Source organism: Mesorhizobium sp. B2-1-3 (assembly GCF_006442495.1).
Taxonomy (GTDB): Bacteria; Pseudomonadota; Alphaproteobacteria; order Rhizobiales; family Rhizobiaceae; genus Mesorhizobium.
In genome coordinates this window covers 164,732-275,592 of the sequence record NZ_VFWL01000006.1, presented here as the reverse complement: position 1 = coordinate 275,592, position 110,861 = coordinate 164,732, and the positions used below count along the sequence as shown (strand labels likewise).

The following is a 110,861-nucleotide window of genomic DNA, read 5'->3' as shown; positions in this document are numbered from 1 at the left end:
CGATGGCTGACGTGGCCGCCCGCAGGACGAGCAAAGGCGTGACACCTGTGCTGCGCGGGCGTCACGATTTTCCAGAGATCAGCGGCCGTATCAGCGCGGTGGTCCTGCAAGGGAAGTTGCCGCGGTTCTTCTGGTCGGCGTTCTTCGTCTGCTTCGCCTTCGTATTGCTGTTCCTCTATTCCATCACCTACCTGGTCTCGGTCGGCGTTGGCGCCTATGGGGTCAACATTCCCGTGGTCTGGGGCACGATGATCTCGAGTTTCGTGTGGTGGATCGGCATTGGCCATGCCGGTACGCTGATCTCGGCGGTGCTGCTGCTGCTGCGCCAGCCCTGGCGCGCCTCGATCAACCGCTTCGCCGAGGCGATGACGCTGTTTGCCGTGGCGATGGCCGGCCTCTACCCTATCCTGCATCTTGGCCGGCCGTGGTTCTTCTATTGGCTCCTGCCCCTGCCCAACACCCACATGCATTGGCCACAATGGCGCAGCCCGCTGGTCTGGGACTTCGCCGCGATTTCCACCTACGCCACCGTCTCGCTGCTGTTCTGGTACACGGGATTGCTGCCTGATCTCGGCGTGCTGCGCGACCGGGCGAAGTCGCGTGGCGGGCAACTTTTCTACGGCGTCCTCGCGCTTGGCTGGCGCGGCTCGGCCTATCATTGGGCGCGATACCGAACGGTCTATTTCCTGATGGCGGCACTCGCAACACCGCTGGTCGTTTCGGTTCATTCGATCGTCGCTCTCGATTTCACCTTCGCCATCACGCCGGGCTTCCATTCGACGATCTTTCCGCCCTATTTCGTCGCCGGCGCGCTCCTTTCCGGCTTCGCCATGGTGCTGACCATAGCCATTCCCTTGCGCTGGGCATTCGCTGTGGAAGACCTGATCACGCCGCGCCACATGGACAACGCCGCCAAACTGATGATCGCGGCCGGCATGGTCGTCATTTACGGCTATGCATCGGAAGCGTTCTTCTCCTGGTATTCGGGTGAGCCTTACGAGCGCGCGATGATGGTCCAGCGCGCCGTCGGCCCTTATGCGCCGCTGTTCTGGACCATGCTCTTCTGCAATTGCGCGGTGCTGCAACTGCTTTGGTTTCGGCGTGTGCGATCCAATATGCCGCTGCTGTTTTCGATCGCTCTGGTCATCAACATCGGCATGTGGCTCGAACGCTACATCATCGTGGTGACCGGCCCGAGCCGCGACTACCTGCCGTCGTCCTGGGGCGAGCAGTCGCTGACCTGGCTCGATTTCGGCATCCTGTTCGGATCGATCGGCACCTTCTTCGCGCTGGTCTTCCTGTTTATCCGCATCCTGCCGGCGATAACCATCTTCGAGGTCGAGGAACTGGCCGAGCAGAAAGGCGGCGCGGCATGAGCGTCCATGGCGTCATCGCGGCTTTCGCCGATCCGGATGCGCTGACCAGGGCGGCGCAAGCGATGCGCGACAAGGGGTACCGGCATATGGATGCGTTCTCGCCGTTCGAGGTGCATGGCCTGATAGACATATTGGGCATGCGAAAAACACGGTTGCCCTGGGTCATGCTGGCGGGTGGCGTCGCCGGCGGCGTGCTGGTCTATGCATTGATCCTTTATTCCGTCGAGGTCGACTATCCGGTCAATGTCGGCGGCCGGCCGCTGCATTCCTGGCCGCCGTTCACGGTCATCGCCTTCGAAGCCGCGATCCTGGCCAGCGTGTTTGCCGGCTTCTTCGGCATGCTGGCCGAGAACCGGCTGCCGCAATATTATCACCCCGTCTTCAACGCCGAGAGCTTCACCTACGCGAGCGGCGGCAAGTTCTACCTGCTGATCGAGGCCACCGACCCGAAATACCGCAAGGGCGTCACCAAGGGGCAACTGACACGGCTTGGCGCCGAGACGGTCGAAGAGGTGGCGATATGAACCCGCGGCTGCTTTTGCCGGTTTGCCTGCTCCTCGGCGCCTGCAAGCAGGACATGGCCGACCAGCCTCGCTACGATCCGCTCGAAAACAGCAGAGAGTTCGCCGACGGCATGTCGGCAAGGACACCGGTCGAAGGCACGGTGACGCGTGACGCCGACCTGGCGGCGACGCCGGACAAATTCCCGTACCCGATCACCATGGCACTGCTTCAGCGTGGGCAGCAGCGCTTCGACATATTCTGCTCTCCCTGCCACGGCCGCACCGGCGACGGGCACGGGATGGTGGTCAGGCGTGGTTTCCCGCCGCCTCCGACCTACCATCAAGATGCGCTGCGCAAGGCGCCGGACCGGCATTTCTACGACGTCATCACCGACGGTTACGGTGCAATGTATCCCTATGCCGCGCGTGTCGAGCCGCGGGACCGCTGGGCGATCGTGGCCTATATCCGGGCGCTGCAATATTCGCGTCATGCTGCGGCCGGCACGCTGCCCGAATCTCTTCGCGCGAAACTCGATGCCGAGGCGGCACGATGAAGCGCGCCGCCCGGCTCGACGGCCATCTCGTCCTGCTGCTCGCAGCGGCCGCCGCGGGGCTCTGTCTGTGCGCGGCCGGGCTGCTCGTCGCCGCGCGCGCGACACTGGCCGGCTGGCTGACGATGGCGGTGTTCCTGCTCGGATTGCCGCTCGGCGCAATGACCCTGGTCATGGTGCACGGGCTGACCGGCGGGCGCTGGGGCGACGCGTTGCGGCCGCCGCTGCGCGCGGCCGTCGCGACCTTGCCTGTCGCGCTGCTGTTGATGCTGCCGGTGCTTGCGCGGCTCGATCTGGTCTTTCCCTGGGCAGGGGCCGACCCGGCGCTGACGGAAGCGGTGCGCCAGAAAATGACCTATCTCAACGTACCATTCTTCGTCGTTCGTTTCATCGCCTGTGCTCTCGTCTGGCTGGCGCTGGCCTGGCTTGTACTTGGCTGGACGGCGCCCGGTTCTGCCGCAAGCAGGACCGGCGGCGGCTACGCCATCGGGCTCGTCGCGCACGGCTTTGCCGTGACGGTGTTTGCCATCGATTGGATGATGTCGATAGAGCCGGATTTTTCCTCCACCATCTATGCGATGCTCGAAGCGGCGGCCGAGGTCGTCGGCGTGTGCGGGCTGGCGCTGGCGGTGCTCTCGGCCGGCCGTGCGATCGAGTCGGCGCCGGGTGGCGAGGAGGACGTGGCGCTCGGCGAAGACCTCGCCAACATGATGTTCGGCTTCATGCTCATTTGGGCCTATCTGGCATTCATGCAGTGGCTGGTCGTCTGGGGCGGCGACCTGCCCGACGAAATCCATTGGTATGTCATCCGTGGTCGAAATGGCTGGCAGTATCTGCTTTGGCTGCTGATCGCGCTGCAATTTGCCTTGCCCTTCGCCGGTTTCCTGAACCGCTCCGTCAAGCGCAGCCGCGTTGGCCTGATAGGGCTCGGCGCGTTCCTGCTGGCCGGACATTTCGCCGATGTCGCCTGGCGCGTCCGGCCGGCTTTGTCCGCCCTCGGTGCAGGAGTGTCGTGGCCGGACCTCGCGGCAATGGTCGGCGCGGGCGGCATCTGGTTCGGGTGCTTCGTCTATATCTGGACCAGGCCTGATCGCATCGTCGTCTGGCGCGGGAGGCTGGCCCGTGGCTAAGGTCGTGCGTCATCCCGAAACACGCGATGTCTGGCCGAGGGCGCTCGTGCTCATTGGCCTCGGCCTGCTTGTCTTCCTGGCGCTCGCCGCGCTTGGGCTGAGACTGATTTTCGATACGGCCCCGTTCTGGCCACTTGCGGGCACGCAGATGAACGGCAGCGCCGCAGGTCCCGCCTTGCAGGATTTCCCCGGGGCCGATCTTGCCGCGTTCCGTCAGCAGGAAGATCGTGAACTCGGCATGCTTGCATGGGTCGACCGCAATGGTGGCATCGCGCGCATTCCGATCGACGACGCCATGAAGCTGATCGCCGCGCAGGGACTGCCGGAGGCGGTAACGCCCGCTGCGGCCGGTGAGGACTGCGCCTTGCTCGAAGGCCAGGTTCCGCGCGCGCCGCAGGCCGGCATTTGCCGCGCCCGAGCGGACGCGGCGCAGCCAAACGCCGGGGCGCCGCAGCAGGGCCAGGCCGCACCGGCCATGGGGGCGAGGCCATGAGGCGTTTGGTCCTGCCGCTCGTGCTCCTGGCTGCAATGACCGCCAGCGTGCGCGCGCGGCCGGTTTTCGAACCGCAGATCGGCGCGCAGGTCAGCCTCGACACAGTCTTCCGCGAGGCTTCGGGCGGACGGCAGACGCTTTCCGGCATTCTCGGCGGGCGGCCGGCGCTGCTCATCTTCGGTTACGACAAATGCCCCAACCTCTGCGGCGTGACCCAGCAGGCGGTTGCCTCGGATCTGAACAAGACCGGCCTCGATCCCGCGACCTACCACGCTCTCTTCGTCTCGATAGATGCTTCCGAGACCGTCGCGGATGCGGCGTCCATCCAAGCCGAAGTCGGGCGGTCCGCCGGTCAGGCAGGGTTGTCCGCGTGGCGCTTCTTGACCAGCGAGGATGGCGCTGGCGCCGCCCTTGCCGTGGAGGCCGGCATCACATTCGACCGGCGCGACCGGATCTCGCAATATGTCCACCCGATCGCGGTCATCGCGCTGACGCCGCAAGGCCGCATCGCGCAAGTACTTCCGGCGCTGAGTTTCGAGCCGCGCGATCTCAGGCTTGCCCTGGTCGAGGCGTCGGCCGGGCGGCTTGGCTCCATCGCCGATCACGTCTTTCTGCTGTGTGCCGGCTTCGATGCATCAAAGGGCCAGTACACGCCAGCGGTCTGGGCAGTCGTGAAGGTGACTGGCATGGCGACGCTGCTTGGCCTTGGCGCCACCATCCTCGTTCTGTCGCGAAGGAGGCCGATTTGACGTTCGGCATCCCTTTTACGCCGCCGCAGGCCTCCTCGATTGCCGGCAGTGTCGACGCCCTGTTCTACGTGCTGCTTGCCTTCACCGTCGCGCTGGGCGTCTTCCTGACCAGCCTGGTCGTTTTCTACGCCATCAAATATCGCGCCGGCTCCAAGGTGGAGCGAACGGGGGAGCGTGCGCGCAGCACGCCGCTCGAGGTGACCTGGACAGTCGCCAGCCTGCTGATCGCTTTCACCATCTTCGGATGGGGAGCCGTGCTGTTCCTGCGCCGCGAACACCCGCCCCTTGACGCACTCGAGATCGCCGGCCTTGGCAAGCAATGGATGTGGGAGTTCCGTCATCCTGGCGGCCAGCGTGAAATCAACGAACTGCATGTGCCGGTCGGCAAGGCGGTGATCGTGTCGCTGGCATCGCAGGACGTGATCCACTCATTCTTCGTACCTGCCTTCCGGGTCAAGCAGGACGCGGTGCCGGGGCGCACCACGCATGTCTGGTTCATCGCCAGCGAGCCCGGGCGGTATCATTTGTTCTGCGCGCAATATTGCGGCACCCAGCATTCGGAGATGGGCGGCTGGGTGACCGTGATGCCGCCGCAAGAATATGCGGCGTGGCTGGGCAACCAGGGCCAGGGTGAAACGCTTGCGGCCGACGGCGAAAAACTCTTCCGCGCGCTCGGCTGCTCCGGCTGCCATGGCAATTCCAGCAAGGTGAGGGCGCCGGATCTGGCTGGGGTCTTCGGACGGCCGGTGGCCTTGGACAATCAACAGACCGTCATTGCCGACGACCGCTATTTGCGCGATTCCATCCTCAATCCGAAGAAGGAGATCGCCGCCGGGTATGAACCCGTGATGCCGAGCTTTGACGGCCTTGTCGACGAGCAGGAGCTACAGATGCTGCTGGCGTATCTCAAATCCCTGTCGTCGCGAGCAACCAGGGAAAGCGGGGCGACCCAATGAGCAGGCAAGCCTTGGCGCCTTCGAGCTATCTGCATGGGGAGGCCGGACCTGCCGCCTGGCTCTTGACCACCGACCACAAGCGCGTCGCCTGGCTCTACCTGATGTCGCTGACGGCGTTCTTTTTTCTTGGCGGTGCCTTTGCCGTGATGATCCGGATCGAACTCGCGTCGCCTGCGGGCGATCTGGTGTCGGACGATGTCTATAACAGGCTGTTTTCCCTGCATGGCATCATCATGGTGTGGTTCTTCCTGGTGCCGTCGATCCCCGCGACGCTCGGCAATTTCCTGCTGCCGCTGATGATCGGCGCGCGCGATCTCGCTTTTCCGCGGCTCAATCTCGCCAGCTGGTACGTGTTCATCTTCGGCAGCGCCTTTGCCCTGGCCGCGGTGCTCGCCGGCGGTGTCGACACGGGTTGGACCTTCTACACGCCGCTCTCGACGCTCTATGCCAACGGCTTCGTTTCGATGGCCGCGCTGGGTGTCTTCATCGTCGGCTTCTCGACGATCATGACCGGCATCAACTTCATCGTCACCGTCCACACGTTACGCGCGCCGGGGCTGACCTGGTTCAGACTGCCGATCTTCGTCTGGACGATGTATGCGACCGCGCTGGTCATGGTGCTGGCGACGCCGGTGCTGGCCGCCTCGCTGATCCTGATCGTGCTGGAGCGTGCCTTCGGTATCGGCATCTTCAATCCCGCTCTGGGCGGCGACCCGCTGCTGTTCCAGCATCTGTTCTGGTTCTACTCACATCCCGCGGTCTACATCATGATCCTGCCCGGCATGGGCGTGGTTTCCGAAGTGCTGCCCTGCTTCAGCAAGCGCCCGCTGTTCGGCTACAAGGCGGTGGCGATGTCTTCGATGGCGATTGCCGTGTTCGGCTTCCTGGTCTGGGGTCACCATATGTTCGTATCAGGCCAGTCGGCCTATGCCGGCATCGTGTTCTCGTTCCTGTCGTTCTGCGTCGCGATTCCCTCGGCGATAAAGGTGTTCAACTGGACGCTGACGCTGCGCAAGGGCGAAATCACTTTCGAGACGCCCATGCTTTATGCGCTGTTTTTCCTGGCGCTGTTCACTTTCGGGGGGCTGGCCGGCCTGTTCCTGGCCGCTCTCGCCGTCGACGTCCACGTTCATGACACCTATTTCGTCGTGGCGCATTTCCATTACATCATGGTCGGCGGCATGGTGACGGCCTACATGGCGGGGTTGCATTTCTGGTGGCCGAAGATCACCGGCCGCGTCTATTCCGAAACCTGGGGCCGTATCGCCGCGACCGTGACCTTCCTCGGCTTCAACCTGACTTTCTTCCCGCAATTCGTGCTCGGTTTTCTCGGCATGCCGCGGCGCTATCACACCTATCCGCCGGAGTTTCAGTTCTGGCACGTATTGTCCTCGGCCGGCGCGGTCGTTCTGGCCGTCGGCTATCTTATGCCGCTGCTCTATCTCGGCTGGTCGCTGTTTCGCGGGACGCGGGCGCCGGCCAACCCGTGGGGCGCGACCGGCCTTGAATGGCAGACGGCTTCGCCGCCGCCCCCGCATAATTTCGACACCATGCCCGTGGTCAGGCGGCCGGCCTATGACTATGCCATGAAAGGCCTGAGGCACGAGACGTTCAGCCCGCACAGGGACGAAGCCTCATGAGCGGGCCGACCGAAAGCATTGCCTTCGATACACGGGCCCGCGAGAAGGCGGCCGATGCATTCGGCATGTGGATTTTCATCGGCTCCGAGGCGATGCTGTTCGGCGCGATCGTGCTGGTGTTCCTCTACGCCCGATTGAGCTATGGCGCGGCATTCGCCGCGGCGTCGCAACATCTGTCATTGCCGCTCGGCACGCTGAATACGGCGGTTCTGATCACCAGCAGCTTCGCGATGGCGCTTGCCCATATGTTCACGGCTGCCCGGCGTTGGCGGCCCGCCTTCTGGGCCTTGATGTCCACGAGCCTGCTTGGCTGCATCTTTCTGGTGATCAAGGCCGTCGAATACAGCAAGGAATTCAGCGAGGGCCTGGCGCCGGTGCTCGGCGCGCCGTTCCGCTTCGCAGGCCCAGATCCGGCCCATGCCGAATTCTTCTTCGCGCTCTATTTCGCCATGACATCGCTGCACGCGCTGCATCTGATAGGCGGCATCGCGGTGATTGCCGGCATGCTGTTGCTCTGGCCGAGGACCGCGCAGGCGAGCCGGGCGCGCCGCGTGCAGGCGATCGGACTCTACTGGCATTTCGTCGACATCGTCTGGGTGTTCCTGTTCCCGGTCCTCTATCTGATCAACCGGGCCTGACGACGATGAGCGACCTCGCCAAGCTCACATTCGCCTATCTCGCGCTGCTCGCCTTGCTGGCGCTTACCGTCGGCTCTTCGTTTGTCGACCTCGGTGGGTTCAATTCCGCGATCAACCTTGCCGCGGCGGCTGCCAAGACAGTGGTGATCGCGCTGCTGTTCATGCATCTGGCGGGCGAGGGCATCCTCCCCAGGCTCGCGGTCGCGGCGGTGGGCCTGTGGCTGGCCATTCTCTTTGGCCTGACCCTGATCGGGCAATAGCCTGCGGGGCTAGTGTGGCGCGCGTCATCAACGGTCACGCGGATTGCCCAAGGCTGGATCGCGGCGCCTCGTGTAGCCGTCGACGCGGGGCAAGCCGTCGGCCATGTCGATGAATGGCAGGCGCATATCCCAATAGGCCTGTGCCTGTGGCGGAAACCGCTCCGGCGCGTCCATGAAGCCGATCGAGACATAGAGTTCGTCACGCAGGCCTTCGTCGGCATAGAAGATCGAGGTACCGCAATCGGCGCAGAAGGAGCGGACGACTCCCTTCGTCTTCGAAAAGGTCTTAGGCTTCCCGGCGGTCAGCTTGACCTGGTGCGGACGATAGCCGATCCAGATGGTCATCGGTCCGCCGATCGCCCGCCGGCAATCGTCGTCATGGTCGAAGCAGATCCAGAAGGGCTCTCCTTCCATCACCGCCGTGACGGCACCGCAGAAACAATGTCCGCGCTCGATGCGAGCCATGTTGCTGCCCGTTGTCAGAGACTGTCGGTCGTCAGGACGGCGCTTCCGCTGCGGTCGAGCATGAATTTTCTCCGAAGCTGTTGGGGGATCTGATCCTGCGGGGTCAACGCAGCGCCGCCAAATTGGTTTCCGGCCATAGGAGCGGCGGCGGATTCAAATCTGCGCTTCCGGCCTAGCCGCTGGAACCTGCCGGTCGAAACCAGGTTATGACTGTGCCAAAGGAGGACCGGCCATGACTGGAAGCGAAAATCGCCGCGAGACTGGTGCCACCAAATATCCGGCCAGGAGCGACGGCGATCCCGCCGATTCATTCTCCCAGGACGCCGCAGGCAACAAGCCGCCGGCGTCCGGGCAAGGCCTGACGCGCCCTTCAGGCGAGGTGAATGAGAAAACGCATCAGTCCGAGGGGCAGAATCCATCCCGGCGGGCGCCCCCCGACCAGCCGCCCAGAAAAGGCGCCGGCTCAGCCACTTCTGAGCACTCAAAAGACGGCCAAGTGCCGCCCGGAGGCCGGGAGCCTGGTGCGTTCGACAAGGAATGAACGATTCACAATTGACAAGCCGGCGGTGCTTGTGGATTAGTGAGAACGTTCTCAGAGAACGTTCTCACCGCTGCGGCGGACTTACCTTTTGGGAGGAGGTATGGGTACCGACGAGATCCGGCTGGCTGTTCGCATCGCGAATATTGCAAAATCCTACGGACCCACAGTCGCACTCGATTCCGTCTCCATTGATCTGCGGCCAGGGGAAGTCCATGCGCTGTTGGGCGAGAACGGCGCCGGCAAATCGACGCTCGTGAAAATCCTCAGCGGCGTCGTGACGCCTGACGGCGGATCCATGTCGATCTTCGGCAAGCCTTATGCGCCGCATGGCATCATCGATGCGCGGGCGCAGGGCGTGGCGACGGCCTTTCAGGAACTCAGCCTGCTGCCGAATCTCAGCATCGCCGAGAATCTCGTGCTGCCGAAAATGCCGAAGGGTAAGCTAGGTCTCGTCTCGCGCCGCACCGCCACGGCATCAGCTGGCAAGGTTCTTAACGACTACGCTCTCTCCCACTTTGATCCTGACACGCCCGTCGGCGTGCTTTCGCTTTCGGATCGTCAGCGGCTTGAGATCGTGCGCGCCTTCACCCATGCCTCGAAGCTCTTGATCCTCGATGAGCCGACGGCCGCGCTGGCGGACGTCGAATGGCTGTTTGAGCTCGTGCGCCGGCAGAAGAACCTGCAGACCGCCATCCTCTACATTTCCCACCGCCTCGGCGAGGTGCGCACCCTGTGTTCGCGCGCCACCATCCTGCGCAATGGCCGCAGCATCGGCACCGTCGAGTTGTCCGGCGCTTCGGACGAGAACATTTTCGAGATGATGGTCGGCCGAAGCGCGCGTGAGACGACCGCCTCGCAGCCTTTGGTCGCCGACACCGCGCCCGTCGCGCTCAGCGTTCGGGGCCTCTCCGGCGGCATTTTGCGCGACGTGTCGTTTGATGTCAGGCGAGGTGAGATCGTCGGCATCGCCGCGCTCGAGGGGCAGGGCCAACGCGACCTGTTCAGGACGATGATCGGCCTCTCCAAGGCGAAAAGCGGCGGCATCGAGATCGACGGCGTGCCCGCCCAGATCGCTAGCCCGGGCGCCGCGCTCCATTTCGGCAACGGCCTTGCCTACCTGCCGGAGGACCGCAAGTCGGAAGGGATTTTCGCCGGCCTCAGCACCGCCAGCAACATGGTGTTGCCTATCATTTCGCGTATCGCGCAGGGTGGCGTCGTCTGGCCGGCCAGCGAGCGTCGCATTGCGAAAAAAACCGCTGAGGCGGTCGAACTGCAGGAGCGCTATCTGCAGTTCAAGATCGATGAGCTTTCCGGTGGCAACCAGCAGAAGGCGCTTCTGGCGCGCGTCATGATGACGGGTGCGCGCACTCTACTGCTTTTCGATCCGACGCGTGGAGTCGATGTCGGAACCAAGCAGTCGATCTACGAGGCGATCCGGAAGTTCGCTGCCGATGGCGGCTCGGTGCTCTTTTACTCGTCCGAACTGCCGGAACTCGTCCATCTCGCGCATCGCTGCATGGTGCTCTATGGCGGCCGCGTCTTCGCCGAATATCAGGGCGATGCCATCGATGAGCCGACTATCGTCGGCGCGCTGATCGGCCACGCTGCGGGCGCGGTGAATGGAGTGGCCGCATGACCGCGGTCCAGGCAAATCCCGCGCCCCGCCGCTCCGCGTTATGGAGGGCTGTCATCAGCGGCACCGGCATCGTGGCGATGATCTATGTCCTGCTTTATGCGCTCTACGCGTTCTGGCAACCGGATGCGCTTTCGGTCTACACCTTCACCGACCTCGTCAACAACTCGACGCCATTGGCGCTCGCGGCAGCGGGCGAGACGCTGGTCGTCATCAGCCGCGGCTTCGACTTGTCCGTCGCGGGCGTCGTCTCGCTGACCAATGTGCTGATGGCGGTCTATCCGTTCGATGGTCCTGGCGGTGCGCTGGCCAGCCTCCTGATGTGCTGTGCGATCGGCGGTGCCGTCGGGGCAATCAACGGCATTCTCGTGGCCAGGCTTGGGCTGCAGACCATCGCGGCGACGCTCGGCACGATGATCGTCTGCCAGGGGCTTTCGCTGGTTATCCTGGACGCGCCTGGCGGTATGGTTGCCGACTTCGTCACCTACACGCTGACCGACACCCTGTTCGGTATCATCCCGATCGCCGGGCTGTTTCTGGTTGCCGCCATCGCGCTTTGGCTTGCCTTCCGGCGGACCAATACCGGGATCGGCCTCTATGCGATCGGCGCCGACGAGCAGTCGGCTCGCTTCTCCGGCGTGCCCGTCGCAGGGGTACGCATCACGGCCTTTGTCGGCGCCGGCATCCTCTACGGCGTCGCCGGCTTCATGCTGAGCGCCCAGACGGCGACAGGAAATCCGACAGCCGGCACGCCATTCCTGATGCTCACCTTTGCCGCGGTGGCGCTCGGCGGCACGCCGTTGAGCGGCGGCCGAGGCAGCCTCGTTGGCTCGATCCTCGGCGCCGGTACGCTGATGCTTTTGCAGAAGGTGCTTTTCTCGGGTGGGGTCTCGTCCTTCTACACCGGCATATTCCAAGGTTTCGTGCTGGTGCTTGCGATCGTGTTCGGCAGCGCCGTGGCGCGCCTGCTCAAGAAGGAAGAGATCCGGTGAACGCGCATAAGGACGTCGCAACGCGTTTCGAGGCCAATTCCGACCGGCGCGGCAGGCAAAGGCTCGACCGGGAGGTGGTGAATACGTTTGTGGTGTTTGGGCTGAGTGTCGTGCTTGTGGTTTGCTCGCGCTTCATCAGTCCGGCGCTGGGTTCCTGGGATCAGGTGCTGACGGTTCTCATCCTCGCGTCCTTCCTGATCGTTTTGTCGTTCGGGCAAGGGCTCGTCATCCTGATCGGCGGGCTCGACCTATCGGTCCCCGCCCTCATCACGCTCGGCGGCGTGTTGACGACGACTTGGATTGGTAGCGGCAACGCCGGCATCTGGTACATGCTGCCGGCCATCCTAGTCATTTGCGCGCTGGTCGGCACGATCAGCGGACTGGGAATTGTCTGGCTGAAGGTTCCTCCCTTCATCATGACCATGGCGACCTCGATCGTCGTGGCTTCGGTGGCGCTGGGCTATACCAGCGGGACGCCGCGCGGCGGTTCCCCGTCCGTCTTGCTATGGCTGATGAAGGAATGGTTCCTCGGCGTGCCGCTGGTCATCTACTTCACCGTCGTTTTCATCCTGTTCGGCTGGTTCTTGCAGAACTTCACTGCGCTCGGCCGCCGGCTCTACGCCCTTGGCACCAACAGGAACGCCGCCCTTATCGCCGGCGTCGCTGTCAATCGGCTCGAGCTCGTCCCCTATGCGATCAGTGCCACCTGCGCAGGGTTCGTCGGCATGATGCTGGTGGGCTATTCGAACGGGGCGACGCTGAGGATGGGTGACAGCTACATGCTGCCTTCCATCGCTGCCGTCGTGGTCGGCGGCTCCTCGATCCTCGGCGGCAGCGGAACTTTCATCGGGACGGTCGGCGGCGCAATTCTTCTGACGACGCTTGGCACCGTTATCTCCGCCATCGGCCTCAACGAAGGATGGCGCACCGTCATAGAGGGCGCAATCATTGTCGCCGCCCTGCTGGTGCTGCGCGGTGAATTCCTGGCCGATCTCGGAAATCGAATGCTGACGCGGAGGAAGTGACCATGCCTGTGCGTGAAATGCGTTTGTCCAATTGTGAGAACGTTCTCACAAGCTCTGGTCCGGCACCTGCAAGGGCCAAATTCCAACGGGAGGTTGATCGAAATGAGGCTGTTAAAAAGACTGGGACTGGCCGCGTCGCTGACGCTTGCCACCGCCATGGGCGTTGGGATGGTTGTCGACCATGCCCAAGCGCAGGACAAGAAGTTCAAGATATATCTGTCGCTGAGCTACAGCGGCAATTCGTGGCAGTCGGAGGCTGCGAACATCGTCAAGGCGTTGGCGCAGACGCCGCCCTACGACAAGACGGTGGAGCTGAAGGAAGTCATCTCGGGAACCGACCCCCAGGCTCAGATCTCGGCCTATGAAAGCATGATACAGGCTGGCGCCGACGGCATCATCAGCTTCCCGATCTCGTCGACGGCGCTGAACCGCACGGTCCATCGCGGCTGCCAGAAGGGCGTGCTCTTCTTCATGTACGACGCCACGGTGACCGAGCCTTGCGCCTACAATGTCAGCTATATCACCGCAGGCTTCGGCGAGAACACCGCCCAGGCCTTGGTCAATATCCTGGGAGGCAAGGGCAAGATCTTCCTGAGCCGTGGCGTCCCGGGCAACTCGGTGGATAAGCGCCACACCGACGGCGCGATGCACATTTTCAACCAGTATCCCGGCATCAAGGTCGTCGCGGAATACTACTCCTACTGGGATGACCGCACCACACAGCAGGAGACGGCCAAGGCTCTCGCTGCGCATCCCGATGTTGACGGCATCTGGGCTCAGGCAGGCGAATATGGCGCCGTTCAAGCGCTGCTCGACAAGGGCAACAAACTGGTTCCGATGACCGGCGAGAACTCGGACGGTTTTCGTCTCGGACTGGCAGACCCGAAGATGCAAGGCATGGGTCTCAAGGGTGTGTCCGCCGGTTCGCCGCCTGCTACGTCAGGCTATGCCTTCAAGCTGATGATGGAGATCCTGACCAAGAAGCGCGACCTGAAGCCGATGAACATCGAGTACCCGCTGCCTTGGGTGCCAGCGGATCAAGTAAAACCCTGCAAAGGCGATACCTTCGCCGACGGGTGCAATGTTTTCCCGTCCGACAAGGTCCCGAGTTCCTTCGTCACCGAGGTCTTCAATCCCGATTTGCTGCCGGAACTGTCGCTGCAGTCGGCGCTCGAGGGCAAGCCAACACCAGGAGCGACCATTCAGGCATTGCCCGCGGACGTGAAGCAGGCGCCCGATGCCCCTGGCATCAACTGCTCATCGTGCAAGGCTCCGGCCGACGAATACAAGCTCACCAAGATCGAGCCGACGGTAAAACCCTGACGATCAGCAATGCAACAGGTGGACGGCATCCTGCCGCCCACCTGACTCAACATAAGGATGAGAATATGCCGACTTTTCTGAAACGGGGCAGGGATCCCGAAGCTGTCGCCCAGAGCGATGCGGCCGTCCGGACGACCGTCGAGACGATCCTTGCCGACATAGAAAAGCGAGGCGATACCGCTGTCCGGGAGTTGTCGGAGCGTTTCGACAAATGGTCGCCGCCAAGCTTCCGGCTCAGCGACAGCGAGATCGAGCAGGCGATGTCCAAGGTGTCGGCAAGCGACATCGAGGATATTCGCTTCGCCCAGGCCCAGGTTCGCAATTTCGCTGAGAAGCAGCGCGCCTGCCTCCAGGACCTCGAAGTGGAAACGCTTCCCGGCGTTGTCCTCGGCCACAAGAACATTCCCGTGGAAACAGTCGGCTGCTACGTGCCGGGCGGGAAATACCCGATGGTCGCCTCCGCGCATATGAGCGTGGTGACGGCCAAGGTCGCCGGGGTGAAGAAGATCATCGCCTGCGCGCCGCCGTTCCAGGGCGGTCCGCATCCGGCTATCGTGGCCGCGATGCACATGGCCGGCGCGGACGAGATCTACGTTCTGGGCGGTGTGCAGGCCGTCGGCGCCATGGCGCTCGGAACCGAAACCATCGGGCGCGTCGACATGCTCGTCGGTCCTGGCAATGCCTTCGTCGCTGAAGCCAAGCGGCAATTGTACGGCCGTATCGGCATCGACCTGTTCGCCGGCCCGACCGAGACGCTGGTCATTGCCGACGACAGTGTCGACGGCGAGATCTGCGCGACCGATCTGCTCGGCCAGGCCGAGCATGGTCCGACCAGTCCCGCCGTGCTTTTGACAAATTCGGAGAGGCTCGCGCGCGACACCCTGGCCGAGATCGAGCGGCAGCTGAAGATCCTGCCGACCGCCGAGATCGCCGCCAAGGCATGGGCGGACTATGGCGAAGTGATCGTCTGCGCTTCCTACGAGGAAATGGTCGCGGAGGCCGACCGGATCGCATCCGAGCACGTCCAGGTCATGACGCGCGATCCGGACTACTTCCTCGACAACATGCGCAATTACGGCGCTCTGTTTCTGGGAGCGCGTACGAATGTTGCCTATGGCGACAAGGTCATCGGCACCAACCATACGCTGCCGACCAAGAAGGCGGCCCGTTACACAGGCGGTTTGTGGGTTGGCAAGTTCATCAAGACCTGCACCTATCAGCGCGTTCTGACCGACGAAGCGAGCGCCATGATAGGCGAGTACTGTTCGCGCCTGTGTGTCCTCGAGGGATTCTATGGGCATGCCGAGCAGGCCAACATCCGGGTCCGCCGCTATGGAGGTCGCAACCAGGCCTAAGCCAGCGCGCCAACGGAGTTTTCATGTCGATCATCGCCCGCAACAAGAACAGCAAGCCCCGCCTGACCGTGAAGGATCTGGCGCGCGATCTCGGCATGTCTGTTTCGACCGTATCCAGGGCCTTTCACGCCGATGCCGTGATCGCCAAGAATACGCGGGACCTGGTGCTGAACCGTGCGAGGGAGATCGGCTATTCGCCGAACCCTTTCGCGCGCAGCCTCATCACCAAGAAGACGCGTATCGTGGGTATTGTCGTCGCGGACATCAAGAACCCGTTCTATCCGGAAGTGCTGACGCGGCTGACCACCGCCCTTCGTGCCATCGACATGAACGTGATGCTCGTCGCCGCCGACCAGTCGGGAGACGTCGACCAGGCGCTACGCCTGCTGCTCAACTACCAGCCAGATCTTGCCATCATCCTGGCGGCCACCCTGTCTTCGGCGGCCGCGCAGGAATGCCGTAGGGCCGGCACTCCGGTGATCTTTTTCAACCGACTCTCGGCCGACGACCACGCGTTCGGCATTTCCTGCGACAATATACTCGGCGGCCGCAGCATCGCCGACTATCTCGTCGATACCGGCCACCGGCGCCTGGCCTACATCGCCGCCTTGCCCGATGCCTCCACCAATGTCGCACGCCACAGGGGCTTCAGCGAACGCGCCGTCGAGCGTGGCCTCGCCGCGCCGATAGTTATCGAGGCAGGCCAGTTCAGCTATCACGCCGGCTACGAAGCGGCGCGCAAGCTGCGTGACCTGAAAGAGGTTCCCGACGGTGTCTTCTGCGCCAACGACATTCTCGCCATTGGCTTTCTCGACGGCGTGCGGCGAGAGCTGGCGCTCGGCGTGCCGGACGACATTTCGATCGTCGGCTTCGACGATATCGAGATGGCCCACTGGCCTTCGCACGGGCTGACGACCGTCCGGCAGCCCATTGACCAGATGCTCGAGGCCACGGTCAGCCTGGCGAAGGAATTGAGCACGAATTCCGGCCGGGAGCCGATCGTTCAACTAATCCCGCCCGGCGCGGTGATCGAGCGCGCGACGACGCGAAAAAGGCACCATGGCTGATATCCCGGGAAAGCGCTTCTTCGAGCGGGCGGTAAGCGTCCACCGCTATGACTGCGAGGTCGTCGCGGCGCCCCATGTCTCCGTCACCGGAAGCGAGGAACCCGTCGCCACCGTCAACGATGCCGCGTTGGCCGACGAAGCCATCGTCCGCTACGTCGTGGCAACCCGCCCCGTCTACGAAGGCCTGCGCCGGCTGATCGGCCAACTCGCTGGCCTGCTGGTCCTGGCTCAGGCCGGCGGACGCCGCGACGTGCTCGATCTGCCTGACATTCCGGTGGCCCGCGAACGGTGGACGGAGGTGGAGCAGCGGCTGGGCGCCTTGCACGCGCCGCATGGGCTCGAAAGCCATTGCGCGCGTCTGGGGGCCGCCCATGCAATGCTGGGCGAGGTCCTGGACGATTTCGGTTCGGCCCGACTGCGGCGCGACTGGCAGCAGGAGCTCGACCGGGCCGGGGAGAGGATCAAACGCGCCTACGCCGGGCTGCAGGCGGCGTCGGAACCGCGGGCCGGTATGACGCCGGTCGATTTCAATCACGCCTGCTGCAGCTGTGCGCAGCGTTGGCGACAACAGGGAGGAAGCAATGAGCCAATATTCGATCTGGGTGCTTGAGTACAGCTACGTCAGCAACTACCACAAGAGCGGCGTGCTCTACGGCGCCCACAACCAGGGTTACGTCAAGCTTCCCTACTGCTACGCGCTGATCAAGGGCAACGGTCGCGTTGCGATGGTCGATGTCGGCTACAACAACAAGGACTACGGCAAGCATCTCGCCGACAAATTTGGCGTCGAGAACTGGCACTCGCCCGAGGCCGTTCTTGGCGAAATCGGCCTCTCGCCAAAGAGCGTCGACACGGTTTTCGTCACGCACGCGCATTTCGACCATTTCGGCAATGTCGAGGACTTCCCGAATGCGACCTTCTACATCCAGGAGAGGGAGATCGCGAAGTGGGTCTGGGCGATGTCGCTGCCGGATCGCATGCGCTGGATGAACGTAGCCGTCGACCCGGGCGACATCGTGCGCGGCGTCGACCTGGCCCGTCAGAAGCGGTTGGTGACGATCGACGGAGCGAAACAGGACGTCCTGCCCGACATCGATCTCCATGCCGCCTTTGACAGCCATACCTACGGATCGATGTGGGTCACCGTGCGCAACGGCAAGGACGACACCTGGGTGCTGGCTGGCGATCTGGTCTACGTCTTCGATAACATCGAGGGCTCGGGAGCTGCCGTCGATATCGAGACGCTCTACGTTCCGGTGGGGCTTGCGGTCGGCAGCCAGACCAATCTCGTTCTCGCCACCGAGGAGATGATGAAGCAGGTGGGCCACGAGGCACGGCGGGTCATTCCCATCCACGAAGAGCGGTTGAAGGACCGGTTCCCATCCCGCATCACTCAGGATGGCCTGCGGATCACCGAAATTTGCCTCGCGGACGGCGAGACGTCACGGGTGCAATGATGGATGCAATCCGCAAAGTCGCCATTGTCGGTGCCGGACTGGTCGGCCGTGGCTGGGCGATCGTCTTCGCCCGGGCCGGCCATGATGTGACCATCTATGACGGCAGCGCCGACATCCGCGCCGCGGTGCTCGACAAGATCCGGGCCAGCCTTGCCGATATGCAAGAGGCCGGGCTGGTAGATGCCGTCGATGCAGTCATGCGGCGGCTGAACGTTGTCGATACGCTGGAGGGTGCGGTAGCGGATGCCGACTACATCCAGGAGTCGGTGCTGGAAGTGCGCGACATCAAGGAGGCGGTCTGTCTGGAGATTGACCGGGCGATGCGGCCCGACGCGGTCGTAGGCAGCTCCAGCTCCGGCATTCCGGCCTCGGCCTTCACCGGGTCCTGTGCCAACCGCCGGCGTTTTCTCGTCGCTCATCCCGTCAATCCACCGCATTTGATCCCGTTGGTGGAACTGGTCCCGGCGCCCTGGACCGACGCGGAGACCGTTGCGTGGCTGCGGGTGCAGATGGAGGCCGTAGGGCAGGCTGCCGTGATCGTGCGCAAGGAAGTCGAAGGGTTCGTCCTCAACCGGCTTCAGGGGGCATTGCTGAACGAAGCCTGGGCCCTGCTCGAGGAGGGCGTGGCAAGTGCCGCCGATATCGACCTTACGGTGTCGCATGGGCTCGGCTACCGGTGGTCCTTCATGGGGCCTTTCGAGACGATCGATCTGAATGCGCCCGGCGGGATCGCGGACTACGCGAGACGTCTGGGACCGCTCTACCATTCGATCGCCCTCGCCAGGCGCGATCCGGCCCCCTGGTCGGAAGGGCTGGTTGCCAAGGCCGAGGAAGCGCGCCGCGAAAAGTTGTCAGCATCCCAACTCGCCGAACGCAGCGCCTGGCGCGACCGCAATCTAATGGCGCTGGCCGCCCATAAGCGAAGCACCGGGGTTTGACACTCAGGAGACGGCCATGACAGCCACACTCACAGGCAAGGTTGCCCTGGTCACTGGAGCAACCGGCGGCATCGGCGCGCGGATCGTATCCAGGCTTGCTGCGGAAGGGGCTTCGGTTGTCATCGGCTACAACCGTTCGCGGCAGACGGCCGACGATCTGGTTTCGTCATTGGCGTACGGCGATCACTTCGTCGCCGAGGCGACCGTGACGGACAGCGATTGCCTCGCGCGCCTCGCTGGTCAGATCGAGAAAAGCTTTGGCCGGCTGGATGTCCTGGTCAATTGCGCCGGGACAACCCGCTTCGTGCCACATCCGGATCTCGACAGCCTGGACGATGAATTGATCGACCGCATCTTCAGCGTCAACGTGCGCGGTGTGATTGCTGCGACGCGGGCCATGCGGCCGCTGCTCGATCGCACCGGCAGCGGGGTTGTTGTCAACATCTCGTCGATCGCAGGGGTCACCGCCATGGGAAGCAACGTCGCCTATTGTGCGTCGAAAGCCGCTGTCGATAATCTGACCAAGTCGCTGGCGCGTGCCCTGGCCCCGAGAATCAGGGTCGTGTCGGTCTCGCCCGGCGTCGTCGACACCGACTTCATCAAGGGCCGTGACGAATCCTGGCGGGACGAACAGGCAAGCCGGACGCCGCTGGGGCGGCTGGGCACGCCCGACGATGTCGCCGAGGCGGTTTTGGCGGCTGCGACCCATCTCCGTTTCGTGACCGGCGTTATCATTCCGGTCGACGGCGGTCGGCCCCTGGCCTAGAGCCCGGGACAGGATCAGGTCGAACGGACCTCGTTTCTACGCGTGGCCGCCAATCATCGATCTGCGGTCAAGAAGTGCCCGCGCCCGCTGATCGATCTAATCCTCCAGCAGATAGCCTGTCCGGTGGGCGAGGGGCTTTTGGCCCACCACCTTGGCAATGACCTGATTGGCGGCGACAAGTTTCTTCAGCCTTCGCGTCACCACGAGCCCGTCGGTGCGCGCCCGTACCGTCACGCGCGCCTCGCGGCCCAGCGAAGAAGGCACGATGATGTCCGCGATCGGCTGTCCACAAGTGACGCGTTCACCCAGTTCGGCGCGGTAGACGATGACACCGAAAGCGGGCGTGCGAACCACATCGCACGCATCGAAGCCGGTGATCTCGCAAAGCGCGGCGGGCGGCAGGCCCGCTTGCCCCGCGACGTAGCCGCGGCGGCGAAGCACGTTGAGCAAGGCGGAAGCGTCAGCCGACGCCATCTCATCACTGATGTCGATGAAGCCGCGCAGTTCCACCGTCGCGGCGAGGCAGCCGATCGGGATCACCTTATCGGGAAGGGCAGCCGCAAGCCTGATCCAGGGCTCGACGCTTGCTTCGGCGAAGGTTGAGCCGCCCGACGAACCCTGTGAGAACACCGCCCGGCAACCGAGTTCCCGCGCAAGGTCGGACAATTCGGCCGAGATCTCGGGCCGCACGAACAGATGCATCAGCCCTTCGTCGTCGCAGTGCAGATCCAGCACAAGATCGGAATCGAAAGCCTCGCGTGCCAAGGCGGTGTAAAGGGAATCGACAGGCTGCCCTGCGCCGCGTTCGTCGAGAATTTCGCGAATCGTGCTGCGGATGAGCACCGTGTTGTCGTCGGCGCTGCTTCCGAGCCGATCGGCAAGTCGTATGGTCAATTCGCCGGCGACATCAGGCCATTTGCGGTTGAAATTCCGGCCGCTGGCCAGATCGTAACGCCCCAGATGATCGCCATTGACGAACTGCGCCAGGCCGAGCGGGTTGGCGTAGGGAACGACGACGATCTGGCCCCGGATTTCGCCGCGCGCGTCGGCGGCGTCAAGCTGCTCGACCAGATGGTGTAACACCAGCAGGCCGGGCGCTTCGTCGGCATGCAGCGCGGCATGTATGTAGGCTTTCGGGCGCGCGTCGGCGGCACCATACCGGATGATGCGCACGCTGTGTTGGCTGCCCGGCGTGCCGTTGGCAAGAGGAACATCGAGGATTTCACGAGACATTGGTGGCTCCGGCGAGCGCACGTTCCGATAGCGGGAAGTGGCAATTGAAGACATGGCGGGGATCTTCCCGGTCGGCTGCCCGGGACGGGAAGGCGCTTTTGCAGATGCCCTGCGCATAGCGGCAGCGGGTGTGAAACTCGCAGCCCGTTGGGCGCGTCATCAGGCTCGGCACCTCGCCGCTGAGCTCGACCCTGTCGAGCACGGCGTCCGGGTCGGGTTCCGGATTGGCCGACAGCAGCGCCTCCGTATAGGGGTGGCGCGGCTGCGCGAATATCCGCTCGGTCGAGCCGACCTCGATGAAGCGGCCGAGATACATGATCGCCATGCGATCGGTCATGTGGCGCACGACATTGAGATTATGCGTGATGATGAGAATGGCGATGCCGAGTTCGCCCTGCAAACGTCCAAGCAGATTGAGGACTTCACCCTGAACGGACACGTCCAGTCCCGCGGTCGGCTCGTCGGCGATGATAAGATCGGGTTGCAATGCAAGGGCCCGCGCCACGCCGACGCGGCGCGCTTGGCCTCCGGAAAGCTGGTGTGGATATCGCCGCCCGAAATCGGCGGGCAGGCCGACCATGTTGAGCAGGCGTTCCGCTTCGGCGGCGGGGTCGCGGCCGGTAACGCCGTGAATGCGGAAAGGCTCCATCAGCAGTGAGCATACAGTGAGTCGCGGCGACAGCGATCCGACCGGATCCTGGAACATCATCGCCATGCGCCGAAGATGCGGCTTGCGCTCCGTCGGGGCGAGGCCGTTCAGCACCTGACCATCGAAGCGTATCGTGCCGCCCGTTGGCGGCCGCAGGCCCATGATGGCGCGGGCGATGGTGGATTTTCCCGAACCGCTTTCACCGACGAGGCCGAGCGTTTCGCCCTTGCGGATCTCGAAGGAAACGCCGCAGACGGCGTCCACGAACGGGTTCTTAACGCCGCTGGCGAGCGCCTTCAGCGCGCCCATGGTGCGGAAGCGTACGCGAAGATCCTCGACAGAAAGCAGGGGGCTCATACCGGCGCCACCAGCGTGTCGTCGAGACGATGGCAACGTGCGGTGTGCGTTGCGCCGATAGCGCACGGGACAGGACTGTCATCCACGCACCGGGTAAAGGCTTGCGGGCAGCGCCGACGGAAGATGCAACCCGCCTGGGTACCGAGGAGGCTCGGCACCTCGCCTGGGATCGTCGGCAACTGGCGGGTGCGTTGCCTGATGCGTCCGGGATCACATTCGAGCAGCGCGCGCGTATAGGGATGCCCCGGTCGGCGGAAGATGTCGCGCACGGTGCCGTATTCGACCACCTCGCCCGCATACATGACCGCCACCCGGTCGCAGAGCTCGGCGACAGCGCCGAGGTGGTGAGAGACGAACAGGATCGAGCAGCCGATCTCCTTTTGCAGCTCTTTCAACAGATGGATGATCTGCACCTCCAGCGTCGCGTCGAGCGCTGTGGTCGGTTCGTCCGCGATGAGCAGCGCCGGCTTCACCAGCAGCGCCATCGCGATGCAGATACGCTGGCGCATTCCGCCGGAAAACTCGTGCGGATAGCCGCCGATGCGGCTCTCCGGGTCCGGAATGCCGACCCGATGAAGCATACCCAGGGCGCGCTGGCGCTTGGTCCGGTGCGAGCCGCCCTCGTGATGCTGGATATCGATCATCTGGCTTTCGATGCTGCGCACCGGGTTCAACGCCGTCATCGGATCCTGGAAGATCATCGACATGCGGTTGCCGAGTAAGCCGCGCCGCTCCGCCGGAGCCATGCCGAGCAGGTCGCGCCCCTCGAACAGGATGGCGCCGTTCACCATCTCGGCATTTTCCGCCAGCAGCCCCGTCACGGCATAGGCGAGCGTCGATTTGCCCGAACCGCTTTCGCCGACGATGCCGACCACTTCGCCCGCCGGCACGTCGATATGGATATCGCGCAGTGCATGGGCGCGACCGCGCGGCGTGCCGAAATCGAGAGACAGACCACGGATCGCCAGAAGCGCGTCGCGGTTTGGAGAATGTCCTGCCTGAGCGCCGGGATTCATAGGTCTTTCCGAAGCTTGGGGTCGAAAATGTCGCGCAGCGCCTCGCCGAGGAAAGTGAAGCCCAGCGTGGTTATGACGATCGGGATGCCGCCGGCGATCACCAGCCACACCGTCTTGTGGATATAGCCATAGCCGTCACTGAGGATGGTTCCCCAGTCCGGCGTCGGCGGACGGACACCCATGCCTAGGAAGCTCATGCCGGCCTCCAGCGTGATGACCAGCGGAACATCCATGCTGACCAGGATCAGCAGCGGCCCGATCACATTGGGCAGCACGTGCACGGCAAGAATGCGCACGATGCCGGCGCCCATGGCGCGCTCCGCAGTGATGAACTCGCTCTCGCGCAGTGCGTGGGCCTGCGTGCGCACCACGCGCGCATAGATCGGCACAGACGTGATCGCGACGACGAAGATGACGCTGGCAAGGCTCGGCCCGAGCAGCGTCACCACTGCCAAGGCGAAGATGATGACCGGAAAGGAGCGGATCGTGTCGAAGACCAGCAGCAGCAGATTGTCCAGCCAGCGCGGACCGAAGGCGGCGATGAGGCCGAGCACAAGCCCTGCGCTGAGCGAGGCGCCCAACGAGACGAAGGCGACGAGCAGCGCGATCCTTCCGCCCATGACGACCCGCGAGAAGACATCGCGTCCCAACTGATCGGTGCCGAGAAGAAAATGCAAAGAGGGCGGCGCCAGCCGGGGCCCGACCATGATCTTGATCGGATCGTAAGGCACGATCCAGGTGGCGAAGACCGCAGTCACCACCATAAGCACGACCAGCACGGCGCCCATCATGCCGAGCGGAGACTTGCGCAATTGCCGCAGGAACATGGCGGCCGCGCCCGGCCCGCGGCGTTCATCGACCGCCTCGCGAATGAGTTGAACTTCGGACACGCTACAAATTCTCGCGGATTCTTGGATCGAGCGCCGCGTTGACGAGGTCGGCGAGCGTCGTGGAGATGACGAACAGAACGGTGGTGACGAGGACCGTGCCCATGACGATCGGATAGTTGCGCGAGTCCACCGCCTTGACGATCAGCGCGCCGATGCCGGGCCGGGCGAAGACCACCTCGACGAAAACCGCCGCCGAGAGCAGGTGCGCCATGCCGACGCCGATGATCGTCACTGTCGGCAGGATCGCGAGCGGCAGCGCGTAGCGCGCCACGATGCGCCGCTCTGAAAGACCGAAGGAGCGCGCCATGCGAATGTGGTTCTCGCCAAGAATCTCCAGCATGGAGGCGCGCACGATGCGTGAGATGTAGCCCACCCAGCCGATACCGACGACGAAGGCTGGAAGGATGAGATGGACGAACCCGTCGCGGAAGCCTGAGCCGGCGCCGATGGCAGGCAGCCAGCGCAGGCCGACCGAGAAGATCAACAGCGCATAGATCGCCATGACGAAGGACGGGATGGCGATGGTTCCGACCGCGAATACACCCACGACCTTGTCGATCACGGAGTTGCGGCGCAGCGCCGAATAGCAGCCGAGCGGCACGCCGACGATAACGGCCCAGGCGATCGAAACCAGGATGAGTTCGACGGTGTAAGGCAATTGCTCGAAAACGATGGCCGCGACAGGGCGCTGGGTAAAGACATCGGTGCCGAGATTACCGTGCAGCAGCCCCCCGAAGAATGAGACGATCTGCACGGGCAGCGGCTTGTCGAGGCCCATTTCCTCGTGCAATTGCGCCTTCAGTTCCGGCGTCGCACGCGGTCCGAGCAGGACCGCGGCGGGATCGCCGGGAACGGCCTGGATCATCAGGAACAGCAGCGTGACGGCAACGACGACAATTGCCGCCGCCAGCACGATACGCTTGCCAAGATATAACCACATGTTCTGACTCAGCCTGTCCCAGCGACCGCGTCAGAGCGGTTCAGCGTTTGATAGAATCGCCGACCCGCTCTAACCCTTTGTTTTTTCGCAATTCCGGACGGAAAACCGCTACGCACTTTTCCTAGAATGCCCTAGGCCGATTTCGGCTCAAAGCCGAGATAGAGCGGCCGCCCGTCTGGGCGCGTCTCGGCCTCGAGTTGCGTCGTTCGGTACATGATCGGCGAGCCTTCATGGGTGAGGAACCGGTAGGAGCCGGAATCTTCCATGATGTCCTGCATCTCATAATACATCTTGGCCCGTTCCTGCGGGTCTTCGACGGTTACCGCCTTGGCGTTGAGCTCGTCGAAGCGCTCGCTGCGGAAGCGCTCCCAGTTCCACACACCGACCTGGTCGCGCACGAAAAAGGTGGTGGCGTAATAGGGATCCGGCACCATCGAGAAACGCTGCACGATCAGCTGCATGTCCTTCCAACGTTCGCCTTCCGATTCCATGCCGATGGTCCAGAACGAACCGGAATCCTGAACATTGACCTCGACCGTGATGCCGATCTGCGACAGCTGCGCCTGGACCATTTCCGCGATCGTGGAGAAGGTGGTCACGTTGAGCGCGTCGATGGTGAGGCTGAGTTCGGTGATGCCGGCCTTCTCAAGATACTGCTTCGCCTTTTCGAGATCGCCCTCCGGCGGTATCAGCGCTTTTTCCCGGTGTCCCACCAAGCCCGGAGCGATAAGGCCGGTGGCGACCTGGGCCTGGCCTGAATAGGCCGCGTCCATGATCTGCGGCACATTGATGGCCCATTGAATCGCCTTGCGGACATTGACGTCCTTCAGCTTCGGATGGTCCGAGTTCATGCCGATATAGACATAGTAGAGCGAAGGCTTTTCTTCGATCTTGGTGTTTTCGGGCGGGCTGTCCTTCAAAGTGGCCAGCGAATCGAGGCTGAAATCGGTGAAGTCGATGTCGCCTGCCTGATAGGCGCGCTCGGCGGTCTTGATATCGCTCATGGGCAGGATATGAATTTCGTCGAAGCCCGGCCTAGGGCCTTTCCATTCGGGATTTCGGGTCAACAGGACGAGCTGGTTCGGCTTCCAGTCCGACAACACGTAGGGACCTGAATAGCAGGGCGGCTTCATGCCGAAATCGCCGCCGTCGGCAACTGCCTTCGTCACCGCTTTTTTCGAGACGATGTGGCCGCAACCATAGGGAAGAGTGATGTTCCAGAGCGGCACGAAAGGCGTCTTGAGCACGATCACGCCCGTATGGTCGTCCTCGATCTCGATGCGGTCGAGCGGACCCCAGTCGCCCTTGACCGGAGAATTGTGCTGGATGACGCGCTCGAACGAGAACTTCACGTCCTCGGCGGTCATTTCGCCAAATCCGCCAGTGAAGTTGATGCCCTTCTTCAGGCGGAAGCGGATGTGCGTCGGATCGATCTGCTCGACGGATTCGGCGGCCTCGAGTTCCCAGCCCCACTCCGAACCCGGTTTATAGCGCGTAAGCTTGGTGTAGATGCAGTTCATGACGTCGACATTGTACGCGTTCTGGTAGAAGCCAGGATCGAGCTTGTCGATATCGGAATAGGCGCGGGCCTTGAGTACCTTGCCTTCGGCCGCCCATACGGCCTGCGACAAGGGCAGACCGGAGGCGATGATCCCCGCGCCGAGGCCGGCGCCTGCCTGCAGGAAATGCCTGCGATTCAATTTCATTCCATTCACGGTTTCGTTCCCCTTTCAACTGAGCGGGTTTCCCGGCGATTGCCGGGATCCCTCTTTTTGGTACCGCGCCGCCTGATGGGGCCGCGAGTTCGGACGGCGCATTCTTCAATTCAGCCGGCAAGCCGGTCAATTTCGCTGCCGACGCAGATGTGAGCGAGATTAGCGTCAGTTCGCGAATGTCACAGCAGGCGACGCTCTATCGCCTCGGTCCATTTCTGTTCGTGGACAAGCTCGTCGCCTTCCCATGCCTCGAGATGCGCCTCGACGTGGAAGTGCGATGGCGTCGCGGTCATGGTCGTTTCGGTCACAGAACGCATGCGCCAATCAGCGCGCGAAAATTCGAACTCCCATTTCGCCTCGGCCCTGGCCGACCCGAAATCGTCGCCGCGGAAGGAATAGCGTTCGCGGCCGAGCGAGGTAATGGTTAGGTCGTTGTCGACGATGCGATAGGTGCCGGCGCCTTCGCCGATCTCAACGACGGTCGAAGCGACTGCCAGATTCTCCGTGATCGTCCAATCCTTTTGCGGCTTTGAGATCGTCTCCACCCGTAAGGGCGGCGCCCCTTCGGGTTCGGCAAAAGGCGCCGGTGCCGGATCTCCGGCGCCCCCGACGCGGACCGGAAGTTCAAGGCGGCAATCCGCCGGATGGACGGTGAGCGTGACCGGCTCGGGCGAAGGCCAAGCGATCGGGAAGTAATTTGTCGAGATGGCAAGGCGTATGCGATGCCCCGCGCTGAAGCGCTGTGCTACGTGCTTGAAGGGGACAGAGGTGCGGTAGCGCCTTGCCGGTTCGAGCGGTTCGGGCCTCTCATGGCTATCGCGATGCGTCAGGTTCAAAAGGCCGTAGCTGACGCGCGTCGTCGCGCCATCGGGGGCGACATCCGAAAGACGGACGGCCACCATGGCGACGGGCCTGTCGCTTTCGAAGACAAGATCGAGCATTGCATCGCCGGCGATCTCAACATCGTGCGCCAGCTCTTGCGTCTCATAGACCAGACTGCCGGCATCGTCGCCGCGCTGGTCAGCCGGCTGGTCGCCGGGCACGGCATAGGAGCACCATTTGCCGCCGCGCAGGCCAACCGACAAGGGCGAGCGGACCGTCTGCGTTCCGGCCGCATCGTCTGCCCGGCGTAGGGACAGGCGCCCATTGCCGGAAAGGAAGAAGGACTGCCGCTCGATATTCGGCGATGGCCATGCCGGCTCCGTGACCCAGCGTCCGGCGCGCGTCTCGTAGGAAGTTTGCGGCGGGGCGCTATCCTGCATGAACAGGCGCAGCATCGGCTCGTCCATGATGCCGGTGTCACGGCCCTTCAGCCATTGATCCCACCAGCGGACGCATTCCTGCAGAAAGCCGATGGCAGGACCAGGCTTGCCGATATGGGGATAAGTGTGCGCCCATGGCCCGACCAGCCCCTTGCGCGGGCCCTGCAGCTTTTCCATCAGGCGGAAGACCGAGCGGCAATAACCATCGGCCCAGCCGCTGACGGCGTAGACCGGGCAGGTGATCGCGCCGAAATCCTCGCAGACCGAACCGTGTTTCCAGAACTTGTCGCGGTGCTGGTGCTCCAGCCAGTTCTTCAGCCATAGCCCGCTTTCCTTCAATCGACTGTGCCACAAAGCGCGCCAATTGTGCGGCTTGTTGCGTGGGTCGGGCGGCAGCGTGTTGCGCCCGAACATGATCGCCGCCCAGGAGAGATTGTCGATGAGCAGCGTGCCACCCATGTGGTGGACATCGTCGGCGTAGCGGTCGTCGGTCGAGGCGCAACTGATCACCGCCTTCAGCGCAGGCGGCCGCATGGCCGCGATCTGCAATCCGTTGAAGCCGCCCCAGGAGATGCCGATCATGCCGACGTTGCCGTCGCACCAGGGCTGGGAGGCCAGCCATTCGATGACCGAGCAGCCATCGTCAAGCTCCTGCTGAAGGTATTCGTCGAGCATCAGCCCTTCGGAATCGCCGGTTCCGCGCAGGTCGACGCGCACCACTGCGTAGCCGTGGCCGGCCACGTAGGGGTGCATGACGACATCACGCGCGGCGGTCAGATCGTTCTTGCGATAGGGGATGTATTCCAGGATCGCCGGCACCGGCTTTTGTTCGGCACCCTCGGGAAGCCACATGCGCGCCGCAAGCCGGCAGCCGTCCGGCATCGGAATCTCGAAATGGTCGACCGAGCGGATCGGATGGGGGAAGTTGGACACTGTGCGCATGACGAGGCCTCTGTTGGAGAGCGCCACTTTGGGCAAATCGGCGGTGCCGCACAATTTCGCGACCCTTCGCGACTTGACACTGTTCTGGCGTCAGTATGCATTAGGTCATGCAGACCGAACCGCTTCCCCAGAACCTCGCCTTCCTGTGCAGCTATTATCCGTCGATTGCCGCCGTGTGCCGGCGCCTGCAGATCAACCGCCAGCAGTTCAACAAGTATCTGAGCGGCCAGACCTGGCCGTCCCGCCGCAACATGCGCAAGATCTGCGATTTCTTCGGCGTGAGCGAAGGCGAGCTTTTGATGGACCAGCAGCGCTTTGCCGAGATCGTCGGCCTGCGCCGCCGCCCGCTCGGCGTCCATGCGCCATCGGACATGCTGGTGCATATGGAGCAGCTCTATCAGCGTTCCGGCGATCTCGGGCGCTATGTCGGCTACTATTTCCGCTATTTCTACTCGTTCGGCTATGCCGGCAAGATCATCAAATGCCTGGTCGTAATCTATGAAAAGGAAGGCCGCTATTTCTGGAAATGCATGGAAAGGCTCGTCCATTTCGGCAAATATGGCGTAAAGACCTCGAAATATTCGGCCGCCCTGCTGCTGCTCGGCGATCGCATATTCGCGCTCGAATCCGAAACCCTGCTCAAGACCAGCATCACCCAGGTGATCCTCTATCCGAGCTACCAGACGAGCGTCGCCTATCTGGTCGGCATCCAGACGGGCATGCCCCTTTTACGAGGGCGGAGACCCGCAGCCTCGGTCGTGCTTCTGGAATATCTCGGCCGCTCCGTCGACCAGCGCAAGGCGCTGCAGGCCTGCGGCCTATTCGATGAAACTGACCCCGTCATCGATGTCGGCATCCGCGCCATGATCACCAACCGCATCCCCACCGGGACGTTCGTGCTCGAGACGGAAGAGGTGTAGACGTTCCTCCCAACGCGACCCGCATCAGCGCGGGCCTGTCCAACCCGTTCAGCACGAGGTTGTCACCCATGTCTTAGGTACAGTCTGTTACCTATGTCTCCGGGCCGTACAGGTGAGAGGTGGTAGCGGGAGAGGGACTTGAACCCCCGACCCCAGGATTATGATTCCCGTGCTCTAACCAACTGAGCTACCCCGCCAGGGCGGCGAAAGGCCCGAAATCCGCCTTAAATCGCAAGGCATTTCGAGGCGTTCGCCAAGGTCGCGCGGATATAAGGTTGGGAGGGTGAGCCTGTCAAGCTTCGAACCGCTCGGCAGGGGCGCTTATTCTCGCTGCCGAAAAGCTTTGCCGCGCCGATAATTGGTTGCAGCCGCCGGGGTTGAGTTCGAAGAGGCACGTCGCTATGTCTCGGCCACGAGTTTTTAGAGTTTGAGAACAGATGAAGCCGCGCATTGCAGTCCTCGGTTGCGGATACTGGGGCTCCAACCACATCCGCACCCTCAAGGCGCTCGGCGCGCTGCACGCGGTCTCCGACGCCAACCGTGCCCGCGCCGAAGGCTTTGCCAGCGAACAGGACTGCCTCGCGATCGAACCGGACCAGTTGTTCGTCCGCAATGACATCGACGCCATCGTCATGGCGCTGCCGCCGCAATTTCATGCCGAGATGGCGGTGCGCGCCACCGAAAGCGGCAAGGACGTGCTGGTGGAGAAGCCGATCGCGTTGACGGTTGCCGATGCCGAGCGCTCGGTGCAGGCGGCGAAGGACAAGGGCCGCGTCTTCATGGTCGGCCACGTCTTGCGCTTCCATCCCGCATTCGAGACGCTGAAGGCGCTCATCGACAAGGGCGAGCTCGGCGAGGTCCGCTACATCCATTCGCACCGGCTCGGCCTCGGCAAATTCCACACCGAGAACGATGCGCTATGGGACCTGGCGCCGCATGACCTGTCGATGATCCTGGCCATCACCGGCACCGAACCGATCGAGGTGCGCGGCGAAGGGGCGGCGCTGCTCGACAATCTCAGCGACTTCGCGCATCTGCACATGCGCTTTCCCAACGGTTTGCGCAGCCATCTCTTCGCCTCGCGGCTGAACCCTTACCGCGAACGGCGGCTGACCGTGGTCGGCACCAAGGCGATGGCTGTCTTCGACGATGTCGAACCATGGGAGCGCAAGCTCGCCGTCTATCGCCACGCGGTCTGGCAGGACAGCGGCCAATGGGCGTTCACCACCAATGAGCCCTCCTATGTCGCGGTTGGCCAAGGCATGCCGCTGACGCGCGAACTCGAGCACTTCATCCATTGCATCGAAACGCGGGCCGAACCGCGCACCAGCGGCGAGGAGGCAATCCGGGTGCTGCGCATCCTGACCGCGGGTACGGTCACGCACACCAAATCCAATCCCTGAAGAAGATCGGGCCGCGTCGCGGCGGAGAGATCGTTGCCTACTCGGCGGGAACCTGCGCCGGTGACGCGGCAAGTCGGCTCAACATCGCCTCGGCCTCGGCGCCGCGCTCGGAGCGTTCGATGAAGCCGCCGCCGAACACGCGGGCCTCATTGCCGTCGTCGGAATAGAGCACGCAAGCCTGTCCAGGCGCGATACCGGACTCGCCATCGGCCAATTCGACCGATGTGACGCCCGCCTCGTGACGCAGCATCGCCGGGCGTGGCGGCCTGGTCGAGCGGACCTTGGCGAACAGTTCCAGCCCGCCCGCGGGCATGTCGGCCAGCGCGCCGTCACCAAGCCAGTTCATGTTGCGCAGGTAGATCTTGTGCGTCTCCAGCGCCTCGCGCGGCCCGACCACGACACGGGCGCGCTCGGCGTCGAGATGGACGACATAGAGCGGCTCGCCGGAGGCCACGCCGATGCCGCGGCGCTGGCCGATGGTGTAGCGCAGAATGCCTTCATGGCGGCCGAGCACCCGGCCGTCGATATGGACGATGTCACCCGGATTGGCGGCCGTCGGCTTCAGCTTGGCAATGATGTCGGAATATTTGCCCTGGGGCACGAAGCAGATGTCCTGGCTGTCCTGCTTGGCGGCTACCGTCAGGCCCATCTCCTCGGCAATGGCGCGAACCTGCGGCTTCGGCAGGCCGCCGAGCGGAAAGCGCAGATAATCGATCTGCGCCTGCGTGGTGGCGAAGAGGAAATAGCTCTGGTCGCGATCGGCGTCGACCGGCCTATAGAGCGCGCGATGGGCGCCATTGGCGCCGGAGCGAATGTAGTGGCCCGTGGCCAGCGCGTCGGCGCCGAGATCCTTGGCGGTGGCCAGCAGATCAGCGAACTTCACCGTCTGGTTGCAGGAAACGCAAGGGATCGGCGTCTCGCCGGCGACATAGCTCTCAGCGAAGGGATCGATGACCGCCTTGCGGAAGCGCTCTTCGTAGTCGAGCACATAATGCGGAATGCCGAGCGTCTCGGAAACGCGGCGGGCGTCATCGATATCCTGCCCGGCACAGCAGGACCCGGCCCGGTGCGTCGCGGCGCCATGGTCGTAAAGCTGCAAGGTGACGCCGACGACATCATAGCCCTCGCGCTTCAAGAGACCCGCGACGACGGATGAATCAACGCCGCCCGACATGGCGACGACGATACGGGTGTTTTCGGGACGTCCGGGAAGATCGAGGCTGTTCATGGTTCTTTCGTTCTGCGCGGCGCTTGCATGCCAATGACGCGAATATAGGTCAAGCTTGGCGGCTGCGCCAGCTTGCGGGACCGATCGGCGGGCAACTGCCGGCCCGGTGACCGCGCAGATTTTTCGAGCGAATCCGGAACTTCCCGGCAGATATTTCAAATGTTTGCGAAAAGACTAACGCGGCGTTCATGATCATTACCTAGCTGTTAGGGTCTGCTTAGGCAATTTTTAAAGCTGTGGCGGTAACGTGGTGGGGATTGGGTCTTTGAGTTTTTTGTAGAGAGTACGATGACCGATCTGGTTAGACCGCGAGTCAAATATGTTATCGGGCCTGACGGCAGCCCTCTCACAATTGCCGATCTGCCGCCGACGAATACACGTCGCTGGGTTATCCGGCGCAAGGCGGAAGTGGTTGCAGCGGTGCGCGGCGGGCTTTTGAGCCTCGAGGAGGCATGCCAGCGCTACAAGCTGACCACCGAGGAGTTCCTGTCCTGGCAGGCCTCTATCGACGAATACGGCCTCGCCGGGCTGCGCACGACGCGCATCCAGCAATACCGGCACTGACGCTCAAGAATCTGCAAAAGGGCGCGAAGTTCGCGCCCTTTTGGTTTCTTGACAGCATTTGCGCGTTTCAGACCGTCAGCACCACCTTGCCGACCGGCTTGCTGGCGAGGAAAGCGTGCGCGGCGCCGGCCTGTTCGAGCGAGAAGGTCTTTGCCACATGCACCGTAAGCTTTCCCGCATCGACGAGCCTGCCAAGTTCCAGCAGGCCTTCGCGGTCGGGAACAACGGACATGCGTTCGACGCGGATGCTTCGCGCCTTGGCATCCGCCCTGGTCTTGTCGCTGATGTCGAGCAGTGACACCAGCACGCCGCCGTCCCTGAGCACCTTCAACGATTGATGGGCGTGCTCGCCGCCCACCGTCTCGAGCACCAGGTCGATGTCCTTCGCCTTGTCGGTAAAATCATCCTTGGTGTAGTCGATGACTTCGTCGGCGCCGAGCTTGCGGACGAAATCCAATTTTTCCGTGCTGGCGGTGGCGGCAACCCAGGCGCCGCCCGCCTTGGCGACCTGCACCGCCAGATGGCCGACGCCGCCGGCCCCGGCGTGGACCAGCACGCGCTGCCCGGCTTTCAGCGCGCCATGACGCACGAGGCCTTGCCAGGCGGTGAGGCCGGCCAGCGGCAATGCGCCTGCCTGGACGTGATCGGCGTGCGCGGGCTTGCGCGCGATTTCATCGGCGGGCACGGCGGCCAGTTCGGCATAGGTTGCCGCCTGCCTTGGGAAGCGCGGCATGCCGAACACCGCGTCACCTGGATTCAGGCCGCTGACACCGGGCCCCAGCGCCTCGACGGTTCCCGAGAGGTCCCAGCCGAGGATGAAGGGTGGTTCGCCGAGCAGCGGGTAATGGCCGGCGCGCACGGCGCCGTCGACCGGATTGATGCCGGCCGCCTTGATGCGGACCAGCACTTCGCCGGCGTTGGGCGAGGGCGCCGGGCGCTCGGCGATGACAAGGACATCGGGTCCGCCGACGGAATTCTGGATAATGGCACGCATAAGATTTCTCCTGATTGACTGGTCCCACTATCATTTGGAGAGTAATGGTCTCTTGTCTAGTATGTACCTTTTTGATATATAGGCACCGTATGGATAGTGATCTCGACTCCCCCTTCGGCTATGATGCGTTCCGGCGGACCTGTCCCTCACACACGGTGCTGGAGACGCTGGCCAGCAAGTGGGTTTACCTGGTTGTTTGTGCGCTGCGCCAAGGCCGGCAGCGCAATGGCGAGCTTGCCCGCAAGCTCGAAGGCGTCACGCCGAAGATGCTGACGCAGACGTTGCGCGTGCTCGAGCGCGACGGCCTGGTGCGGCGCGAGGTGTTTGCGGTCGTCCCGCCTCGGGTCGAATATGAATTGACCGAACTTGGCCAGAATCTGGCGGGATTGCTCAACCAGATCAGATCCTGGTCGGAACAACACGTTCCCGACATCAAGGAGGCCCGGGCGCGGGCTGCGGCCGTGAATGAAGGGGAGTGGGCCGTTTAGCGCTCGCCCAATGCGTTGCGCGCCCGCTTGGACGTGCTCAAAGACGCGGATATCGGGCGGTTCAGCCGATCATCGCGCTACGACCGCCAGTTTCGGCCTCGCGAATCTTGGTGTCGCGCGATTCGAGCATTTCCGCCTTGGAAAGCTCCGCTTCAGCTTCGCCGAGTAATGATTCGGCGGCGCTTCGCTGCTGGGCGAGGTCGCCTTGCGAATTTCTGAGGTTGTCGCGGCGCAAACGGGCCGCCTTGGCGAAGGTCGGATAGGCGAAATGATTGATGTCGGTGATACCGGCCTTCTTTTCCTCGGCGCTGATCTGAAGCTCCAGCTCGGCGGCCATGCGTTCGAATTCGGCGATCATCATGTCGAGCTGCAGCAGCTGCCGCCGCTTCTCATTCACCTGAAACTGTTTCAGCCGAACGAGGTTTTCACGTGACTTCATGATTCGGTACTCCCGGAAACGCACACCTGCACATATCGTCCAAACCACTTGGAAAGGCCCAAGCGCTGCCCGTGTCCACCGGCTTTCCCCGCACTATGGGAAACAAAACCCTAAAGTTTTTTGCCGACGGTAACCATTCGTTTACGGGCATTGTTAATCATACGGGTCAGGACTTAAGGCCGGGTAAAAATCCGGCTGGCGACATGGAAGCGATGTCGATGAGTCCCTGGAGTCACTTAGTCCAGGTTTTTAATGTGTTGCATTAGCGGTTTGGCCCTGTGATTCGTTATTAAATTCAAGAGGGTGTAGAAAGTGGTTAAAAAATCTGGTACCGTCATCGACGCGGAATTAGGTTTTGTTAACCATTCCATGGCAGCCTCTGCACCAGGCAATCACTGCTCCGGTCCCGGATGGGTCGCAAGATGGTCCGGCAGCAGAAAAGGGGAATGAAATGCGTGTTCTGCTGATAGAAGATGACAGTGCAACCGCACAAAGCATCGAGCTGATGCTGAAATCGGAAAGCTTCAACGTCTATACGACCGACCTCGGCGAAGAGGGTGTCGATCTAGGCAAGCTCTACGACTACGACATCATCCTTCTCGACCTCAACCTACCCGATATGTCCGGCTATGAGGTCTTGAGAACGCTTCGTCTTTCCAAGGTGAAGACGCCGATCCTCATCCTTTCCGGCATGGCCGGCATCGAGGACAAGGTGCGCGGCCTCGGCTTCGGCGCAGACGATTACATGACCAAGCCGTTCCACAAGGACGAGCTGGTGGCGCGCATCCACGCCATCGTGCGCCGTTCGAAGGGACATGCCCAATCGGTCATCACCACCGGCGACCTGGTGGTCAATCTCGATGCCAAGACCGTCGAAGTCGGCGGCCAGCGCGTGCACCTTACCGGCAAGGAATACCAGATGCTGGAGCTGCTCTCGCTGCGCAAGGGCACCACGCTCACCAAGGAAATGTTCCTCAACCACCTCTATGGCGGCATGGACGAGCCGGAACTGAAGATCATCGACGTCTTCATCTGCAAGCTGCGCAAGAAGCTCGATGCGGCGTCCGGCGGCCAGAATTACATCGAGACGGTCTGGGGCCGCGGCTATGTGCTGCGCGAACCGGAAGACATCCGCGTCAGCGCCTGAGCGACGGCCGCCCGATCGAAATTCCAAACAAAAACCCGGCGTCAGCCGGGTTTTTTGCGTCATAGACCGGTGGTAACCGCGGTCCGATGGATCAGGCAGCGATCTTCAGGGTGCGAAAACGCTCGAGTAGCTGCGGGCGGTTGAACGGCTTCAACAGATAGCCTTGGGCGCCGGCGCGTTTGGCTCGCATGATCGAGGCGATGTCCAGTTCGACCAGCGAGATCAGGATCTGCGGCTTGGTCGGGCTTTCCATGGCGCGCACGCGCCGGATCAGGTCGACCGCCTGTACATCCGGCAGTGCACCGTCGACGACGATGATATCAGGCATATCGGCGGCGCACATCTCCAGCGCATCAAGCCCGCTGGCGGCTTCGATGACCATCATGTCGGAACCGCCCAGGATGCGCTTCGCAACTTTCCTGATGACGCTAGAATCGTCGACGAACATGCAGCGTTTCATTTCCGGGTCCTCTTTGCCTTGTGGCAATCCGGTCGCGTCGGGGTATCTGCCGCACAGCATAGGCCGATCTGGTAAAGAAGCCGAAAAGCCATTAGGTAAAATTTTTGCAAAGATGCCGGTTTGCAAGCTTTTCCTTGCAGATGCTTTGGCCCGCGCTGTCAGGCGAAGTTGATCTTCCGTCCGCAGGTCCATTCAACCAATATTACAGAGCTGAAATACTTTGCTGCTGGTTTGTGCGGATCTCAGGCCGCCGAAAGCACGATCTCTTCCGCGGTCGCATGGATCGATATCGTCATGCTGGCCTCCCGCGCCAGAAGCAGCGTATAGTAAGGCTGCACCGAATGCGCGTCGATCGGTTCCTCCGGCTTGTGGCCGGAATGCAGTTCGAGGAATTTCGGCGGCACCCGCAACATGGGGCCGCTCGCCGAAAGCGCGAAGCGAGGCTCGGTCTCGAGATTCTCCAGCGTCACCGAAAGCTTGCCGCCGCGTGGAATGGCGGCGTTGGCGACCAGGATCAGGTTGAGCAGCAGCTTGACCTTGTTTTTGGGCAACAGTGCACGGGTTCCATTCCAGATGAGTTCCGGCTTCTCATTCTTGAGGAAGGCGATAGCGACGGCTTCGGCATCGCCGGTGTCGATCTGCATGCCGGCGGAACCAGCCGCGCCGAAGGCGATGCGGGCGAACTGCAGGCGCGCCGAGGCGTTGCGGGCGCTCTGGCGGATCAGCTTCATGGCGTCCTCGTCGGCGCCGCCTTCATCGAGCAGTTCAAGCCCGTTGTTGATCGCGCCAACAGGCGAGATGATGTCGTGGCAGACCCGGCTGCACAAAAGTGCCGCCAGATCGGGTGCGGAAAGGGTGAAAAGATCGGACATCGGCGAAAATCCCTGCAAAAATCCCATAAATCATGGCCGCGCGATCGATCGACGCCTGCCCACGCGAATCACGCTCTCTTCCCGAGCTTTCTGAATACACAGCGCCCGTGCGTGCAGCAACAAACCCAAAATCGCCGTTGGGGCTATGGCGCGTTCACGCAGGCTGCTTGCCTGTATGAACGACCCCAACAGCCTTCGAACCGCCATCTTCATGTGCGAGTTTAATGGTTGAAAAAGGATTACGGCATAGTTTGCCCCTAACAGCCATCCTTAACGGCCGCCTAAAGAGCCGTACGGGTGCGAGGCGTCGGCGAAAGTGCTCCCTGACGGAGATTGGAAGCATGTTTTCCCGATTCTACGGCCGGAGTTTTCTCCGTGTCCTCTCAATGGCGATCACGCTCATGGGCGTTCTCGTCTTCTCGACATCGGCCCTGCGGGCCCAGGAGTACACCGCTCAGGAGATTGTCGATTCCGGTCACAAGTTCTTCGGCGCGACATCGGGCGGCCTTGCCACAGTCGTGGAGAAGATTTTTGCTTCCTATGGCTTGCCCAATGGCTATCTGCTTGGCGAGGAGGGATCCGGCGCGCTGATCGGCGGCCTGACCTATGGCGAAGGCACACTCTACACCAAGAATGCCGGCGACCATAAAGTGTTCTGGCAAGGCCCGTCGCTCGGCTGGGATTTCGGCGGCGAGGGATCGCGGGTGATGATGCTCGTCTATAATCTCGATGACGTCGGCAATCTCTACAACCGTTATGGCGGCGTCGCCGGCTCGGCTTATGTGGTGGCGGGCGTCGGATTCAATGTGCTGAAGAACAACAATGTGCTGCTGGTGCCGATCCGCACCGGCGTCGGCGCCCGGCTCGGCGTCAATCTCGGCTACCTGAAGCTTACCGAACGGGCGACGTGGAATCCGTTCTGACCCGAGGTCACGACCGGAATGTGTATACGCTTCGATAAGAATCCAGATCCGATGAGCCATATGCGCCGCGGCGAGCCCTTGCCGCAGCGCCTGATTTCCGTCATGCCAACAGAGTAACGGTCAAAAGTCGCGACGGCTTTTGATCCTCGTATTGTTGCATGTCGGCGCGCGATAACGGATAGTCACTTGGTTCAGTCGGTCCTGTTCTTTGCTCTCGGCTTTCTCTGCGCCGGCTTTCTGGCGCTGATGGTGGCTCCGGCCATCTGGCGGCGGGCGGTCGCTCTGACGCGCAAACGCATCGAAGCCTCGATCCCGCTGACGCAAGCCGAAATTGGGGCCGACAAGGACCGGATCCGGGCGGAGTTCGCCATGGCGACGCGCCGCCTCGAGATGAACGTCAAGGCGCTGCGCGAGAAGTCGACCGAGCAGCTCATCGAGATCAATCGCGGCCGCGAGGCCCTGAAGGGGCTGGCGATGGAGCGCATGGACAAGAACCAGGTGCTCGATGAACTGGCTGCCAAGAACGCGGCGCTGCACCAGCGCGAGGATGAACTGCACCGGTTGTCCGAGCGGCTCAAGGAGACCGAACGCAAACTGGAGAAACGCGCGCTTGAGCTTGAGAAGCTGGAACGCATGTATGACGACGCCAGCTTCTCCTCCAGCAGCCGCCAGATCGAACTTGTGGCGCGCGAATCCGAGTTGCAGAAGCTCGCCAGCGATATCGCGCTGCTGCGCGGCCAGCGCAAGGAGGCGGACAGGCGCAACCAGGAGATCGCGGCCGAAAGCAAGGCCGCGCGTGAGGCGCTGAAGGCCGAGAGGAAAAAAACCGCCGAACTGGACAAGAAAGTCGAACGGTTGCTCGCCGCGCTTGCCGACCGAGAGGAGAAGCTCGAACGCCGCGAGAAAGATCTGGCGCGGCAGCGCGAAAAAGCGAAGGCCGGGGACGGCGCCTCGGCCTTGCGGTTTATCGGCGGGCAGGTACAGGCGGACAGGCGCGACGACGTCGAAACGGCGATCGCCACGCTCGACGCCGACCGTGAGCGGCTGGAGGCCAGACTGACGGCACTGGCACGCGAGAACAAGCGGCTGAAGGCGGATCTGTCCGCCGCCGAGGCCGCCGGCCCGCAGGGCGATACACGCCACGCAAGTTCCATGCTGCGCGAACAGATGAATGACCTGGCGGCGGAAGTCGTCAACTTGACAGCCAAGCTCGAAGGGCCGGGGTCGCCGATCGCCAAGGCGCTGGAGGCGCAGCAGGATGCGCGGCCGAACAGCGGCGGCCGCAGCCTTGCCGATCGCGTGCGGGCGTTGCAGAAGGCGGCTGCGGCAGATTGAAGTCAGGCACCACCGGCGCAGAAATGATGCAGGGCGATGGCGGATGCGGCCGCGACGTTCAGGCTGTCGAAGCCTTCCGACATGTTGATCCGAACAGTATTGAGACGGGTGAGCAAGCTTTCGGGCAGGCCTTGGCCCTCGGTCCCGAGGTAGAGTGCCAGGCGTTCGGCCGGCTTTGCATCGCGTATGTCTGATGTCCCGCGTGGCGACAGCGCAAATTGGGTAAAGCCACGCCGGTCGAGCGTCGCGGCGAACCGCGCGGTGTCGCTGAACGAGGCGAACGGGACCTTCAAGGCCGCGCCGACCGAAACGCGGATCGCCTTGCGATAGAGCGGATCGCAGCAGGTCGCATCCAAAAGGATCGCGTTGGCGCCGAACGCGGCGGCGTTGCGGAAAATCGAGCCCATGTTGTCATGGTTGGCGATGCCGACGAGCACCACGATCAATGCTCGGGCAGGCAAGCCGTCCAGCAGGGCCTCGGCCAGCTGGGGCGTCTCCTTGCGACCAATGGCAAGGATGCCGCGATGCATGTGAAACCCGGCAATGGCATCCATCACAGCTCCGGCGGCGACATAGACCGGCAGGTCAGGAGACGCCTTGTGCAGGATTTCTTCGAGGCCGGCCAAGCGGTTCTCCAGAACCAGCACCGATTCGGCGCGGAAGCGCGCGGCCGACAGTAGGATGTCGAGCACGACCTTGCCCTCGGCAATGAAGCGGCCCTGTCGACCGGCGAGGTCACGCTCGCGGATGTCGAGATAGGCGGCGACGCGCGGATCCCGCGGATCGTCGATGTGGACAAGGGTCATCTGAGCCTCGGCTGACAATCGGAATCGGTTGCCAAGAACATGATGCGCGGATGCAGTGTCAAAGTGTATTTGCGCGCCCAGGATGGACGCACATTGCCGAAGGCCGCTGGTGGCGTAAACGTTTACGCGACCAGCCGTTCAAGTTCCGGCGCGGCGCAGCCTTTGTGCCATCTGGGACAGATCATCCTTGCCGCTGCCGAAAATGCCGTCGAGCGTGGCAAGCAGTTCGCGCACGGCGTCGGATTTGCAGGAATAGTAGATCATCTGGCGGTCGCGGCGGGTGTCCACAAGGTCCAGCGCCCGCAACTTTGCCAAATGCTGCGACAGGGCGGACTGGCTGAGCATCACCTTCTCGGCGATGGCTCCGACCGACATTTCACCGTCGATCAGATAACTCATGATCAAAAGCCGTTTTTCATTGCCCATCAGCATCAGAAATTCGGCCGCCGATCCAGCGTTGGCGATTAGCTTTGTCGAGATCATCGATCCCCCATGCTCTTTGCTCATCGAGGCACCATGGGGGCAATGGTGCCTGAATCCATAAACTCAGTTGTGAATGGTCGCCAACGAGTCAGCGCCACAGCCAAAGGGTAGAACATTTCATTCAAATCTCAAGCGTTGCTTTTGATCAAACGTAATTTAAGTGCGGTTATTTGGCGACGTTGCCGCCCGGCCGCTCTTGGCCATGTCGACCAAGACGTGCCTCAACTCATGCGCTGTGGCCAAGGGCTGCGGAAAGAAGACCCTGCCGGCATCGTCGCCAGAGGCCAGATCCATGCCGTCGGCATCGAATCCGGCGATGACCCAGCCGTCGCCGGATGCCCGGGCAAAATGATGCGCGTAGAGGGCGACGGCGTCGAGATGGTCCGCATTCATGTGGTCGATCGCGGATTGCTCGCTGGCTGCCAGTTCCTCGACGATCGGCCCGTCGGCGATGAGATCGGTGCGATCAAGCAGGTAGGCCTTGCCGAAGCCGCCGTTCAGGCTGGCGCGCTGCGGTTCGAGACGAAAGATCGAAAAGTCGCCGAGGCCGGCATAGAGGCTGGCCTTCGGATTGTGGTTGAGATAGCGGCGTTCGGCGCGTGCATGCGCGTCCGATCCGCGCTCGATCCGCGCTGCCCGGCAGATCAGCGTCAACCGGGGATGCGCGAGCGGGTCGCCCTTGCCCGGCTCGCCGAGCAGCAGCGAACAGCGCGGGTCCGCAAGTATGGCGGGCGTATGGGCCGAAAGCTGCGACACCAGGATCAGCGGCGTGCCGTCGATGTCGGTGGCGACGCCGACCCGACTCGCCAGCGGCGAACCCGTTTGCGGCTCCAACACCGCCAAGGCGCCGAAGCGGGCGCGGCGCATGAGTGTCTTGGCCTGCCGGATCGCCTCGGCGTCGGTCTCGCGGATCACGTCCTTCGTTCGATCGGCCAAAATGCTCGCCCTGCTAAGTTGATTTGGCTATTCCACTTATCAGACGATGGCGCCAGGCTGGCAAGTGCTACTTCGGAGCCATGCGAATGGCGCCATCGAGACGAATGGTCTCGCCGTTGAGCATCTGGTTCTCGATGATGTGCAAGGCAAGGGCCGCATATTCCGACGGCTCGCCGAGGCGCGAGGGGAAGGGCACCGCGGCGCCCAGCGAATCCTGCACCTCCTGCGGCATGCCGGCCATCATCGGCGTCCTGAATATGCCGGGTGCGATGGTGCAGACCCGGATGCCGGAACGGGCAAGATCGCGCGCCACCGGCAGCGTCATGCCGACGACCCCGCCCTTTGATGCCGAATACGCGGCCTGGCCGATCTGGCCGTCATAGGCGGCGACGGATGCGGTGTTGACGACGACGCCGCGCTCGCCGCCCTGCAGCGGGTCGAGCTTTGCGGCGCCGTCGGCGACGAGGCGGATCATGTTGAAAGTGCCGATCAGATTGACTTCGATCACCTTGCGGTACTGATCGAGCGGATGGGGACCATCCTTGCCGATCGTCTTCACGCCGATGGCAATGCCGGCGCAATTGACCAGGATGCGCGGTTCGCCCAGCTTGGCCGCGACCTCGGCAAGCGCGGCAACACCGCTGTCGGCGCTGCCGACATCGCATTGGACGGCGATGCCGCCGATCTCGGCCGCCACCTTGGCCGCCCGATCGACGCCGACATCCAAGATGGCGACGCGGGCGCCCCTGGCGGCCAGCGCGCGCGCCGTCGCCTCGCCAAGGCCGGAGCCGCCGCCGGTAACAACCGCGACCTCGCCGTTTGGATTCATGGCGTCATCCTTTCACATGAGAGTCAGGCGTGGATCAGGCGCGCAATCGGCGCGAATGGTCAAGCCATCGCGGCAAAGTGCTCGGCGACCCTGGCCTGGTCGGCATGGCAGACCTCGCCCGTGAGCCTTGCAACCGCGCCCGGCATGATCTCGTGCGACAGCAGCCTGTCGAGATCGACGGGGCGTGGCATCGATATCTGGCCGCGCGGGATACGCTTGAAGCCGAGCGGTCCATAATAGGGCTCGTCGCCGACCAGCATGACGGCGGGCGCTCGGGCCTTGGCGGCCGCTTCCAGCGCGATCGCCACCAGCCGGCGGCCGATGCCGAGATTCTTGAAGGCCGGCCGTACCGCGAGCGGCCCGAGCATCAGCGCGCGTCCGGCGCCTGCTGCGATGCGGGTCATGCGAACTGATGCGACCACGAGATCGCCGTCCATGGCGACGAAGGACAGCGCGCGTTCATGCCCGCCGGCCTCGCGGATCTTGTAGGCGGCCAGCACAAAACGGCCGGGCCCGAAGGCTTCGTCATTGATGGCTTCGATCTGAGGGTCATGCGCCGGAGTTTCCGGCAGGTATTCTACGTCGGCAAGGCTCATGGTCTTTGCGTTCCGGTACAGGAGGAAAGGTTTGCTGCAAACGGCAGCATTCGCCAATCAGCGCTTTATCAAGCGTGGGCGCCCTTTCGTCGTCGGTCGAACCGGATCAAAGCAAAATCGAACATGCGGAGTGTCCGCTAGCATCAATTTCCCGCCGCTGCAATCGGCGGTTTTGCAGATAGAGAGCAACGGGCGCCGCGACGTGCTTGACGATCTGTTCAGCGCCCGGCGATTCCATGCAACGACTTGGAGCCCTACATGATGTCCTAGACAGGAAAGGACAAGCGATGGGATTGCTGGTCGAAGGCAAATGGCAGGACCGCTGGTACGACACCAAAGGCAGCGGCGGCAAATTCGTGCGGGCGCAGTCGCAATGGCGCGACTGGATCACTCGTGACGGGGCGCCTGCCGAAGGCCGCGGCCGCGGCTTCAAGGCGGAGCCCGGTCGCTATCACCTCTATGTCTCGCTTGCCTGTCCCTGGGCGCACCGAACGCTGATCTTCCGGGCGCTGAAGAAGCTTGAAGGCATCATCTCCGTGTCGGTCGTCCATCATTTCATGGGCGCCGATGGCTGGACGTTCCTGGCGCAGGACGGAGCCACAGGTGACACGCTCTATAGCCTGGACTTCCTGCACCAGATCTACACCAGGGCCGACCCTAACTATTCCGGCCGGGTCACGGTGCCGGTGCTGTGGGATAAAAGGGATGAGACCATCGTCTCCAACGAATCCTCCGAAATCATCCGGATGCTGAATTCAGTTTTCGACGCTTGGGGTGACACCGACCTCGACTTCTATCCGCAGGCGCTACGCGGCGAGATCGACGCGGTCAATGCACTGGTCTATCCTGCCATCAACAACGGCGTCTATCGCGCTGGCTTCGCCACCACGCAGGCCGCCTACGAGCAAGCGTTCGGGGAGTTGTTCGCCGCGCTCGACACGCTGGAGCATCGGCTGTCGAATCAGCGCTATCTCGTCGGCGAGCGGATCACCGAAGCCGACTGGCGGCTGTTCACCACGCTGGTGCGCTTCGACCCGGTCTATGTCGGCCATTTCAAATGCAATCGGCGCCGCATCGCCGACTATCCCAACCTGTCGAACTATCTGCGCGATCTTTACCAGGTGCCTGGCGTAGCCGGCACGGTGAACCTCAATCATATCAAGTCGCACTATTACGGCAGCCACGAAACGATCAACCCGACGCGTATAGTGCCTGTGGGGCCGGAAATTGACTACGGCGCGGGGCATGACAGGGCACGGTTCGCCAAGGCGGCTGCCTGAACTACCAATAGGGTGACGGCGGCTTCCCGCCAAAAACCTCGGCGATGCGCCGCAGCGTTGCCGGGGTCGTACCCTGGGGCAAACGGTCGAGCGGAAAGAAACCGGCCTCGGCGATCTCGCGGTCCGGCAGTTTCGGGGCCGCCTGGCTGAATTTTTCGATCAGGTACAGGCCGACATGGTCGCGGCGGCTGGCGCGGCGGTTGAAATGCATCGAGCGCAGCACCGGCGGAGCGGTCAGCGTGATATTGCCCTCTTCCGCCAGTTCGCGCGCCAGCGCTTCGGCCATCGTCTCGCCGATCTCGACCCCGCCACCGGGAAGCTGCCAGCCCGGCACATAGGTGTGGCGGATGAGGAAGAGGGAGTTGGATGCCGTTTCGTGGATGAGCCCGCGCACGCCAAGCGTCATTGGCCGCCGCAGCACAAAGTAGAGATGGAACAGCCTGGCTCGCAGCCCCGGCCAGCCGGTCTGGCGCAAAGTGCTCTCGGGATCGGTCGTCATCAGTCGCGAAACCGTGGGTGGAAAGCCGCGTGCGCGTCGCCTATGAAAGAGAAATGTTCAGGCTCGCACATATTTCCGATATCCATTTGGGGCCACTCCCTGAAGTAACCTATCGCGATCTCGCCTCCAAGCGGGTGCTGGGCTACGTCAACTGGCAGCGCAACCGCCGCCGGCACATGCACGATGCGGTGATCGACACCATCGTGGCCGATATCAAGGCCAGCGCGCCCGATCACCTCGCGGTTACCGGGGATCTCGTCAACCTGGCGCTCGATGGCGAGATCGAGATGGCCAAGCACTGGCTGGAGACGCTCGGCTCGCCGCATGACGTGTCGGTGGTGCCGGGAAATCATGACGCCTATGTGCCTGGCGCCTTCGACAAGGTGTGCCGGTCCTGGGCGGCATGGATGACGGGCGACGGCGTCAACAGTCCGGTCGATCGCAATTCGTTTCCCTATCTGCGCGTGCGCGGCAATGTCGCGTTGATCGGCATCACCACGGCGCGTGCGACGGCACCCTTCATGGCCAACGGCTTCTTCATGGAAGGCCAGGCCGAGCGGCTGCGCAAAATACTCGATGCGACGGCGAAGCAAGGATTGTTCCGTGCGATCATGATCCATCATCCGCCGGTGCGGGGCGCCGTCCCGCAGCACAAGCGGCTGTTCGGCATCGCCCGCTTCCACAAAATCATTCGCCGGCACGGTGCCGAGCTCGTCCTGCATGGCCATTCACATCTGCCGTCGCTGTTTCAGATCGGCCCGCGCGACGCCAAGGTCCCGGTGGTTGGCGTCGCCGCGGCCGGCCAGGCTCCCGGCGGCAAGCCTCCGGCGGCGCAGTACAATCTGTTCGACATAGACGGTGAAAAAGGCGATTGGCGCATCCGCCTGACGCGGCGCGGCTTGACGGGGTCGGCGATACCACCTTCGGATCTGCAGACGCTGGAGCTCGGGGCGCAACCGGCTATGGCCGCAAGCTGAGCCCCAGCGCCACGATACGGTCCCAGAACAGCACGATCGAAACCGCCAGTCCCACCAGCGCGCCTGCGGCGATCAGGCCAAGGCCGGACAGGACGGCCGACCAGCCCTTGCTGCGCGGCGGCGATCGCAAAGGCGGCTCGGCTTCCGGCACCACGTGCCGCTTCATCCCGGGAACAGCAGCCTCGACGCCACCCTCCATCATTCTCTGACGTTCGACGATCCGCTCGGCGACATAGCGCGTCACGGAATCGGCAACCGGCTTCATCTCGCTCGATTCGGCCAGCACCACACGGCCGATGCGGGTGTCCTTCAGGAAACGGTAGGTGCGGCGGTCGCGCCCCATGGCGACATGGCTGACGGCGTCGATCCACAGGCGCGGCTGCAGACCGGACGAGACGACGAAGTCGAAACTGTCCATGTCGGCGGGAACGTCGGCAAAAACGGGCGCGAGTTCGGTGGCAAGAAGGTCGAGCCGCATGCGATGCGCCTCGCGCATGTCGACGACGACGTCGTCGCGATCGGCAAAGGCATTCTTTACATCGCGAATGGCATCGGACAATTTTCTCGACGGGTCGATGATCTTTTCGCCTGCATCCTTCATGGGCGTGGCCTCGCGGGTTTGGTTAACATGGAGTTAACACAGCCGCCGGCAAAATGCACCGGCGAGATCAATGCATCAAGGGTCGCCGTTGGCGGCGCAGACGGAAGAAGTCAGCTGGCCGCGGCGGACAGTTTCACCCGTTGCGGTCCGACGCGGCGATTGCTGTTGCGGCGAATGATCTCGGCGATCAGGTCGGGCGCTTCCTCGGCCAGCATATGGCCGGCCTCCAGCACATGGTGCACATGGAAGCGCTCCGGCGGGTTATCCACTTGGGTAAAGGGTAGAACGGCGTCATCCGATCCCCACGCCACCATCACCGGCATGTTCAGCGCATCGAGCCGCTCGCGCGGGATGACGCCCTGTCGATCGCTCCTGGTCATGGCGGCCGCGATCTCGACGAGCTTTTCGGTTTGTCCGGGGCGGCCGCGCATTTCGCAAAGCAATTCGGCCATGCGACGCGAGGGCGCGGCTCGAGGGCCGGACATTTCGGCGAGGCAGGCCTGGACTTCGGCCAGGTCCTGCGCGCGGGCAAAGCGGCGCAACAACGGTCCATTGATTTCGGGGCCAAAACCGCCCGGCGCCAGGAGCGTCAGCGAGGCGACTTTTGCCGGCTCCGCCAACGCCATCAGCGCGGCAACCGCGCCGCCCATCGAATGGCCGACGAGGTGGACGCGCTTGATCGCGCGTGCGGAGAGGTCGGCAAGGATGGCGTTTGCCGCGACCTTGGCCGGTCCGGCCGACGGAAAGTCGAGCGACAGGCCGTGTCCCGGCAGATCATAGGCCAATGTGCGTACGGAAGGCGGCAGCAAGGAGATCACCTCGCGCCAGACATCGTGGCTGCCGCCAAAACCATGCAGCAGGACGATGGTCTTCGAACCCACACCCCGTTCGTCGGCATAAAGTGATGAAGTCATGAAAGATTGAGGCTTTATTCGAGAAGGCGCGATGGAAATGTGGCTGAATTGCTCCTAGTCCAGAGCATTCGCCAGTAAAATTTTCGCGATTAGGCGATTGGCCGAACAGCGAGCCGGCTGCTGGTGGATGCCGCTCCCAAAAGCGACCTCGATTTGGGCGAACGACACGCACGAGCAAAAAGACCTAAGGCGTGTCGCATGAATCCGTTTCGACGCGAAACGCTTTTGGGCCTTTCATTATTCGATGGACTCGCTGTCCGCTTGAAGTCCTCATTTTCACGCAACTCCGGAAGGGAACCCGGCACTAGCTGCCCTGGAATGGCTCACATCTAGCTCGCGTTGAAGAGCCCGGCGGCACGCAAGGCGTCGACCAGCCGCTCGGTCAGATCGGCGGGATATTTTCTGTCGATGAAGGTTGCGCGCGGATTGGCGGCGAATTTCGGAAATTCGGTTATCAGCTCATCAAGCAGCCTGCGTGCCTGGTTGTCCCGACCGGCGATCTTGGCGCCGATCAGACGGGCGGCGAGATAGTGCGATTTCGCCGCAGTGGTTCTCAGAGCGCTGCTGGCTATCGCTGCCTTGCTGGTATCGCCCAGCATTAATTCTCCGGCGAAAAGCCCAAAGTCCCACCAGGTCGGGTGGCCGCTCGAGGCATCCACGGCATGCGCCAGAAGAGGTGTTCCTTCGGCGTACCGGCCGGCGAAAACCAGCCCGTAGCCATAGGCGGCGGCCATGGCGAGATCGTAGGGGTTAAGATCATGGGCCTTCCGCATCCATCGCAGGGCCTCGTCGGCATTGCCGAGGCGCGAATTGATGTAGCCGTAGGAGCGATGTGCGTACGGGCTGGTCGGCCCCATCTGCACGGCGCGATGGGCAAACGTCATCGCCTTCTCGATCGTTGCGTCCGGCGGATAGGCGTAGTGGTCGGTCACAGCCTCCAAATGCAATGAGGCGAGTTCCGAATAAACCAGTGACGATTTCGCGCCACTGTTGGCAAGGGCTTCGAGGCAACGATAGGCGGTCTCGTGAGTCCTGGCGTTCTGGTCGAGATAGTATTTGTCGTTGAGCAGCAGGCACTGCGTCAGGCCGGTCTCCGCGCCGGACTGCTCGATGTAATTGTAGATGGTGCCAGAAGCGGGAAGTGCCGCACTGAGAATGCCGGATATGCGATCCTCGACTACGGTTGGTGCGCTGTCGGCGGCGGTCAGGTTGCGCGACAACAGCACCCGTCCGGACGCCAAGCTTTGCAGTTCGATGGTAACGTCGCCCGCGTCTGGTCCAGGCAGGATATCGAAAATGAAACTCGTCGCATCGGCGACCGGATCGGCTTTGTCGGTGTTGCGACCGATGAAGTCGATCGTATCAAAGCCGCTCAGGCCGGCACGCAGCGATGCGGCGACGCGACTGGCATTGGGAGTGTTGGCCCTGAGGGCGATGTAGACGAGCGGCAGCGCTTCGACCATGGGCGACGGCGTGATGCTGCCGGTTTCGCCGGCGGTCTCGGACGTTGCCGGGATGTCGCCTCCCGCCAGCAAGGCACCGCCGCCCTGGCGCAGGATCAGAACGCCCAACATGGCGATAACCACGGCGATCGCGATCCAGAAGAACCTGAGATGGCGCGTCACCGAGAGGCCCGCCGCAGGAACCTGGCCGAGCAAGGCCGCCATGGGTGCGGCATCATCGGCGGCACCGGACTGTTCGGGCAGGCTGGCTGTCGGCTCTGCGTGACTGGCGGCTTCCGCTGCTTGCGGCAGGCGGATGGCATTGAGTTCGTAGGCCGGGACGTAACCGCCGCGCGGAATGGCTATGCGGACCGGCTCGGCAATGCCTTCATTGGCGAAATAATGTTGCAGCAGTTCGCGCAGGCGGCCCGCCTGCACCCGCACGACGGCATCGGTGGACGGATCGAAATCGCCGTCCTTGCCGAAAACATCCATGGCGATGGAAAAGCCCTTGAGCCTGTCGGCTTCCCCGGCCTGCTCGCGCTCGACGAGATAGCGAAGCAATTTGCGCGCGCGCTCGGATCTCCCGAACGTTTCGCTGGCAAGCAGTCGCTCCAGTGTCTCGCGCACTGCGGGGGCGGCAGGCGTGGCATGCTGCAAGTGTCGATCCTCTCGAAGTCGGCACAGGTTGAGGCGCGATCATATCGTTGCCGCACCACCGTACAAGCATACACGTATTATGCGATCGCGTACCACACCGGATAATTTCCCGGTGGTTAATGACACAAAAGTCGGGACCAATCGCTAAACGACGATGGTCCCGAATTCGTTCCAGGCCTGTATCAACCGGCTCTTTTGCCGATAATCCGGTTGGCGGCGGACACCACGGCCTCCAGCGAGGCAGCGACGATGTTGGTGTTGATGCCTGCGCCGAACAGCTTGCCGTCAGGATGTTCCATCTCGACATAGGAAATGGCCGAGGCGTTCGAACCGCGCTGCATCGAGTGCTCGGAATAGTCGAGCACCGACATATCGACGCCGACATGGCGCGACAGCGCATCGACGAAGCCGTCGATCGGGCCTGTGCCTGTGCCTGATATCGTCATCTCCTTGCCGTCGTCGATAATGACCGCCTCGACAACGCGCCGGCCCTTTACCTCGGTGTCCGGATAGGTGTGGTGATCGAGGAATTTCAGCCTGGCGCCCGGCTGGTCGACATAGGTATCGAGGAAGCGCTCATAGATGCGCCTGGCCGGCACTTCCTTGCCTTCGGCATCGGTGATCGCCTGGATTGCCTGGCTAAACTCGATCTGCAGGTTGCGCGGCAGATTGAGCCCGTAGTCCGCCTGCAGCACATAGGCGATGCCGCCCTTGCCGGACTGCGAGTTGATGCGGATGATGGCTTCGTAGCTGCGGCCGACGTCGGCCGGGTCAATCGGCAGATAGGGAACCTCCCACACTGGCGTGTTGGCCTTCTTCAGCGCCTTCATACCCTTGTTGATGGCATCCTGGTGCGAGCCGGAAAAGGCGGTGTAGACGAGTTCGCCCACATAGGGATGGCGCTCGGGAATCTTCAGCTGGTTCGAATATTCGTAGACATCCTTCATCCGGTTGATGTCGGAGCAGTCCAGCTTCGGATCGACGCCTTGCGTGTACATGTTGAGCGCCAACGTGACGATGTCGACATTGCCGGTGCGCTCGCCATTGCCGAACAGCGTGCCTTCGACGCGATCGGCGCCGGCCATCAGGCCGAGCTCGGTGGTGGCGACGCCGGTGCCACGGTCATTATGCGGGTGCAGCGAAATGATCAGGTTCTCGCGCCTGTCGAGATTGCGGCACATCCACTCGATGCGGTCGGCATAGATATTGGGCGTCGACATCTCGACGGTCGACGGCAGGTTGATGATGAGTTTGTTGTCAGGCGTCGGCTTCACGATCTCGGTGACCGCGTTGCAGATCTCCAGCGCCACCTCGAGCTCGGTGCCGGTGAAGCTTTCGGGCGAGTATTCGAAACGGTAGCCGCCGCCGGCACCCGCTGCCATGTCGGTGATCATCTTGGCGGCATCGGTGGCGATGCGCTTGATGCCGGCAACGTCCTTCTCGAAGACGACGCGGCGCTGCAACTCGCTGGTCGAATTGTAGAAATGCACGATCGGGTTGGTGGCGCCTCTGAGCGCTTCGAAGGTGCGGGTGATCAGTTCGGGCCGGCACTGCACCAGCACCTGCAGCGAAACGTCGGCCGGTACGCCCTCTTCGATGCACCAGCGGGCGAAGTCGAAATCGGTCTGCGAGGCCGAAGGGAAACCGATCTCGATCTCCTTGAAACCCATGTCGAGCAGCAGCGCGAACATGCGCGCCTTGCGTTCGTGGCCCATCGGGTCGATCAGCGCCTGGTTGCCGTCGCGCAGGTCGACCGAGCACCAGATTGGCGCCTTGTCTATCACTTTCGAGGGCCAGGTCCGGTCGGTGAGGCCCACGATTGGGTAGGGTTGGTACTTGCGGGCGGCGTCCGGCATGCCGCCGTTCTGCTGGCCCGCCGGGGCCTCGCTTACGCGGATTTCTTCTCGTGCGTTCATCGTCGTTTCTCCCGGCGACCCTCGAATCCGCCTTCAGGCGGATGGGTGGCGAGTGGCGCCTTTACCAGTTTTTCATTCGCTTGATGTGACTGCCAAGGAGCATGCGCTTGCGCGGCGGCTCGACCGCCGGGCGCTCCTTCAGCGAACCCGGCGATCGCCGATAAGGCCGAGAAGAAGCAGCGTCGAGGCAAGCGCGCGCACGGTCTCGCCGGCAAAGCCGGTCTGACGGGAAGCGGTGGTGGCGCGCGTGTTCATGGCGGTTTTCATACAGGAGCGGCCAGCCGGAGGCAAGCCGTACCGAAAGCCATGCCGACAGCCGGGCGCGTGCCGGGCCACGTTCCGTCTGACGTCGCCGACGTGCGTGCCCTTCCAACAGGCCGAGGCCGGACCTGGCCGCCAACGGGACGTAGCGGTTCAATATATAAGATGACTTATGTATTCAAGTTTCTGTGGAAACTTCGGAACGTCTATGGCATGCCGCTGCCGGCGCGGCCCTCCTGCGGCCGATTGCTTCAAACCGTTTCGAAAGACGCGAACGATGGACCAACTGCGAGCGCAAACCCGGATCAGCGATGCGGCGATCAGGTCGGTGATGGACCGGCTGCGCACCGAGCACAGCGAATTCGAGGTCGAGACCGGTGTTGCCGATCGATGGGAACTTCGCCTGTACTACGGTTCGCTGAGCGCGGCACTCGAGGGCGACTCCATGCTGATCCGCGTCTCGGCCGTAGACGAAACCTGCCTGTCCTACATGAAGATGACGGTCGCCGGCCACGTCGCGCAGCACCTTGGAACGACGAGCGGACTGCGCTGGCAAGGCGACGGCAGCGACACCGGCACCCCAATCTTCTTCCGCGAAATCACGGTTGTGTCGTCAACGCGGATTTCTCCGCATATGCAGCGCCTGCGCTTTGCAGGCGATGATCTTGGCCGGTTTACTCATGGCGGCCTGCACATCCGGCTGCTGCTGCCGCCGCGGGGCAGGCCGCCCGTTTGGCCCTCGATGGGCGCCGACGGCCTGCTTGTGTGGCCTGCCGGTGAGGATGCGCTCACCGTCCGCATCTACACGATCCGGGCGGTGGATCCGATAAGCGGTTGGCTCGATGTCGATTTCGTGCTGCACCCCGACCATGACACGCCCGCTGCCACATTCGCGCAGAACGCGGTGGCGGGAGACGTGATCGGCATGATCGGGCCAAGCGGCGGCGAGACGCCGACGGCGCCGACCCTGCTGCTGGTCGGCGACGACACAGCGCTGCCGGCAATTGGCCGGATTCTGGGGGAACTGCGGCCGTCAACCCGCGTCGAGGCGCTCATCGAGGTCGATGGCCCGGACGACCGCATCGCGCTGGCGCAAGGCGACAACATCGAAATCACCTGGCTTTACCGGCACGACCGCGCGGCCGGCACCGCCGGCCTGCTGGCGGCCGCCCTGCGCGAGCGCAGCCACATGGCGCTTGCCGATAACCTCTACGTCTGGGCCGGATGCGAGTTCACGGACTTCCGCGAGATCCGCAAGATCGTGCGCAAGGAGTGGGGCCTGGGCCGCGACCGGCACCTAGTAACGGCCTATTGGCGTCGCGACGCGCAGGCCGAGGGCGACGACGAGGGTTAGGATCGATCCATAAGTATGCCGGCAGCCGGGGCGGAGCAGCCTATTCCTTCACCGCGCGCGCTACCAGCCGCGCGATGCTCGGGCCGACAAGCAGCACGATCAGGAAACGCGCCGACTGGAGCGCCATGATGAAGGAGATGTCGACGTTCTGGGCGGCGGCGGCGATGATGGCGACGCTGTCCATGCCGCCGGGGCTGGTCGCGAGATAGGCGGTCAGCGGATCGATGCCGAGCAGATGGCTGATCATGAAGGCGAGGCCGCCGCAAAAGGCGATCAGAGCCACGATCGAAGCGACGATCTGCGGCAGGGCCCGTGTCGCATGGCGCAGGATCGGCCTGGTGAAGTTCAGCCCGATCGACCATCCGACCATGGCGTAACTGACAGCCAGCAGCCAGGGCGGCAATTGCATCGGCACGCCGAGGCCAAGGTGGATCAACGCGCCGAAGATGAAGGTGCCCAGAAAGGAGGGCGAAGGCAGCCGGCAAAGCTTTCCCGCCAGCCCGCCGACCAGCGCGATGCCAATGGTTGCTGCTAAGGCTTGAGCATCGATCGGCGGAAACCAGATAATCGGCGGGATTTCGACGCCTGACGTTTCGACCCACATCTTGGCGACAATGGCCGCCGTCATCGAGACGAAGATGACACGCAGATACTGCATGAAGGCGACGAGGCGCTGGTCGGCGCCAAAGGCGCCGGCCATCAGCACCATTGCGGTGGCCGCGCCTGGGGAGGATCCCCAGACGGCGGTCGTGCCGGGCAAGATGCGCCACCGGCTGATCAGCCAGCCGAGCAGGCTGGACGCCGCGACGGTGGCTGTCACTGCGCCGAGGAACAGCGGCCATTCGGCGTAGAAGACGCGAAAAATGTCGGCCGAGATCGAAGCGGCGATGAGGCAGCCGACGATCGCCTGGGCGGAGCCGAACAGAAGCCGCGGCACGCGCACGGTGGCGCCGTTGGTGCCGGCGACGATGGCCGCCAGCATCGGCCCGATGAGCAGCGCCGCCGGCAGCGCGGCCAGTTCGAGCGCACCGGCAAACAGCACGGAAATGACGAGGAGGGCCAGCCACTGCCAAGGCTTGCGCATGCGCGCCATGCGCTCGACGGCCGGCTGGCCAGGAGACGGCTGCTTGGGCGTGGAATCCATGTTCTGGTCTTAGACTGAGCGGTAAGGGATGCGAACCCCCGCTGCATCGAAAAGCGGTCGCCTCAGATGTCTGTGCCGAACAGTTGCTCGATTTCTCCACCGCTCATGCGATCGAAACGGTCGGACACCGAAAACTGACCAGCCATAAAGCCAACCCGTCGCGATTATACCGGCTCCGATTGATCCATAGGAATGACCTTGACCAATGACTTGCCAGCCTTGGCGATCATGAAAGGTTCGCCGTTGGTGGCTCGCTGAACGAGACGTGAAAGATTGGCCTTCGCATCGCTAATGTTTACGATCTGCGTCGAGTCGTCCACCCGGATCAGCCCGTCTTGTCGTCAGCCAATCCAAAGCCGCCGACGGGGTTGGTTTCCACCTGGAACTCGAAGCCGGCGATGAAGGGCCTCGCTTTGGCGATGGCCGCCTGGACTTCGGGAAGCTGCAGCGAGGCTTTGTGGCTTGCCTGGTCAGTCCACACTTCTGTGACCCAGATGGCATCGGCATCGGCCGGGTCGGTGGCAACGATATAGCTCAGGCAGCCGGGCAGGGCGCCGGTGCTGGCGCGCAGGACGTCCATGACAGCGTCGCGCTGGCCGCGGGCCGCCCGCATCTTGCCGATCAGACCGTACATCCCTTCGTCTCCCTTCAGCGTTTTCGACAAGAGTATACCGTTCGTCAGTATGCAGGTCGCGGCTCAAGGCATCAACTGGCCACCATTCACCTCGATCACCTGGCCGGTGATGTAGCCGCTCAACAGATCGGAGGAGAGGAACAGATAAGCACCGACGCAATCTTCAGCCGTGCCGGCGCGCCCCTGCGGAATGGTGGCAACCATGCCCCTGATCTGCTCTTCGGTCGAGTAGCGTTCGTGGAACGGCGTGAGAATGGTGCCGGGTGCCACCGCGTTGACGCGAATGCCGAAGCCGATCAGTTCCTTGGCCATGCCGCGCGTGACGTTGGAGACGAAAGCCTTGGCCGAGCCGTAAAGCCCGGCGCCACCGCCGGCGCCGTTGCGGGCGGCGATCGAGGAGGTGTTGACGATGAAGCCGCCTTGTCTCTTCAACCACGGCATCGCCTTGCGCGAGGCGGCCAACACCGAACGCGCGTTGAGATCCATCACCGCGTCGTAATGCGCCTCTGTCTGCTCGGCGTAGGGCACGCGGCCGAGCATCCCGCCGGCATTGTTGACCAGCCCGTCGAGGCGGCCGAAATGCTGCGCGCTGTCCTCGACGACGCGTTCGACGTCGGCGGCCAGGGAAAAATCGCCCTGGACGAGAAGCACCTCGCCGCCATTGTCGCGAATGGCCTTGCCAAGTTTTTCGGCGGCGTCACGGCTGGAATTGTAGTGCAGTGCGACCAGACATTTCTGCGTCGCATAAGCCAACGCGAGTGCCGCGCCGATGCCGGTCGAGGCGCCGGTGACCAGCACCGCCTTGCCGGCGAGATCGGGAATGACAAGCCCGAGGGGAGTGGTTGTCGCTGGCACTGCCGTTTCTCCGGGATTTCGCGGTTCTTAGCTGGTCTTGCTACCCTTGCATTCAGTCCATGCAGCTTCAAGGCCTGAGATAGGCATAGCCCTGGCTTTGCAGTTCGGCGAGCTTGACGACGCCGCCACTGTCGGCCGCATGAAAACCGTCGAGCAGGTCGGCGAGCGAAATATCCATGCCGTGCATGGTGTTGGCGCAGGCATGCGGATCGAGCCCTTGCTGGACGAGACCGGTGAAACGACCGGAGATCGCCGCCGATATGCCCTTCGACTTGAAACCGGCAAGAGCCGGACCATGGACGACCAGCGCGATATCGACATTGCCGCCGGTGCCTTCGTAATGGTTCTTGATGTTGCCCAGCACGAAATTGACCTTGTCGAGGTCACTGAGATGATAGGCGACCTTCAATCTCGTGGCCTCGGTGGCCGCGGCTTGCGCCACCCGCAGTCCAATCAGCGTGCCGGCTCCGACGAGAATCGCGCGGAACATGTCGCGTCGACGCATGGCGATGGTTCCCCCGGGTTGAAAGATGGCAGCGAATTGCGTGGCCGCGACGCCGAGTGTAGCATAAATCGGCGTCGCGTCCTGCCGATGCGGAGGGTCACATGGCGTTCGAACAGAGACTGGCAAGCGTCCTGTCCGGAGCGGCCTTGTTGAGCCTGCTGGGCGCGACGGCTTTCGCCGACGAGGCGGCCAAGCTCACCGAACTCAGTCCCAACGGTCAGGACGCCTGTTTCGGCCGCATCTACGATGCCAACCACCTCAAGGCGCATCCGGACCAGAAGGTGGCCCGGATCTTCTTCTACTACGGCCATGATCCGGTCAGCAGGCCGAACGAGGAACCGGCCGCGAATGCCGGCACGTCCTACAATGGCTTCGTCACAACCACGGTGCGTGGCGCCAAGGCTCCGGAATGGGCCGGCGGCTGGTGTAGTCACCAATCCGAGGATGGCGCATCAAACCCGATCCATTGCGGCATGGAATGCGACCGCACGCTGGCGTCGCTGAAAGTCGACCACAAGGGCCGGCTGATCCTTTCGGACCTGCAGCCCGATATCTATCTCGATGCCGGTTCCGAGGAGGAACTCGGCACGACTGAATACAACAGGCAGGCGCTGGGGTCGCGGGACGACAATTTCCGCCTCGACCCGATGCCGGCAGCGACCTGCAAGGCGGAGTTCGCCCGCATCGACCCGATCGACCCAGCGATGGGTCCGCCGCTGCGCGACCGGCTGAAGCCCGACCAGGCCTTCTGCTACGGACGCGACTACGATGCCGCGCATTTCGGTTCGCATCCCGACCAACTGACGCAGTCGATCCGCGTGTTCCGTGGGCCGGTCGAACTGGCTTCATTCGCGGCGGGCGGCGACCTTGCCAATTGGCCTGACGGCGCCGACATCGCCGTTTCGGTCACGACGCGGCAAAAGTCGGGCAAGGTCACGCAGGTCTATTCCTGCCAGGGCGAGGCCGACCAGTGGCGCTGCGCGGCGAGTTCGAAGATGAGCGATTTCTCCTGCGATATCACGCAGAAGGAGATTTTCCTCAAGCGCGGCGCCAACGGCATGATGATGCTGGCCAATACCAACAACAGCCTGGCAATCGTCGATTTCTGTTCACAGGCAGCCGACGGCAAGACGAAGTCGGACGATAAGATCTACCGGCTGGAACCGATGCCGCAATCGGCTTGCGCGCCTTGAGCGGAGCCTTGTTTAGGTCAGCACGAAGGGATATATCTTTGCTATATCTCATTTGAGGATAGCACGATGGACAAAGCAAAAGTGTTCTGGTCAGGCAGATCCCAAGCCGTGCGCCTGCCGAAGCAGTTCCGTTTCGACACGGAGGAGGTCTCGATACGCCGTCACGGGCAAACCGTCATCTTGGAACCGCTTGCGCAGGACTGGGCGTGGCTCGACCAAGTGATTGGACCGCTTGATAATGATTTCGCCGAGGCAGCACTGGAACGTCAGGACGGGCAGGATCGACCTGCCTTGGACGACGTCTTCAAGTGATCTACCTGCTTGACACCAATGCCGTCATCGCGGTCATGAAGGGCGATGAGGATCTGCTTGCACTGCTGAAACGGCATAGGCCGCAGGACTTTGCCGTTTCAGCGATCGTCGTGCACGAACTGTGCTATGGCGCCGAAAAGAGCCAGCGTCGGGTCGAAAATATGGCGCGTATCGAAGCTCTGCTGTTTCCTGTGCTCGAATTCGATCGGGAAGACGCGAGACATGCCGGAGAGATTCGGGCAACGCTTGCCACATTGGGAACTCCAATTGGTCCCTACGATGCGTTGATTGGTGGGCAGGCGCGCGCGCGGAACCTCACGCTGATGACCCGCAATGTCCGGGAATTCGAGCGGATCAAAGCTCTGTCAATCGAGACGTGGTGAACTGCCTCACGCGAACGGCACCGCCGTCGTGCCCTTCGGCAGCTTGGCCTCATCATCGGGCTCGACATGGATGGTGACGCGCACGGAAGGGATTTCCGCCTGCAGCGCATCCTCGATGCGGTCGCAGATGACATGGCTGGCGCCGACCGACATGTCGGCATCGACGACGAGATGGAATTCGATGAAGGTGGCGCGGCCGGCGATGCGTGTCTTGAGGTCGTGCACTTCGAGCGCGCCTTTGCAATTGGCCGAAATGATGTCGCGGATGCGCATATGCTCCTGGGTGTCGACTGCGCGGTCCATCAGCCCGTTCATCGACGAGCCGATAACATGCCAGCCCTGCCAAAGAATGTTGAGCGCGACGATCACGGCCAGCGCCGGATCGAGGATCTGCCATCCGGTCAGCACCGCGCCGACAAGGCCGGCGAAGACGCCGACCGAGGTCACGACGTCGGTCATGATGTGTTGGCCGTCGGCGACCAGTGCCGGCGATCTTGCGTTGCGCCCTGTACGGATCAGCGCCCAGGCCCAGAAGGCGTTGATGACCGTCGCCACACCGTTGACGGCAAGGCCTTCCCATGGCTGCTGGAGCGGGACGGGGTTGAGCCAGGATTGCCAGACCTCGTTCAGGATCAGGAGTGCCGCGACCACGATCAGCACGCCTTCCAGGACGGCCGAGAAATACTCGGCCTTGTGGTGGCCGAACGGATGGTCCTGGTCGGCAGGCTTGTAGCTGACCTGGATCGCCCAGAACGCGGCGGCCGAGGCGATGACGTTGACGATCGATTCCAGCGCGTCCGAATAGAGTGCGACGGAACCGGTGATGTACCAGGCGGCAAGCTTGAGTGCGAGCACCACACAAGCGACGACGATCGACCAGAAGGCAAGCCTTGCGACCTTGCGCCTGGTCGCGGCCTTCGCCGCGACCGCCATCGTGTCCCGCGTTTCGACCATCGTCTCTAGGCGGCCTTGTCCTTGGCCTTGCGCGGCAGGTGGGCGACGATGTTCTCGATGATGCGCATGCCGGCATTGTGGCCGAGCGTCATGATCGATTCCGGATGGAATTGCACCGCGGCGATCGGCTCCTTGCGGTGCTCGAAGGCCATGATGACGCCGTCTTCGGTCTCGGCGGTGACCACGAAATCGTCGGGTAGCCGCACCGGATCGGCGAAGATCGAATGGTAACGGCCGACGGTGACTTCCTTGGGCAGGCCGGAGAAGATGATGCCGGGCTTGGAGACGCGAATGCGCGACGGCTTGCCGTGCATCGGCACATGCAGCTGCCGCAATTCGCCGCCATAGGCCTCGGCCAGCGCCTGCAGGCCGAGGCAGACGCCGAAGATCGGCAGCTCGCGGGCGCGCGCTCGTCCGATGGTGGCGGCGCAGTCGAAATCCTTGGGCGTGCCGGGACCAGGCGACAGCACGACGAGATCCGGCTTCAGCCGGTCGAAAACTTCTTCCGGCACGGGGGTGCGCACGGTCGAGACATTGGCGCCGGTCTGACGGAAGTAATTGGCCAGCGTGTGGACGAAGCTGTCTTCATGGTCGACGAGCAGGATGTTGACGCCGTCGCCGACGCGCGCGGTGGTGCGCTCGGTGCTGGCGGCATTGCCCGTCTTGGCGTCGCGGATGGCGGAGAGCATGGCGGAGGCCTTCAGTTCGGTTTCGGCTTCTTCTTCCTCGGGAATGCTGTCGAACAGTAATGTGGCGCCGGCACGCACCTCGGCAATGCCGTCCTTGATGCGGATGGTGCGCAGTGTCAGGCCGGTGTTCATATCACCGTTGAAATTGACCATGCCGATGGCGCCGCCATACCAGGCGCGCGGGCTCTTCTCGTTCTGCTCGATGAAGCGCATGGCCCATAGTTTCGGCGCGCCGGTGACGGTCACCGCCCAGGCGTGCGAGAGAAACGCGTCGAAGGCGTCCATGCCTTCGCGCAGCCTGCCCTCGATATGGTCAACCGTGTGGATAAGCCGCGAATACACCTCGATCTGGCGGCGGCCGATGACGCGCACCGAACCCGGCTCGCAGACGCGCGACTTGTCGTTGCGGTCGACATCCGAGCACATTGTGAGCTCGGATTCGTCCTTCTTGGAATTGAGCAGCTTCAGGATCTGCTCTGAGTCGGAAATGGCGTCGTCGCCACGCTTGATCGTGCCCGAGATCGGGCAGGTCTCGACACGGCGGCCGTTGACGCGCACGAACATTTCGGGCGAAGCGCCGATCAGGTATTCGCCTTCACCCAGATTGATGAAGAAGGAATAGGGCGAGGGGTTGATTGACTTCAGCTTGCGCGAAATCTCGGAGGGTTGGGTCTCGCAGCGTTCGTAGAACATCTGCCCGGGTACGACCTCGAACAGGTCACCGCGCTTGAAGCTGTCCATCGCGCGGCGCACAAGATTGGCGTATTCGCCGGGTTCATGGTCGCCGCGCGGCGGGATACGGTCGGCAGTCTTGAACGGCTCGGCGATCTCGTCGCGCGGCAGGCCTTCGGTCGAAAAACCCTTGCCGGCGTAGTCATATCGATCGGTCCAGGCCTTGGCCGAATAATGATCGACGACCAGGATCTCGTCGGGCAGGAACAGCACGAGATCGCGCTGGCTTGGCTTGCGTTCGAGCTTGTAGTCGACCGGATCGAACTGGAAGGCGAGGTCGTAGCCGAAGGCGCCGTAAAGGCCGAGATTGGCGTCTTCGGCGGTCTTGAACAAGGCGGTGATGGCGCGCAGAACCGTGAAGACGGAAGGAACGCGGCTGCGTTCTTCTTCGGTGAAGACACGGCCCGGCTTGGCGACGTCGAGGCGGATCAGCTTTTTCGACGCCTCGGCGATCGTGATCTCGGCGATATCGCCGAGCGTCTTGACGATGACCGGCAGAAGCACCTCGCCCCGCCGGTTCAGCGCCTCGATGCGCATGGACCGGCCACGCGCCGAGATCACCAAAGGCGGGTCGATGATGGCGGTGTCCCAACGCGTATAGCGGCCGGGATATTCATAGTTCGAAGAGAACACCGCGCCCCGGCGCGCATTCAGCCCGTCGACATAGGCGTCGATGGCGCCTTCATAGGGCCGGTCGTGGCGCTCGCGGGTGATGGTGATGCCACCCCCGGTCACAAAACTCTCTGCGCCGTTGTCCAGAACCTTCATCGTCATTGCCGTCTCCATCAGCTTCTTGGGCAACGGACCCGGGAATGGCTTGGAAAAAACAAATGGCCGCCCGGACATTCCGCTGCGGCCACCCTCTCTTTTCACGCGCACGCGTTCGAACAGGCCGCTGTCAGCAGGCCCACCACCAAACGGTCTTGATCGAACGCATGTTCATGGCGATTCCCATAGCGGCGATTGAGCGACCGCGCAACTGGATTCGATGGAGGCTCAATCTTCCAGTGTGCCGGACCTTGCGTCGGCGCTCTTCCTGTCGCCCACCAGTTTCAACAGATCCTCGCCGGCGCGGATGATACGGCGCGAGCGCCGGGTCAGGACGATGCCGGCCTGCGGCGCGAACACCTCGGTGCGGCCATCGGCTTCGCCCGGTGCGTGGACGATGACGGCAAGCCGCGTGTCCTTGGCGACGCGGTCGCCGGGCTCCACGTCATAGAGCACGGCACCCGCCCGGGGCGCCGGCATCATGTCGATGTTTTCGAGCGGCGCGACAACCCCGGTGAAGGCACCGGGTGAGGGCAGGGCCGGGTCGGCGACTACGCCGCGCGCCACCAGCAGCCGGTAGAGCCCCGCGGCGTCCGACGCCGCGAACGCGCCATCGACATCGAGGATGCCGCGATATTCGACCGTCGTGACGACGCGCCGGCCGAGCTTCGCCACATCGGCGGGAACGTTCTGATAGGGCATGATCGAGGCGCCCTCGAAAGTGCCGTCCGTGTCTTCACTCCACAGCACCACCGCCTCGACGCCCATGGCGGCGGCGCAGTCGGCCATTGCCGGCCACAGGCTTGTGTGGACATACAGGTAGGAGAGACCCTCGTCGTCGCAATGCAGGTCGAGCACGATGTCGTGGCCGAGCGAAAGCTGCACCAGTCTCGTCTTCAGCCGCTGGTCGGGCGTGCCATGCGCGGTGTCGGGCAGGAGTGCCGTGTCGGGCGCAGCGAGCAGCGGGAAACCGCGGTTGAAGTTGGTGCGCGTGCCCAGATGAAAACGGCCCTGATGTTCGCCGAAATGATACTGGGCGCGGCCGATCGGATTGGCCCAGGGCACGATGGTGATGTCGCCCTTGATGCGCCCCTCCGCCTCGGCCCTGGCCAGCATCGGCATCAGCGCGTCAATGGCGACGACTCCGGGCAGTTCGCCGGCATGAAGTGCTGCCTGCAGATAGGCCGAAGGCGCGGATTCGTCGGTTCCAGCGAAGCGAAACAGCGGGAATTCGTAGGAAACCCCTTCGCTGTCGCCGGCTATGCGTTCGATCGATTTCTGCATGGGGTCTTTCTCCGCCGAGAGGCGAGAAGACATGCCTCTTCGACTGTGCGCTTGTCGATTGGTCCAGGCTGTCGCGCTATGGGCGCAAGCAGCTACTGCGCGGCAGGTTGAAGAGTGACGACCGGAGCGCGCTGGTCCAGTGCCCGCGAGGCAACGGCTACGGCGACCGCCAGCAGAGCGAGTGCCGCGCCCACCAGCGGCAGGTTGGCATAGGAAACGCCCCAGGAGAGCGCCACGCCGCCGATCCAGGCGCCGCTGGCGTTGCCGACATTGAAGGCGCCCTGGTTCAGCGTGGCGGCAAGGTTCGGTCCCTCGGAAGCGGCTTCCACGACACGGATCTGCAACGGCGGCACGACGACGAAGACGAGCATGCCCCACAGGAAGACGATGCCTATGGCGACACTGGCGATAGCGCCGAACTGCATGAAGCCGACAAACAGGACCGCCAGCAGCAGCAGCGTGCCGATCACCGTCGGCATCAGCTTCCAGTCGGCCAGCCGGCCGCCGATGATGTTGCCGATGGTCATGCCGGCGCCGAACAGCAAGAGCACCCAGGTGACCGCCGCCGTGGACAGGCCCGACACGTCGGTGAGATAGGGCTTGATATAGGTGAAGACGGCAAACAGGCTGGCTGAGGCGAGCGCCGCGATCAGCATGGCCAGCCACATCTGCAGCTTGCCGAGCACGCGCAATTCGCCGCGCAAGCCGTCGCCGCTTGGTTCAGTGACATCCGGCGGCACTAGCCAAGCGATCGCCGCGACCGAGATCAGCCCGATGCCGACCACCGCCAGGAAGGTGGCGCGCCAGCCGAAGGCTTCGCCAAGCGCCGTTCCGGCGGGAACGCCGAGGATGTTAGCCAGCGTCAGGCCGGCGAACATCAGCGCGATGGCGCTGGCACGCTTGTTGCGGGGCACCAGGCTGGCGGCGACGACCGAACCGATGCCGAAGAAGGCGCCGTGGCCGAAGGCGGTGAAGACGCGCGCGCCCATCAGCATCCAGTAATTGGGCGCGATGGCGCAGAGCAGGTTGCCGACGACGAACAGTGCGGCCAGTCCGACCAGCACCGGCTTGCGCGGCAGATGCGCGGTGGCCATCGCCACGATTGGCGCGCCGAAGACCACGCCCAGCGCATAGCCCGTGACCAGCAGCCCGGCCGCGGGAATGGTCACGCCAAGGTCGGCGGCGACCTCCGGCAGCAGACCCATGATGACGAATTCGGTGGTGCCGATGCAGAAGGACGCAATGGCAAGCGCAAGGATCGGCAAAGGCATGGGAGGTCCAGGCTGAATCGGTTCAAATGGAAACTGCGCGAGCGCCCCATGGCGCACAAGCGCCATTGCCGCAATGCAGCAATGCAGAAAGCGGAGAGCAAAGAGGCACTGGCAGCGGTGCTTGTGCCGTGCCCTGCCGGGCTAGACGACCCTGACCGAACCCGCCCGAGCGGCCGAACCGACCGGCTGAGCCGGAGTTCAGACCAGCGGCTTCAACTCCTGGGCGATGGTAGGCAGCAGTTCCGAGACATTGGGGTGGATGTGCATGGCGCGCGCCAGCGTGTCCACAGGTGCCTTGGCGTACATCAGGTCAAGCACGCAATGCACGGCTTCATCGCCGCCGGGGCCAAGCACGCAGCAGCCGAGGATTTCCCTTGTGTCGGCGTCGACGAGGATCTTCATGAAGCCTTGCGTCTCGCCTTTCTCGATGGCACGGCCGACACGGGTCATCGGCCGCTGGCCGACCAGCGCGCGGCGTCCCGACTTCTTCACCGACGCCTCGGTCATGCCGCAGCGGCCGAGCGGCGGGTCAATGTACAGAGCGTAGGCCTCGATGCGGTCGGTGACCTTGCGCGGATCATTGTCGAGCAAATTGGCCGCAACGATCTCGTAATCGTTGTAGGACGTGTGGGTGAAGGCGCCCTTGCCATTGCAGTCGCCCATCGCCCAGATGCCGGGCACGCTGGTGCGCAACTGGTCGTCGACGGTGATGAAGCCGCGTTTGTCGACCTCGATGCCGGCCTGGTCGAGGCCGAGATCGTCGGTATTGGGCGTTCGCCCCAGAGCCAGGAGCACATGCGAGCCGACGGCCGGCGGCTTGCCGGCGGAGAAGGCAACAGCAATATCCTCGCCCTGCCTGGCGAAGCTTATGGCGTCGGCGCCGAGATGGACCGCGATGCCTTCGTTTTCGAGGATCGACAGGATGGCGTCGGACACATCCTCGTCTTCGCGGCCGATCAGCCGCGAGCCCTTTTCGACAATCGTGACCTCCGCGCCGAAGCGGCGGAACATCTGCGCGAATTCGAGCGAGATGTAGCTGCCGCCGACCACCAAGAGGTGGCGCGGCAACACGTCGAGGTCCATCATCGAAGAGTTGGTGAGAAAGTCGATGTCGTGAATGCCGGGCAGATCCGGTACCGATGCGCGGCCGCCGGTGTTGAGAAAGATCTTGCCGGCGGTCAGGAGATCATCGCCGACGCGCACCGTGTTGGCGGATTCGAAACGCGCATGGCCGCGATAGAGCGTGCATTTATCCATGTCGGCGATCCAGGTTTCCAGATTGCCGCGGGCGTCGTTCGACACCTTGTCCTTGCGCGCCTTGACCCTGGCATAGTCGACGCCGACCGGGCCGGAGAGGGTCACGCCATAGTCCGGGCCGCGCCGCGCCAGATGCGCGGCATAGGCGCTGGCGACCATGGCCTTGGTCGGCATGCAGCCGGTGTTGACGCAGGTGCCGCCGACCAGCTTGCGCTCGATCAGCGCCACGCTCATGCCGGCCGCGGTCAGCCGGCCGGCCAGCGAAGGGCCGGCTTGGCCGGCACCGATGACGATAGCATCGAAGGTTTTCGCCGTCATGCCACCGCCGCCACGATCAAGAGACCGCCAACGATCGCGACCGCGTCCTCGATGAAGGCCGCGGGCTGGTCCTTGCCGAAGGCGGCCGCCAGCCGGCCGCGCGCCTCCGTGCCGCCGAGCGTGCCGATAACGGCCCCTATGGCGCCGGCGATCAGGCAGACGATGGTGGCGCCGCCAGTGGCGCCGATCACGGCGCCGCTGAAGGCACCGAGCAGGATGCGGGCGCCGAATTGCTGCGGCACCTTGCGGCTCGGCGTCGACGGCAACTGGTCGGTGACCAGCTCGACGATGGCCAGGATAGTGAAAATGCCGACAGCGGCCCAGTGGCTCATGAAGCTTGCCCAGGTGCCGGCAACCGGCAGCCAGCCGAGCCAGGCGCCCCAGGCGACGGCGGCCGGCGCGGTCATGGCGCGCAGGCCGGCAATGACCCCGATCAGAAGTGCAAGAATGTAAAGCATGTTGATCCCCCTCGATCCCGGGCCGGGACAGCCCTGAAAAGGCAGGCTACCATAGGTCCGGTATTTGGCCAGTACTTGCATAGGCGCTCTCTTACGCCGCAACGGTGCGTGGCAATGATGACGGAGGCACCGCATGGCTGAGAGCGAACGCGCAAAAATGGCGGCGGGCGAGTGGTATACGTGCATGGATGACGAACTGGAGGCGCTGCGCGGCGTGGCTGCGGGCGCCGTATTCGAGCACAATTCGCTTGCGCCCCGTCAGCGCGGCAACATCGGGCCTGCCTTGCAGGATCTGCTCGGCGGCGCGGGCGAGGGCGCCCGCATCGAGGCGCCGTTCCACTGTGCCTATGGCTTCAACATCTTTCTCGGGGACGGCGTCTTTCTCAATGCCGGCTGCATCATTCTCGACACGGCAAGCGTGCGCATCGGCAAGGGAACGCTGCTCGGCCCCAATGTGCAGATCTATTGCGCCGAGCATCACAGGGAGGCCGCGGGGCGACAAGCCGGGCTGGAAATCGCCAGGCGGGTCGAGATCGGCGCCAATGCCTGGATCGGCGGCAGCGCGGTGATCCTCGGCGGGATCAGCATCGGCGAGGGCGCCATCGTCGGCGCCGGCGCCGTGGTGACGCGCGACGTGCCCGCGAACATGACGGTGGTCGGCAATCCGGCGCGGGCGGTCAAACGCGGTTGAGTGCCCGGCGGGCGCTCAGTGCGAAAGCGCGTGCGGCGACCGGTCGCCCTGGTCGGCCCGCCTGGAAAATTCACGCCGGTATTGCGCCGGGGAGGTCCTGAGACGCGCCGAAAAATGCTGGCGTAGCGAAGCGGCGCTGCCGAAGCCGGCCTCGAAGGCCACGACGTCCATCGATTTTTCCGTCGTCTCGAGCAGACGCTGCGCCAGTTCAAGCCGTTGCTCGATCAGCCAGTCGCCGAAACTCGTCCCGATCGATTTCTGGAAGCGGCGGGTGAAGGTGCGCCGTGTCATGCCGGCGGCTTCGGCGACGCGGTCCAAGCTGTGCGCATCGCCGAGCGTCGCACGCACCGCGTCGAGTGCTTGTGTGAACCTGTCGGTATCGGCGCTCCTCGCCAGCGGACGCTCGATGAACTGCGCCTGTCCGCCTTGCCGGTGCGGGGAGAGCACGATCTGCCGCGCGAGCCGCAGTGCTGCCTCGGCGCCGTAGCGGGCGCGAACGATATGGAGGCAGCAGTCGAGCCCGGCCGCGACGCCGGCCGACGTCACCACGTCGCCATTGTCGACATAGAGCACCTCGGCATCCACCGCGATGTCGGGATGAAGCTTCTGAAGCCGCTCGGCGTAGGCCCAATGCGTGGCCGCACGCCGACCGCCAAGCAGTCCGGCAGCAGCGACTGCGAACGTTCCCAGGCAAAGGCCGACGATCAGGGCACCATTGCGGTGGGCCCGCCGCAGTGCCTGCGTCAGCAGTTCCGGCAGCGGGTCTTCGAGATCCCGCCAGCTCGGCACGATGACGATGTCGGCGCCGTCGAGCCCCTCAAGCCCATGCGGCGCGGCGACGCTCAGCCCGGCCTCGGTGTGGACGGGCCCGGCCTCGATCGCGCAGATGCGGAAGTCGAAGCGCGGCAGGCCGAACGATGTGCGATCCTCGCCGAACACCAGGCAAGGGACGGAGAGATGGAACGGGCTGATGCCGTCGAAGGCGAGGACGGCGACGATCGGGTGGGTCATGTCTTTGCCAGGGATTTCTGCGCGGGTTATGGCGGATTGTCCCAATTCTTTCGAATGATGTCAATCGGGCCACTTTCGTCCGATGGTGGCGGACCTATGCTCGGGCATCACATCAAGCCTCAAAGGAATGCATCATGTCCGAACCAGCCAGCAAGACGCCGCGCCGCGCGCTCGTCGTCGTGGACGTCCAGAATGACTATGACGGCGGCAATCTCGCCATCCAGCATCCGCCGTTCCGCGACAGCGTCGTCAACGTGGCGCGCGCCATGGACGCGGCAGCCGCGGCCGGCATCAAGGTGGTGGTCGTCAAGCAGATGGCGCCGGAGACGTCACCAATCTTCGCCAAGGGCAGCCATGGCGCGGAATTGCATCCCGAGATATCGAGGCGGCCACGCGACCACTATGTCGAGAAGACGCTGCCTTCCGCCTTCACCGGCACCGATCTCGAAGAGTGGCTGCGCGCCAACGCTGTCGAGACGATCGTGGTGGTCGGCTACATGACGCATAATTGCGACCTGTCGACCATCATCCATGCCGTGCATATGGGCTTTGCCGTCGAGTTCCTGTCCGACGCGACCGGCTCGGTGCCTTACGCCAACAGCGCCGGCTATGCCTCGGCCGAGGAGATCCACCGCGTGGTGACAATCATCCTGCAGTCGCGCTTCGCCGCCGTGCTCAAGACCGCCGAATGGATCGAGTGCCTGAAGACCGGCACCTTGCCGGAACGCGATACGATCTTCGGCTCCAACCAGCGGGCGCTGTCGCGCAACGCTGCGTAGGAATTTCCGGAAACAGAAAGGGCGCCGCATCGCTGCGGCGCCCTTAGCACTTTTTGGAATTGAGGATTTCTAGAACAGGCCTTCGATCTGGCCGGCTTCGTTGAGGAAGATCTTTTCCGACGACGGCGCCCTGGGCAGGCCGGGCATGGTCATGACCTCGCCGCAGATGATGACGACGAAACCCGCGCCCGCCGAAAGCCTGACCTCGCGCACCGGTACGGTGTGGCCGGTCGGCGCGCCGCGCAGGTTCGGGTCGGTCGAGAAGGAATACTGCGTCTTGGCCATGCAGACCGGCAAGTGGCCGTAGCCGGCCTGCTCCCAGGCGTGCAACTGGTCGCGCACCGACTTGTCGGCGATCGCTTCCGAGCCGCGATAGATGCGCTGGACAATGGTGTTGATCTTCTCGAACAGCGGCATGGCGTCGGGATAGAGCGGCGCGAACTGCGAGGCACCGGATTCGGCCAGCGCCACCACTTTCTTGGCGAGATCCTCGATGCCGGCCGAGCCGTTGGCCCAGTGCTTGCACAGGATCGCCTCTTCGCCCATCGAGGCGACATAATCCTTCATCGCCTGGATTTCGCCATCCGTGTCGGAGTAGAAGTGGTTGATGGCAACTACCGCCGGCACGCCGAACTGCCTGATGTTCTCGATGTGGCGGCCAAGATTGGCGCAGCCCTTCTTCACCGCCTCGATGTTTTCCTTGCCGAGGTCTTCCTTCTTGACGCCGCCATTCATTTTCATGGCGCGTACGGTGGCGACGATGACCGCCGCCGCCGGCTTCAGCCCGGCCTTGCGGCACTTGATGTCGAAGAATTTTTCCGCGCCGAGGTCGGCGCCGAAGCCGGCTTCCGTCACGACGTAGTCGGCAAGCTTGAGCGCCGTCGTGGTGGCGACCACCGAGTTGCAGCCATGCGCGATGTTGGCGAACGGGCCGCCATGCACGAAGGCCGGATTGTTCTCCAGCGTCTGCACCAGATTCGGCTGCATGGCGTCCTTGAGCAGCACGGCCATGGCGCCGTCGGCCTTGAGGTCGCGGGCATAGACAGGCGACTTGTCGCGGCGATAGGCGACGATGATGTCGCCCAGGCGCTTCTCCAGGTCCTTCAGGTCGGTGGCGAGGCACAGGATGGCCATGACCTCCGAGGCGACGGTGATGTCGAACCCGGCCTCGCGCGGATAGCCGTTGGCGACGCCGCCGAGCGAGCAGATGATTTCGCGCAGCGCCCGGTCGTTCATGTCCATGACGCGGCGCCAGGCAACGCGGCGGGTGTCGATGCCGAGCTCATTGCCCCAATAGATGTGGTTGTCGATCAACGCCGACAGGAGGTTGTGCGCCGTGGTGATGGCATGAAAGTCGCCGGTGAAATGGAGGTTCATATCCTCCATCGGCACGACCTGCGCGTAGCCGCCGCCGGCCGCACCGCCCTTGACGCCGAAATTCGGACCGAGCGAGGCTTCGCGGATGCAGATGATCGCTTTCTTGCCGATGCGGTTCAGGCCGTCGCCGAGGCCGACGGTGGTGGTCGTCTTGCCTTCGCCGGCCGGGGTCGGGTTGATGGCGGTGACCAGGATCAGCTTGCCGTCCTTGTTGCCCTTCACCGATTTGATGAATTCGGCGGAGACCTTCGCCTTGTCATGGCCATAGGGCAAAAGGTGTTCGGTCGGGATGCCGATCTTGGCGCCGATCTCCTGGATCTGTTTTTTCTTCGCACCGCGGGCGATCTCGATGTCGGACTTCACTTCTGCCATGACGGCTTTCCTTTGGATTGGACGGTGGAGGGGACGGGTTGATCACTGGTGCATGTTCGATACGCCGCGCGGGCAAGGGCATGTTCTAGCCCTCTCGCTGCCGTGGCGTCAACTTTCATGCAACTATGTTTCCTATGAAGAAAATTCCTCTGCGGCGGGCCGACCTGCCTCCGGTTCTTTCTGGCTCCGCTTGCCGCGCCGTATAGAAGCCAGAGCGGGGACGCGTCCGCCGTCTCAAAACAGCCGCGCAATGCACGGAATGCGACAGACACGGCGGCGCAAATCCGCCATCGCCGGCCTAAAGCGCATCGCGCTTCAGGCATTTGTTTCCATGCATATCGTTCTTCCCAGGCCGGACCACTTTTGGGTGACATGCATTGGGCCGACCGGCCCTACTGCGTCAGCACGTTGCTGATTTCGACCATGTTGGAACGCACCCTGAGCACATAGAAACCCATGGTCGTCAGATGCGTGGGCAGCAGCCAGCCGTCCTCGCGGCCATTGGCGATGATGAAGGGCTGGATGCGCAGCGCCGAGACGAACTGCGCGTCCATCGTATCCCACAGGCTCTGCAGGTGCTTTTCCTTGATGACGTCCTCGAAGTCGGCCTGCGCGCCCTTCATCAGTCCGTAATAGGCGTAGAGCTGGCCATAGGCGAACCAGTAGCGGTCGTCGGCGCGGAAATCGAACCAGCCATTGTTATGGTTTTCGGCACGTTCCTTGAGGATGGCCGAGGTCGAGCCGATATCGCTGGCGATACGGTCGATATATTGCTTCAGATTGTCGGCACGGGCATCAAAGGTGGCCTGGCAGGTGGCGAGGCGGGCGTTGAAGGAGCGCAGCTTGCGCACGGCGTCGCGATAATAGCTCGGGGTCGGCGTCTTCGGGCCGAACGGGCTTACACCGAAATACCAGGTGTACTCGTCGAACTGCAGATTGCCGCGCGCATCCTGCAGGTCGGCGTCGATCTGCGATGTCGTGCGCACACGGCCGAGATTGTCGGCGAGCTCGGTCGCGGTGCGGCGCACCGCCTGGTTGATGCCGCGCTGGAACGAGGCCTTGTTGTCCATCCACGGCGTGTTGTCCCAGCTGATGCCGAACAGGCCGAGCTTGTAGAGGATCATCGACGAGATCCAGGCATTCTGGTTAACGTTGAAGTCGGTCAAATCGGCGGCAATCTGGGCGATGCCGGAGTTGCCACAGGTCCTGGCAGTGTCGGCACCGGCACCGGCTGCTACCTGTTCGCCCGCCGAGATGTTGCGCTTCTCGAACGTGTAGGTGTCGGGATAGCTCGGATTGAAATTATTCCACCACTGGGTGGCGTAGAAGAAATTGGCGTAGAGGCCGAGCAGCACCAACAGGGCGAGGCCGAGCACGGCCTTGAGGATCCAACCGCGCTGCGCATACCAGCGGCCGGCCCACATGAACGGCCACAAGATGACGCCGATCAGGAGGCCGATGCCGCGGCCGATCCATTGGAAAATCCTGACGAAGAAGTTCACGATCGGATCGAGCATGGCTGTGTCACCCCTCAAGGCATAATGTCAAAAAGTTGCGGACTTTTGGATAACATCATGCGCCAAAACAACAAGTTAGAACGAAATGACGGCCGGTTTCGTTCTAGTCAGTCAGGCCGTAGAGGCGCGTGCGGAACGCCACGTTGTCCTTCAGATATGTGGTTTTCAGAACGTCCACAACATGCGATCGCCAGGCGTCGCTGAAGCCCTCATAGTCCTTGTAGAAGCCCTGCTTGTTGAAGACGTAGCGCGAGACGAAGTCCGACGGCACGAAATCCGAGATCAGCCGGTTGGTCAGCCAGGCGTCGGGATGGTCGGGCTTGGCGCGGACCACCAGGAAGCGCTGCTGCGGGAACACATCCTCGATCTTGAGATGGCCGAGCTGGGCAATCTCGCGCTTGGCGGCGTTGAGGAAGGGGAAATTGCCGTCCCTGGTGATCAGGTCGGCATGACCCTGGATCCAGGTCTGCAGCCAGACCTTGTCGACGTCGGTCAGATTGCGATCCGGCTCGGCGTCGCGGATCAGCGCGCGCACCACCATCTCGGCGCGGTGCTCGAGATAGCCCGAGGCTTCGATCCAGGAGGCGCGCGGCAGTTCGATGCGGCCGGTGGCGGCGAGGAACTTGAACACCTTGTCGGCGTCCTTGATCGAGAGATAGCTTACCTGCCACGGCCGCGAGCGGCGGAACCCGGGGGCCGCCGGATCGCTGATGACGGTCGTCATGTCGGGGTCGACGAACACGTAGAGCCCGCCGAAATGGCTGGTCCAGTAGGCGTTGTGGCGGAAGATTACCTGGTCGGGCACCAGCGCGTTCTCGCGGATGTCGCCGCAGATCTTGGCCAGTTCCACCATGCGGGTGAGCATGGCGTTGTCGCGCCAGGCGTCAGGCTCCTGTTTCAGGCGGTCGACGAGCTTGCCGAGCTCCGCGGCCTTGCCCAGCACATCTTCGGCCGACAGCACCTTGAATTCGACTTGGTTGATCGACAGCAGATCCTCGATATCGTTGACCTTGGGAATGGAATCCTCGATCTCGCCGTAGATGACATCCTTGATGGTCAGCGCGTCGATGGCGCGCTGATTCCTGGACATGAACTCGAACATCAGCTGCGAGGTGTTGGAGAAGGCGGTGTGCACCACCGGCAGGTCGATCTGCGACGGCGTCAGGATGATGAAGCGGCGGTTGACCTCATTGGGATCGAGGTAGCCGTAGTTGCCGCATTCCTCCGCCACTTCCGGCGAAAAACCGGTGCGGTCGATCTGGAAGCTCTTCAGCTTGGTGGGCTCGAGGCCAAAGGCGGCAAGCGCCTTGTTGTAGCGCTCGATGAGATGCGGCTCGTCGACGACGAGCAGCCGGCCGTAAATGAGCTCGTTGTCGCGCAGGAGATCGGGTTTGCGGGCGTTCATGTCGAAGAGCCCAAGAGGCTTTGCTTGGTAAGGCGAAGCGCCAACGCTGACGCCCCCCTCTCCCCGTCCTTCACGGGGAGAGGGTAAGGGTGAGGGGCGGCGCTGACGGTCAAGGACATGTCTCCCCATAGCCTTTGGCGGCGATAAATCGAAGATTGTTCGTCTCGATATGGCGATCGAGGCGCCGTTCGATAGCCGCCAATATAGTCTCGAGCACCGCGTCTCGTTCCTTTAATACGTCCGCGTTCCAAAAGCGGAGTACAGACCAATCATTTGAAACCATGAATTGGTCACGGACCCGATCATATTTGTTGTCAGCGTGTTGACTGCCGTCCACTTCGACAACCAGCTGGCATTCTCTGCAGGCAAAATCAGCAAAGTAGCTGCCTATCGGAAACTGTCGCACGAATTTGTACCCGTTCAGTCTGCGGTCGCGCAATTCCATCCAAAGCGCATCTTCGGCGTCATTGTCCGACTGACCCAATCGTCTTGCTCGCTTGGTCGTCTCGATTAATGGTCCACGCATGCGCTGCCCCTCACCCTTACCCTCTCCCCGTGAAGGACGGGGAGAGGGGGGGCGTCAGCGCTAGCGCCAAACCTTTCAGCACCTGCTGGCTTCGAAGGAAGCTCAAGCATTCCACAGCCCCTTTTTCTTCATCTCCTCCATCTCACGCGCTGCCCGTTCGCGCAGCCGCGCGTCGCGCAGCAGCTTTTCCACGGCGGAGTCGTCGGACTTGTCGGAGTAGCGGAACTCGCTGTCGGCGTAGCGGTTGATCTCCTGCATGACCATGTCCATCGAGAACGGGCCGCGCAGTTGCTCGATCATCGCTTTCTTCTCGTCATAGCTCTTGTGCATGAAAACCTCTGGTTTTTCGAACCAGTCGTCGGGAAGCTCGATGTCCATGGCGCGCATCTTGATGGCGTCGGTGACGTTCTTGATGGCGCGGCCGGTGAAGCGCGGCTCGGCCTGCTTGATCAGGTGCAGATAGGTGCCGATGTCGGCCATGGTCTTGGGCGCGCCATTCTCCTTCATGTAGCGCTCATGGACCCGGATCAGCCCGTCCTCCCGCGGCTTCTTGTGCTCCTCATAGGCTTCGGCCACGGCGCGCTGGATCTCCTGCGCGGCGTAGAGTTCGTGGTCGCCGAGCGGGATCTTGTGGTTCTTGCCGGCGAGCAGCACGAAAATGTCGATGTAATCGTCACGCGTCTGCGGCCCGTCGACCAGCCAGCGGGCGCCGGCGCGCTGGCGCAGCGCATCGTCGACATTTTCGGGATAGTTGGAGAACATGCCGAACGAGCAGTTGCCGCGCACCACTGTGGCGGCACCGGCGAAGGCGTCCATCAGCACGCCGGTGATCTCCTGCTGGCCGGCCGAGGCGCGGTCGTCGGAACGGCGCGCCGCCACCTGGTCGACGTCGTCGATGGTGCCGAAACCGATGACGCGCGGGTTCAACACATTGTTGATGAACTGGCGGCAGTTCTGGCCGGACTTGCCCTGATAGGACGAGATCTGGTCGACGCCGAAATTCTCGTAGGCGAAGGGATAACCGGCGACCTGGCAGTAACCATTGACGAGACCGGCAATCATCTGGATCAGCGTCGTCTTGCCGGTGCCCGGCGCGCCGTCGCCGATGAAGGTGAACAGGAAGCCGCCGAGCTCGACGAACGGGTTCAGCTCGCGCTCGAAATCATAGGCCATCAACATCTTGGCGAGCTTGACCGACTGATATTTGGCGATGTGGTTGCCGACGACCTCTTCCGGTTTCTTGAAGGTCATCACCAGCGGCCTGGAACGCTTGCCCGGCGCGACGTCGAAGCCGTCGAGCGTGAAATCGTCGGCATCGATGCGGATATGCGCGTTCTCGAACGGGCCGATACCGTCGAAGCGGCCCTTTCGCGACAGCAGCCCATCGATGGCGACGCGGGCGAAGGCGCGCGCCCTGGTCATCAGGTCGGCATCGTCGGATGCACCCGAAATCGCCTTGTCGAGACCGGCCAGGATCGACTTCACCGCGTCCTGCGGCGTGTCGAAGAGGAAATCCGGCTCGGGAATGTCGTTGGGCGCCTCGCCATCGCTGTCGATGAGCTGGAACAGGTAGGAGGACAGGCTGAAGGCGGAAATGTAAGCCGAGGCCGACAGAAGCTTCTTGAAGGTGGTGGCCTCGTCGCCTTCGAGGGGAGCGCGGGTGTTCCTGGCCTGCAGGCTTTCGAGATCCGAGCCTTCGGCGAAAACATCCGATATGGCGAGCGCGAGCGCCGTGCCGCGCCGGGCACGAAACAAAAGTGTGTGCTGCGGGATGGTCAGCAACTGGTCGTCGGGGTGAACGGCGCCGACGGTCTTCGCCAGCTCGACCTCGCGCGTGCGGCGCACCGAACCGACAGAGACGGTGGAGACGAAGCGGCGATTGGTGCCGGCAAGCGCGGTGCCGGAGGAGCTGGACGGGTCTTCCAGCACGACGATGCGGGTGATGAAGCTCTGCGCGGTGGCGCGGTGCTTCTCGATCGCCGCTTCCGGGATGGTGGTCAGGCCGGTATCCATGAAGGTTGCTCCGTGGTGTGACGGTCAGACGTCCGAGATGACCTGCCCATTCGACAGGATGTGAACCTTGTAGCCGGAAAAGATCTTCTGCGCTTCGCCGGCGGCATAGAGCGCCTGGTAGGCCTCGTGCGGGATCAATGCGTGGTTCTCGTAGCTCGACACGCCCTGGCGCGCGGCCTCGAGGTCGTCGGTGTTGATGAAGAACTCCTGCGTCGTCTTCTCGCTTGAAAACAGCCCCCTGCGGCCGGGTTTTTCGCCCTTGGAGTAAACCTCCTGGATGGTCCAGGTCAGCAGCCAGGCGTTCTCCGGCTTGCGCACCTTGGCCAGAACCTCGGTCACCGTAGAATTGTTGTCGGTGATCCCGGCCGAATAGAAGGGGCCGAGCACGACGCGCCGAAGCTGCTTGGGGTGCAGCGGCTCGAAGTCCTTGTCGAGATTGACGGCGATCGTTGCCGGCGACAGCGTATAGGCCGAGTTCTTCTCGGTGAAATCGTCGAAGCGATGGGCAAGCTCGGGATTGAGCAGGCCATCGACTGGCAATGGAATGTCGATCTGGTCGTTGAGCTTGCCATTGCGGTCGACGAGCTGGCGGATCATGTCTTCGGAGGAATCTTCCACCGTCACCATGTAGACCAGCGGCAGGTTGGCGCTGCCGTCGAAGGTCGCCCAATGGACCAGGTAGTAGGGCCGCGCCGTCTTCGGATTGACGGAAACCTTGGCCGTCTGCGCCAGGGTGAAGGGGCCGAAGGTCTGCTCGCTCTTGACGTCCTCGAGATAAAGCCTCTCGGCCATCGACTTCTGCAGCGCTTGGGGGAATTCCTTGTGGCGCAGGATGAAGTCGGCCATCTCCTCGCGCAATTCGTCGGCCAGCGGGATGTTGGCGAGCCGCGTGTCAGCCTGGCGGCGGTCGTTTTCGAGCTCGAGCAGGTTCTGGAACACCGGGAATCCGCTTTCGGCGCGCGAAATGCGGAACGTGTCCATGAAGCCCAGCCGGTTGCGCCAGCAGGAGAACGACTTGTCGAGCCGGGCGATGTATTCCGCGACGATCTTGGCGACGATGCCGTGCCGGTAGAGCGGCGAGCGATCGTCGCGCATGAACACTTCCAGCCCGCTGAGCGCTGCCGTGATTGCCGAGAAATACCGCGCCGCCGCGTCGTTTTCGGAGATCATGCTACTAGCCTCAAGTCGGTGCCAAGCACCCCCCTCTGTCCTGCCGGACATCTCCCCCTCAAGGGGGGAGATTGGCTGTTGCTTCGTCTCGCATTTTTTTTCGGTGTTGAAGATTGGCGAAAGCCGATGTCACAAGCGATCTCCCCCCTTGAGGGGGAGATGTCCGGCAGGACAGAGGGGGGCGTGACGGAACGCGACATTGGCGAGTGCAGCAATGCAATTACGACTGCACGTAATTGGCCGAATTGTGCTTCTTCAGCACTTCGTCGAAACGGCGGGCGAAGGCGTCGTCGGCCAGTTTCTTGCGGCGCTGGATATCGGCGGTGGCAACCATGTTCTTCTCGTGCATCTCGAGCAGGTCGCCAATGTGCTTCTGCGAGGCGGCGCCGATGCCGGCCATGGTCTCCTCGGCGGTGTTGTCGACCTGGCTGCCCAGCGTGTTGATCTTGTGGGCCACATCCTGCTGGGCGGCGGTCTTCAGCGAATCCTCCAGTGCCTTGTAGAGGACGATGCGCTGCTCGGTGTCGATGGTCAGCTTGTTGATCAGCGTCGACTGCGCTGCGATCTGGTTGTTGAGCGAATCGACGAAGGTCTGGAACATCGAGGTGTAGCGCTCCAGCGTCTGGCTCTCGGCCAGCAACTCCTGTTCCTTGGCCTGCTTCTCATTGTATTCCGTGGCGAGCTTGGAACGTTCGCCTTCGAGCTGCGTGCGTTCCTTCTGGCTGGTGGAGGCGGCGATCTTGTTTTCGATGTCGAGCAGCATCGGATTGAGCTCCTCGATGCGCTTCTGCACGGTTTCCAGGTTGGACATGGTGGCCTTGCGGCGCTCGATAACCTGCGACAGGCTGGTCTCGGAGGTTTTGTAGCGCTGGTCGAGGACTTCTTTCTGCGCCTTCAATATGCCGACGATGGTGTCGGACTTGGCCAGCAGTTCCTGCAGGTTGCCCGCCAGTGACATGTTGCGGACGCGGTCGGTGCGCAGACGCTGCTTGCGTTGGCTGGAGAAGATGCCGATGAAGTTTTCCCAGCCGGTGTAGTTCTTCATGCTCTCGAACTCGGCGCCGAAAACGTTGGTGGCGTCCTCCAGCCCGATGATCAGGTCGGCGATATTGCCTTCCATCACCTTCTGCTGCTTCAGCACGTCTTCGATGCGGGCGTTCTCGATATCGAAATTGGCGTCGCCGATCTTCTTGTCGGCGGTGGCAAGTTTGTCGAGCACGGCGCCGGACTGGTCTATCTTGGTGCGCATGTCCTGGACGACCTGCTTGGTCCTGGCAATTTCGGCATCGAAATTCTGCAATGTCGCCATAAGGGCCTCCCGCTCCGGCATCAGGTCGCTGATTGCGAACAGCGGCGAATATATGTGGGGCTTCAGGGGATTGAAAGACGTGAAGACAGGGGCGCTTCGAAAACAAAAACCTTGCCCACGCCCTTGAAACGCAATCGATCCGCGATCATGGCGAAAGGATCGTTTGGAATACGCGTGGTTCAACTGTCATTGAACTTCAACGTCGGCGGATGTCGGCCAGGCATTCAGCCCCCCGCTGCCACGAATGCCTGAAATCCGACGGAGCATTGAGCGCGGTGAGGACGGTGGCAGCTCGGCGTCCATCGCGGGGACGGAATAATCCTGGCTCAGGGCTTGGGATCGGCCTTCAGATAAGCGATGACATTGGCGATGTCCTCGTCGCTGCTCAGGCCGGCAAAGGCCATCTTGTTACCGGGCACTTTTTGCCGCGGCGCCTTCAGATACTCGGCGAGGTTGGCCTCGTCCCAGACGAGACCGGCGGCGCCTGCACTCTTCATCGCTTCGGAGTAATGGCCGAGGAAGCTCTCGGCACTGCCGGCGGCGCGGCCGACGACACCCATCAGATGCGGGCCGACCTTGTCGCGGTCGCTCGCTGCTTCATGGCAGGCCATGCATCGGTTGAAGACCCTCTTGCCCAGTGCCGGATCGCCGCCGGCATGGGCGGCAAGGACGCCGGCAAGCAGAAAGGCTGCGGCAGACGAAGCGGCTCGAAACATGGCTATCCCCGACGAGTTCTGGCTGGAACGAGAGGACGCAGAATAGGACCGGGGCCTTAACAAACGCTGCATCGTGGCGGGATCGCGAAAGCCGATCGATGGCGGCAAGTGTGGCGGCCGTGATGCCACAGCCCGGTCAAGGCGCGACAAAGCCGATGAAATCGTCGGGGGCGGCGCGACCCATTTCTTCTTCCCAATGGCGACGGCAGAGCGAGACATAGACGTCCTTGCCGATCGCCACCTGTTCGCCCTGCCGAGCGACCTTGCCGTCGGGGCCGAGGCGCACCACCATCGTCGCCTTGCGGCCGCAGCGGCAGATGGTGCGCACTTCGCGCAGCTCATCGGCTATGGCCAGCAACGCGCGCGAGCCGGAAAACAGCTTGCCCTGGAAATCCGTGCGCAGGCCATAGCACATGACCGGAATGTCGAGCCGGTCGGCGATCCGGGCGAGCTGCCAGACCTGCTCCTCCTCGAGGAACTGCGCCTCGTCGACGAAGACGCAATGCACGGCACCGTGCTGATGATGTTCGGCGACGCGGGCGAACAGGTCGTCGCCGTCACGAAACATCTCGGCTTCCGTTTCCAGTCCGATGCGTGACGAAATCAGGCCGGTGTCGCCCTTGCGGTAGTGGCCGGCGACGAACAGCATCGTCGTCATGCCGCGCTCGCGGTAATTGTACGACGCCTGCAGGAGCATCGTCGTCTTGCCCGCATTCATCGTCGCGTAGTGGAAATACAGTTTGGCCATGGCGCCCTTTTAAGCCCACTTGGCCGGGCCCGGGGAAGGCCCCTGGCAGGCCTTCCACCAAAAAAGCCGGCTCGCATGGAAAAAGCGGCTGACGTGTCGCTGATCGGCCAGCCAGCGCCGTTGATCGTGATTGCCTTAATGCTTGAAACCGCACGAGAATGGTGTTTGGCTGACGAAACAAGGCGGGCACAAAAACCGTGACTTCGCCTCGCCAAAGAATCGAAATGGGAGAAAGTTCATGTCGCGTATGAATTCCTTCGTCGCAGGCCTCGGCCTTGCGGCTTTCTTGTCGACGAGCGCTGCCTTCGCCGGGGATCCGGCTAGCTGCAAGGCGGTACGCCTTTCCGATGTCGGATGGACCGATATCCAGGCGACGACCGGCATCGCCTCGGTGCTGCTCACGGCGCTCGGCTACGAGCCGCAGGTAATCCAACTGTCGGTGCCGGTGACGATGGCGTCGCTGAAGAACAAGGACCTCGATGTCTTCCTGGGCAACTGGATGCCGTCGATGACCAACGACATCAAGGACTACACGGCCGACGGTTCGGTGGAGACCATCAGCACGAACCTGACCGGCGCCGGCTACGGCATCGTCGTGCCGACCTATGTGGCGGATGCCGGCGTCAAGACACTCACCGACCTCGGCAAGTTCAAGGACAAGTTCGACGGCAAGATCTACGGCATCGAGGCCGGCAATGACGGCAACCGCATCATCCTCGACATGATCAAGAACCCGAAGGACAATCTCGAAGGCTTCGAACTGGTCGAATCCTCGGAGGCCGGCATGCTGACGCAGGCCGAGCAGTCGATGAAGAACAATGAGTGGATCGCCTTCCTCGGCTGGACGCCGCACCCGGTGATGGGCGCCATGAAGATCACCTATCTCGACGGCATGGGCGACAGCGGCTTCGGTGCCGCCACCGTCCACACCAATGTGCGCAAGGGCTACACCACCGAGTGCCCGAACGCCGGCAAGCTCATTGCCAACCTCAAGTTCAACCTGGACATGGAAGGCCAGTTGATGGACGCCATCCTCAAGGGCGGCGACGCCCAGACTGTCGCCACCGACTGGCTGAAGAAAAATCCGGATGCCGTGACACCCTGGATCGCCGGCGTGACCACCTTCGACGGCGGCGATGCGGCAGCGGCCATCAAGACCGCACTGGGGAGCTGAGCCGACTGACTTCGGCATGCACGCGTGAGAACAAAAGGGCAGCCACTGGAAAAGGCTGCCCTTTTTCATATGCTGTGAGAAGATGACGTGACGACAGCGGACACCGCGGCAAAGCGATGCCGGTAGGAGAGGGGGCAAGATGGATCCGATTTCCAAATTCCTGGTCAGCTACAAGATTCCCATCGGCCCATGGGGCAAGGCGTTCTTCGGGTTCCTCACCGACAATTTCGACAACGTCTTCAGGGCCTTTTCCAACGGCCTGAACTTCATCCTCGACGGCCTGGTCGACCTCCTGCTGGTGGTGCCGCCGGTGCTGCTGGCGCTCATCATCGCCATCATCGCCTGGCTGCTGCAGCGTTCGCGCCCGCTCGCGATCGGCGTCTTCCTCGGGCTGATCTTCATCATCAACCAGAACCTGTGGAAACAGACGGTGCAGACGCTGGTGCTGGTCGTGGCCGCCGCCGCCATGGCAATGGCCATCGGCGTGCCGCTCGGCATCTGGGCGGCGCACAAGCCGAAGGTCTACCGCTTCATGCTGCCGGTGCTCGACCTGATGCAGACGCTGCCGACCTTCGTCTACCTGATCCCGGTGCTGACCCTGTTCGGCCTTGGCAACGCGCCCGGCCTCATCGTCACCATCATCTTCGTCATCCCGACCGCGGTCCGGCTCACGCATCTCGGCGTCGTCTCGGTGCCCAAATCGATCATCGAGGCCGGCGAGGCCTTCGGCGCCACCAGGAGCCAGCTGCTGTGGAAGGTCGAGCTGCCCTCGGCGCTGCCCACCATCATGGCGGGCCTGACCCAGTCGATCATGCTGTCGCTGTCGATGGTGGTGTTCGCGGCGCTGATCGGCGCCGGCGGGCTCGGCACCGAGATCAACCGCGCGCTCGGTTCGCGCCGCATCGATCTCGGCCTCGAGGCCGGGCTCGCCATTGTCGTGCTCGCCATCGTGCTCGACCGCATGACCCGCATTGGCGTTGGAGGCAAGAAATGACCGTCGCCGTCGATTTCAGGAACGTCGATATCGTCTTCGGCGCCGACCAGGCGGGTTCGCTGGCGCTGATCGACAAGGGTGCGACGCGCGCCGAGATCCTCGAGCAGACCGGCAATGTGCTCGGTTGTGCCGGGGCCAGCCTTACCGTGCATGAGGGCGAGATTTCCGTCCTCATGGGTCTGTCCGGCTCGGGCAAGTCGACACTGCTGAGAGCGGTCAATCGCCTGAACGTCGTCTCGCGCGGCCAGGTTCTGGTCAAGGATGGCGACCGCACCGTCGATGTCGTCACCTGCGACGAGGCTACCTTGCGGCGCCTGCGGCAGAAGCAGGTTGCCATGGTGTTCCAGCAGTTCGGCCTGCTGCCGTGGCGGACGGTGGAAGAGAATGTCGGGCTTGGCCTCGAACTTGCCGGCGTGCCGGACGCCGAGCGCAAGGAGCGCGTGCACAGGCAGCTCAAGCTGGTCAATCTCGAGCAGTGGTCGAAGAAATACGCGCATGAGCTTTCGGGTGGCATGCAGCAGCGCGTCGGCTTGGCGCGCGCCTTCGCCACCGAGGCGCCGATCCTTCTGATGGACGAGCCGTTCTCGGCGCTCGACCCACTGATCCGCACCAAGCTGCAAGACGAGTTGCTGCAGCTGCAGGCCGAACTGAAGAAGACCATCATCTTCGTCAGCCACGACCTCGAGGAAGCGCTGAAGATCGGCAGCCACATCACAATCATGGAGGGCGGACGCATCGTGCAGACCGGCGCGGCGGAGGACATCGTGCTCAAGCCGGCCAACGATTATGTCCGCGACTTCATCGCCAATGTGAATCCGCTGTCGGTGCTGACCGCCTGGAACGTGATGCGCGACCGCCGCGATCTCGAACAGGGCAAGGACGGCTGGGTGTGGCTCGACCGGCGCAAGACGACGCGCTTCAAGATCGACGATCATGGCCTTGTGGCGGCGGCCGAGCGTGACGGCAAGCCGGCGGTATGGGTGTCCTGCGCCGAGGTCGAAGGCCAGCCCGAGGAAGCGGCCCAGGTGTTCTGGGCCAATCCCGGAACGTCGCTGAAGACCGTGATGCTGGCCATGCACCGATCGCAGACTGCGCCCGTGGCGCTGTTCGATGATCAGTCGCGCTTCGTCGGCGCGATCGGCATCAGGGACGTGCTGAGCGCGGTGCTGCGGCGGTAATCCCTCAGTCCTGTCTCAAGTCGCCAGCGGCAGCCTCAATTCCGTCAGCAGGCCGCCCTCCGGATGGTTGGACAGGCGGATCTCGCCGCCGGCGGCACGGGCGATGTTGCGGGCGATGGTGAGGCCGAGGCCGAGGCCGCCGGTCTGGCGGCTGCGGGACTGCTCCAGGCGTACGAAAGATCCGAACACGGCGTCGATCTGGGCTTGCGGAATGCCCGGCCCTTCGTCGCGTATGGCCAGCGTGATCATGTCGCCCGACCGGTACAGGCAGAGATGCGCCTTCTTGCCGTAGGTGACGGCATTCTGGACAAGGTTGGTGATGCAGCGCTTGAGCGCGACCGGCCGCGCCATGCAGATCAGGCCGCGCGAGCGCGTATCGTCATTGTCGAAGGAGACCTCGGTGTAGCCGTCGGCGATCGATTCCACCAGCGACCAGAAGTCGATGCGCTCGCTCTTTTCCTCGTTCACCTCGAAAGTGGCGAAGTCGATGACCGAACTGGCGATGCTTTCGACATCGGCGAGATCGTGCGCCAGCGCCTCGCGAACCGCCGACTTGCGCAACAGTTCCAGGCGCAGCCGCATCCTGGTCATCGGCGTGCGCAGGTCGTGCGCCAGCGCGGCGGCCAGGTGCTCACGGTCCTCGACATATTCACGCAGTCTCGCCTGCATGGCGTTGATCGCCTTGGCGGCGGCGCGCACCTCGCGGCTGCCGCTTTCGGCGATCGGCGGGCTCTTGAGGTCATTGCCGATCCGGTTCACGGCGGTTTCCATCATTCGGTAGGGCGCGGTCAGCCGGCGCAGCGACCAGATCGACATGATCACCACCAGCCCCGCTATCAGCGAATAGAGCGGCAGGCTGTCGAAGCTCAGGATCGGGCCGACCGGCGTGATCGGCTCGGTGAAGTTCAGCCATTGGCCGTCGGCGAAGCGCAGCGAGGCGGTCAGCTTGTCACTCTGGGCGAAATTCGCCGCCAGCACCAGGAGATCGCGTTCCACCTGGCCGACGTCCCTGTTCATGACCTCGCCACCGGGGCTGTCGGATTCCTGCGTCGCCGGATCGCGCCGGACGCGCGCGTCGGTGACGCCGAACTTCGACAGCCGTCCAACGAGAATGTCTTCCAACTCGGCGAGTTCATCGTCGCCGGCGATCGACGAGGTGACCGCGGGGGTGTCTGAAACCGTGAGAGCATAGGTGGCGTTGAACAGGCCGGATGCGGTCGCCTTGCGTTCCTCGGGCGTGGCGGCATGCATCAGCTGCACCAGCGAATAGGCGCGGTCGTTGAGGCGGTAGAGATCGACCACGTCATTGGCGGCCGCGCGGTCGCGCGACACGATGTAGAGCGTCGCGACCTGACTGATCAGCAGGCCGGCAATGACGATCAGCAGCACCCAGACAGGCAGGGTCTGCGGCAGGAAACGTCTCATTCGGAAGTCGTTTCGGGGAGGAACTGATAGCCGCCGCTGCGCACCGTCAGGATCAGCTTGGGCGTCTTGGGATCATCTTCCATCTTGCGCCGCAGCCGGCTGACCAGGATGTCGATGCTGCGGTCGAAGGAATAATCGCTGTCGCCGCCGGAGAGTTCGATGAGCTGGTCGCGGGTCAGCACGCGCTGTGCGCTCTTGACGAAGGTCTGCAACAGGTTGAACTCCGCCATGGTCAGTTCGACCCTGACATCGTCGGGCGCGGTCAGCCGGCGCCGCGAACAATCCATCGTCCAGCCGGCGAAGCGGTAGATCTGCTTCGATGTGGCGCGCTTGGGCTCGGGGGCGCCGTTGCGCCGCAGCACGGCGCGTATGCGGGCCAGCAATTCGCGGGGGTCGAAAGGTTTGGGCACATAGTCGTCGGCGCCCATCTCGAGGCCAACCACGCGGTCTGTCGTCTCGGTGACGGCGGTCAACATGATGATCGGCGTCGAATACTGGGCCCGGATGTCACGGCACAGTTCCAGCCCGCTCCTGCCGGGCAGCATGACGTCGAGCACGATGAGATCGACCTGTGCACGGCGCAGGATCGTTTCCATCTCGGTGCCGTCGGCGGCAACCGATGTGTGCAGACCGCGCTTCTGGAAGAACTCCTGCAGCAGGTCGCGAATGCCCTTGTCGTCGTCGACGATCAGTATGTGTGCGTCGGATTTCACGGGGATCCTGTCTTCGTTGACCTGCCAAGCCGGCAGGCGGCCACCCACACGATAGAATTCGGGCCATATGTTGGCCAGTGCCTTGGATTTCAAGGCAAGGTAAATCCGGCAATCTCCACACCGAATGCGCTGGAAGCCTCCCGCCGGGGCGCACAGACACAATCCAGAAACAAAATTCTACAATCGGGAAAAACTCCTGAAAAACTAGGCCGGCATAACGGTGCCGTGGCGGTCAGGTCATTTGGCCGCGACGCAAGTCTCCGGGTTCACGGATTAACCGATGCCAAGGTTGTCGATCAGTTTGTTGGGTGCGTTGATGGGCATTTCGCTCGTCACAGCCGCTGCTGGACAATCGGATGCAAAAGTGACGCCCACCACCCGGACCGAGCGGTGTGCCAATCTCAGCCACCAATTCGACGAAGCCCTCGAAACCCATGCCACGGCAACGCAGGTCACCGCGGCAAAGGCACTTCAGAGAAAGGGCAACCGGTACTGCGCCGCCAAAAAACAGGCACAGGGCATCCGGATGCTCGCCAACGCTTTGAAGTTGCTGGGGGTGACACCGAACGACCCGGTTCAGTGACACTCGAAACCCGACCCGCATGAAAAGGAAATGAAGCCATGAAAAAGTCCATCCTCTCCGCCACCGGTCTCGCCGTTGCTCTCGCCTTCGCCATGCCGGCTCTCGGCAACGCCGCTGCCACCACGACCGCCGCTCCGGCTGCTTCCTCGACGACCACCGCTCCGGCGACCACGACCGCCAAGCCTCCGGTGAAGAAGGTCGTTGCCAAGAAGCACAAGAAGGCGAAGAAGACTGTCAAGAAGACCGACAAGAAGGTCGCTCCGAAGGCTTAATCCAGGTCGGGCACACTGCCTGCCTTATGACAAGGCCGCTCCAGTCGCGTTTTGCTGGAGCGGCCTTCTTCCTGTCCGAAAAAGCCGAAGGCCGTGTATCGGCAGTGAAGCGAACGGACAGGTCCGAACGATGTGGCCGAAGCCGGCGCCGGCGGTTTTGTCTCGATCGGCCTTAACCCGATTGCAAGGCCGGCGCCGTAGGACAATCCGCATGAAGAGGCGGCTTTCGTCCATTCTGCGCTCGATCGTGTTCGGCGGCCTGGTCGCCACCGGCGCCGCCCGGCTTATGATCCTGCTCACCGCCAGTCCCGTGCCGGATCCGGCCAGCGGCCGCACCGAGCCGTCACTGTTCGCGCCTGTGATTTCCACCGACTGGGATTACATCACGCCCGCGCAGACCTGGCTGCTCATTGCACTTTTCAGCGTGACGCTGATCTGCGTCGTCGCCTGGCCGGTCGCATCCTGGATGGAACGCCGGTCGGATGCGGCCGGAAACTTGCCCTCCCGGCGCGGCTTCGGCCGCCAGGGCCGTTGAACCGCGGGCCACATTTCCCACATAGCTCTGTGATTGGACGCTCGCTTTCGCCCGTGCGAAAATAGGGGCGTAGCCGAGGCTCGCGCAATTGCCGGTTCCCATGCCTGAAATCACGACAAAACCCCGTACGCAGACCCTACCCAAGACTGAGCGGCCGAAGCTCTACAAGGTCATCCTGCTCAATGACGATTTCACGCCGCGTGAATTCGTGGTGACGGTGCTGAAGGGCGAGTTCAAGCTCAGCGAAGACCAGGCGCATCGGGTGATGATCACGGCGCATCGGCGCGGCGTCTGCGTCGTCGCCGTCTTCACCAAGGACGTCGCCGAGACAAAGGCGACACGGGCCACCGACGCCGGCAAGGCCAAGGGCTATCCGCTGATGTTCACGACGGAGCCGGAAGAGTAGAGCAGGTTTCTTCCCTTCTCCCACAAGGGGAGGAGGGAAAATGCTCCTATCGTCCTTCGCGGTACCACATCGAACCCATCGCCAGCAGCAGCAGGCCGAGGCCGAGAAAGCCGCCGAACAGCGGAACGCGCGAGACCGCCTTGAGCACGCTGTCGTCGGTGGTGCGCAGGCCGATCCAGTCGGCGCCGGACGCTTCTCCCGAGGACCGTACGGGGACGATCGAGGGCAAGGTCACGTCGCCGCCTCCAAGGGTCGATCCCGCAAGCCTGCGAACGCTGCCGCCGGTGGCTTCGGCGGGAGCCTTCAGCCGGTCCTGCGTGGAAACGACGTCGGCGAATTCGGGTGCGTTGACCGGCCCGACATGGGCGAGCGCGGTAAGGTCGCCATTGCCGACCTGGTAGAGGCCGATCTCGGAGGTCTGGGCGCTGCCCAGGAAGACACCGGGTTCGGATTTCTCGAGCTTGACGGTAATGGTCTTGCCGGAGGGCGTAATGATCTGGGCCGGGCCGGGGTCGTCGGCCATGGTCTGGCGGCGGATTTCCAGCACCATGCCGCGCCCGTCGGCGGTCAGCCGTTCCTCCTCGAGCTCTGGCTCCTTCATCAGCCAGTGGGCGATGCGGCGGTAGAGCTGGACATGCGGGCCGCCGCCTTCGAAGCCGCGCGCCCACAGCCAGCCCTGGTCGGACAGAAGCATGCCGACGCGGCCTTCTCCCTTGCGGTCGAGCAGGAGCAGCGGCCGGTTGTCGGCCCCCTTCATCACCACCTCGCCTTCGGGATTCTGCACGCCTATGGTGCGGAACCAGCGGCTCCAGTGCGGCGGCTCGCTGGCAGAACCGTCGAGACCGCGCGTCACCGGATGGCGCTGGCCGATGTCGGTGAGGCGTGGGTAGAACGCCTTGTCGACGACCTCGCCGGTCGGCATCGCCGGCAGCGCCGACATCAGCGGCGTGCGCGCGATCGAGCTTTCACCGGCATATTCGGGTCCGGCCGCAATCAGCAGCGCGCCGCCTTTTTCGACATATTCGGAGATGTAGTCGTAATAGAGGATCGGCAGCACGTCGCGGTGCTGGTAGCGGTCGAAGATGATCAGGTCGAAATCCTTGATCTTCTCGACGAACAGTTCCCGCGTCGGGAAGGCGATCAGCGACAATTCGTTGATCGGCGTGCCGTCCTGCTTCTCCGGTGGCCGCAGGATGGTGAAATGGACGAGATCGACCGAGGCGTCGGATTTCAACAGATTGCGCCAGGTGCGCTCGCCCGCATGCGGCTCGCCAGAGACGAGCAGCACGCGCAGGTTCTCGCGAATGCCGTCGACCAGCGCGATGGCGCGGTTGTTGGTGTCGGTGAGCTCGCCCGGCTCGCGATCGATGGCGAGTTCGATGATGTTGCGCCCAGCGCCGGGAATGGTCACGTGCAGCGGCATGGCCTGGCCGACGGTGGCATGCTCGACAGCGACCTGCTCGCCATTGACCGAAACGCGCACATCGACCGGCCCGGTCTCGTTGCTGGTTGAAATGACGCGATAGGTCATATCGAGCGGCTTGCCGACGAGGGCGAAGCGGGGCGCGTTCTCGAAACGTATGCGGCGATCCTTCTCGTGGTCGTTGCCGGTGATCAAGGCGTGCAGCGGGGCATTGAAATCAGGCGCGCCGGCGGGTGCGTCATGCACTTCGCCATCGGTGATCATGACGGCGCCGCCGATGCGCGAGGGCGGCACGTCGCGGAAGGCGTTTTCGAGCGCGCCGAACAGCCGCGTTTCCGTGCGTTCCTCGGCGGCTTCCGACTTGCCGGCCTCGACGACGCGGACGTCGAACTGCTTGAAGCGGCCGAGGCGCTGCTCAAGCCCGGCCAGCGCCTCGTCGGTCTGTTTGGTCCGTTCACCGATGTCCTGGCTCTGGCTCCGGTCGACGATCAGGGCAACCACGCTTTGCTGCGGCTCGCGCTCCTCGTTGAGGAACACCGGATTGAAGAGAGCGGCGGCGAGCGCCAGCAATGCGACGAGGCGCAGGACCGCGCCGCGCTGGCGAAACCACAGGCCGACGGCCGCGAGCAGGGCCAGCGGCACCAGCACAAGGGCCAGCAGCGGCCAGGAGATCAGCGGTTCGAAGGAGATCGACCAGTTCATGCCTTACCCTCCCCCTTGCAGGGAGGGCCGATCCGGGGAGCGAGCGCAAGAAGGAGCGTCATCTTACTGGCCCAACCGTTCAAGCAATATGGGCACGTGCACCTGGTCGGATTTGTAGTTGCCGGTCAGCATGTACATCATGATGTTGACCCCGGCGCGCAACGCATAGATGCGCTGCATCGGGTCGTTGGGCACGGTCGGCAGCAGCGGGTCGCCATTCTCGTCGACGGCCCAGGCGCCGGCGAAATCATTAGCGGTGATCATGATCGGCGAGACGCCGTCACCGGTACGCACCGGCCGGTTTTCGGCATTGCTGGCGTCGAGCGATGCCTCGACCCAGAGCGGGCTGCCGGCGAAGCGGCCGGGGAATTCGGGCAGGATAAAGAAGGATTTGGTCAGCACATGATCCGACGGCACCGGCTCCAGCGGCGGCACGTTGAGGTTGCCGAGGATGTCGCGCAGCCGCTCGGTGGCGGGGCTGGTCGAGTCGGCGCCGATGCCGTTGGCGAACTGGTCGCGCGTGTCGAACAGCACGGTGCCGCCCTGCTGCATATAGGCATCGATACGGGCAATCGCGGCCTGGCTGGGCATGGCTGCGGCCGGATCGATCGGCCAATAGATGAGGGGAAAGAACGAAAGCTCGTCCTTGGAGATGTCGACGCCGGCCGGCGCGCCCGGCTCGAGCGCGGTCTTCTCGATGAGGAAGCGGGTCAGGCCCTCGAGCCCGGCGCGACTGATCGAATCGTCGCCGGGCACGCCGGTCAGCACATAGGCGATCCGGGTCTTGGAGATGTCCTCTATGGCGGCGGTGTCGCCAGGCTTGGCATCGTCGGCGCGCGCGGGGCCGACATGGCCGAACAGCGCGCCGAGCCCGATCAGAATGGCCGCCATGGTGGTTACGGCCGCAGCGCGGCGCGGCCTGCGCGTCAACAGGCCGCCCATCCAGAACACCGCCAGCGTATCGAGCACCATCAGCGCCAGCGCGGCGGCCACCAGCGCGCCCTTCAAATTACGCGATTCGTCAAAGGCATACTGAATTGTGGTGACCGGGACAGTGATTTGCGGGCGCGCCAGCGGCGCAAGCGTGCTTGTCGCATCGAGCAAATTGTGGGCGAAAACGCCGGCTTCCGAGCCATAGAGGCCGGGCGGGTTTTCGAAGGTCACCGGCAGTGTACCGGCGCCCGGCACCAGCGGGCGCGCATCCGGCGTCGGCGGCACCAGCATTCCGTCGGCCGCTATCATGCGGTAGGGCGCCAGCGAGGTGGCGGCGGCTTCGGCATTGGCGATGGCGGCTCCCTGGTTGCGCGACAGCTGCACGATGCGGCGCAGCATCTCGACGAAGCTGCCTGAGATCGGCAGGTTCGACCAGGTTGCTTCGGGCGTGACGTGGAACAGCACGAGCGTGCCCTTGCCCTTCTTCAGGCCGGTGACCAGAGGCGTGCCGTCGGCAAGCGCTGCCCAGGTGCGCTCGACGATATCGGGCGTCGGTTCGGCCAGCACCTGCCTGGAAACGGTCACCTCGGTCGGCGGCGCCAGATCGGCGAAGGGGCCAGCCTTGGGGAATTCGGTGACCGGCTGCGGCGTGGTCCATGACAATGCGCCGCCGAGCGAGCGTTCGCCGGTGCGCAGACGCACCGGCAGCAGGTCGTCGTCATTGCCGGCGGCGGCCAGCCGCGACCCGGCGAAACGCACCAGGGTGCCGCCCTTTTCAACCCAGTCGACGAGCCTTGGCCTGATCTGTGCGGGAATGGTGCCGATATCGGCCATGACGATCATCGCCGGCTTCTGGTCGAGGATCTGCGGAATGGCGTCGGCCAGGTCGGCGCTGGAAGGTTCGACCAGGTCGGCGAAGGGCTGGAGCGCGCGCCTGATATAGTAGAGCGGCGACAGAAGCGGCTGCGCCTGGTCGGCCTCGGCCTGCGATAGGAGTCCGACGCGGCGGCGCTTGGAGCTTTCGTCCAGCACGCGCACCGCGCCCGCCTGACGCTCGCCATCGAGCGCGATCGAGGCGAAATCGTTGCGCAGCTCGAACGGCACCGCCATGGTGCCGGTGGCGGTGGATTGGCCGGGTGCGAAAGTCAGCGTCGCATCGGCGATGCGGCGGCCCTTGTCGTCGAAGGCGCCAGCGGTGACTTGCGCCGGGGCCGCATCGCCGGGCGCGCGGATGGCGGCGAGGGCAAAACCGTCGACGTCGTTCTCGGCGCCTGTCAGGCCGGTCAGCGACATCCGGTCGGCAACGGCCCACACGACGCGGGCGGCGTTTTTGGACAGGAGCGTGTTGAAGGCGGCCTCGTCGCCCTTCGCCGCCAGTCCGTCGGCCAGCACGGCGACGCTGGCGCCCGGCAGGCGCTCCAGGGCGGCGGCGACGCGGGCGTAGACCGCCGGCCGGTCGGTCGGGATCGGCCGCGGCTTTGCCGCGCGCAGGCGGTCGAGCGCCGCGGCCGCATCGAAGGGGCCGATCTCGGCATTGGGTTTTTCGGCGGTGAAGGCGATGATGACCGGCACGCCGTTCGAACCGGCGTCGGCGATCAGCCGCTCGGCGGTTGCGATGCGCTTGTTCCAGTCGGCGGCGCTTGCCCAGCCATTGTCGACGACCAGCGCCAGGGCCGCGCCCTCGGCCGGCAGTTTCTCGCGCGGATTGAAGACCGGTTCGGCAAGGGCGGCGACGATGAGCGCCGCCATCAGCAGCCTGAGCAGCGTCAGCCACCAGGGGCTCTGCTGCGGGGTTTCCTCGCGCTTCAGCACGCGCGCCAGGATCTTCAGCGGCGGAAACACCTCGGTCTGCGGCCTGGGCGGGGTCAGCCTGAGCAGCCACCAGATCACCGGCAGCGCCAAAAGACCCCACAGCAACATGGGCGCGCCAAAGAAAAGCGGCAGCCAGCTCATGCGACGGCCTTTCCTGGCTGATCGCCACCAGCGATCATGCCGCCACGATCGCCAGCGATCGGCCTGGGCTGATCGCCACCGGCGATCATGCCGACGTGGCCAATGGCGGTCAGCCCGGGCTGACCGCCATCCGTCATCGCCATGTGCAGGCGTACCAGGGCGTCGGAAGCCAGCCGATCCGTGTGGTTGACGGTGAAGCTCCAGCCGAGCCGCTTGCACCAGCTGGCCAGTTCCTGGCGTCGGGCGCCATAGAGCAGGCGATACTCATCGGCCAGCATCTCGGCGCGGCCGGCGGTCAGCTTGTCGCCGCTCTCCGGGTCGGTGAATTCGGTGCGGCCGGCATAGGGGAATGTCTCCTCGGCCGGGTCGGCGACCTCAATCAGATGCGCGCGCACGCCATGGCGGGCGAGCACGTCGAGCCAGGCCATGGTTTCCTCGACCGGGTCGAGGAAATCACTGGCGATGACGATGTCGCAGAAGCGGCGGATGCCGGAGAGATCGGGCTTGGCCGGCAAGTCGCCGGCATGCATGAGCTGGGCGGCGATGCGCTCGGCGCCGTTGCGGGCGGTGAACGGATCGGTAAGGCCGGGCCAGGCGATGCGCTCACCGCTGCGCGACAGCAGCTCGGCCATGGCCAGCGCCAGCACCAGGCCGCGCGATTGCTTGGAAACGGCGGCACCGGTCGATTTGTAGAGCATGGACGGTGAGGGGTCGGCCCACAGCCACACCGTATGGGCAGCTTCCCATTCGCGGTCGCGCACATAGGTGTGGTCGTCGCGAGCCGAGCGGCGCCAGTCGATGCGCGAGGAATCGCCTTCGACATAGGGCCGGAACTGCCAGAAATTCTCGCCGATGCCGCGCTTGCGGCGGCCATGCCAGCCGGCGATCACGGTGTTGACGATGCGGCGCGCCTCGACCAGCAAGTCGGGCACGAGCGAAGCCCGCAACCGGCCGCGGGCGAGCGCGTCGCGCGTCGCTGCCGGAGCCTGGAGCTCGCCGATGCGCGCCATCAAATCCCTTTCACGAGCTTGGCCACCACATCGCGCACGCTGGTGCCTTCGGCGCGGGCGGCGAAGGTCAGCGCCATGCGGTGCTGGAGCACCGGCTCGGCCAGAGCACGCACATCGTCGACCGACGGCGCCAGCCGCCCATCATAGAGCGCGCGCGCCCTCGTGCACAGCATCAGTGCCTGGCTGGCGCGGGGACCCGGGCCCCAGGCGACATGCCTGTCGGTTTCGGCATTGCCCTGGCCGGGGCGCGCCGAGCGCACCAGGGCCAGGATTGCCTCGACCACGCTTTCAGGCACCGGCATGCGGCGGATCAGCGTCTGAATATCCCTCAGCCGCGCCGGCTGCAGCACATTCTGTGCCTTCGCGTCCTCGACCCCAGTGGTTTCCAAAAGGATGCGGCGCTCGGCCTCGAGTTCGGGATAGAGGATGTCGACCTGCATCAAAAAACGGTCGAGCTGTGCCTCGGGCAGCGGATAGGTGCCTTCCTGTTCCAGCGGGTTTTGCGTCGCGAGCACATGGAAAGGCGAGGGCAGGTCGTGGCGGGCACCGGCAATGGTGACGTGATACTCCTGCATGGCCTGCAGCAGCGCCGACTGGGTGCGCGGCGAGGCGCGGTTGATCTCGTCGGCCATCAGCAATTGCGCGAAGATCGGCCCGGAAATGAAGCGGAAGGAGCGCTTGCCGAATTCGTCCTGCTCCATCACCTCGGAGCCGAGAATGTCCGAGGGCATCAGGTCGGGGGTGAATTGGATGCGGCGCGAATCGAGGCCGAGCACGATGCCCAGCGTCTCGACCAGCTTGGTCTTGGCGAGGCCCGGCACGCCGACCAGCAGCGCGTGGCCGCCGGCCAGAAGCGCCACCAGAGCGCGTTCGACGACACTTTCCTGGCCGAAGATGATGCGACCGACCCCGTCGCGGACCCTGGAAATGTCGGCCAGCGCCTTCTCGGCCTCGGCGATCATGTCTTTTTCGCTGATCGGGCTTTCCTTGACCATCACGCTCATGCAGCATCGATCCTTGTGGTTGGAAATACCAGCTTGACGCAGAATGCCGCGATTCGGCTCCGTCTGGCGCCTGCCTTCAAATTTAAATCACAGAGTTAGGCTGACAAGCGCAACAACAGTGACTATTTCGTGACGATGGCAGAGGGCTCCGAACAAAGACAGCAAAGCCTGGCGGCCGCGACCGAGGCGCGCGGCCTCGAGGCGCTGATCTCGCGTGCGGCCCGCGCCGGCAAGGGGCCGGCCCCGGTGGAGCGCTGGAATCCTGACTTCTGCGGCGATTTGGATATGGAAATCAAGGCTGACGGCACCTGGTTCTATCTCGGCACGCCGATCGGCCGCATGCCGCTGGTACAGCTTTTTTCCTCGGTGCTGCGCAAGGACGCGGACGGCAGGACCTATCTGGTGACGCCGGTGGAAAAGGTCGGCATCCGCGTCGCCGACGCACCCTTCATCGCCGTCGAGATGGATGTCTCGGGCAGCGGCGAGGGCCAGATCATCACGTTCCGCACCAATGTCGGCGACGTCGTCGAGGCCGGACCGGAGCGGCCGCTGCGCTTCGTCGACGAGCACGAGACCGGCGGGCTGAAGCCTTATGTGCTGGTGCGCGGGCGGCTGGAGGCGCTGGTGGCGCGGCCGGTGATGTACGAACTGGTCGAGCATGGCGAGGAGATCGAGATCGGCGGCAGGTTGATGTTTGCCGTTCGTTCGAAAGGCCAGGCCTATCCGATCATGCCGGCCGACAGGCTGAGGCAGCTGAGCGCGTGACGGACAGTTCATGATGGACCAGGTGACGCCGACGCCCTTTTCCATTGCCGATCTGCGCGCGCGCTTTGCCGCGCAGCCGCAGGCGCATGCCGGCGACGACTATGGCGATCATCGCTTCAATCCAGGCCATCCGCGCCTCCACCGGGCGAAACCGCTGCGCGAAGCGGCGGTGCTGATCCCGATCGTCGATCACCAGGACGATGCCACGGTTCTTTTGACCAAGCGGGCCGAGACGCTGCGCAACCATTCCGGGCAGGTGGCCTTTCCCGGCGGGACGATCGATCCGACCGACGCCAGTCCGGAAGCGGCGGCGCTGCGCGAGGCTTTCGAGGAGATCGGCCTTGGCCGGGACCATATCGAGGTCATCGGCCGCATGCCCGATTATGTCGCGGGCAGTGGTTACAGGATCGCGCCGGTGCTGGGCATCGTGCGGCCGCCTTTCCAGCTGACGCTCAATGCCGAGGAGGTCGACTTGGCCTTCGAAGTGCCGCTGCGCTTCCTCATGGATCCGGCCAACCACATCAGGGACAGCCGCATTTGGAACGATCTCGAATGGTTCTTCTATGACATGCCCTATGGCGACCGGCGCATCTGGGGCGTCACCGCCGGCATCATCCGCACGCTCTATGAAAGGCTCTATGGGTGAAGGTCTCGATCGCTGACAGGGCCGACTGGCTCGGCGACAAGCATCTGCAGCGCCTGCTTGCCATTCTGGCGAGTGGCGGCGAGGCAGCGCGGGTCGCCGGCGGCGCGGTGCGCAACACGCTGATCGGCCAGCCCGTCGCCGACATCGACATCGCCACCACCTGCCTGCCGCAGGAGACGATCCGCCGCGCCGAGGCGGCGAGGTTCAAGACGGTTCCGACCGGCATCGAGCACGGCACGATCACCGTGATTGCCGGCGGCAAGCCTTATGAAATCACCACGCTGCGCGCGGATATCGAGACCGACGGCCGCCGCGCCAAGGTGTCGTTCGGGCGAGACTGGAAGCTTGACGCCGAGCGGCGCGACTTCACCATCAACGCGCTCTACGCGGAAGCCGACGGTACGGTCGTTGATCTGGTCGGCGGTGTCGCCGACATAGAGGGGCGCCGGCTGCGCTTCATCGGCGATCCGGAAGCGCGCATCCGTGAGGACTATCTGCGTATCCTGCGCTTTTTCCGCTTCTTCGCCTGGTATGGCGAAGGCCGGCCGGACGCCGAGGGGCTGAAGGCTTGCGCCCGGCTGAAGGGAGGGCTCGTGCAGCTCTCGGCCGAGCGCGTCTGGTCCGAACTCAAGAAACTGTTGTCGGCGGCCGATCCGTCCCGCGCGCTGTTGTGGATGCGGCAGGCGAGCGTTTTGACCAGCGTGCTGCCGGAAAGCGAGAAATGGGGCATCGACGCGATCCACGGCCTGGCCAGAGCCGAGAAGGATCTGGGCTGGACCGCGGACCCGCTGCTCAGGCTGGAGGCGATCGTGCCGCCGGATGCGGCGCGCATGAAGACGCTGGCCGAGCGGCTGAGACTGTCGACGGCGGAAGCAAACCGTTTGCGCGACTGGGCGCTTACGCCGGGAATCGAGCCGAAAACGACCGAAGGCGAACTGGCCAAGACGCTCTACCGCGGCGACCGGCAGGGGGTCGTCGACCGGCTTCGCCTGTCACTCGCAGCGGCACGGGTGCGCGCGGTGGACCAGACCGATGCGCTCATCGAGGCAGGCGGCTTTTCCCGACTTCTCGCCTTCGCATTGAGATGGGAAAGGCCCCTGTTTCCGCTCAAGGGCGCCGATCTGACGGCGATCGGGGGGATGCCCGGGCCAAAACTCGGCGCGATCCTCAGGAATCTCGAAGCGGAATGGGTCGATGCCGGGTTTGGGCCCGATCGCGACGCGCTGCTCAAGCGCGCCGCGCAGGCCCTGAAGGCCGGATAAAGCATTCGTCAACGCAATCCGGGCGGAAATCGCCACGATTTCCGGTACTTGCTCCAAATCAGGCGGCGTCGCGGACCTTCTCGATGCGCGAGCGGATCGCTTCGATCATCGTTTCGCGGATGATCGTCTCGCCATGCGTCTCGCGCATATGTTCGACGGCACGGCGCATGACCTCGGCTTCCTCCTCGGCGCGCGTGTGCCATTCACAACCTGGAACGAGCGAGCCGCAGTGGAATTCCTTCATGGGATTTCTCCTTTTCCTCCATGGAGTCCGGTCGACCGTCCTGCAAAAGGCGGCAGGGACTCCGCATCTTCTTGGCCCGTTGTCCGACCTTGAGACTGGTTGGACCACGAGCGGGTGAAACCATAACACAGATGGGGTGGCATTGATTGCCGTCAACGACAAAAAGGCGGAGCAGCGCTGCTCCGCCCTCTTACGCCACCCCTATGGGCAGGTCATCACTTCATGATCTTGACTGCCTCGGCAACCTTATCCTTGCCGCTCATGTCCCATGAAACTCTGACCTTCTCGCCGACCTTCAGGCCAGGATCCTTGAAGGTCCGGGGAAGCGTAAAAGACGATCCATTGTCGAGAACCAGGCTTTTGGCCGCCGTATCAAAGGTCTTGATCGTGCCGGTGGTGTGCTTGACGGCGGCGAATGCCACCGAACCGGAAGCAAGAAGGGCAGCCGCTGCGGCCGAAACAATGATCTTGCGCATTGCGAAGTACTCCTGGAAAGCGCGGGCACCCTTTTGGCAGAGGTGTCCCGCATCGTCCTGGGCCGTCCGGTTGCGTCGAGTCGCGATCCGCTTCGTTCTGACGCAATTCCGACGGAGCACCGCTCTGCACTCCTGGAATTGCGCAGGCGAACCGCCGGCGCTTCCCGACCCGTCCCGACAAATAGCCCAGTCTTTTCCGAAGCCTATTAGACGAAAAAGAAACTTTGCGACGGCTCCCGCGCCACATTCGATGCCCATTTCGAAGCGAATGGGACATCAATGCGGCTCACGGCGCGCTCACCATCTTTTTACGGCCAGCGGGCCTCCGGCGGCAGGCTGGAGAGAATCGAGGCGACATTGCCGCCGGTTTTCAGGCCGAAAATGGTGCCGCGATCATGAAGCAGGTTGAACTCGACATAACGGCCGCGGCGGATGAGCTGTTCGTCGCGGTCGCCATCAGTCCAGTTCTCGTTGAAATTGCCTCGCACGAGATGGCCATAGACGACGAGAAAAGCGCGCCCGACATCCTGGACGAAGTTGAAGTCGGCATTCCAGCCGCCTTTGTCCTCGCCCGAATGCAGCCAGTCGAAAAAGATGCCGCCGGTGCCGCGCGGCTCGTTGCGATGCGGAAGGAAGAAATACTCGTCGCACCAGGCCTTGAATTTCGCATGGTCGGCGATGCCGGCGTTCTTCTCGCAGGCGAACTGCATGGCGCGGTGGAAGGCCATTGTGTCGGGGTCATCCTGTGTGCGGCGTCGGTCGAGCACCGGGGTGAGGTCGGCGCCGCCGCCGAACCAGTGGCGCGAGGTGACGACCATGCGCGTATTCATGTGCACGGCCGGAACGTTGGGGTTCCAAGGGTGCGCGATCAGCGAAATGCCGGATGCCCAGAAGCGCGGGTCCTCCTCGGCGCCGGGCATCTGCTTCCTGAATTCGGGCGAGAATTCGCCGTAAACCGTCGAGGTGTGGACGCCAACCTTCTCGAAGACTCGGCCGTGCATCATCGACATGGTTCCGCCACCGCCCTTGCCGGAGTCACGCTCCCACGGCGTCCTTTCGAACCGGCCCGGCGACCATGAAGCGAGCGGGCCCTGGAGATCCTGCTCGATCTGCTCGAAGGCGCCGCAGATGCGTTCTCGCAGCGCCTCGAACCACAGCCGTGCCTTCATCTTCTTTTCTTCGATGTCGGCGGGCAGGCCAACCGGTATTTCAGGTCGTTCCAAGTGCTGTCTCCGGTTTCGGGGCGGCCGGCCCCTACAAATGACTCGTCTTTTGCCGGCGCGATCCCTAATCTCTTAGGGGAAAGGGTCAAGCCTGATCTGATCGGAGCAAGGAGACCTTCGTGCGCACCCCGGCAAGACCGCCGTTGGATGGCCTGAAGAAAAGGCTCGATCAAAGCCGGGCTGAACGCGCGCGCATGCCGCGCGACGGATTTTTGCGCGAAACCTTCGTCCTGCCGCGTTCGGACGCTCGCCTCAAGGCAAAGGAATGGTTCGAGCGCTTCCCCAAGCAGGCCTACTGGACCGAGATCGAAAGCTGGTTCGAACGGCCGGGCGATTTGATCGAATTCACCATAAGGCGCCTGCCGGCGGCGGATTAGAATTCCTCGCCCTGTTTACGGGGACAACCCAATACAGGCGTCGCCCCTTGTATCCGCCTTCACTACGCTCAGGCACCTTCTCTCCGTGAACCGAGAGAAGGAAGAACCAGCCTTCTCGCCCCTGTTCCTTCCCTGGCCAGCCGGTCATCCTTGTTGCGGAGCGGACATTTGTCGATCGACATGCAGCCGCAGCCGATGCAGTCGGTCAGCCCGTCGCGCAATTTCTTCAATTGACCGATCTTGCGGTCGAGCCCGTCGCGCCAGGCGGTCGACAGCAGGCGCCAGTCGTCGCGCGTCGGGGTGCGGCCCTCGGGCAGGGATTGAAGCGCCGTCGCTATCTCGGCCAGCGAAATGCCGACCTCCTGCGCGATTTTGATGATGGCCACGCGCCTCAGCACGTCGCGGCCGTAGCGGCGCTGGTTGCCTGACGTGCGGTGGCTGCGGATCAGGCCGCGAGCTTCGTAGAAATGCAGCGCCGACACCGCGACACCGCTGCGCGCGGCCACTTGGCCAACCGTTAATTCCGCTGCTGGCGCCATCTCGCACTTTTCCGCTTGACCTCAAGTTAAGTTGAGCTTGTAGCGAAGAAGCCATCGACATGCAAACGACAGGAGATGGCGATGTGCGCCTGGGTGAGAATGACGGGCGAGGGCAGTGTCGCGGGCGCCGGCGGGACCGTGGCCGCCGCTTCAGCGGATGGCATTCTGGCCCAGTTGTCGCGTGGCTTCGCCGGCCACCATGGCGGCGGAGAGCGCCACATTGATGCTGCGCGCGCCGGCCTGCATCGGGATCGTCAGCCGCGCGTCCGCCGCCTGATGGACCGGATCCGGCACGCCTGCGGATTCACGGCCGAACAAAAGGATATCGCCAGTGGCGAAGTTGAAGCTGGTGTATGGGGTCGCGGCCTTGGTCGACAGCAGCACCAGCCGGCGCGCGCGGGCCTTGCGCCACTCCTCGAAGGCGTGCCAGTCGACATGCCGGGTCAGGGCAGCCATTTCGAGGTAATCCATGCCGGCGCGCCTGAGCGCTTTATCGGAGAGCGGAAAGCCGGCCGGTTCGATGATGTCGACGCCGATCCCGAGGCAGGCGGCGAAGCGCAGGATTGTGCCGGTGTTGCCGGCGATGTCAGGCTGGTAGAGGGCGATGCGGAGACGGTCGTTCATTTCCGCATCCTTCTATTAAGTGGCAAATCGGCCACAGCGGCTTCGCGGTTTTGGAAATTGCTGGACCTGCGGGTGGCCATTTTCTGCGAAGTCGGGTATACAGCGTACATTGTCAACCCGAACCGAAGGAGGGGTAATTCATGATGGCCATGCACATCCAGCACCCTCTCCGTGGGCCTACATGCCCGCTGGCGGTTTCGGTACGACGGTTCTCCTGATCTCTTAGACGCTTCCGCACCGATTTCCGCCGAAACCATTCCCTGGTCTTCGAAGGAATCCTGCGATGTTTTTCAAGCTGCCGAAGGGGCCGATGGCCCCGCCCCAACGCGTCTCGACTGATCAGCTGCCGATCCCGCGGCAGGACGTCGAACACCCTTTTTATCTCTATTTTCGCACGGAGGACGGACCGATGTTCGATCCCTACAGAATACCGGGCTCGAGGAGCCTGCATATCCACCGGCTGCCGACCTGGGCGCTGCTGATCGGCGAAACCTATTCGTCGGCGGTCCACGCCGAGGTTCGCCGGCGTCCGCATCGCGGCATGCTGCCGGATGTCGATTTCTCGCGCGCGGTTCCCGACCCGAGCCGGCCCTCGTTGGTGCGCCGTCTCATCCGGGCGATCCGGCCGGGCGCGAAGATCCGCCTTGTCGACACCGCACCGTCAGGATCAACAAAAGAGCCTGTCGGCGAAAAGCCCGCGAACCCCTATATAGCGCGAAGCAGGGCCGACGGTCCGGATGATTCCGGACCGTCGGCCCTCGGCGCAATGCGGTCCGAGGACTTCGCACGTTCACGCGCCGCGTGAGCGGAAACAGATTTCATGAGCATGACCTATGTTGTTGTTTAGCTGGTTTGAAAAAAGGCTCGATCCGTTCCCGGCCGCGGAGCCGGTCGAGCCGCCCAAGACCCTGGTTGCCTTCTGCCTGCATTACACGCGCGGCGCATGGCCCTATATCCTTGTCGATGCGGTGCTGGTGGCGGCAATCGCCATCGCGGAAGTGTGGATGTTCGGCTTCCTCGGCCGCATCGTCGACTGGCTTTCGGCGCAGAACCGCGAAACCTTCCTGCAGACGGAGGGCTGGAAGCTCGCGAGCATGGCCTTCATCGTGCTGTTCGCGCTGCCTGGCACGGTATGGCTGCATTCGCTGCTCAACCAGCAGACGCTGATGGGCAACTATCCCATGCGTATCCGCTGGCAGGTGCATCGCTATCTGCTCAAGCAGTCGATGAGCTTCTACCAGGACGAATTCGCCGGCCGCATCGCCACCAAGCTGATGCAGACGGCGCTCGCCGTCCGCGAATGCGTGATCAAGGTGATCGACGTCCTGAACTACGTCATCGTCTATTTCCTCGGCATGCTGCTCATCGTCGGCTCGGCCGACTGGCGGCTGGCCGCACCGCTCGGCGTGTGGATGGTCGGCTACATCCTTCTGCTGCGCTATTTCATTCCTCGGCTGGGCAAGGTCGGCGAGGAACAGGCCAATGCGCGCTCGGTCATGACCGGCCGCGTTGTCGACAGCTACTCCAACATCCAGACGGTCAAGCTGTTCAGCCATGCCCGCCGCGAGGCCTCCTTCGCCAAGGAGGGCATGATGGGCTTCCTCGACACGGTCTACCGGTCGATGCGGCTGGTGACGGTGCTGTTCGGCTCGCTCTACATCCTGAATGCGCTTCTCCTGTTCTCGGTTACCGCCATCTCGTTGTGGCTGTGGCTGGGCCAGGCGGTGACGATCGGCGCGGTCGCCGTGGTCATCGGCCTGGTTCTGCGGATGTGGGGCATGTCGCAATGGATCATGTGGGAGATGTCGGGCCTGTTCGAGAATATCGGCACGGTGCAGGACGGCATCGCCTCGATCTCGCTGCCGCGCCTTGTCGAGGACAGGCCCGGTGCGAAGGAGATCACGGTCTCCAAAGGCGAGATACGCTTCGAGGACATCCGCTTCCACTATGGCAAGCAGAAGGGCGTCATCGAGAACCTGTCGCTGGCGGTGAAGCCGGGCGAGAAGGTCGGCATTGTCGGCCGCTCCGGCGCCGGCAAGTCGACGCTGGTCAATCTTCTGCTGCGGTTCTACGACCTCGAAGCCGGCCGTATCCTGATCGACGGCCAGGAGATCGCAGCGGTGAAACAGGATTCGCTGCGCGCCCAGATCGGCATGGTCACGCAGGACACCTCGTTGCTGCATCGTTCGGTGCGCGAAAACATCCTCTATGGCCGGCCCGACGCCAGCGACGACATGCTTGTCGAGGCTGCGCGGCGCGCCGAGGCGCTGGACTTCATCGCCGGGCTTTCGGACCATAGCGGCCGCAAGGGACTCGACGCCTATGTCGGCGACCGCGGCGTCAAACTGTCCGGCGGCCAGCGGCAACGCATCGCCATCGCTCGCGTTATGTTGAAGGACGCGCCCATACTTATCCTTGACGAGGCGACGTCGGCGCTGGATTCCGAGGCGGAAGCGGCCATCCAGGAGAACCTCTACAAGCTCATGCAAGGCAAGACCGTCATCGCCATCGCCCACCGGCTGTCGACCATCGCGGCGATGGACAGGCTTGTGGTGATGGACCAGGGCCGCGTCATCGAGGAAGGTTCGCACGAGGAATTGGTGGCCAAGGGCGGGCTCTACGCGCAGCTCTGGCAGCGCCAGTCGGGCGGTTTCCTGCTGGATGACGGCCCGATCGGTGCCGCAAACGACGTTGTTGCCAATGACGTTGGCGCAAAGGGACAAGCCGCTGAATGATGGCCGCCGCCGCATGATGACAGCCGTCTATCGCTGGTTCGAGAACTGGGTCTATCCGTTCAGGGAGCCCACGAATCTTCGGCCGCCGTCCGGCGTCGCCGGCTTTCTCTGGCACTATGTCGGCCAGGCCAAGTTCGCCTTCTTTGCCATGCTGGTCATCGGCGGCATCGCGCCGCTGGTCGAGGCCGGGCTGTTCTACTTTGTCGGGCGGCTGGTCGACATCCTCGACCAGCTTCCCGGCGAACGCAGCTGGCATGCGCTGTGGACGGCCGCCGGGCCGGAACTTGTGTTCATGATCGTCGTGGTGCTGGTCGTCCGCACCATCGTCGTCGGCCTGTCGGCCCTGGTCGACGAGCAGACGATCACGCCCGGCTTCTACAATCTGGTGCGCTGGCAGGCGCACCGGCACGTGTCGCGCCAGTCCTACTCCTTCTTCCAGAACGATTTCGCCGGCCGCATCGCGACAAAAGTCTGGCAGGCTGGGCAAGCGACCGGCGACCTGATGGAAAGCTTCATCGAGGTCGTCTGGTTCATGATCGTCTATACGGTGACGACGCTGGCCCTGGTCGCGGGGCTCGATATCAGGCTCGCAGTGCTGGTGCTGATCTGGATCGCCGCCTTCGCCTGGCTGGCCAGGCTCTATCTGCCGGCAATCCGCAAACATGCCGAGGCGACCGCCGAGGCGGGGTCGATGATCACCGGCCGCATCGTCGACTCCTACTCCAACGTGCAGACGCTGAAACTGTTCTCCGCCGATGGCGACGACCGCTACATCAGGAGCGGCTTCGACATCTATCTCGACGCGTTGCGCCCGTTCACGCGCCGGCTGACCGGCGTGCGCATGGCGCTGACGACGCTGTCGGGCATCATGATCACGGCGATCGGCTGCTTTGCCGTCTATCTCTGGGTCGAGGGCTCGATTACCGTAGGCGCGGTCGCCTTCACGCTATCGCTGGTGCTGCGGCTCAACATGCTGCTTGGCCGGCTGATGATGCAGCTCAACAGCATCCTGCGCAATCTCGGCGTGCTGGAGAATTCCAAGGCGCTGATCTCGCAGCCGCTCGGTCTGGTCGACGCACCCGACGCCCGGGAACTGGTCGTGGCCGGCGGGCGCATCGAGGTGAAGAATGTCGAGTTCCACTACGGCAAGGGGTTCGGCGTGCTCAACGGCATCGATCTCGTGGTGCGGCCGGGCGAGAAGGTCGGGCTGGTCGGGCCGTCCGGCGCCGGCAAGACCACGCTCGCCAACCTTATCCTGCGGCTGTACGAACTCGAAGGCGGAAAGATCGCCATCGACGGCCAGGATGTCTCGCAGGTGACGCAAAATTCGCTGCGCGCCAATATCGGCGTCGTCAGTCAGGACACAGCGCTTTTCCACCGTTCGCTGCGCGACAATATCAAACTCGGCATGCCCGACGCCACCGACGCGCAGGTGATCGCGGCGGCCAGGAAAGCCGAGGCGCATGATTTCATCCTGACCTTGCGCGACAATCGCGACCGACAGGGCTACGAGGCCTATGTCGGCGAGCGCGGCGTCAAACTGTCGGGCGGCCAGCGCCAGCGCGTGGCGATCGCGCGTGTCTTCCTCAAGGATGCGCCGATCCTGATATTGGACGAGGCGACCTCGGCACTTGATTCCGACATCGAGGCGGCAATCCAGGAAAACCTGGCGCGGCTGATGGAAGGCAAGACGGTCATAGCCATCGCCCACCGGCTGTCGACGATCGCCGCGCTTGACCGCCTCGTCGTGCTCGACGGCGGCCGCATTGTCGAACAAGGCACGCATGATGAACTGGTGGCGCTCGACGGGCTCTACGCGCGGCTGTGGAAGCGTCAGTCCGGCGGCTTCCTCTATCATGAGGAAGCCGTGCTGGAAGAGACGCGGCCGGCGGAGTAGCGGCATGGGCGCGACGCATGAGACCGACTATCTGCTGAAACGGCTGCGGCCGACGACACCGGCCTTCGATGCGCTGATGGAAGAGAGCCGGCGGGAAGGCTACTGGATGCTGGTGCGGCTTCGCGACGGCTGGACAAGCGGCCGCAATAAGTTCCTGAAACACGGCGAGGCACTGTTCGGAGCATGGCACGGCGGCGAACTCGCCGGCGTGTGCGGGCTGAACATCGATCCCTATTTCGAGGGCAGGAACCATGGCCGGGTCCGGCATCTGTTCGTCGGCGCGCGCCATCGGCGCACCGGCCTTGGCCGCATGCTGGTTGAGACCGTTGTCGACAGGGCACGCCACTATTTCACCGTGCTCAACACCCGTGCGCCGCAGGAAGCCTTCGGCTTCTATGAGCGGCTTGGCTTCGCGCCGGTGGCGGGCGAAGAATTCGTCACGCACCGGATGATTTTCGCGAAAAGGAGGCTGAAACGTCCCTGCGTCCGCCGTCCCGTCTGACCAATGCCTCTGCCGCCGAAGCCGCCTTCGACGCGCTCGGCCATGAAGTCCTCGCCGAGAAGGCGGCGGCACTCGGCCGCGCCGGACAACGCGTCGAAGAAACGCTGGCCCGGCTGCGCAACAATGGCGACGAGCAGTTGCGTCCCCGGCTGCTCAAGGAGGCGGCGGTGGCGGTGCATGGCTACTTCATCCAGCGCGAACTGTGCGGCCTTCGGAAGCACGATGCCGTCATCCGCGAATACAACATCCCGAAGGCCGTGCTGGTCAGGCTTGGCGCGATGTAAGGCTGGCGCTTGCTGCACCGATCTCTCTGTGGAATCTCGCCAGGCGGGCGGCGAGCGCCTCCGGGTTCTCATCGGCGATGAAGTGCCCGCTGTCGGCAATGATGTCGCCCTCGATATTCGAAAGCCCGGCGGCCCTGAGGCCCTCGACATAGTCGCCGACATCGCCGGACTCGGCCGAGCCCCTGAGATACAGCACCGGAATCGCTGTCGGCGTCGCGGGCCGCGCGGCATTGGCTTTGGCATCTTCGGGGAAGGCGCGATACCAATCGAAACCGGCCTGGAGGCTTTCAGGCCGGGAATAGGCTCTCGCATAGATTTCCCTGGCCTGCGCCGGGATCGATGTCCGATCCTTCGAAAGCACATTGAAGAAGAAGTCGAAATAGGTGCTTTGGTGGCCGCTCACCAGCGTTTCCGGCAGCGCCGGGACGGCATGGAAGGCAAAGTGCCAGATCCGCGGATTGCGAATGACCTCTTCCCATGGCGCGACACCCGGAACAGCGACATCCATGATCGCCGCGCCGGAAAGGATCTCGGGATGGTCGCGCAGCAGGGCGAACACGATCTGGCCGCCGACATCATGACCGGCCGCCAAGAGGTGCCGCAGCCCGCAGGCCTCGGCAACGCCTCTCATCAGCCTCGCCAGAGTTCTCTTGTCGCCGGCCTCAGGCATGCCTTGCGAGCCGCCGATGCACGGCAGGTCAGGTGCGACGACACGGTACTCGGCAGCCAGCCGGCCGATCACCCCTTCGAACGCATAGGAGCTTTGCGGCCAGCCGTGCAGCAGCAGGAATGCAGGCGCTTCAGCCGGGCCCGCCTCGCGGATCGCTATGCTAAGCCCTTCGATTTCGATGTTCGAGGTTTGCATGTCCTGACCCTGCCGGCTGCCTATGCCATAGATCTAGGCGGCGATCGGAAGACCGACAGGGCTGGATTGTTTGACCCGTTTGCGGACGGAAACCGTTTCATACTTTTCCAGGAATTGCGCTTTTCCAGGAATCACCTGGTCCTGGATCACTCCAGCCACTGGGTAATGAAAGTGCCGTTCTCGTGGATGTCGGTCGTTTCCAGCGGGCCGGGGCCGAGATTGGTGAATTTGTGCGGCGTGCCGGGCGGCACGATGACGATCTGGCCGGCAGAGGCCTCGATCTCCTCACCGCCGACCGTGAACAGGCCGATGCCCTGGCGGATGATGAAGATCTCGGCGTAGGGATGGGAATGCAGGCGCGGTCCGCCGCCGGTCTCCGGCAGGTAGTTGAAGATCAGGCAGGAGTTGGAACCGTAGGGGGCACATTGCAACTCGCCCTTCCAGCGGTCGGGGCGAACAGCCCATTCCTCGCGGTCTATGACATGCGCCATGGGGGCAGGATAGACCCCCCGGAGCCAGGTGTCGAGGCGAGGCTGGCCCCCGGATTCGCTACTGTTTCCCGGCTGTTTGGCGGTGTTTCACGGTCATCCGCCGCCTTGTCGCGCGGTGCCGGATTTCGTCCCCGCGACAATCTGCCCTTGTGCCTTCACCCGTCTGGACAAAAACGGGCTTCACGCATAAACCGAAGTCCAAATGCCGGAGGAATTCGCTAGCCTGTTCGCCATGCGCTGTCGGGTTGGCGTGAATGAGCGGGGAACAAGGCTCGCCCACCGGCACGGAAGAGGCGAAAGGATCAGGCACCCGTGAGCGCAACCGACACCCAGGATCCCAACCGTCGAGATTTTCTCTACGTCGCCACCGGCATGGCCGCCGTGGTCGGCGCGGGCGCCGTCGCGTGGCCGTTCATCGACCAGATGCGCCCCGATGCCTCGACGCTGGCGCTCGCCTCGGTCGAGGTCGACGTCTCCTCGCTGACGCCGGGCATGTCGCTGATCGTCAAGTGGCGCGGCAAGCCGGTGGTGGTGCGCAACCGCACCGAAAAGGAGATGAAGGACGGCGAGGCCGTCAATCTCGCCGATCTCAAGGATCCGATCGCCCGCAACGCCAACCTGCCGGCCGACGCGCCGGCGACCGACGCCAACCGCACCACGCCCGGCAAGGAAGCCTGGATGGTGATGGTTCAGGTCTGCACGCATCTGGGCTGCATTCCGCTGGGCCAGGAAGGCGATTTCGGCGGCTGGTTCTGCCCTTGCCACGGTTCGCAATACGACACCGCCGGCCGCATCCGCAAAGGCCCGGCGCCCGAGAACATGGCTGTGCCGGTATTCAAGTTCATTTCCGATACCAAGATCCTTATCGGTTGAGGCAGGGGATATTTCGATGAGCGAGGGACACTCGACCTATACGCCCAAGACCGGTATCGAGCGCTGGTTCGATGCGCGCATGCCTCTGCCGCGGCTGATCTATGACAGCTTCGTGGCCTATCCGGTGCCGCGCAACCTCAACTATGCCTGGACCTTCGGCGGCATCCTGTCGATCATGCTGGTGGCGCAGATCCTGACCGGCATCGTGCTGGCCATGCACTACACGTCCGACACCAATCTGGCTTTCGATTCGGTCGAAAAGATCATGCGCGACGTGAATTCCGGCTGGCTGCTGCGCTACATGCATGCCAACGGCGCGTCGTTCTTCTTCGTCGCGGTCTACATCCATATCTTCCGCGGCCTCTATTACGGCTCCTACAAGGCGCCGCGCGAGCTGCTGTGGATCCTCGGCTGCATCATCTACCTCCTGATGATGGCGACCGGCTTCATGGGCTACGTGCTGCCGTGGGGCCAGATGAGTTTCTGGGGCGCCACCGTCATCACCGGCTTCTTCAGCGCCATTCCACTGGTCGGCGACTGGATCCAGCAGCTTTTGCTCGGCGGTTTCGCGGTCGACAATCCGACCCTCAATCGCTTCTTCGCGCTGCATTACCTGCTGCCGTTCATGATCGCCGGCGTGGTCGTGCTGCACATCTGGGCGCTGCATGTCGTGGGCCAGTCGAACCCGACCGGCATCGAGGTGAAGTCGAAGACCGACACCGTCGCCTTCACCCCTTACGCGACCATCAAGGACGCGTTCGGCATGATCGTGTTCCTGTTCTTCTTCGCCTATTTCGTCTTCTACCTGCCGAACTATCTCGGCCACCCCGACAACTACACGGTCGCCAACCCGCTGAAGACGCCGGCCCACATCGTTCCGGAATGGTACTTCCTGCCGTTCTACGCGATCCTGCGCGCCATTACCTTCAACATCGGGCCGATCAACTCCAAGCTCGGCGGCGTGCTGTGCATGTTCGGCGCCATCGCCATGCTGTTCCTGGTGCCGTGGCTAGACACCTCCAAGGTGCGCTCGGCGGTCTACCGGCCCTGGTACAAGCTGTTCTTCTGGCTGTTCGTGGCCGATGCCATCCTGCTTGGCTGGCTGGGCTCGCAGCCGGCGGAAGGCAGCTACGTGTTCATGGCGCAGATGGCGACGCTGTTCTACTTCGCCTTCTTCCTGATCATCATGCCGGTGCTCGGCCTGATCGAGACGCCACGCAGGCTGCCGAACTCGATCACCGAGGCGGTGCTCGAGAAGAACAAGGGCGGCAGCGGGCATCCGGCGGGCGCCACGGCCGCACCTGAGACCAAGGGCTGAGCGGTAGAGAATCTAAGGGGATTTGGCATGAAAAAGATTCTCACCTCGCTTGCGCTGATCGGCCTTGTGGCCGCCGGCCTTGGGGCTACGGGCACCTGGGCGACCGCGGCCGAAGAGGCGCATAACGCGGCGGCGCCGACGCATTTCCCGATCAACGAACCGAAGGAAATGGACTGGAGCTTCACCGGCCCGTTCGGCACCTATGACAAGGCGCAGCTGCAGCGCGGCCTCAAGGTCTACAAGGAAGTCTGCTCGGCCTGCCATTCGATGAACCTGGTGGCATTCCGCACGCTTTCGGACCTCGGCTATTCCGACGCACAGATCAAGACGCTGGCGGCCGAGTACACCATCCATGACGGCCCCAACGACGCCGGCGACATGTTCGACCGTCCCGGCAAGCCGTCGGACCATTTCCCGGCGCCGTTCGCCAATGAGGAAGCCGCGGCAGCCTCGAATGGCGGCGCAGCCCCGCCCGACATGTCGCTGCTGGCCAAGGCGCGGGGCGTGGAGCGCGGCTTTCCGCAGTTCGTCTTCGACATCTTCACCCAGTATGATGCCGGCGGCCCTGACTACATCCACTCGCTGCTGACCGGCTACGACCAGACGCCTCCGGCTGGAATGGTCATCCCGGAAGGCACGCACTACAATCCGTACTTCATGTCCGGCGTGTCGCTGAAGATGCCCAAGCCGCTTTCCGACGGCCAGGTGACTTATGACGACGGCGCGCCGCAGACCGTCGACCAGTACTCCCGCGACGTCGCCGCTTTCCTGGCGTGGGCGGCTGAGCCGCATATGGAAGCCCGCAAGAAAACCGGCTTCCGGGTGCTGGTGTTCCTGCTCCTGTTCGGCGCACTGGTCTACATGACCAAGCGCAAGGTTTGGGAAGCAGTCGCGCACTAAGCCGCGCGGCCGGAGATTGAAGAAAGGGCGCCCGCGAAGCGCCCTTTTTGCTTGCCGAAGAGGCTGGCGCGTGAGGTGATCGCTTTGTTGTCGAACAAGCCGGTTGGCAGCGCGGCAGGCGATTGCTATTCGACGCCCCGACGGCGGCGAAAGCTTTGCCGCCTATAGGGCGTTTGGGGTTCCATGATGCGGCTCAGCGACTGCCACAACTTCTCCGATTTCCGCCGCATGGCGCAGCGGCGGCTGCCGGGGCCGATCTTCAACTACATCGACGGCGCGGCGGACGACGAGATCACCTATCGCCGCAACACCGAGAGCTTCGAAACCTGCGATCTCGTTCCCAACGTGCTGCGCGGGGTGAACGAGATCGACATGTCGGTGACCGTCATGGGCCAGAAGCTGGCGATGCCGTTCTACTGTTCGCCGACCGCTCTCCAGCGGCTGTTCCACCATCAGGGCGAACGGGCGGTCGCCAGGGCCGCTGCAAAATACGGCACCATGTTCGGAGTTTCCTCGCTCGGCACGGTCAGCCTCGAGGAAGTCCGAAAAATCAGCAGCGGCCCGCAGGTCTATCAGTTCTACTTCCATCGCGATCGCGGCCTCAACCGGGCGATGATGCAGCGGGCACGGGAGATCGGCGTCGAAGTGATGATGCTGACCGTCGACAGCATCACCGGGGGAAACCGCGAGCGCGACAAGCGCACCGGTTTTGCGATTCCCTTCAAGCTCAACCTGGCGGGAATGGCGCAGTTCGCGATGAAGCCTGCCTGGGCGATCAACTATTTCACGCATGAGGCGTTCAAGCTGCCGCAGCTGGACGAGCATATCGACATGGGCGGCGGCACGATGTCGATCAGCCGCTACTTCACCGAAATGCTCGATCCGTCGATGACGTGGGACGACGTCGCCGAGATGGTGAGGCTTTGGCCGGGACCGTTCTGCCTCAAGGGCGTCA

At 63.4% G+C, this 110,861-nt stretch carries 114 protein-coding genes and 1 tRNA gene (2 of these 115 running past the window's edge); 57 read left to right on the top strand and 58 right to left on the bottom strand.

Annotation, left to right across the window (positions count from 1 at the left end; genetic code table 11):
* The 11 genes in view from FJ973_RS13530 to FJ973_RS13480 are tightly spaced (at most 5 nt apart) and all read left to right on the top strand, a layout consistent with a single transcriptional unit that may run on beyond the window.
* On the top strand, positions 1–10 hold the final stretch of the coding sequence (locus FJ973_RS13530) for a TAT-variant-translocated molybdopterin oxidoreductase (protein WP_140556191.1). It extends 2,966 nt beyond the left edge of the window; only the last 10 of its 2,976 coding nucleotides appear in the window; the start codon falls outside the window, past its left edge; the stop codon is at positions 8–10.
* On the top strand, positions 3–1,376 hold the full coding sequence (gene nrfD / locus FJ973_RS13525) for an NrfD/PsrC family molybdoenzyme membrane anchor subunit (RefSeq protein WP_140522236.1): 1,374 nt from the start codon (positions 3–5) through the stop codon (positions 1,374–1,376). The genes FJ973_RS13530 and nrfD overlap by 8 nt, the downstream gene beginning before the upstream one ends.
* The gene (locus FJ973_RS13520; protein WP_140556189.1) at positions 1,373–1,900 is read left to right on the top strand and encodes a DUF3341 domain-containing protein; all 528 of its coding nucleotides are present in this window, start codon (positions 1,373–1,375) and stop codon (positions 1,898–1,900) included. Before nrfD ends, FJ973_RS13520 begins: the two co-directional genes overlap by 4 nt.
* Entirely contained in the window at positions 1,897–2,433 is a 537-nt protein-coding gene (locus tag FJ973_RS13515; RefSeq protein ID WP_140556188.1) for a cytochrome c, read from the top strand. Before FJ973_RS13520 ends, FJ973_RS13515 begins: the two co-directional genes overlap by 4 nt.
* Complete coding sequence (locus FJ973_RS13510; RefSeq protein ID WP_140556186.1) at positions 2,430–3,560, top strand: hypothetical protein; 1,131 nt, start codon at positions 2,430–2,432, stop codon at positions 3,558–3,560. Before FJ973_RS13515 ends, FJ973_RS13510 begins: the two co-directional genes overlap by 4 nt.
* On the top strand, positions 3,553–4,053 hold the full coding sequence (locus FJ973_RS13505; RefSeq protein WP_140522231.1) for a hypothetical protein: 501 nt from the start codon (positions 3,553–3,555) through the stop codon (positions 4,051–4,053). Before FJ973_RS13510 ends, FJ973_RS13505 begins: the two co-directional genes overlap by 8 nt.
* Positions 4,050–4,802 (top strand): SCO family protein, encoded by a 753-nt coding sequence (locus FJ973_RS13500; protein ID WP_140556184.1) that lies wholly within the window; start codon positions 4,050–4,052, stop codon positions 4,800–4,802. Before FJ973_RS13505 ends, FJ973_RS13500 begins: the two co-directional genes overlap by 4 nt.
* Entirely contained in the window at positions 4,799–5,758 is a 960-nt protein-coding gene (gene coxB, locus FJ973_RS13495) for a cytochrome c oxidase subunit II (protein WP_140556182.1), read from the top strand. Before FJ973_RS13500 ends, coxB begins: the two co-directional genes overlap by 4 nt.
* On the top strand, positions 5,755–7,398 hold the full coding sequence (ctaD, locus tag FJ973_RS13490; RefSeq protein ID WP_140518010.1) for a cytochrome c oxidase subunit I: 1,644 nt from the start codon (positions 5,755–5,757) through the stop codon (positions 7,396–7,398). Before coxB ends, ctaD begins: the two co-directional genes overlap by 4 nt.
* A complete protein-coding gene (locus tag FJ973_RS13485; RefSeq protein WP_140522225.1) occupies positions 7,395–8,036 on the top strand; it encodes a cytochrome c oxidase subunit 3 in 642 nt (213 codons plus the stop codon). Before ctaD ends, FJ973_RS13485 begins: the two co-directional genes overlap by 4 nt.
* Before the next feature lie 5 nt (positions 8,037–8,041).
* Positions 8,042–8,296 carry a cytochrome C oxidase subunit IV family protein gene (locus tag FJ973_RS13480; protein WP_140522223.1) on the top strand — a complete coding sequence of 85 codons (255 nt, stop codon included), beginning with the start codon at positions 8,042–8,044 and terminating at the stop codon, positions 8,294–8,296.
* A 27-nt stretch (positions 8,297–8,323) separates the two neighbouring features.
* Here FJ973_RS13480 and FJ973_RS13475 read toward each other — a convergent pair whose 3' ends face one another.
* The gene (locus FJ973_RS13475) at positions 8,324–8,761 is read right to left on the bottom strand and encodes a GFA family protein (RefSeq protein ID WP_140556180.1); all 438 of its coding nucleotides are present in this window, start codon (positions 8,759–8,761) and stop codon (positions 8,324–8,326) included.
* A gap of 641 nt (positions 8,762–9,402) precedes the next feature.
* On the opposite strand from FJ973_RS13475, the gene FJ973_RS13465 reads away from it, so the two are divergent.
* The 10 genes from FJ973_RS13465 (at position 9,403) to FJ973_RS13420 (ending at position 19,858) form a co-directional block, all read left to right on the top strand.
* Positions 9,403–10,938 carry a sugar ABC transporter ATP-binding protein gene (locus FJ973_RS13465; RefSeq protein WP_140556178.1) on the top strand — a complete coding sequence of 512 codons (1,536 nt, stop codon included), beginning with the start codon at positions 9,403–9,405 and terminating at the stop codon, positions 10,936–10,938.
* Complete coding sequence (locus FJ973_RS13460; protein WP_140556176.1) at positions 10,935–11,927, top strand: ABC transporter permease; 993 nt, start codon at positions 10,935–10,937, stop codon at positions 11,925–11,927. Before FJ973_RS13465 ends, FJ973_RS13460 begins: the two co-directional genes overlap by 4 nt.
* Positions 11,924–12,952 (top strand): ABC transporter permease, encoded by a 1,029-nt coding sequence (locus FJ973_RS13455; protein ID WP_181167742.1) that lies wholly within the window; start codon positions 11,924–11,926, stop codon positions 12,950–12,952. The genes FJ973_RS13460 and FJ973_RS13455 overlap by 4 nt, the downstream gene beginning before the upstream one ends.
* A 102-nt stretch (positions 12,953–13,054) precedes the next feature.
* Positions 13,055–14,275 (top strand): sugar ABC transporter substrate-binding protein, encoded by a 1,221-nt coding sequence (locus tag FJ973_RS13450; RefSeq protein ID WP_224618028.1) that lies wholly within the window; start codon positions 13,055–13,057, stop codon positions 14,273–14,275.
* A 65-nt stretch (positions 14,276–14,340) separates the two neighbouring features.
* Entirely contained in the window at positions 14,341–15,630 is a 1,290-nt protein-coding gene (gene hisD, locus FJ973_RS13445) for a histidinol dehydrogenase (protein ID WP_140518013.1), read from the top strand.
* Between the two features lie 23 nt (positions 15,631–15,653).
* The gene (locus FJ973_RS13440; protein WP_140496117.1) at positions 15,654–16,697 is read left to right on the top strand and encodes a LacI family DNA-binding transcriptional regulator; all 1,044 of its coding nucleotides are present in this window, start codon (positions 15,654–15,656) and stop codon (positions 16,695–16,697) included.
* The gene (locus FJ973_RS13435) at positions 16,690–17,307 is read left to right on the top strand and encodes a hypothetical protein (protein ID WP_140556173.1); all 618 of its coding nucleotides are present in this window, start codon (positions 16,690–16,692) and stop codon (positions 17,305–17,307) included. Before FJ973_RS13440 ends, FJ973_RS13435 begins: the two co-directional genes overlap by 8 nt.
* On the top strand, positions 17,279–18,154 hold the full coding sequence (locus FJ973_RS13430) for an N-acyl homoserine lactonase family protein (protein WP_140496115.1): 876 nt from the start codon (positions 17,279–17,281) through the stop codon (positions 18,152–18,154). Before FJ973_RS13435 ends, FJ973_RS13430 begins: the two co-directional genes overlap by 29 nt.
* Complete coding sequence (locus tag FJ973_RS13425) at positions 18,154–19,092, top strand: 3-hydroxyacyl-CoA dehydrogenase (protein WP_246675874.1); 939 nt, start codon at positions 18,154–18,156, stop codon at positions 19,090–19,092. Before FJ973_RS13430 ends, FJ973_RS13425 begins: the two co-directional genes overlap by 1 nt.
* A 16-nt stretch (positions 19,093–19,108) precedes the next feature.
* On the top strand, positions 19,109–19,858 hold the full coding sequence (locus FJ973_RS13420) for an SDR family oxidoreductase (protein WP_140556170.1): 750 nt from the start codon (positions 19,109–19,111) through the stop codon (positions 19,856–19,858).
* Between the two features lie 96 nt (positions 19,859–19,954).
* Here FJ973_RS13420 and FJ973_RS13415 read toward each other — a convergent pair whose 3' ends face one another.
* The 7 genes from FJ973_RS13415 to FJ973_RS13385 form a co-directional block, all read right to left on the bottom strand.
* Complete coding sequence (locus FJ973_RS13415; protein WP_181168601.1) at positions 19,955–21,091, bottom strand: succinylglutamate desuccinylase/aspartoacylase family protein; 1,137 nt, start codon at positions 21,089–21,091, stop codon at positions 19,955–19,957.
* A complete protein-coding gene (locus FJ973_RS13410) occupies positions 21,081–22,097 on the bottom strand; it encodes an ABC transporter ATP-binding protein (RefSeq protein WP_140556166.1) in 1,017 nt (338 codons plus the stop codon). Before FJ973_RS13410 ends, FJ973_RS13415 begins: the two co-directional genes overlap by 11 nt.
* Positions 22,094–23,113 (bottom strand): ABC transporter ATP-binding protein, encoded by a 1,020-nt coding sequence (locus tag FJ973_RS13405; RefSeq protein WP_140556165.1) that lies wholly within the window; start codon positions 23,111–23,113, stop codon positions 22,094–22,096. The genes FJ973_RS13410 and FJ973_RS13405 overlap by 4 nt, the downstream gene beginning before the upstream one ends.
* On the bottom strand, positions 23,110–24,003 hold the full coding sequence (locus tag FJ973_RS13400; protein ID WP_224704661.1) for an ABC transporter permease: 894 nt from the start codon (positions 24,001–24,003) through the stop codon (positions 23,110–23,112). The genes FJ973_RS13405 and FJ973_RS13400 overlap by 4 nt, the downstream gene beginning before the upstream one ends.
* Before the next feature lies 1 nt (position 24,004).
* Positions 24,005–24,943, bottom strand: coding sequence for an ABC transporter permease (locus FJ973_RS13395; protein WP_140556163.1), 939 nt, complete (start codon positions 24,941–24,943; stop codon positions 24,005–24,007).
* Positions 24,944–25,074: 131 nt separating this feature from the next.
* A complete protein-coding gene (locus FJ973_RS13390) occupies positions 25,075–26,649 on the bottom strand; it encodes an ABC transporter substrate-binding protein (protein ID WP_140496108.1) in 1,575 nt (524 codons plus the stop codon).
* A gap of 188 nt (positions 26,650–26,837) precedes the next feature.
* Positions 26,838–28,862 carry a CocE/NonD family hydrolase gene (locus FJ973_RS13385; RefSeq protein WP_140496107.1) on the bottom strand — a complete coding sequence of 675 codons (2,025 nt, stop codon included), beginning with the start codon at positions 28,860–28,862 and terminating at the stop codon, positions 26,838–26,840.
* Between the two features lie 107 nt (positions 28,863–28,969).
* On the opposite strand from FJ973_RS13385, the gene FJ973_RS13380 reads away from it, so the two are divergent.
* Positions 28,970–29,782, top strand: coding sequence for a helix-turn-helix transcriptional regulator (locus FJ973_RS13380; protein WP_140556161.1), 813 nt, complete (start codon positions 28,970–28,972; stop codon positions 29,780–29,782).
* A gap of 120 nt (positions 29,783–29,902) precedes the next feature.
* Here the strand turns inward: FJ973_RS13380 and FJ973_RS13375 are convergent.
* Positions 29,903–29,979, bottom strand: a tRNA-Met gene (locus FJ973_RS13375).
* A gap of 240 nt (positions 29,980–30,219) precedes the next feature.
* Here FJ973_RS13375 and FJ973_RS13370 point away from each other — a divergent pair.
* Positions 30,220–31,185, top strand: a complete 966-nt coding sequence (locus tag FJ973_RS13370) for a Gfo/Idh/MocA family oxidoreductase (RefSeq protein ID WP_140496105.1) — start codon at positions 30,220–30,222, stop codon at positions 31,183–31,185.
* 37 nt (positions 31,186–31,222) lie between these two features.
* Here the strand turns inward: FJ973_RS13370 and mnmA are convergent, their stop codons facing one another.
* Complete coding sequence (gene mnmA / locus FJ973_RS13365; RefSeq protein ID WP_140496104.1) at positions 31,223–32,413, bottom strand: tRNA 2-thiouridine(34) synthase MnmA; 1,191 nt, start codon at positions 32,411–32,413, stop codon at positions 31,223–31,225.
* Positions 32,414–32,701: 288 nt separating this feature from the next.
* Between mnmA and FJ973_RS13360 the strand changes: the two genes are divergently transcribed.
* Positions 32,702–32,977, top strand: a complete 276-nt coding sequence (locus tag FJ973_RS13360) for a DUF1153 domain-containing protein (RefSeq protein WP_006203587.1) — start codon at positions 32,702–32,704, stop codon at positions 32,975–32,977.
* A gap of 67 nt (positions 32,978–33,044) precedes the next feature.
* Here FJ973_RS13360 and FJ973_RS13355 read toward each other — a convergent pair whose 3' ends face one another.
* Positions 33,045–33,971, bottom strand: a complete 927-nt coding sequence (locus tag FJ973_RS13355) for an NADP-dependent oxidoreductase (RefSeq protein ID WP_140556160.1) — start codon at positions 33,969–33,971, stop codon at positions 33,045–33,047.
* Positions 33,972–34,060: 89 nt separating this feature from the next.
* Here FJ973_RS13355 and FJ973_RS13350 point away from each other — a divergent pair, with 89 nt between their 5' ends.
* Positions 34,061–34,459 (top strand): helix-turn-helix domain-containing protein, encoded by a 399-nt coding sequence (locus FJ973_RS13350; RefSeq protein WP_140556158.1) that lies wholly within the window; start codon positions 34,061–34,063, stop codon positions 34,457–34,459.
* 61 nt (positions 34,460–34,520) lie between these two features.
* Here FJ973_RS13350 and FJ973_RS13345 read toward each other — a convergent pair whose 3' ends face one another.
* Positions 34,521–34,898, bottom strand: coding sequence for a flagellar export protein FliJ (locus tag FJ973_RS13345; RefSeq protein WP_140496101.1), 378 nt, complete (start codon positions 34,896–34,898; stop codon positions 34,521–34,523).
* 451 nt (positions 34,899–35,349) lie between these two features.
* Here FJ973_RS13345 and ctrA point away from each other — a divergent pair, with 451 nt between their 5' ends.
* Positions 35,350–36,045, top strand: coding sequence for a cell cycle two-component system response regulator CtrA (gene ctrA, locus FJ973_RS13340; protein WP_006203583.1), 696 nt, complete (start codon positions 35,350–35,352; stop codon positions 36,043–36,045).
* A 91-nt stretch (positions 36,046–36,136) separates the two neighbouring features.
* On the opposite strand, the gene FJ973_RS13335 is transcribed toward ctrA, so the two are convergent.
* The gene (locus FJ973_RS13335; protein WP_140496100.1) at positions 36,137–36,505 is read right to left on the bottom strand and encodes a response regulator; all 369 of its coding nucleotides are present in this window, start codon (positions 36,503–36,505) and stop codon (positions 36,137–36,139) included.
* Positions 36,506–36,747: 242 nt separating this feature from the next.
* The gene (locus tag FJ973_RS13330; RefSeq protein ID WP_140556157.1) at positions 36,748–37,377 is read right to left on the bottom strand and encodes a histidine phosphotransferase family protein; all 630 of its coding nucleotides are present in this window, start codon (positions 37,375–37,377) and stop codon (positions 36,748–36,750) included.
* A gap of 386 nt (positions 37,378–37,763) precedes the next feature.
* On the opposite strand from FJ973_RS13330, the gene FJ973_RS13325 reads away from it, so the two are divergent.
* Both FJ973_RS13325 and FJ973_RS13320 read left to right on the top strand, forming a co-directional pair.
* Positions 37,764–38,300, top strand: a complete 537-nt coding sequence (locus FJ973_RS13325; RefSeq protein ID WP_224518884.1) for an EipA family protein — start codon at positions 37,764–37,766, stop codon at positions 38,298–38,300.
* A 186-nt stretch (positions 38,301–38,486) separates the two neighbouring features.
* Positions 38,487–39,635: a hypothetical protein gene (locus FJ973_RS13320; RefSeq protein ID WP_140556155.1), complete on the top strand. Its 1,149-nt coding sequence runs from the start codon at positions 38,487–38,489 to the stop codon at positions 39,633–39,635.
* A 2-nt stretch (positions 39,636–39,637) separates the two neighbouring features.
* Here FJ973_RS13320 and FJ973_RS13315 read toward each other — a convergent pair whose 3' ends face one another.
* The 5 genes from FJ973_RS13315 to FJ973_RS13295 all read right to left on the bottom strand — a co-directional run bounded on the left by FJ973_RS13315 (position 39,638) and on the right by FJ973_RS13295 (position 43,285).
* Positions 39,638–40,441: an RNA methyltransferase gene (locus FJ973_RS13315; protein ID WP_140556153.1), complete on the bottom strand. Its 804-nt coding sequence runs from the start codon at positions 40,439–40,441 to the stop codon at positions 39,638–39,640.
* Positions 40,442–40,579: 138 nt separating this feature from the next.
* Positions 40,580–40,924 carry a metalloregulator ArsR/SmtB family transcription factor gene (locus tag FJ973_RS13310; RefSeq protein ID WP_140496438.1) on the bottom strand — a complete coding sequence of 115 codons (345 nt, stop codon included), beginning with the start codon at positions 40,922–40,924 and terminating at the stop codon, positions 40,580–40,582.
* 156 nt (positions 40,925–41,080) lie between these two features.
* Positions 41,081–41,860: a HugZ family protein gene (locus FJ973_RS13305; protein WP_140556152.1), complete on the bottom strand. Its 780-nt coding sequence runs from the start codon at positions 41,858–41,860 to the stop codon at positions 41,081–41,083.
* A gap of 67 nt (positions 41,861–41,927) precedes the next feature.
* A complete protein-coding gene (locus tag FJ973_RS13300) occupies positions 41,928–42,689 on the bottom strand; it encodes a 3-hydroxyacyl-CoA dehydrogenase (protein WP_140556150.1) in 762 nt (253 codons plus the stop codon).
* A gap of 59 nt (positions 42,690–42,748) precedes the next feature.
* Positions 42,749–43,285: an N-acetyltransferase gene (locus FJ973_RS13295; protein WP_140496094.1), complete on the bottom strand. Its 537-nt coding sequence runs from the start codon at positions 43,283–43,285 to the stop codon at positions 42,749–42,751.
* A gap of 287 nt (positions 43,286–43,572) precedes the next feature.
* Between FJ973_RS13295 and FJ973_RS13290 the strand changes: the two genes are divergently transcribed.
* On the top strand, positions 43,573–44,565 hold the full coding sequence (locus FJ973_RS13290; protein ID WP_140556148.1) for a glutathione S-transferase family protein: 993 nt from the start codon (positions 43,573–43,575) through the stop codon (positions 44,563–44,565).
* Position 44,566: 1 nt separating this feature from the next.
* On the opposite strand, the gene FJ973_RS13285 is transcribed toward FJ973_RS13290, so the two are convergent.
* A complete protein-coding gene (locus FJ973_RS13285; protein WP_140556147.1) occupies positions 44,567–45,064 on the bottom strand; it encodes an NUDIX domain-containing protein in 498 nt (165 codons plus the stop codon).
* Positions 45,065–45,117: 53 nt separating this feature from the next.
* Between FJ973_RS13285 and FJ973_RS13280 the strand changes: the two genes are divergently transcribed.
* A complete protein-coding gene (locus tag FJ973_RS13280) occupies positions 45,118–46,041 on the top strand; it encodes a metallophosphoesterase (protein WP_140556145.1) in 924 nt (307 codons plus the stop codon).
* Here FJ973_RS13280 and FJ973_RS13275 read toward each other — a convergent pair.
* From FJ973_RS13275 to leuA, 4 genes are all read right to left on the bottom strand, one after another.
* Positions 46,025–46,642, bottom strand: coding sequence for a hypothetical protein (locus FJ973_RS13275; protein WP_140496090.1), 618 nt, complete (start codon positions 46,640–46,642; stop codon positions 46,025–46,027). The two genes, FJ973_RS13280 and FJ973_RS13275, sit on opposite strands and share 17 nt — an antisense overlap.
* 110 nt (positions 46,643–46,752) lie before the next feature.
* Entirely contained in the window at positions 46,753–47,556 is an 804-nt protein-coding gene (locus tag FJ973_RS13270; RefSeq protein WP_140556143.1) for an alpha/beta fold hydrolase, read from the bottom strand.
* A 329-nt stretch (positions 47,557–47,885) separates the two neighbouring features.
* A complete protein-coding gene (locus FJ973_RS13265) occupies positions 47,886–49,658 on the bottom strand; it encodes a hypothetical protein (protein WP_140496088.1) in 1,773 nt (590 codons plus the stop codon).
* 182 nt (positions 49,659–49,840) lie between these two features.
* Complete coding sequence (gene leuA / locus FJ973_RS13260; protein ID WP_140556142.1) at positions 49,841–51,574, bottom strand: 2-isopropylmalate synthase; 1,734 nt, start codon at positions 51,572–51,574, stop codon at positions 49,841–49,843.
* 538 nt (positions 51,575–52,112) lie between these two features.
* On the opposite strand from leuA, the gene FJ973_RS13250 reads away from it, so the two are divergent.
* Entirely contained in the window at positions 52,113–53,189 is a 1,077-nt protein-coding gene (locus FJ973_RS13250; RefSeq protein WP_140556140.1) for a siderophore-interacting protein, read from the top strand.
* A 40-nt stretch (positions 53,190–53,229) separates the two neighbouring features.
* Here FJ973_RS13250 and FJ973_RS13245 read toward each other — a convergent pair whose 3' ends face one another.
* From FJ973_RS13245 to FJ973_RS13225, 5 genes are all read right to left on the bottom strand, one after another.
* Positions 53,230–54,333, bottom strand: coding sequence for an AbrB family transcriptional regulator (locus FJ973_RS13245; RefSeq protein WP_140556139.1), 1,104 nt, complete (start codon positions 54,331–54,333; stop codon positions 53,230–53,232).
* Positions 54,334–54,497: 164 nt separating this feature from the next.
* Positions 54,498–54,653 carry a type II toxin-antitoxin system prevent-host-death family antitoxin gene (locus FJ973_RS31745; RefSeq protein ID WP_348642399.1) on the bottom strand — a complete coding sequence of 52 codons (156 nt, stop codon included), beginning with the start codon at positions 54,651–54,653 and terminating at the stop codon, positions 54,498–54,500.
* 5 nt (positions 54,654–54,658) lie between these two features.
* Positions 54,659–54,967, bottom strand: a complete 309-nt coding sequence (locus tag FJ973_RS13235; RefSeq protein ID WP_140496083.1) for a putative quinol monooxygenase — start codon at positions 54,965–54,967, stop codon at positions 54,659–54,661.
* Positions 54,968–55,030: 63 nt separating this feature from the next.
* Entirely contained in the window at positions 55,031–55,822 is a 792-nt protein-coding gene (locus tag FJ973_RS13230; protein ID WP_140556137.1) for an SDR family oxidoreductase, read from the bottom strand.
* Positions 55,823–55,889: 67 nt separating this feature from the next.
* On the bottom strand, positions 55,890–56,327 hold the full coding sequence (locus FJ973_RS13225; protein WP_140524937.1) for a DsrE family protein: 438 nt from the start codon (positions 56,325–56,327) through the stop codon (positions 55,890–55,892).
* A gap of 101 nt (positions 56,328–56,428) precedes the next feature.
* Between FJ973_RS13225 and FJ973_RS13220 the strand changes: the two genes are divergently transcribed.
* The 3 genes from FJ973_RS13220 to FJ973_RS13210 all read left to right on the top strand — a co-directional run bounded on the left by FJ973_RS13220 (position 56,429) and on the right by FJ973_RS13210 (position 58,215).
* Positions 56,429–57,520: a hypothetical protein gene (locus tag FJ973_RS13220; protein ID WP_140556136.1), complete on the top strand. Its 1,092-nt coding sequence runs from the start codon at positions 56,429–56,431 to the stop codon at positions 57,518–57,520.
* Between the two features lie 66 nt (positions 57,521–57,586).
* A complete protein-coding gene (gene vapB / locus FJ973_RS13215) occupies positions 57,587–57,832 on the top strand; it encodes a type II toxin-antitoxin system VapB family antitoxin (protein ID WP_140556134.1) in 246 nt (81 codons plus the stop codon).
* On the top strand, positions 57,829–58,215 hold the full coding sequence (locus tag FJ973_RS13210) for a type II toxin-antitoxin system VapC family toxin (protein WP_140496079.1): 387 nt from the start codon (positions 57,829–57,831) through the stop codon (positions 58,213–58,215). Before vapB ends, FJ973_RS13210 begins: the two co-directional genes overlap by 4 nt.
* Positions 58,216–58,221: 6 nt before the next feature.
* Here FJ973_RS13210 and FJ973_RS13205 read toward each other — a convergent pair whose 3' ends face one another.
* The 6 genes from FJ973_RS13205 to FJ973_RS13180 all read right to left on the bottom strand — a co-directional run bounded on the left by FJ973_RS13205 (position 58,222) and on the right by FJ973_RS13180 (position 65,946).
* Positions 58,222–59,169, bottom strand: coding sequence for a cation diffusion facilitator family transporter (locus tag FJ973_RS13205; protein WP_140556132.1), 948 nt, complete (start codon positions 59,167–59,169; stop codon positions 58,222–58,224).
* Positions 59,170–59,174: 5 nt separating this feature from the next.
* Positions 59,175–61,364, bottom strand: a complete 2,190-nt coding sequence (locus FJ973_RS13200) for an anthranilate synthase (RefSeq protein ID WP_140556130.1) — start codon at positions 61,362–61,364, stop codon at positions 59,175–59,177.
* Positions 61,365–61,586: 222 nt separating this feature from the next.
* Positions 61,587–62,642: a succinylglutamate desuccinylase/aspartoacylase family protein gene (locus FJ973_RS13195; protein WP_140524933.1), complete on the bottom strand. Its 1,056-nt coding sequence runs from the start codon at positions 62,640–62,642 to the stop codon at positions 61,587–61,589.
* Between the two features lie 92 nt (positions 62,643–62,734).
* On the bottom strand, positions 62,735–63,913 hold the full coding sequence (locus tag FJ973_RS13190) for an MFS transporter (protein ID WP_140524932.1): 1,179 nt from the start codon (positions 63,911–63,913) through the stop codon (positions 62,735–62,737).
* Positions 63,914–64,111: 198 nt separating this feature from the next.
* Entirely contained in the window at positions 64,112–65,488 is a 1,377-nt protein-coding gene (locus FJ973_RS13185) for an FAD-containing oxidoreductase (protein ID WP_140556129.1), read from the bottom strand.
* Entirely contained in the window at positions 65,485–65,946 is a 462-nt protein-coding gene (locus FJ973_RS13180; RefSeq protein ID WP_140556127.1) for a DUF4126 domain-containing protein, read from the bottom strand. The genes FJ973_RS13185 and FJ973_RS13180 overlap by 4 nt, the downstream gene beginning before the upstream one ends.
* 133 nt (positions 65,947–66,079) lie before the next feature.
* Between FJ973_RS13180 and FJ973_RS13175 the strand changes: the two genes are divergently transcribed.
* Positions 66,080–66,637, top strand: a complete 558-nt coding sequence (locus tag FJ973_RS13175) for a sugar O-acetyltransferase (protein WP_140556125.1) — start codon at positions 66,080–66,082, stop codon at positions 66,635–66,637.
* 15 nt (positions 66,638–66,652) lie between these two features.
* Here the strand turns inward: FJ973_RS13175 and FJ973_RS13170 are convergent, their stop codons facing one another.
* The gene (locus FJ973_RS13170) at positions 66,653–67,648 is read right to left on the bottom strand and encodes a helix-turn-helix domain-containing protein (RefSeq protein WP_140556123.1); all 996 of its coding nucleotides are present in this window, start codon (positions 67,646–67,648) and stop codon (positions 66,653–66,655) included.
* A 134-nt stretch (positions 67,649–67,782) separates the two neighbouring features.
* On the opposite strand from FJ973_RS13170, the gene FJ973_RS13165 reads away from it, so the two are divergent.
* Positions 67,783–68,427 carry a cysteine hydrolase family protein gene (locus FJ973_RS13165; protein ID WP_140556122.1) on the top strand — a complete coding sequence of 215 codons (645 nt, stop codon included), beginning with the start codon at positions 67,783–67,785 and terminating at the stop codon, positions 68,425–68,427.
* A gap of 69 nt (positions 68,428–68,496) precedes the next feature.
* Here the strand turns inward: FJ973_RS13165 and FJ973_RS13160 are convergent, their stop codons facing one another.
* The 9 genes from FJ973_RS13160 to FJ973_RS13115 form a co-directional block, all read right to left on the bottom strand.
* Positions 68,497–70,176, bottom strand: coding sequence for a formate--tetrahydrofolate ligase (locus tag FJ973_RS13160; RefSeq protein ID WP_140496069.1), 1,680 nt, complete (start codon positions 70,174–70,176; stop codon positions 68,497–68,499).
* A gap of 392 nt (positions 70,177–70,568) precedes the next feature.
* Entirely contained in the window at positions 70,569–71,693 is a 1,125-nt protein-coding gene (locus FJ973_RS13155; RefSeq protein WP_140516950.1) for a DUF2333 family protein, read from the bottom strand.
* A 103-nt stretch (positions 71,694–71,796) separates the two neighbouring features.
* Positions 71,797–73,098 (bottom strand): DUF6638 family protein, encoded by a 1,302-nt coding sequence (locus tag FJ973_RS13150; RefSeq protein WP_140556120.1) that lies wholly within the window; start codon positions 73,096–73,098, stop codon positions 71,797–71,799.
* 109 nt (positions 73,099–73,207) lie between these two features.
* Positions 73,208–73,624, bottom strand: coding sequence for a DUF559 domain-containing protein (locus FJ973_RS13145; protein WP_140524926.1), 417 nt, complete (start codon positions 73,622–73,624; stop codon positions 73,208–73,210).
* Between the two features lie 102 nt (positions 73,625–73,726).
* Positions 73,727–75,637: an ATP-binding protein gene (locus tag FJ973_RS13140; protein ID WP_140496066.1), complete on the bottom strand. Its 1,911-nt coding sequence runs from the start codon at positions 75,635–75,637 to the stop codon at positions 73,727–73,729.
* A gap of 24 nt (positions 75,638–75,661) precedes the next feature.
* A complete protein-coding gene (locus FJ973_RS13135; protein ID WP_140556118.1) occupies positions 75,662–76,807 on the bottom strand; it encodes a hypothetical protein in 1,146 nt (381 codons plus the stop codon).
* Positions 76,808–77,027: 220 nt separating this feature from the next.
* A complete protein-coding gene (locus FJ973_RS13125; protein ID WP_140496064.1) occupies positions 77,028–78,116 on the bottom strand; it encodes a hypothetical protein in 1,089 nt (362 codons plus the stop codon).
* A 326-nt stretch (positions 78,117–78,442) separates the two neighbouring features.
* Positions 78,443–78,832 (bottom strand): cytochrome c family protein, encoded by a 390-nt coding sequence (locus FJ973_RS13120; protein ID WP_140556116.1) that lies wholly within the window; start codon positions 78,830–78,832, stop codon positions 78,443–78,445.
* 136 nt (positions 78,833–78,968) lie between these two features.
* Complete coding sequence (locus FJ973_RS13115; protein ID WP_140516940.1) at positions 78,969–79,580, bottom strand: thymidine kinase; 612 nt, start codon at positions 79,578–79,580, stop codon at positions 78,969–78,971.
* Positions 79,581–79,655: 75 nt separating this feature from the next.
* Here FJ973_RS13115 and FJ973_RS31585 point away from each other — a divergent pair, with 75 nt between their 5' ends.
* From FJ973_RS31585 to choV, 4 genes are all read left to right on the top strand, one after another.
* The gene (locus FJ973_RS31585; protein ID WP_263483040.1) at positions 79,656–79,781 is read left to right on the top strand and encodes a hypothetical protein; all 126 of its coding nucleotides are present in this window, start codon (positions 79,656–79,658) and stop codon (positions 79,779–79,781) included.
* A gap of 37 nt (positions 79,782–79,818) precedes the next feature.
* A complete protein-coding gene (locus tag FJ973_RS13110) occupies positions 79,819–80,754 on the top strand; it encodes a choline ABC transporter substrate-binding protein (RefSeq protein ID WP_140496061.1) in 936 nt (311 codons plus the stop codon).
* Positions 80,755–80,893: 139 nt separating this feature from the next.
* Positions 80,894–81,748 (top strand): choline ABC transporter permease subunit, encoded by an 855-nt coding sequence (choW, locus tag FJ973_RS13105; RefSeq protein ID WP_140516938.1) that lies wholly within the window; start codon positions 80,894–80,896, stop codon positions 81,746–81,748.
* The gene (gene choV, locus FJ973_RS13100; protein WP_140496059.1) at positions 81,745–82,926 is read left to right on the top strand and encodes a choline ABC transporter ATP-binding protein; all 1,182 of its coding nucleotides are present in this window, start codon (positions 81,745–81,747) and stop codon (positions 82,924–82,926) included. Before choW ends, choV begins: the two co-directional genes overlap by 4 nt.
* A 15-nt stretch (positions 82,927–82,941) precedes the next feature.
* Here the strand turns inward: choV and FJ973_RS13095 are convergent, their stop codons facing one another.
* Together FJ973_RS13095 and FJ973_RS13090 are read right to left on the bottom strand one after the other, a co-directional pair.
* Positions 82,942–84,351, bottom strand: coding sequence for an ATP-binding protein (locus FJ973_RS13095; RefSeq protein ID WP_140516934.1), 1,410 nt, complete (start codon positions 84,349–84,351; stop codon positions 82,942–82,944).
* Positions 84,348–85,064 (bottom strand): response regulator transcription factor, encoded by a 717-nt coding sequence (locus FJ973_RS13090; protein WP_140556209.1) that lies wholly within the window; start codon positions 85,062–85,064, stop codon positions 84,348–84,350. The genes FJ973_RS13095 and FJ973_RS13090 overlap by 4 nt, the downstream gene beginning before the upstream one ends.
* Positions 85,065–85,344: 280 nt before the next feature.
* On the opposite strand from FJ973_RS13090, the gene FJ973_RS13085 reads away from it, so the two are divergent.
* From FJ973_RS13085 to clpS, 4 genes are all read left to right on the top strand, one after another.
* Positions 85,345–85,647: a hypothetical protein gene (locus FJ973_RS13085; protein WP_140556114.1), complete on the top strand. Its 303-nt coding sequence runs from the start codon at positions 85,345–85,347 to the stop codon at positions 85,645–85,647.
* Between the two features lie 38 nt (positions 85,648–85,685).
* Complete coding sequence (locus FJ973_RS13080) at positions 85,686–85,919, top strand: hypothetical protein (RefSeq protein WP_140496055.1); 234 nt, start codon at positions 85,686–85,688, stop codon at positions 85,917–85,919.
* Between the two features lie 211 nt (positions 85,920–86,130).
* On the top strand, positions 86,131–86,454 hold the full coding sequence (locus FJ973_RS13075) for a hypothetical protein (protein ID WP_140556112.1): 324 nt from the start codon (positions 86,131–86,133) through the stop codon (positions 86,452–86,454).
* Between the two features lie 100 nt (positions 86,455–86,554).
* Complete coding sequence (clpS, locus tag FJ973_RS13070; protein ID WP_140496053.1) at positions 86,555–86,860, top strand: ATP-dependent Clp protease adapter ClpS; 306 nt, start codon at positions 86,555–86,557, stop codon at positions 86,858–86,860.
* A 46-nt stretch (positions 86,861–86,906) separates the two neighbouring features.
* On the opposite strand, the gene FJ973_RS13065 is transcribed toward clpS, so the two are convergent.
* The 4 genes from FJ973_RS13065 to FJ973_RS13050 all read right to left on the bottom strand — a co-directional run bounded on the left by FJ973_RS13065 (position 86,907) and on the right by FJ973_RS13050 (position 93,885).
* Positions 86,907–88,985, bottom strand: coding sequence for a hypothetical protein (locus tag FJ973_RS13065; RefSeq protein WP_140496052.1), 2,079 nt, complete (start codon positions 88,983–88,985; stop codon positions 86,907–86,909).
* 63 nt (positions 88,986–89,048) lie between these two features.
* Positions 89,049–91,871: a DUF4159 domain-containing protein gene (locus FJ973_RS13060; protein WP_140556111.1), complete on the bottom strand. Its 2,823-nt coding sequence runs from the start codon at positions 91,869–91,871 to the stop codon at positions 89,049–89,051.
* Positions 91,868–92,881 (bottom strand): DUF58 domain-containing protein, encoded by a 1,014-nt coding sequence (locus FJ973_RS13055; RefSeq protein ID WP_140516930.1) that lies wholly within the window; start codon positions 92,879–92,881, stop codon positions 91,868–91,870. Before FJ973_RS13055 ends, FJ973_RS13060 begins: the two co-directional genes overlap by 4 nt.
* Positions 92,881–93,885, bottom strand: coding sequence for a MoxR family ATPase (locus FJ973_RS13050; RefSeq protein WP_140496049.1), 1,005 nt, complete (start codon positions 93,883–93,885; stop codon positions 92,881–92,883). Before FJ973_RS13050 ends, FJ973_RS13055 begins: the two co-directional genes overlap by 1 nt.
* A gap of 135 nt (positions 93,886–94,020) precedes the next feature.
* Here FJ973_RS13050 and FJ973_RS13045 point away from each other — a divergent pair, with 135 nt between their 5' ends.
* The 3 genes from FJ973_RS13045 to FJ973_RS13035 are packed head-to-tail and all read left to right on the top strand — an operon-like array spanning position 94,021 to position 96,558.
* Entirely contained in the window at positions 94,021–94,650 is a 630-nt protein-coding gene (locus FJ973_RS13045; RefSeq protein WP_140517010.1) for a DUF1285 domain-containing protein, read from the top strand.
* Between the two features lie 13 nt (positions 94,651–94,663).
* On the top strand, positions 94,664–95,296 hold the full coding sequence (locus FJ973_RS13040; protein ID WP_140524963.1) for a CoA pyrophosphatase: 633 nt from the start codon (positions 94,664–94,666) through the stop codon (positions 95,294–95,296).
* The gene (locus tag FJ973_RS13035; RefSeq protein ID WP_140556109.1) at positions 95,293–96,558 is read left to right on the top strand and encodes a CCA tRNA nucleotidyltransferase; all 1,266 of its coding nucleotides are present in this window, start codon (positions 95,293–95,295) and stop codon (positions 96,556–96,558) included. The genes FJ973_RS13040 and FJ973_RS13035 overlap by 4 nt, the downstream gene beginning before the upstream one ends.
* 58 nt (positions 96,559–96,616) lie before the next feature.
* Here the strand turns inward: FJ973_RS13035 and FJ973_RS13030 are convergent, their stop codons facing one another.
* From FJ973_RS13030 to hemF, 3 genes are all read right to left on the bottom strand, one after another.
* Entirely contained in the window at positions 96,617–96,802 is a 186-nt protein-coding gene (locus FJ973_RS13030) for a DUF1059 domain-containing protein (protein WP_140496047.1), read from the bottom strand.
* A gap of 215 nt (positions 96,803–97,017) precedes the next feature.
* The gene (locus FJ973_RS13025; protein WP_140516926.1) at positions 97,018–97,278 is read right to left on the bottom strand and encodes a DUF1344 domain-containing protein; all 261 of its coding nucleotides are present in this window, start codon (positions 97,276–97,278) and stop codon (positions 97,018–97,020) included.
* A gap of 308 nt (positions 97,279–97,586) precedes the next feature.
* Positions 97,587–98,501: an oxygen-dependent coproporphyrinogen oxidase gene (gene hemF / locus FJ973_RS13020; RefSeq protein ID WP_140556107.1), complete on the bottom strand. Its 915-nt coding sequence runs from the start codon at positions 98,499–98,501 to the stop codon at positions 97,587–97,589.
* Positions 98,502–98,620: 119 nt separating this feature from the next.
* On the opposite strand from hemF, the gene FJ973_RS13015 reads away from it, so the two are divergent.
* The gene (locus FJ973_RS13015) at positions 98,621–98,878 is read left to right on the top strand and encodes a hypothetical protein (protein ID WP_023770299.1); all 258 of its coding nucleotides are present in this window, start codon (positions 98,621–98,623) and stop codon (positions 98,876–98,878) included.
* A gap of 68 nt (positions 98,879–98,946) precedes the next feature.
* Here FJ973_RS13015 and soxR read toward each other — a convergent pair whose 3' ends face one another.
* A complete protein-coding gene (gene soxR, locus FJ973_RS13010) occupies positions 98,947–99,417 on the bottom strand; it encodes a redox-sensitive transcriptional activator SoxR (protein ID WP_140556106.1) in 471 nt (156 codons plus the stop codon).
* A gap of 150 nt (positions 99,418–99,567) precedes the next feature.
* Positions 99,568–100,041: a tRNA (cytidine(34)-2'-O)-methyltransferase gene (locus FJ973_RS13005; protein WP_140496042.1), complete on the bottom strand. Its 474-nt coding sequence runs from the start codon at positions 100,039–100,041 to the stop codon at positions 99,568–99,570.
* 283 nt (positions 100,042–100,324) lie between these two features.
* Here FJ973_RS13005 and FJ973_RS13000 point away from each other — a divergent pair, with 283 nt between their 5' ends.
* Genes FJ973_RS13000 through FJ973_RS12980 form a run of 5 tightly spaced genes read left to right on the top strand, consistent with a single transcriptional unit; the run spans position 100,325 to position 105,459 of the window.
* A complete protein-coding gene (locus tag FJ973_RS13000; RefSeq protein WP_181165223.1) occupies positions 100,325–100,846 on the top strand; it encodes a hypothetical protein in 522 nt (173 codons plus the stop codon).
* Between the two features lie 28 nt (positions 100,847–100,874).
* Positions 100,875–102,776 carry an ABC transporter ATP-binding protein gene (locus FJ973_RS12995; protein WP_140556104.1) on the top strand — a complete coding sequence of 634 codons (1,902 nt, stop codon included), beginning with the start codon at positions 100,875–100,877 and terminating at the stop codon, positions 102,774–102,776.
* A gap of 13 nt (positions 102,777–102,789) precedes the next feature.
* Positions 102,790–104,673 (top strand): ABC transporter ATP-binding protein, encoded by a 1,884-nt coding sequence (locus tag FJ973_RS12990; protein WP_140556102.1) that lies wholly within the window; start codon positions 102,790–102,792, stop codon positions 104,671–104,673.
* 4 nt (positions 104,674–104,677) lie between these two features.
* Positions 104,678–105,175 (top strand): GNAT family N-acetyltransferase, encoded by a 498-nt coding sequence (locus tag FJ973_RS12985; RefSeq protein ID WP_140556101.1) that lies wholly within the window; start codon positions 104,678–104,680, stop codon positions 105,173–105,175.
* Positions 105,172–105,459: a DUF6665 family protein gene (locus FJ973_RS12980; RefSeq protein WP_246671757.1), complete on the top strand. Its 288-nt coding sequence runs from the start codon at positions 105,172–105,174 to the stop codon at positions 105,457–105,459. Before FJ973_RS12985 ends, FJ973_RS12980 begins: the two co-directional genes overlap by 4 nt.
* Here FJ973_RS12980 and FJ973_RS12975 read toward each other — a convergent pair.
* Both FJ973_RS12975 and FJ973_RS12970 read right to left on the bottom strand, forming a co-directional pair.
* Positions 105,440–106,324 carry an alpha/beta hydrolase gene (locus FJ973_RS12975; protein WP_140516916.1) on the bottom strand — a complete coding sequence of 295 codons (885 nt, stop codon included), beginning with the start codon at positions 106,322–106,324 and terminating at the stop codon, positions 105,440–105,442. The genes FJ973_RS12980 and FJ973_RS12975 overlap by 20 nt on opposite strands.
* Positions 106,325–106,470: 146 nt before the next feature.
* Complete coding sequence (locus FJ973_RS12970; protein WP_140496037.1) at positions 106,471–106,815, bottom strand: cupin domain-containing protein; 345 nt, start codon at positions 106,813–106,815, stop codon at positions 106,471–106,473.
* A gap of 312 nt (positions 106,816–107,127) precedes the next feature.
* Here FJ973_RS12970 and petA point away from each other — a divergent pair, with 312 nt between their 5' ends.
* The 4 genes from petA to FJ973_RS12950 form a co-directional block, all read left to right on the top strand.
* A complete protein-coding gene (gene petA / locus FJ973_RS12965; RefSeq protein ID WP_140496036.1) occupies positions 107,128–107,688 on the top strand; it encodes a ubiquinol-cytochrome c reductase iron-sulfur subunit in 561 nt (186 codons plus the stop codon).
* A 16-nt stretch (positions 107,689–107,704) separates the two neighbouring features.
* Complete coding sequence (locus FJ973_RS12960; protein WP_140496035.1) at positions 107,705–109,006, top strand: cytochrome b N-terminal domain-containing protein; 1,302 nt, start codon at positions 107,705–107,707, stop codon at positions 109,004–109,006.
* 27 nt (positions 109,007–109,033) lie between these two features.
* Entirely contained in the window at positions 109,034–109,906 is an 873-nt protein-coding gene (locus FJ973_RS12955; RefSeq protein WP_140524913.1) for a cytochrome c1, read from the top strand.
* A gap of 186 nt (positions 109,907–110,092) precedes the next feature.
* Positions 110,093–110,861, top strand: partial view of an alpha-hydroxy acid oxidase gene (locus FJ973_RS12950; protein ID WP_140517004.1) — the 5' portion only. Its footprint extends 377 nt past the window's final position; 769 of the gene's 1,146 nt are visible here — the first part of the coding sequence; it begins with the start codon at positions 110,093–110,095; the stop codon falls past the right edge of the window.

What these genes read in the sequence shown, in the direction of transcription:
- FJ973_RS13275 (WP_140496090.1), bottom strand. Translation starts at nt 46,642, where the DNA reads ATGAAGGATGCAGGCGAAAAGATCATCGACCCGTCGAGAAAATTGTCC.
- FJ973_RS13110 (WP_140496061.1), top strand. Translation starts at nt 79,819, where the DNA reads ATGTCGCGTATGAATTCCTTCGTCGCAGGCCTCGGCCTTGCGGCTTTC.
- FJ973_RS13050 (WP_140496049.1), bottom strand. Translation starts at nt 93,885, where the DNA reads ATGAGCGTGATGGTCAAGGAAAGCCCGATCAGCGAAAAAGACATGATC.
- choV (WP_140496059.1), top strand. Translation starts at nt 81,745, where the DNA reads ATGACCGTCGCCGTCGATTTCAGGAACGTCGATATCGTCTTCGGCGCC.
- FJ973_RS13310 (WP_140496438.1), bottom strand. Translation starts at nt 40,924, where the DNA reads ATGATCTCGACAAAGCTAATCGCCAACGCTGGATCGGCGGCCGAATTT.
- FJ973_RS13395 (WP_140556163.1), bottom strand. Translation starts at nt 24,943, where the DNA reads ATGTGGTTATATCTTGGCAAGCGTATCGTGCTGGCGGCGGCAATTGTC.
- FJ973_RS13450 (WP_224618028.1), top strand. Translation starts at nt 13,055, where the DNA reads ATGAGGCTGTTAAAAAGACTGGGACTGGCCGCGTCGCTGACGCTTGCC.
- FJ973_RS13440 (WP_140496117.1), top strand. Translation starts at nt 15,654, where the DNA reads ATGTCGATCATCGCCCGCAACAAGAACAGCAAGCCCCGCCTGACCGTG.
- FJ973_RS13200 (WP_140556130.1), bottom strand. Translation starts at nt 61,364, where the DNA reads ATGACGATGAAGGTTCTGGACAACGGCGCAGAGAGTTTTGTGACCGGG.
- FJ973_RS13145 (WP_140524926.1), bottom strand. Translation starts at nt 73,624, where the DNA reads ATGCGTGGACCATTAATCGAGACGACCAAGCGAGCAAGACGATTGGGT.
- FJ973_RS13000 (WP_181165223.1), top strand. Translation starts at nt 100,325, where the DNA reads ATGTTTTTCAAGCTGCCGAAGGGGCCGATGGCCCCGCCCCAACGCGTC.
- FJ973_RS13120 (WP_140556116.1), bottom strand. Translation starts at nt 78,832, where the DNA reads ATGTTTCGAGCCGCTTCGTCTGCCGCAGCCTTTCTGCTTGCCGGCGTC.
- FJ973_RS13325 (WP_224518884.1), top strand. Translation starts at nt 37,764, where the DNA reads ATGGCGATCACGCTCATGGGCGTTCTCGTCTTCTCGACATCGGCCCTG.
- FJ973_RS31585 (WP_263483040.1), top strand. Translation starts at nt 79,656, where the DNA reads ATGGAAAAAGCGGCTGACGTGTCGCTGATCGGCCAGCCAGCGCCGTTG.
- FJ973_RS13220 (WP_140556136.1), top strand. Translation starts at nt 56,429, where the DNA reads ATGGCGTTCGAACAGAGACTGGCAAGCGTCCTGTCCGGAGCGGCCTTG.
- FJ973_RS13345 (WP_140496101.1), bottom strand. Translation starts at nt 34,898, where the DNA reads ATGAAGTCACGTGAAAACCTCGTTCGGCTGAAACAGTTTCAGGTGAAT.
- FJ973_RS12975 (WP_140516916.1), bottom strand. Translation starts at nt 106,324, where the DNA reads ATGCAAACCTCGAACATCGAAATCGAAGGGCTTAGCATAGCGATCCGC.
- FJ973_RS13005 (WP_140496042.1), bottom strand. Translation starts at nt 100,041, where the DNA reads ATGAACGACCGTCTCCGCATCGCCCTCTACCAGCCTGACATCGCCGGC.
- FJ973_RS13245 (WP_140556139.1), bottom strand. Translation starts at nt 54,333, where the DNA reads ATGGATTCCACGCCCAAGCAGCCGTCTCCTGGCCAGCCGGCCGTCGAG.
- FJ973_RS13480 (WP_140522223.1), top strand. Translation starts at nt 8,042, where the DNA reads ATGAGCGACCTCGCCAAGCTCACATTCGCCTATCTCGCGCTGCTCGCC.
- FJ973_RS13315 (WP_140556153.1), bottom strand. Translation starts at nt 40,441, where the DNA reads ATGACCCTTGTCCACATCGACGATCCGCGGGATCCGCGCGTCGCCGCC.
- FJ973_RS13410 (WP_140556166.1), bottom strand. Translation starts at nt 22,097, where the DNA reads ATGAGCCCCCTGCTTTCTGTCGAGGATCTTCGCGTACGCTTCCGCACC.
- FJ973_RS13180 (WP_140556127.1), bottom strand. Translation starts at nt 65,946, where the DNA reads ATGCTTTACATTCTTGCACTTCTGATCGGGGTCATTGCCGGCCTGCGC.
- FJ973_RS13290 (WP_140556148.1), top strand. Translation starts at nt 43,573, where the DNA reads ATGGGATTGCTGGTCGAAGGCAAATGGCAGGACCGCTGGTACGACACC.
- FJ973_RS13150 (WP_140556120.1), bottom strand. Translation starts at nt 73,098, where the DNA reads ATGAACGCCCGCAAACCCGATCTCCTGCGCGACAACGAGCTCATTTAC.
- ctaD (WP_140518010.1), top strand. Translation starts at nt 5,755, where the DNA reads ATGAGCAGGCAAGCCTTGGCGCCTTCGAGCTATCTGCATGGGGAGGCC.
- FJ973_RS13190 (WP_140524932.1), bottom strand. Translation starts at nt 63,913, where the DNA reads ATGCCTTTGCCGATCCTTGCGCTTGCCATTGCGTCCTTCTGCATCGGC.
- FJ973_RS13280 (WP_140556145.1), top strand. Translation starts at nt 45,118, where the DNA reads ATGTTCAGGCTCGCACATATTTCCGATATCCATTTGGGGCCACTCCCT.
- FJ973_RS13160 (WP_140496069.1), bottom strand. Translation starts at nt 70,176, where the DNA reads ATGGCAGAAGTGAAGTCCGACATCGAGATCGCCCGCGGTGCGAAGAAA.
- FJ973_RS13250 (WP_140556140.1), top strand. Translation starts at nt 52,113, where the DNA reads ATGGACCAACTGCGAGCGCAAACCCGGATCAGCGATGCGGCGATCAGG.
- FJ973_RS13060 (WP_140556111.1), bottom strand. Translation starts at nt 91,871, where the DNA reads ATGAGCTGGCTGCCGCTTTTCTTTGGCGCGCCCATGTTGCTGTGGGGT.
- FJ973_RS13285 (WP_140556147.1), bottom strand. Translation starts at nt 45,064, where the DNA reads ATGACGACCGATCCCGAGAGCACTTTGCGCCAGACCGGCTGGCCGGGG.
- FJ973_RS13360 (WP_006203587.1), top strand. Translation starts at nt 32,702, where the DNA reads ATGACCGATCTGGTTAGACCGCGAGTCAAATATGTTATCGGGCCTGAC.
- FJ973_RS13115 (WP_140516940.1), bottom strand. Translation starts at nt 79,580, where the DNA reads ATGGCCAAACTGTATTTCCACTACGCGACGATGAATGCGGGCAAGACG.
- ctrA (WP_006203583.1), top strand. Translation starts at nt 35,350, where the DNA reads ATGCGTGTTCTGCTGATAGAAGATGACAGTGCAACCGCACAAAGCATC.
- FJ973_RS13065 (WP_140496052.1), bottom strand. Translation starts at nt 88,985, where the DNA reads ATGAACTGGTCGATCTCCTTCGAACCGCTGATCTCCTGGCCGCTGCTG.
- choW (WP_140516938.1), top strand. Translation starts at nt 80,894, where the DNA reads ATGGATCCGATTTCCAAATTCCTGGTCAGCTACAAGATTCCCATCGGC.
- FJ973_RS13405 (WP_140556165.1), bottom strand. Translation starts at nt 23,113, where the DNA reads ATGAATCCCGGCGCTCAGGCAGGACATTCTCCAAACCGCGACGCGCTT.
- FJ973_RS13170 (WP_140556123.1), bottom strand. Translation starts at nt 67,648, where the DNA reads ATGACCCACCCGATCGTCGCCGTCCTCGCCTTCGACGGCATCAGCCCG.
- FJ973_RS13435 (WP_140556173.1), top strand. Translation starts at nt 16,690, where the DNA reads ATGGCTGATATCCCGGGAAAGCGCTTCTTCGAGCGGGCGGTAAGCGTC.
- FJ973_RS13515 (WP_140556188.1), top strand. Translation starts at nt 1,897, where the DNA reads ATGAACCCGCGGCTGCTTTTGCCGGTTTGCCTGCTCCTCGGCGCCTGC.
- FJ973_RS12985 (WP_140556101.1), top strand. Translation starts at nt 104,678, where the DNA reads ATGGGCGCGACGCATGAGACCGACTATCTGCTGAAACGGCTGCGGCCG.
- FJ973_RS13390 (WP_140496108.1), bottom strand. Translation starts at nt 26,649, where the DNA reads ATGAAATTGAATCGCAGGCATTTCCTGCAGGCAGGCGCCGGCCTCGGC.
- hisD (WP_140518013.1), top strand. Translation starts at nt 14,341, where the DNA reads ATGCCGACTTTTCTGAAACGGGGCAGGGATCCCGAAGCTGTCGCCCAG.
- FJ973_RS13235 (WP_140496083.1), bottom strand. Translation starts at nt 54,967, where the DNA reads ATGTACGGTCTGATCGGCAAGATGCGGGCGGCCCGCGGCCAGCGCGAC.
- FJ973_RS13075 (WP_140556112.1), top strand. Translation starts at nt 86,131, where the DNA reads ATGAAGAGGCGGCTTTCGTCCATTCTGCGCTCGATCGTGTTCGGCGGC.
- FJ973_RS13140 (WP_140496066.1), bottom strand. Translation starts at nt 75,637, where the DNA reads ATGGATACCGGCCTGACCACCATCCCGGAAGCGGCGATCGAGAAGCAC.
- FJ973_RS13040 (WP_140524963.1), top strand. Translation starts at nt 94,664, where the DNA reads ATGGACCAGGTGACGCCGACGCCCTTTTCCATTGCCGATCTGCGCGCG.
- FJ973_RS13270 (WP_140556143.1), bottom strand. Translation starts at nt 47,556, where the DNA reads ATGACTTCATCACTTTATGCCGACGAACGGGGTGTGGGTTCGAAGACC.
- FJ973_RS13330 (WP_140556157.1), bottom strand. Translation starts at nt 37,377, where the DNA reads ATGTCCGATCTTTTCACCCTTTCCGCACCCGATCTGGCGGCACTTTTG.
- FJ973_RS13500 (WP_140556184.1), top strand. Translation starts at nt 4,050, where the DNA reads ATGAGGCGTTTGGTCCTGCCGCTCGTGCTCCTGGCTGCAATGACCGCC.
- FJ973_RS12995 (WP_140556104.1), top strand. Translation starts at nt 100,875, where the DNA reads ATGTTGTTGTTTAGCTGGTTTGAAAAAAGGCTCGATCCGTTCCCGGCC.
- FJ973_RS13165 (WP_140556122.1), top strand. Translation starts at nt 67,783, where the DNA reads ATGTCCGAACCAGCCAGCAAGACGCCGCGCCGCGCGCTCGTCGTCGTG.
- leuA (WP_140556142.1), bottom strand. Translation starts at nt 51,574, where the DNA reads ATGAACGCACGAGAAGAAATCCGCGTAAGCGAGGCCCCGGCGGGCCAG.
- FJ973_RS13085 (WP_140556114.1), top strand. Translation starts at nt 85,345, where the DNA reads ATGCCAAGGTTGTCGATCAGTTTGTTGGGTGCGTTGATGGGCATTTCG.
- FJ973_RS13385 (WP_140496107.1), bottom strand. Translation starts at nt 28,862, where the DNA reads ATGCGCACAGTGTCCAACTTCCCCCATCCGATCCGCTCGGTCGACCAT.
- FJ973_RS13055 (WP_140516930.1), bottom strand. Translation starts at nt 92,881, where the DNA reads ATGGCGCGCATCGGCGAGCTCCAGGCTCCGGCAGCGACGCGCGACGCG.
- FJ973_RS13510 (WP_140556186.1), top strand. Translation starts at nt 2,430, where the DNA reads ATGAAGCGCGCCGCCCGGCTCGACGGCCATCTCGTCCTGCTGCTCGCA.
- FJ973_RS13175 (WP_140556125.1), top strand. Translation starts at nt 66,080, where the DNA reads ATGGCTGAGAGCGAACGCGCAAAAATGGCGGCGGGCGAGTGGTATACG.
- FJ973_RS13295 (WP_140496094.1), bottom strand. Translation starts at nt 43,285, where the DNA reads ATGAGCCTTGCCGACGTAGAATACCTGCCGGAAACTCCGGCGCATGAC.
- mnmA (WP_140496104.1), bottom strand. Translation starts at nt 32,413, where the DNA reads ATGAACAGCCTCGATCTTCCCGGACGTCCCGAAAACACCCGTATCGTC.
- FJ973_RS13475 (WP_140556180.1), bottom strand. Translation starts at nt 8,761, where the DNA reads ATGGCTCGCATCGAGCGCGGACATTGTTTCTGCGGTGCCGTCACGGCG.
- FJ973_RS13205 (WP_140556132.1), bottom strand. Translation starts at nt 59,169, where the DNA reads ATGGTCGAAACGCGGGACACGATGGCGGTCGCGGCGAAGGCCGCGACC.
- FJ973_RS13300 (WP_140556150.1), bottom strand. Translation starts at nt 42,689, where the DNA reads ATGAATCCAAACGGCGAGGTCGCGGTTGTTACCGGCGGCGGCTCCGGC.
- FJ973_RS13195 (WP_140524933.1), bottom strand. Translation starts at nt 62,642, where the DNA reads ATGCAGAAATCGATCGAACGCATAGCCGGCGACAGCGAAGGGGTTTCC.
- FJ973_RS13030 (WP_140496047.1), bottom strand. Translation starts at nt 96,802, where the DNA reads ATGAAGGAATTCCACTGCGGCTCGCTCGTTCCAGGTTGTGAATGGCAC.
- FJ973_RS13185 (WP_140556129.1), bottom strand. Translation starts at nt 65,488, where the DNA reads ATGACGGCGAAAACCTTCGATGCTATCGTCATCGGTGCCGGCCAAGCC.
- FJ973_RS13430 (WP_140496115.1), top strand. Translation starts at nt 17,279, where the DNA reads ATGAGCCAATATTCGATCTGGGTGCTTGAGTACAGCTACGTCAGCAAC.
- FJ973_RS12960 (WP_140496035.1), top strand. Translation starts at nt 107,705, where the DNA reads ATGAGCGAGGGACACTCGACCTATACGCCCAAGACCGGTATCGAGCGC.
- FJ973_RS13370 (WP_140496105.1), top strand. Translation starts at nt 30,220, where the DNA reads ATGAAGCCGCGCATTGCAGTCCTCGGTTGCGGATACTGGGGCTCCAAC.
- FJ973_RS13225 (WP_140524937.1), bottom strand. Translation starts at nt 56,327, where the DNA reads ATGCGTCGACGCGACATGTTCCGCGCGATTCTCGTCGGAGCCGGCACG.
- FJ973_RS13415 (WP_181168601.1), bottom strand. Translation starts at nt 21,091, where the DNA reads ATGTCTCGTGAAATCCTCGATGTTCCTCTTGCCAACGGCACGCCGGGC.
- FJ973_RS13045 (WP_140517010.1), top strand. Translation starts at nt 94,021, where the DNA reads ATGGCAGAGGGCTCCGAACAAAGACAGCAAAGCCTGGCGGCCGCGACC.
- FJ973_RS13355 (WP_140556160.1), bottom strand. Translation starts at nt 33,971, where the DNA reads ATGCGTGCCATTATCCAGAATTCCGTCGGCGGACCCGATGTCCTTGTC.
- FJ973_RS13460 (WP_140556176.1), top strand. Translation starts at nt 10,935, where the DNA reads ATGACCGCGGTCCAGGCAAATCCCGCGCCCCGCCGCTCCGCGTTATGG.
- clpS (WP_140496053.1), top strand. Translation starts at nt 86,555, where the DNA reads ATGCCTGAAATCACGACAAAACCCCGTACGCAGACCCTACCCAAGACT.
- FJ973_RS13420 (WP_140556170.1), top strand. Translation starts at nt 19,109, where the DNA reads ATGACAGCCACACTCACAGGCAAGGTTGCCCTGGTCACTGGAGCAACC.
- FJ973_RS13335 (WP_140496100.1), bottom strand. Translation starts at nt 36,505, where the DNA reads ATGAAACGCTGCATGTTCGTCGACGATTCTAGCGTCATCAGGAAAGTT.
- FJ973_RS13520 (WP_140556189.1), top strand. Translation starts at nt 1,373, where the DNA reads ATGAGCGTCCATGGCGTCATCGCGGCTTTCGCCGATCCGGATGCGCTG.
- FJ973_RS12955 (WP_140524913.1), top strand. Translation starts at nt 109,034, where the DNA reads ATGAAAAAGATTCTCACCTCGCTTGCGCTGATCGGCCTTGTGGCCGCC.
- FJ973_RS13080 (WP_140496055.1), top strand. Translation starts at nt 85,686, where the DNA reads ATGAAAAAGTCCATCCTCTCCGCCACCGGTCTCGCCGTTGCTCTCGCC.
- FJ973_RS13025 (WP_140516926.1), bottom strand. Translation starts at nt 97,278, where the DNA reads ATGCGCAAGATCATTGTTTCGGCCGCAGCGGCTGCCCTTCTTGCTTCC.
- FJ973_RS13155 (WP_140516950.1), bottom strand. Translation starts at nt 71,693, where the DNA reads ATGCTCGATCCGATCGTGAACTTCTTCGTCAGGATTTTCCAATGGATC.
- FJ973_RS12990 (WP_140556102.1), top strand. Translation starts at nt 102,790, where the DNA reads ATGATGACAGCCGTCTATCGCTGGTTCGAGAACTGGGTCTATCCGTTC.
- FJ973_RS13095 (WP_140516934.1), bottom strand. Translation starts at nt 84,351, where the DNA reads ATGAGACGTTTCCTGCCGCAGACCCTGCCTGTCTGGGTGCTGCTGATC.
- FJ973_RS13135 (WP_140556118.1), bottom strand. Translation starts at nt 76,807, where the DNA reads ATGATCTCCGAAAACGACGCGGCGGCGCGGTATTTCTCGGCAATCACG.
- FJ973_RS13485 (WP_140522225.1), top strand. Translation starts at nt 7,395, where the DNA reads ATGAGCGGGCCGACCGAAAGCATTGCCTTCGATACACGGGCCCGCGAG.
- soxR (WP_140556106.1), bottom strand. Translation starts at nt 99,417, where the DNA reads ATGGCGCCAGCAGCGGAATTAACGGTTGGCCAAGTGGCCGCGCGCAGC.
- vapB (WP_140556134.1), top strand. Translation starts at nt 57,587, where the DNA reads ATGGACAAAGCAAAAGTGTTCTGGTCAGGCAGATCCCAAGCCGTGCGC.
- FJ973_RS13350 (WP_140556158.1), top strand. Translation starts at nt 34,061, where the DNA reads ATGGATAGTGATCTCGACTCCCCCTTCGGCTATGATGCGTTCCGGCGG.
- FJ973_RS13380 (WP_140556161.1), top strand. Translation starts at nt 28,970, where the DNA reads ATGCAGACCGAACCGCTTCCCCAGAACCTCGCCTTCCTGTGCAGCTAT.
- FJ973_RS13125 (WP_140496064.1), bottom strand. Translation starts at nt 78,116, where the DNA reads ATGGCGACATTGCAGAATTTCGATGCCGAAATTGCCAGGACCAAGCAG.
- FJ973_RS13425 (WP_246675874.1), top strand. Translation starts at nt 18,154, where the DNA reads ATGGATGCAATCCGCAAAGTCGCCATTGTCGGTGCCGGACTGGTCGGC.
- FJ973_RS13465 (WP_140556178.1), top strand. Translation starts at nt 9,403, where the DNA reads ATGGGTACCGACGAGATCCGGCTGGCTGTTCGCATCGCGAATATTGCA.
- FJ973_RS12970 (WP_140496037.1), bottom strand. Translation starts at nt 106,815, where the DNA reads ATGGCGCATGTCATAGACCGCGAGGAATGGGCTGTTCGCCCCGACCGC.
- nrfD (WP_140522236.1), top strand. Translation starts at nt 3, where the DNA reads ATGGCTGACGTGGCCGCCCGCAGGACGAGCAAAGGCGTGACACCTGTG.